General features: G+C 63.1%; 73 protein-coding genes and 1 pseudogene. 38 read left to right on the top strand and 36 right to left on the bottom strand.

The features are described from left to right. The 7 genes from ACK59Z_RS14060 to hisI form a co-directional block, all read right to left on the bottom strand. The coding region (locus ACK59Z_RS14060) for a heavy metal translocating P-type ATPase (RefSeq protein WP_409293266.1) at window positions 1-1,580 on the bottom strand (1,580 nt) is incomplete at its 3' end. A 67-nt stretch (window positions 1,581-1,647) separates the two neighbouring features. Then, window positions 1,648-2,688, bottom strand: coding sequence for a protease modulator HflK (gene hflK, locus ACK59Z_RS14055; protein WP_108190789.1), 1,041 nt, complete (start codon window positions 2,686-2,688; stop codon window positions 1,648-1,650). Further along, window positions 2,675-3,691 (bottom strand): protease modulator HflC, encoded by a 1,017-nt coding sequence (hflC, locus tag ACK59Z_RS14050; RefSeq protein ID WP_108190788.1) that lies wholly within the window; start codon window positions 3,689-3,691, stop codon window positions 2,675-2,677. The genes hflK (ACK59Z_RS14055) and hflC overlap by 14 nt, the downstream gene beginning before the upstream one ends. Further along, window positions 3,688-5,520 carry a protease modulator HflK gene (hflK, locus tag ACK59Z_RS14045; RefSeq protein WP_409293263.1) on the bottom strand — a complete coding sequence of 611 codons (1,833 nt, stop codon included), beginning with the start codon at window positions 5,518-5,520 and terminating at the stop codon, window positions 3,688-3,690. The genes hflC and hflK (ACK59Z_RS14045) overlap by 4 nt, the downstream gene beginning before the upstream one ends. Before the next feature lie 478 nt (window positions 5,521-5,998). Further along, window positions 5,999-6,403, bottom strand: a complete 405-nt coding sequence (gene dksA / locus ACK59Z_RS14040; protein WP_108190786.1) for an RNA polymerase-binding protein DksA — start codon at window positions 6,401-6,403, stop codon at window positions 5,999-6,001. A gap of 36 nt (window positions 6,404-6,439) precedes the next feature. Next, a complete protein-coding gene (locus ACK59Z_RS14035; RefSeq protein ID WP_108190785.1) occupies window positions 6,440-7,786 on the bottom strand; it encodes a dihydroorotase in 1,347 nt (448 codons plus the stop codon). Next, window positions 7,783-8,196 carry a phosphoribosyl-AMP cyclohydrolase gene (gene hisI, locus ACK59Z_RS14030; RefSeq protein WP_108190784.1) on the bottom strand — a complete coding sequence of 138 codons (414 nt, stop codon included), beginning with the start codon at window positions 8,194-8,196 and terminating at the stop codon, window positions 7,783-7,785. Before hisI ends, ACK59Z_RS14035 begins: the two co-directional genes overlap by 4 nt. Window positions 8,197-8,293: 97 nt before the next feature. Here hisI and ACK59Z_RS14025 point away from each other — a divergent pair, with 97 nt between their 5' ends. Further along, window positions 8,294-8,728: a DUF4440 domain-containing protein gene (locus ACK59Z_RS14025; protein WP_020190661.1), complete on the top strand. Its 435-nt coding sequence runs from the start codon at window positions 8,294-8,296 to the stop codon at window positions 8,726-8,728. A gap of 5 nt (window positions 8,729-8,733) precedes the next feature. Further along, the gene (hemB, locus tag ACK59Z_RS14020) at window positions 8,734-9,744 is read left to right on the top strand and encodes a porphobilinogen synthase (RefSeq protein WP_108190783.1); all 1,011 of its coding nucleotides are present in this window, start codon (window positions 8,734-8,736) and stop codon (window positions 9,742-9,744) included. Between the two features lie 52 nt (window positions 9,745-9,796). On the opposite strand, the gene ACK59Z_RS14015 is transcribed toward hemB, so the two are convergent. Further along, window positions 9,797-10,963 (bottom strand): N-acetylmuramoyl-L-alanine amidase, encoded by a 1,167-nt coding sequence (locus ACK59Z_RS14015; protein ID WP_319903700.1) that lies wholly within the window; start codon window positions 10,961-10,963, stop codon window positions 9,797-9,799. A 129-nt stretch (window positions 10,964-11,092) separates the two neighbouring features. Here ACK59Z_RS14015 and ACK59Z_RS14010 point away from each other — a divergent pair, with 129 nt between their 5' ends. The 8 genes from ACK59Z_RS14010 to ACK59Z_RS13975 all read left to right on the top strand — a co-directional run bounded on the left by ACK59Z_RS14010 (window position 11,093) and on the right by ACK59Z_RS13975 (window position 20,767). Beyond that, complete coding sequence (locus tag ACK59Z_RS14010) at window positions 11,093-11,494, top strand: Fur family transcriptional regulator (RefSeq protein ID WP_020190656.1); 402 nt, start codon at window positions 11,093-11,095, stop codon at window positions 11,492-11,494. A gap of 46 nt (window positions 11,495-11,540) precedes the next feature. Beyond that, window positions 11,541-12,758, top strand: coding sequence for a zinc metallochaperone GTPase ZigA (gene zigA / locus ACK59Z_RS14005; RefSeq protein WP_409293259.1), 1,218 nt, complete (start codon window positions 11,541-11,543; stop codon window positions 12,756-12,758). Window positions 12,759-12,808: 50 nt separating this feature from the next. Continuing rightward, a complete protein-coding gene (gene folE2, locus ACK59Z_RS14000; RefSeq protein WP_108190780.1) occupies window positions 12,809-13,720 on the top strand; it encodes a GTP cyclohydrolase FolE2 in 912 nt (303 codons plus the stop codon). After that, a complete protein-coding gene (cysS, locus tag ACK59Z_RS13995; protein WP_409293257.1) occupies window positions 13,713-15,143 on the top strand; it encodes a cysteine--tRNA ligase in 1,431 nt (476 codons plus the stop codon). Before folE2 ends, cysS begins: the two co-directional genes overlap by 8 nt. After that, window positions 15,137-15,727 (top strand): 6-carboxytetrahydropterin synthase, encoded by a 591-nt coding sequence (locus ACK59Z_RS13990; protein ID WP_108190778.1) that lies wholly within the window; start codon window positions 15,137-15,139, stop codon window positions 15,725-15,727. Before cysS ends, ACK59Z_RS13990 begins: the two co-directional genes overlap by 7 nt. Window positions 15,728-15,767: 40 nt before the next feature. Continuing rightward, a complete protein-coding gene (gene thrS / locus ACK59Z_RS13985) occupies window positions 15,768-17,759 on the top strand; it encodes a threonine--tRNA ligase (RefSeq protein WP_108190777.1) in 1,992 nt (663 codons plus the stop codon). Between the two features lie 180 nt (window positions 17,760-17,939). Continuing rightward, complete coding sequence (locus tag ACK59Z_RS13980; RefSeq protein ID WP_108190776.1) at window positions 17,940-20,030, top strand: TonB-dependent siderophore receptor; 2,091 nt, start codon at window positions 17,940-17,942, stop codon at window positions 20,028-20,030. Between the two features lie 14 nt (window positions 20,031-20,044). After that, a complete protein-coding gene (locus tag ACK59Z_RS13975; protein ID WP_108190775.1) occupies window positions 20,045-20,767 on the top strand; it encodes a DUF4198 domain-containing protein in 723 nt (240 codons plus the stop codon). A gap of 42 nt (window positions 20,768-20,809) precedes the next feature. On the opposite strand, the gene ACK59Z_RS13970 is transcribed toward ACK59Z_RS13975, so the two are convergent. From ACK59Z_RS13970 to ACK59Z_RS13960, 3 genes are all read right to left on the bottom strand, one after another. Continuing rightward, complete coding sequence (locus ACK59Z_RS13970; protein WP_181318758.1) at window positions 20,810-20,968, bottom strand: hypothetical protein; 159 nt, start codon at window positions 20,966-20,968, stop codon at window positions 20,810-20,812. A gap of 1 nt (window position 20,969) precedes the next feature. After that, on the bottom strand, window positions 20,970-22,286 hold the full coding sequence (locus ACK59Z_RS13965; protein WP_409293253.1) for a cation:dicarboxylate symporter family transporter: 1,317 nt from the start codon (window positions 22,284-22,286) through the stop codon (window positions 20,970-20,972). Window positions 22,287-22,444: 158 nt separating this feature from the next. Then, a complete protein-coding gene (locus ACK59Z_RS13960) occupies window positions 22,445-22,858 on the bottom strand; it encodes a VOC family protein (protein ID WP_010954206.1) in 414 nt (137 codons plus the stop codon). A 101-nt stretch (window positions 22,859-22,959) separates the two neighbouring features. Between ACK59Z_RS13960 and ACK59Z_RS13955 the strand changes: the two genes are divergently transcribed. The 6 genes from ACK59Z_RS13955 to ACK59Z_RS13930 all read left to right on the top strand — a co-directional run bounded on the left by ACK59Z_RS13955 (window position 22,960) and on the right by ACK59Z_RS13930 (window position 29,974). Next, window positions 22,960-23,838 (top strand): LysR family transcriptional regulator, encoded by an 879-nt coding sequence (locus ACK59Z_RS13955; protein ID WP_108190773.1) that lies wholly within the window; start codon window positions 22,960-22,962, stop codon window positions 23,836-23,838. A gap of 31 nt (window positions 23,839-23,869) precedes the next feature. Beyond that, window positions 23,870-25,153: a DUF2254 domain-containing protein gene (locus tag ACK59Z_RS13950; protein ID WP_409293251.1), complete on the top strand. Its 1,284-nt coding sequence runs from the start codon at window positions 23,870-23,872 to the stop codon at window positions 25,151-25,153. A gap of 128 nt (window positions 25,154-25,281) precedes the next feature. After that, window positions 25,282-25,671, top strand: a complete 390-nt coding sequence (locus tag ACK59Z_RS13945; protein WP_104961608.1) for a DUF2946 family protein — start codon at window positions 25,282-25,284, stop codon at window positions 25,669-25,671. 71 nt (window positions 25,672-25,742) lie between these two features. After that, window positions 25,743-27,896, top strand: a complete 2,154-nt coding sequence (locus ACK59Z_RS13940) for a TonB-dependent receptor (protein ID WP_409293248.1) — start codon at window positions 25,743-25,745, stop codon at window positions 27,894-27,896. A gap of 5 nt (window positions 27,897-27,901) precedes the next feature. Then, complete coding sequence (locus ACK59Z_RS13935; RefSeq protein ID WP_258229821.1) at window positions 27,902-29,377, top strand: PepSY domain-containing protein; 1,476 nt, start codon at window positions 27,902-27,904, stop codon at window positions 29,375-29,377. 306 nt (window positions 29,378-29,683) lie between these two features. Beyond that, entirely contained in the window at window positions 29,684-29,974 is a 291-nt protein-coding gene (locus tag ACK59Z_RS13930; protein ID WP_010954210.1) for a cytochrome c5 family protein, read from the top strand. A gap of 47 nt (window positions 29,975-30,021) precedes the next feature. Here ACK59Z_RS13930 and ACK59Z_RS13925 read toward each other — a convergent pair whose 3' ends face one another. The 9 genes from ACK59Z_RS13925 to ACK59Z_RS13885 form a co-directional block, all read right to left on the bottom strand. Further along, a complete protein-coding gene (locus tag ACK59Z_RS13925; RefSeq protein WP_108190769.1) occupies window positions 30,022-31,221 on the bottom strand; it encodes a CynX/NimT family MFS transporter in 1,200 nt (399 codons plus the stop codon). Further along, window positions 31,211-32,440 (bottom strand): acyl-CoA dehydrogenase family protein, encoded by a 1,230-nt coding sequence (locus ACK59Z_RS13920; protein ID WP_409293246.1) that lies wholly within the window; start codon window positions 32,438-32,440, stop codon window positions 31,211-31,213. Before ACK59Z_RS13920 ends, ACK59Z_RS13925 begins: the two co-directional genes overlap by 11 nt. 9 nt (window positions 32,441-32,449) lie before the next feature. After that, the gene (locus ACK59Z_RS13915; protein ID WP_070096048.1) at window positions 32,450-34,099 is read right to left on the bottom strand and encodes a class I adenylate-forming enzyme family protein; all 1,650 of its coding nucleotides are present in this window, start codon (window positions 34,097-34,099) and stop codon (window positions 32,450-32,452) included. Further along, the gene (locus tag ACK59Z_RS13910) at window positions 34,096-35,907 is read right to left on the bottom strand and encodes a CoA transferase (RefSeq protein WP_108190767.1); all 1,812 of its coding nucleotides are present in this window, start codon (window positions 35,905-35,907) and stop codon (window positions 34,096-34,098) included. Before ACK59Z_RS13910 ends, ACK59Z_RS13915 begins: the two co-directional genes overlap by 4 nt. Further along, entirely contained in the window at window positions 35,904-36,182 is a 279-nt protein-coding gene (locus ACK59Z_RS13905) for a MoaD/ThiS family protein (protein ID WP_070096046.1), read from the bottom strand. Before ACK59Z_RS13905 ends, ACK59Z_RS13910 begins: the two co-directional genes overlap by 4 nt. 55 nt (window positions 36,183-36,237) lie before the next feature. Continuing rightward, window positions 36,238-36,663 (bottom strand): Mov34/MPN/PAD-1 family protein, encoded by a 426-nt coding sequence (locus ACK59Z_RS13900; protein WP_020191482.1) that lies wholly within the window; start codon window positions 36,661-36,663, stop codon window positions 36,238-36,240. A 14-nt stretch (window positions 36,664-36,677) separates the two neighbouring features. Beyond that, on the bottom strand, window positions 36,678-37,841 hold the full coding sequence (gene moeB, locus ACK59Z_RS13895; RefSeq protein ID WP_070096044.1) for a molybdopterin-synthase adenylyltransferase MoeB: 1,164 nt from the start codon (window positions 37,839-37,841) through the stop codon (window positions 36,678-36,680). A 106-nt stretch (window positions 37,842-37,947) separates the two neighbouring features. Further along, a complete protein-coding gene (locus tag ACK59Z_RS13890) occupies window positions 37,948-38,889 on the bottom strand; it encodes a helix-turn-helix transcriptional regulator (protein ID WP_108190765.1) in 942 nt (313 codons plus the stop codon). A 190-nt stretch (window positions 38,890-39,079) separates the two neighbouring features. After that, a complete protein-coding gene (locus ACK59Z_RS13885) occupies window positions 39,080-39,460 on the bottom strand; it encodes a DUF2946 domain-containing protein (RefSeq protein ID WP_070096042.1) in 381 nt (126 codons plus the stop codon). 236 nt (window positions 39,461-39,696) lie between these two features. On the opposite strand from ACK59Z_RS13885, the gene ACK59Z_RS13880 reads away from it, so the two are divergent. From ACK59Z_RS13880 to ACK59Z_RS13870, 3 genes are all read left to right on the top strand, one after another. Then, complete coding sequence (locus ACK59Z_RS13880; RefSeq protein WP_409293241.1) at window positions 39,697-40,077, top strand: DUF2946 family protein; 381 nt, start codon at window positions 39,697-39,699, stop codon at window positions 40,075-40,077. 108 nt (window positions 40,078-40,185) lie between these two features. Continuing rightward, window positions 40,186-42,102, top strand: a complete 1,917-nt coding sequence (locus ACK59Z_RS13875; protein ID WP_083285048.1) for a TonB-dependent receptor — start codon at window positions 40,186-40,188, stop codon at window positions 42,100-42,102. A 54-nt stretch (window positions 42,103-42,156) separates the two neighbouring features. Continuing rightward, complete coding sequence (locus ACK59Z_RS13870) at window positions 42,157-42,588, top strand: copper uptake system-associated protein (protein WP_409293239.1); 432 nt, start codon at window positions 42,157-42,159, stop codon at window positions 42,586-42,588. A 122-nt stretch (window positions 42,589-42,710) separates the two neighbouring features. On the opposite strand, the gene cydB (ACK59Z_RS13865) is transcribed toward ACK59Z_RS13870, so the two are convergent. Further along, window positions 42,711-43,841 carry a cytochrome d ubiquinol oxidase subunit II gene (gene cydB, locus ACK59Z_RS13865; protein WP_409293237.1) on the bottom strand — a complete coding sequence of 377 codons (1,131 nt, stop codon included), beginning with the start codon at window positions 43,839-43,841 and terminating at the stop codon, window positions 42,711-42,713. Window positions 43,842-44,173: 332 nt separating this feature from the next. On the opposite strand from cydB (ACK59Z_RS13865), the gene ACK59Z_RS13860 reads away from it, so the two are divergent. Beyond that, the gene (locus tag ACK59Z_RS13860; RefSeq protein WP_083285046.1) at window positions 44,174-44,662 is read left to right on the top strand and encodes a copper chaperone PCu(A)C; all 489 of its coding nucleotides are present in this window, start codon (window positions 44,174-44,176) and stop codon (window positions 44,660-44,662) included. 80 nt (window positions 44,663-44,742) lie between these two features. Here the strand turns inward: ACK59Z_RS13860 and ACK59Z_RS13855 are convergent. From ACK59Z_RS13855 to ACK59Z_RS13840, 4 genes and pseudogenes are all read right to left on the bottom strand, one after another. Further along, window positions 44,743-44,988, bottom strand: a pseudogene (locus tag ACK59Z_RS13855) (LysR family transcriptional regulator); the annotation flags it as partial. A 72-nt stretch (window positions 44,989-45,060) separates the two neighbouring features. After that, the gene (locus ACK59Z_RS13850) at window positions 45,061-45,636 is read right to left on the bottom strand and encodes a putative natural product biosynthesis protein (protein WP_083285045.1); all 576 of its coding nucleotides are present in this window, start codon (window positions 45,634-45,636) and stop codon (window positions 45,061-45,063) included. Window positions 45,637-45,713: 77 nt separating this feature from the next. Further along, window positions 45,714-46,103, bottom strand: a complete 390-nt coding sequence (locus tag ACK59Z_RS13845; RefSeq protein ID WP_020193612.1) for a DUF2946 family protein — start codon at window positions 46,101-46,103, stop codon at window positions 45,714-45,716. Between the two features lie 166 nt (window positions 46,104-46,269). Beyond that, window positions 46,270-46,647, bottom strand: a complete 378-nt coding sequence (locus ACK59Z_RS13840; RefSeq protein ID WP_020193613.1) for a DUF2946 family protein — start codon at window positions 46,645-46,647, stop codon at window positions 46,270-46,272. 288 nt (window positions 46,648-46,935) lie between these two features. Here ACK59Z_RS13840 and ACK59Z_RS13835 point away from each other — a divergent pair, with 288 nt between their 5' ends. The 5 genes from ACK59Z_RS13835 (at window position 46,936) to ACK59Z_RS13815 (ending at window position 52,152) form a co-directional block, all read left to right on the top strand. Continuing rightward, a complete protein-coding gene (locus ACK59Z_RS13835; RefSeq protein ID WP_409293234.1) occupies window positions 46,936-48,351 on the top strand; it encodes a cytochrome ubiquinol oxidase subunit I in 1,416 nt (471 codons plus the stop codon). A 1-nt stretch (window position 48,352) separates the two neighbouring features. Beyond that, window positions 48,353-49,360, top strand: coding sequence for a cytochrome d ubiquinol oxidase subunit II (cydB, locus tag ACK59Z_RS13830; RefSeq protein WP_409293232.1), 1,008 nt, complete (start codon window positions 48,353-48,355; stop codon window positions 49,358-49,360). A gap of 12 nt (window positions 49,361-49,372) precedes the next feature. Beyond that, the gene (locus ACK59Z_RS13825) at window positions 49,373-49,513 is read left to right on the top strand and encodes a DUF2474 domain-containing protein (RefSeq protein ID WP_409293268.1); all 141 of its coding nucleotides are present in this window, start codon (window positions 49,373-49,375) and stop codon (window positions 49,511-49,513) included. A gap of 101 nt (window positions 49,514-49,614) precedes the next feature. After that, complete coding sequence (locus tag ACK59Z_RS13820) at window positions 49,615-50,022, top strand: DUF2946 family protein (protein WP_409293230.1); 408 nt, start codon at window positions 49,615-49,617, stop codon at window positions 50,020-50,022. Between the two features lie 78 nt (window positions 50,023-50,100). After that, window positions 50,101-52,152, top strand: a complete 2,052-nt coding sequence (locus ACK59Z_RS13815) for a TonB-dependent receptor (protein WP_409293228.1) — start codon at window positions 50,101-50,103, stop codon at window positions 52,150-52,152. 47 nt (window positions 52,153-52,199) lie between these two features. On the opposite strand, the gene nikR is transcribed toward ACK59Z_RS13815, so the two are convergent. Continuing rightward, complete coding sequence (gene nikR, locus ACK59Z_RS13810) at window positions 52,200-52,616, bottom strand: nickel-responsive transcriptional regulator NikR (protein ID WP_010954217.1); 417 nt, start codon at window positions 52,614-52,616, stop codon at window positions 52,200-52,202. Between the two features lie 87 nt (window positions 52,617-52,703). On the opposite strand from nikR, the gene nikA reads away from it, so the two are divergent. The 7 genes from nikA to ACK59Z_RS13775 all read left to right on the top strand — a co-directional run bounded on the left by nikA (window position 52,704) and on the right by ACK59Z_RS13775 (window position 59,522). Then, window positions 52,704-54,278: a nickel ABC transporter substrate-binding protein gene (nikA, locus tag ACK59Z_RS13805; RefSeq protein WP_108190757.1), complete on the top strand. Its 1,575-nt coding sequence runs from the start codon at window positions 52,704-52,706 to the stop codon at window positions 54,276-54,278. 1 nt (window position 54,279) lies between these two features. Next, on the top strand, window positions 54,280-55,221 hold the full coding sequence (gene nikB, locus ACK59Z_RS13800) for a nickel ABC transporter permease subunit NikB (protein ID WP_108190756.1): 942 nt from the start codon (window positions 54,280-54,282) through the stop codon (window positions 55,219-55,221). Continuing rightward, on the top strand, window positions 55,218-56,063 hold the full coding sequence (gene nikC, locus ACK59Z_RS13795; RefSeq protein ID WP_108190755.1) for a nickel ABC transporter permease subunit NikC: 846 nt from the start codon (window positions 55,218-55,220) through the stop codon (window positions 56,061-56,063). The genes nikB and nikC overlap by 4 nt, the downstream gene beginning before the upstream one ends. Then, on the top strand, window positions 56,064-56,834 hold the full coding sequence (gene nikD / locus ACK59Z_RS13790) for a nickel import ATP-binding protein NikD (protein WP_108190754.1): 771 nt from the start codon (window positions 56,064-56,066) through the stop codon (window positions 56,832-56,834). Continuing rightward, complete coding sequence (gene nikE / locus ACK59Z_RS13785) at window positions 56,831-57,652, top strand: nickel import ATP-binding protein NikE (protein WP_108190753.1); 822 nt, start codon at window positions 56,831-56,833, stop codon at window positions 57,650-57,652. The genes nikD and nikE overlap by 4 nt, the downstream gene beginning before the upstream one ends. A 105-nt stretch (window positions 57,653-57,757) precedes the next feature. Beyond that, entirely contained in the window at window positions 57,758-58,210 is a 453-nt protein-coding gene (locus tag ACK59Z_RS13780; RefSeq protein ID WP_108190752.1) for a four-helix bundle copper-binding protein, read from the top strand. A gap of 253 nt (window positions 58,211-58,463) precedes the next feature. Then, window positions 58,464-59,522, top strand: a complete 1,059-nt coding sequence (locus ACK59Z_RS13775) for a diguanylate cyclase (RefSeq protein WP_108190880.1) — start codon at window positions 58,464-58,466, stop codon at window positions 59,520-59,522. A 15-nt stretch (window positions 59,523-59,537) separates the two neighbouring features. Here ACK59Z_RS13775 and mhpT read toward each other — a convergent pair whose 3' ends face one another. Together mhpT and ACK59Z_RS13765 are read right to left on the bottom strand one after the other, a co-directional pair. Beyond that, window positions 59,538-60,779 carry a 3-(3-hydroxy-phenyl)propionate transporter MhpT gene (mhpT, locus tag ACK59Z_RS13770; protein WP_019438196.1) on the bottom strand — a complete coding sequence of 414 codons (1,242 nt, stop codon included), beginning with the start codon at window positions 60,777-60,779 and terminating at the stop codon, window positions 59,538-59,540. Window positions 60,780-60,813: 34 nt separating this feature from the next. Further along, entirely contained in the window at window positions 60,814-62,205 is a 1,392-nt protein-coding gene (locus tag ACK59Z_RS13765; protein WP_012052237.1) for an alginate export family protein, read from the bottom strand. Window positions 62,206-62,466: 261 nt separating this feature from the next. Between ACK59Z_RS13765 and ACK59Z_RS13760 the strand changes: the two genes are divergently transcribed. Together ACK59Z_RS13760 and ACK59Z_RS13755 are read left to right on the top strand one after the other, a co-directional pair. After that, entirely contained in the window at window positions 62,467-64,131 is a 1,665-nt protein-coding gene (locus ACK59Z_RS13760; protein WP_409293223.1) for an arylsulfatase, read from the top strand. Further along, on the top strand, window positions 64,128-65,150 hold the full coding sequence (locus ACK59Z_RS13755; RefSeq protein WP_108190749.1) for a formylglycine-generating enzyme family protein: 1,023 nt from the start codon (window positions 64,128-64,130) through the stop codon (window positions 65,148-65,150). Before ACK59Z_RS13760 ends, ACK59Z_RS13755 begins: the two co-directional genes overlap by 4 nt. Here ACK59Z_RS13755 and ACK59Z_RS13750 read toward each other — a convergent pair. The 5 genes from ACK59Z_RS13750 to ACK59Z_RS13730 form a co-directional block, all read right to left on the bottom strand. Continuing rightward, complete coding sequence (locus ACK59Z_RS13750) at window positions 65,131-66,876, bottom strand: acyl-CoA dehydrogenase family protein (protein ID WP_409293221.1); 1,746 nt, start codon at window positions 66,874-66,876, stop codon at window positions 65,131-65,133. The genes ACK59Z_RS13755 and ACK59Z_RS13750 overlap by 20 nt on opposite strands. Before the next feature lie 14 nt (window positions 66,877-66,890). After that, window positions 66,891-68,132, bottom strand: coding sequence for a thiolase family protein (locus ACK59Z_RS13745; RefSeq protein ID WP_409293219.1), 1,242 nt, complete (start codon window positions 68,130-68,132; stop codon window positions 66,891-66,893). After that, window positions 68,129-70,012, bottom strand: coding sequence for a feruloyl-CoA synthase (locus ACK59Z_RS13740; RefSeq protein ID WP_409293217.1), 1,884 nt, complete (start codon window positions 70,010-70,012; stop codon window positions 68,129-68,131). The genes ACK59Z_RS13745 and ACK59Z_RS13740 overlap by 4 nt, the downstream gene beginning before the upstream one ends. 91 nt (window positions 70,013-70,103) lie before the next feature. After that, a complete protein-coding gene (locus ACK59Z_RS13735) occupies window positions 70,104-71,552 on the bottom strand; it encodes an aldehyde dehydrogenase (RefSeq protein ID WP_104887679.1) in 1,449 nt (482 codons plus the stop codon). A gap of 75 nt (window positions 71,553-71,627) precedes the next feature. After that, complete coding sequence (locus ACK59Z_RS13730) at window positions 71,628-72,458, bottom strand: p-hydroxycinnamoyl CoA hydratase/lyase (protein WP_010954234.1); 831 nt, start codon at window positions 72,456-72,458, stop codon at window positions 71,628-71,630. Between the two features lie 197 nt (window positions 72,459-72,655). Here ACK59Z_RS13730 and ACK59Z_RS13725 point away from each other — a divergent pair, with 197 nt between their 5' ends. Further along, window positions 72,656-73,126, top strand: a complete 471-nt coding sequence (locus ACK59Z_RS13725; RefSeq protein ID WP_012052230.1) for a MarR family winged helix-turn-helix transcriptional regulator — start codon at window positions 72,656-72,658, stop codon at window positions 73,124-73,126. Between the two features lie 98 nt (window positions 73,127-73,224). Further along, window positions 73,225-74,349 carry a mechanosensitive ion channel family protein gene (locus tag ACK59Z_RS13720; RefSeq protein ID WP_108191874.1) on the top strand — a complete coding sequence of 375 codons (1,125 nt, stop codon included), beginning with the start codon at window positions 73,225-73,227 and terminating at the stop codon, window positions 74,347-74,349. A 78-nt stretch (window positions 74,350-74,427) separates the two neighbouring features. Here the strand turns inward: ACK59Z_RS13720 and ACK59Z_RS13715 are convergent, their stop codons facing one another. Next, complete coding sequence (locus tag ACK59Z_RS13715; RefSeq protein ID WP_108191875.1) at window positions 74,428-77,475, bottom strand: aminotransferase class III-fold pyridoxal phosphate-dependent enzyme; 3,048 nt, start codon at window positions 77,473-77,475, stop codon at window positions 74,428-74,430. 143 nt (window positions 77,476-77,618) lie between these two features. Between ACK59Z_RS13715 and ACK59Z_RS13710 the strand changes: the two genes are divergently transcribed. Then, on the top strand, window positions 77,619-78,059 hold the full coding sequence (locus ACK59Z_RS13710; RefSeq protein WP_004374903.1) for an Lrp/AsnC family transcriptional regulator: 441 nt from the start codon (window positions 77,619-77,621) through the stop codon (window positions 78,057-78,059). 40 nt (window positions 78,060-78,099) lie between these two features. Here the strand turns inward: ACK59Z_RS13710 and ACK59Z_RS13705 are convergent, their stop codons facing one another. After that, window positions 78,100-78,717, bottom strand: coding sequence for a dTMP kinase (locus ACK59Z_RS13705; RefSeq protein ID WP_004577562.1), 618 nt, complete (start codon window positions 78,715-78,717; stop codon window positions 78,100-78,102). A gap of 225 nt (window positions 78,718-78,942) precedes the next feature. On the opposite strand from ACK59Z_RS13705, the gene ACK59Z_RS13700 reads away from it, so the two are divergent. Further along, entirely contained in the window at window positions 78,943-81,486 is a 2,544-nt protein-coding gene (locus ACK59Z_RS13700; protein ID WP_108191876.1) for an HWE histidine kinase domain-containing protein, read from the top strand. Between the two features lie 126 nt (window positions 81,487-81,612). Here the strand turns inward: ACK59Z_RS13700 and ACK59Z_RS13695 are convergent. Further along, window positions 81,613-82,084 (bottom strand): thiamine pyrophosphate-dependent enzyme (locus ACK59Z_RS13695; protein ID WP_404649001.1); only part of this gene is annotated, 472 nt, incomplete at its 5' end.

Genomic DNA, 82,084 nt, shown 5'->3' with positions numbered 1-82,084 from the left:
ACCAAGGGGCGGAAGCCAACCTGAAGCTCATGGTTGACCTGGCGCAACTTCTCTTCTGGCAATGCTTCGGACACCACGCGAGTGATACCGACCTGTGCAGCGATGGATTCAGCCACACGGGTGCGATCACCGCTCAGCAGCAACTGACGCTCCAGGCCTAGTTCCCGCAATTGCTGCATGGCCTCGGCAGACTCTGCGCGCACGTTGTCGGCCAGCAACAGCCAACCCAGAAATTGCCCATTCTGCGCCAAGCCCGCGATTGGGCCATCATGTTCAGGAACTGGAGGCACCGTCATGCCCAATTCATCGAAAAGCTCTGGTCGCCCCAACGCAGCTTTTCCCTCGGCTGTGTGCGCCACAACGCCAAAGCCTTGGCGTTCATGGACATCCAGTAGCGGCAAATGGTGGTCATGCGGTACCAATGCCGCCAGAGCACGGCTGACCGGATGGCTACTGGCCGCACCGAGACTTGCGGCGAGGTTGATGATTTCGGCCTGCGACAACGTACTCGATAGGCCAACCACGCTGCGCAGACGCAGGTTGCCGTAGGTCAGTGTGCCGGTCTTGTCGATCACCAGCGAAGACAAGTCGGCGAGTTCCTCGAGGAAGGCAGACCCTCGAATCAGGATACCGTGCCGGGCGGCGACGGCAATGCCTGCCACCGCTGTCGCCGGTGCCGACAGAACCAATGCACACGGACAGGCGGCGACCAGAACGGCCAACATGGCCTGGGCATCCTTGGTAACGAACCAGGTCGCGGCGGCAATCAGTAACACCAATACCAGATAACGCCCGGCGTGTCGTTCGAGCAAGCGCGTGATGGGCGGCTTGGCTTGTTCGGCGCGTTGCATCAGGGCGATGACCTTGCCCAAGGTTGAATCATCGCCAACACGCGTAATCTCCACCCGCAGCAAGCCATCCAGATTGATCGACCCTCCATGGATATCCATCCCGGTCGTCACCTCCTGGGGAATGGACTCCCCCGTGATGGGCGCGGTGTCCAGGCTGGCCTGGCCTTCAATAATGCGTCCATCGGCTGGTACCCGGTCACCGGCACGGACTTCGACTTGGTCGCCAGGGTTGAGGCTTGCGTTATCGACCTCATGAACCTGCCCATCGGCATTGATAAGACGTGCACGACTACGGGTCAGCTGCCCAAGTGCCGCAATCGCTTCTTGCGAGCCGAGCACGCTACGCTCCTCCAGGACATGACCGAAAATCATGATGATCGGTAACAGTGCCGCTGTCGCGAGGTCACCCGTTGCCCAGGCGCCCAACATGGCTAAGCCGATGAGCTGATCGGTGATGCCGTGAAGACTAGGTTGCAACAGGCTGTACCACGCCGAACGTAACACTGGGATAGCCACGAGCAAGGAGGCGACGCCCAGCAGCAACTGACTGACCCCCTCTTGGGTCGGCGCCAGCCAGCGCCAGACGAGCCCCAGCACCAACAACCCCAATGCCAGCATCGCCAGGACCAGCTGTCGTGCGGCAGCACGCCGTTCGGCCTGGGATAACAAGCCAGACGTAAGGTGCGAATGGGCGTGGTGATGGTGGCCATGGCAGTGATGAGTACTCATCGCGAGCAGCTCCAGGAATGAAAATAGGTCGAAGCAGGCCGGCCGACATCGAGCAAAGGCACTGCTTTCATGGCTTGGGCCCCTGCAGAATCATGTGTCCGGCGTCATCGTTGTCGACGGTGGTGACCGACCCTGCGCGGGCGAGGATCGCCGGTATCCGCTCACGGTAAAGGCGCTGCAATAGCTGTGGATCCTGCTGATGCGTCAGACCAACGATGGTGGCGGTCTCGGCCTGGGCCTGGGACAGCCGCTCGCGCGCTTCGGCTTGTGCCACTTGTACTGTGCGGTCTGCAGCTTGGGTGGCCTGTTGCAGTTGGCGAGCAGCATCGTTACGGGCTTTTGCCACAGCCTGCTCGGCCTGCTGACTTGCGGTGAGCACTGCGTTGAATGCGCCGACTGCTGACCAAGGCAGAGAAGACTGAATGTCGACTCGTACTACCTCGATCCCAAGGTCCGCTCCAGCCGCTCGCAGGTGTGCAAGGCTACTGTTGATGCCTTGTTGAAGGTCGCCGCGCAATTGCGCACGGAGCTCAGCCAACCGGGCGTCGCCGCCGACCAGCTCAGGACGCGCGACCAGGATGGCATCCATGTCACGCGAGGCACAGGTCTGCACCGCGTTTCGCTCTACCAGGCGGTCCAGGGCGGGTTCGACGTGTTGCCCCTGGCGAGCGAAGGCGTAGGGGCCGGTGACGGTATAAAACACCCGGACATCCAGTTGTACGGCTCCAGCGTCGCCCGTCAACAAATAGCCAGAGCCAGCGGTGGCATCGCTTGCCAGCGTGCCGTCCTTGTCCGATTTTCGCGCAAGCTCTGAGCGCAGCAGCACTTCAACCCGACGTTCAGTAATCCGGCCTGCCGAGGGCAGTATCACGACTTGCTCGAAAGGTTGCGGCCAAGCGAGCAGCAAGCCAGCATTCTGAATGCGGTCTTCGGCCCCCAGGCGCAGCACCACCGCGCGGCTCTCAGGCCCCACCTGGCGGACATTTTCGAACAGCCAGCCCACTGCCGCCATCAACGTCACGACGTACAACGCCAGAAAGCCGATGCGTCCTGTCTGCAGCCAAGGGCCATCCGGCAACCGGGACGTCAAATGCTCACTGATGGTCATGGTTGGCTCCAGCAGGTAGCGTAGGCACTTCCACCAGGGCGCGGAACGGCGCGGCATCGGTCCGCAATACCAATCGAGTACTCGGGTTGATGACCGATCCAAGGGTATCCAGCGAGCGCAGCAAGGTGTAGAGCTCCGGTGCCCCGGCGTACGCCTTGCCATCGATTTCCGCCGCCTGCACCTGGGACTGGGCCTGGATCTGGGCAGCCTTGACGGTGGCGTCCGCTTCCAGGATTCGGGCATCGCGCTCGGCGGCCGACTGGATCTCGGCAGCCTTGCGCTTCCCTTCGGCAGTGCGCTCGGTGGCAATGGTCTCGCGTTCGGCACGCATTCGGTCAACGGTGGCGTCGAGGGTGACCTTGGGCAAGGTCAGGCGCTCCATGCCCACTTGCACCACCTGCACCCCATAGGTGTTGATCAGTTGTTGCTCCATCTGCTCACGCAAGCGCTGTTCGAATGCATCGATGCGCACCCTGCTGGCATCGACGTTGACCAAGTCCGCCAGCTCGAAACCACTGGCGGTGGTTTCGAGCGCCGAGCCCACCAGGGTGCGGATCTGCCGCGCAGCCTCGTCTGGTTGATTCTGCACCGCCCGCATGAACAACTGGATGCTCTGTGGGTCTGGCGCCACCTGCCATGCAATATAGGCCTGCACGATGATGCGCAAACCATCGCGCGTACCCACATCCTGCAGACCACTGGAGGTTGTGCGCAGGCGCAGGTCGACCGGGACTGCTGCCTCGAAGGGCACCGGCCAACGCCACGCCAACCCAGGCTCGGTCAGCACTCGCGACGGGTTGCCGAAGCGCGTGATCACGGTTGCCTCACCGACTCGAACCTGCACGAAACACGCCGTCGCGCCCATCACCAGGACCAGCAGCAAAGCCATGCCAATGCGTAGCCAGGCCGGACGGGCATGCGCGTGACTGTCATCATGATGATGGTCATGGCCATCATCATGATCGTGGCTGTGGTGATGGTCGTGTGTAGTATGGGCGCTCAATTTTTACGCTCCTGGGGGCGTGCGGATGCGGGTTTTGGCTGCATGGGATCGACGGGCACTGCATAGCTGCGCAGGTCCAGCGTCGGTGCCTGGTGTGCCGCCAGGCGATGATCGATGATCAGGCTGCTCGCCCCATTCATGCCTTGGGACAAGCGCTCCAGATACTGTTCGAGGATGAAAGCCTGGCCAGCATGCTGCCAGGCAGTGCGTTCGGCTTCGAAACGCAGCGCGGCGGTACTCGCCTTGGTCTGCACTTCATGGGCGTCAGCAGTGGCCTTATGGGCCAGCGATGTGGCGTTTAGACGCGCCTGGTTGAGCTTCTGTGCGGCCTGCCCGCGGTCACGCGCAACGAGCGCCTGTGCGGTGATTTGCGCCGCCTGCACGGCATGGTAGGCATTGGCCGCGCCCGCCGGCGGATGAATCGCCTCCACCGACGTTGCCAACAGCTCTACGCCACTGTTCATGCGGTCCAGGTCAGCCTGCACCGCACGCCCGATGTCGCGCCCCAGTGCTTCACGCTCGGTGCCTAACAAGCCGTCCAGCGATCGTCCAGCGAAATCGTGGACCAGCACGCGGTTGGCAACGCTACGCAGCAGCTGTGCAATATCAGTGCTCTGGTAGGTGGCCGCTAGCGCTGCCGCGTCACTCATGCCGATACGGTAGATGAATCGCACGTCCATGTTTACGATCTGGAAGCCCTGTCGCCCACCGTCGGCACCGGCTATCACCTGCGAGTTCTCGCTGAGGTGAGTCGCATCCCAAAGCCGATTCGCCGTTGCCGGGGCCGCGCTTTCGGCAGCGGTCAGTGGATCTGCCGCGTCATCTGCACCAGAGGTAGCCAACTCATGGACGATGCTGTTGTCTACACTCAGCACCTTGCCAAAAGGCCAAGGCAGCCCGATGTGCAAGCCCGGTTGATATACAGCGACGGGCTTGCCAAAGCGCTCGTATACGCCGCGATTGTTCATGGGCACTTCCACGATGCCAGTCAGCAACCAACCGACCAGCGCCACCGATGCCGCCACCGGGAGGAACGCCCGACGCATGAAGGCGAAGGCCCATACTTGGCGCAAGTCGATGCCTAGACGCTGGTGCAATTCGTTCTGCAGCATTGTCATCGGCCGGGGTGGCCATTGCAGCAGGTCGCCGATCAGGCTACGAGCCACAAGCGCAGGCTCCTCGCGAGGTCGTGGGGGGCGGAATATCGCCAAAACTGCTCGCACGAGCAGCTCGAGCGCTGCCAACCCAGGTAGTACACCGATCAATACTGCCAATCGTGCCGGCCACAGTCGTGCGCCGTCTACGCACACCAGGCAGCCAATGGTCAACACGTGCACTGCGATGACCAGGCGTAACACAGCCGCAAGCGCCCTGGCCTCAGGCCATGTCGCTTCGCTTTCCGCCATCAAGTGGCGCTCCACCACGACCAGGCAGAACGCGAATACAGCCAGTATACCGATGGCAACCCAGGTCACCTGGCCGGCAGGCAGCGTTACAGGCAAGTCAAAGCGCCAAGCGCCTTTGACCAACAGCAGCGCCAGCCCTGCCAAGCCAACAAGCCAGGGCGTCTCAGCGCCCAACTTGTGAAGTTGCCGCCGGCAGGTTTCGCCGACCTGCCAGCACCAGCGTTCAAAACGGCTGAGCGATGCGGACTCGACTGATTCCTTTGCGTCACCCCGCCAGAACACCAGAGGAGTGGGGACCTGACCCAGCGCGGTCGTACGCCAACTGGCCACCCGCCAAGCCGACTGCGCTGTCGCCGCCAGCAGGAACAGCGCCGAGCCATTGACCGCCAAGAGGACGAACCAGTAGGAGTCAGGGCTGAACACTCCGACCAATCCTTGCAGTGTTAATAGCAGCGTGGCGATTGCTAGCGCCACGTACGTCAATAGCACAAGCCTGCGCGTGTGAACTTTTGAGCGCTGAAAACGGGGAAGCCCATCGAGGTCGGTGGCCTCGGTTTCTAGATCGACCATCATAAGACTCCAGCAATACCAAGCGTCGCGAATCGGCTCCCGAAGGCGCTATCGTCCATTTGCGACATATTTGGTAACGTTATAACAACAGATGTAAAAAATCTGTTCGTCCAGCACCAGGACCGGCGTGGCTGATAACGGCTGAGCTATTGAGTCGCTCCTGGGACAGGGCGTCTCCTCCCATTAGGCATTGGGATAAAAACTTGTGTTAAGCGTGATACGTAGGCCCCTGGGCGAATGGGCAAGACAACGGTTATCTCGAACGCGAGCATACCCGGGGGCATCTACTGTGGCTACATGCTGATGAACCCTATGGTGGCGATTGGCACCCTCAATCGTCGCGCATGTGCCGCTCATTGCGTTCCTGGCGTTCTTTGGCCTCCACGCACAGGGTGGCGGTTGGCCTGAGCAGCAACCGCTTGAGACCAATCGGTTCGCCAGTTTCCTTACACCAGCCATACTCGCCACGGGCAACGCGTTCCAAGGCCTCGTCGATCTTGTCCAGCAGTTTTTTCTCCCGCTCCAGCAGTCTCAATTGCCATTGACGATGCTCCTCCGTCGTGCCGATATCGGAGGGATCGCTGGTGGGCTCGAAGTCGCGGATCGCTTCGAATTCTTCAGCGATGCGTTGCTGAAGCTCATTGCGCTGGGTAAGCAGCAGCTCACGGAAGAACCTTTGCTGGGCAGCGTCCATGTAGGCGTCTTCCGGTTGGGATAGTAGGTCTTGTTCGGTCATTGCAGGTGCGCTCAGGTCAATGAAAAGAAATGGCAGTCAACCGCGTCGTGCGTTGAACGCCAGCGGCAAGCCTTGGCAGCCCTCGACCAGCCGGCCTTCATGCCAGGCCAGTTGCCCAGAGACCAATGTCGTGGCCACTCGGTGATGAAAACGATGGTGCACGAAAGGCGTCCACTGACAGTGCGCCAGAACCGGGTCGAGGCTAACAGCGCGGGGCGCGGGCAGACGCTGGATCAGCGTCATGTCCGCCCAGTAGCCCTCACGCAGGTAACCGCGTTCCGAAATGGCGAACAGATCCGCGACGGCGTGGCTGGTCTTGCGCACCAGTTGGGCAACTGTCAGCACGCCCTCCTCCACCAGCTCGAAGAGTGCCGGAAGTGCATGCTGTACCAACGGCAAACCTGATGGCGCCGAGGCATAAGGGCGTTGTTTTTCCGCCAAGGTGTGGGGTGCGTGATCGGTACCGATGACATCGATGCGGTCGCACAGCAGAGCCTGACGCAGCGCGTCCCGGTCTTCCCGGGTTTTGATGGCAGGGTTGCATTTGATCAGGTGGCCCAAGCTGGCATAGTCACGATCATCGAACAGCAGATGGTGCGCGCACACTTCAGCGGTGATCTGCTTGCCCTGCAAAGGCCCAGGCTGGAACAGCTTCAGCTCCTGGGCGGTGGTCAGGTGCAGCACATGCAACCGTGTGCCGAACTGCTTGGCAAGCTGCACCGCCAGGCTCGAAGAGCGCAGGCAGGCATCGGCATCCCGAATGATCGGGTGCATGGCCGGCGGAATGAAATCGCCGTAGCGCTCACGTATGCGCGCTTCGTTGGCCAGGATCGACGGAGTGTGCTCGCAGTGCGCCAGGAGGATGGTCGGCACGCTGGCGAACAGCCGCTCCAGCACCCTGGGGTCGTCCACCAGCATGTCGCCGGTGGAGGCGCCCATGAATACCTTCACCCCCGCCACTTCACGTGGGTCGAGGGCCGCCACGGTATCGAGGTTGTCCTTGCTCACGCCAAAATGAAAACCGTAGTTGGCAACCGAGGTGGTGGCGGCGCGGGCTTTCTTGTCGTGCAGGGCGGCAAGATCCAGCGTGGCCGGGTTGGTGTTGGGCATGTCCATGAAGCTGGTGATACCGCCCGCCACTGCTGCGCGCGACTCACTGGCCATGGTGCCCTTGTGCGCAGCGCCAGGCTCACGAAAATGAACCTGGTCGTCGATCATGCCGGGGAGCAACCATTGGCCCCGGGCGTCGATTTCGAGCGGCGCATTGACGCCCGCGATGCTGCGGCCGATTTTCTCGATACGGCCATGGGCGACCAGTACATCGGCCTCCTGTATGGCACCTTCATTGACCAGGCGGGCATTGCGAATGATGACTTGACTCATGCGCCCACCTCGGCGGGGTTGCCCGTCACCACCACTTGATCACCCTGGATCGCATTGTAGAAACAGCTGCGACGCCCGGTGTGACAGGCGACACCTGCCTGATCCACCAGCAACAACAGCGCGTCGCCATCGCAGTCCAGACGCACGTCGTGCACATGCTGGACATGCCCCGAGCTTTCGCCTTTGCGCCACAGGCATCCACGGCTACGTGACCAGTAGCATGCCCGCCGGGTCTCGAGGGTTTCCAGCAGCGCCTTTTCGTTCATCCAGGCCAGCATCAGGACTTCGCCGCTGTCATGCTGCTGGATGATGGCGGGGATTAGCCCCTGGGGGTTCCAGGGTATGTGGCCAAGCACATCGGTCAAGGCGAAGCGGCTTCCCGCCTGTGCCTGCTCAAGGGTAAGGAACATGATTTACAACCTGTGGAAAATGTTATGTTATAACACCTACAACTTAGCAGATTACGCCGCTACTGTTCATCTTTTCCACTTGCGCAGGAGAGACGCCATGACGGAAACATGCCCGAACCCGACCATCGAAACCTACGCCGACACCGAACTGGCCTGCCTGGCAGGTGCCAAAGCGGCGCTCTACCGTTGGGCCGCGACCGTGGCCACACGTGATGTGGATCAGGTGCTGGCGTTGTACGCACCTGATGCGATCCTGGTTCCGACCCTGTCCAACCAAGTGCGTGACTGCGACGACAGCCGTCGCAACTATTTCGAGAATTTCCTCGCTAACGACGGGCTGGTCTGTGACATCCAGTTGTTCAAGAAGCGCGTCAGCCGCAAGCTGGGCACCGTGGTCGTCGGAGGCCAGTACACCTTCGTCTTTCGTGAGGACGGCGAGCAGCGGGTAGTGCCAGCGCGCTTCCTGTTCACCTTCGAGCGGATCGACCAGCAGTGGTTGATCACTGGCCACCATTCCTCCATCGAGGCATAAGAGGCATGGCCCACTTCGTGAGCTCAACGGGCGCGTTCCCGGCCACGCGTTTGCGCCGTAATCGCGCTGACGAATGGACGCGTCGTCTGGTCGCTGAAAACAGCCTGTCTCGCGATGACCTGATCTGGCCGGTTTTTCTCAAGGAAGGCTCAGGTCCACGCGAGGCGATCACCGCCATGCCGGGCCAGGTACGCGTCAGCCTGGCCGAACTGCCGGATCACGTAGGCCGGGCGGTCGAACTGGGCATTCCGGCCATTGCCCTGTTTCCCGCCACTCCAGTGCAGCGCAAAGACAGTGAGGGCACCCACGCCCTCGACGCGGACAACCTGATCTGCCGCGCCGCCAGGTTGCTCAAGGCCACGTTCCCCAAGCTTGGCTTGATCGGCGACGTCGCACTGGACCCCTACACCGACCATGGCCACGACGGCGTGCTGCGCCAAGGCCGCGTGGCCAATGACGAGACCTTGCAGGTACTGGCGGCCCAAGCCGTGGTCCAGGCCCAGGCTGGCATCGACACCTTGGCACCGTCGGACATGATGGACGGGCGCATCGGCGCGCTCAGGTCCGCGCTGGACCTGGCCGGGTTCAGCGATGTGCGTCTGATGTCCTACGCCGCCAAGTACGCGTCCGGCTTCTACGGCCCGTTCCGCGACGCGCTGGGTTCGGCGGCCGCGCTCAAAGGCGACAAGCGCACGTACCAGATGGACCCGGCCAACAGCGACGAAGCCCTGCGCGAAGTAGCGCTGGACCTGCAAGAAGGCGCCGACATGGTGATGGTCAAGCCCGGCATGCCCTATCTGGACATCATTCAGAGGGTCAAGACAACCTTTGCCGTGCCGACATTCGCGTACCAGGTCAGCGGTGAATACTCGATGCTCAAGGCAGCGATCAATCAGGACTGGCTGGATCCGGACACGGTCATCCTGGAGGCATTGATGGCGTTCAAACGTGCGGGGTGCAACGGCATCCTGACTTACTTCGCTCTGGAGGCCGCCACGCGGCTGAAACAGGGTTGAGTGGCCTGTTCGAGAGGACACCGCGCTCAAGCGCAATGACACGCAGCGTTGCTCACGCCTCTCTCTTGGCTGTGATCAGGCTGCCAGCCGGTGGTTTCTGGCGGAAGTAGCTGTCCAGCCCGGCGAATATCGCCTCCGCGACCTTGCGCTGATGACGGGCATCATGCAACCGCCGGCAATCTCCGACATTGGAAATGAAACCTGTCTCGACCAGGATCGAGGGTACTGCCGCCGACTTGAGCACGGCGAAACCTGCCTGTTCCACCCGCGCTTGATGCAGGCCCGACACCTGCCCAAGCTGCGAGAGCACCTGATGCCCGAGATCCAGGCTGGTGGCGATCGTCGAGTTCATCGACATATCCAGCAGCACGCCGGCGACCATAGGGTCGCGCTCGCGCAGCTTGATCGGCAATCCCCCGCCGGCCCTGTCTGCATCGTTTTCCCGCTGCGCCATCCAGCGCGCCATCGACGACGTCGCGCCCCCTTGCGACAAGGCGAACACCGATGCCCCAGAGGCCGTGAGTCGCGGTGCAGCATCGGCATGTACCGACACGAACAAGTCCGCGTTCAGCCGCTGACCGAGTTCGGCGCGCTTGCGCAGCGGAATGAACACATCGTCACTGCGTACCAAGCGTGCCTTGTAGCCTTTCTGTGCATCGATGCGCTTGGCCAGCAACTTGGCGATCTGTAACGCAACGTGCTTTTCCTGCTCGCCCTTGGGCCCTACTGCACCGGGGTCTTTGCCACCATGCCCGGCATCGACCACGATCAACAGGTCGCGCTGTCGCGCCAAGGGCTTGGCAACTTCCGGCGCAACGCCCACCGGTGGCCCAGTGAGTACCCACTCCAGGCCATGCCGCCCGGTGTTGAGCGAGCGGACTTCGCCGCGCACTGCCGAGTCGGCCAGGTCCAGCACGATACGCAAGTCACCGGACGCGGTGATGCCACTGCGCACGGCTGTGACGGCAGTGCCGTCCAGGACGAGATCGTTCAGTGACGCCTGCAGACTGGCCTGAGGAAGATCAAGAACCAACCGCGGTGGCGCCGCGAGGCTGAAATGCTTCGCCGCCACCGGCCCGGTCAGCTCCAGCGACACCGTGGTGACGCTGCCCGACCGGCTCACCCAAACCCGTTTAACCGCTTGCCCGGCTTGCGCCGCAAGAGGCAACGGCAATGCCAGGCATGCAAGCAGTAATTTCAGCACTCGGCGACGATCCATATGGACTCCCATTGACCTGCGAACCAGCGAAGCCTCGGGCAATTTCGCTAGCCATTTTATTATTGTTACTTTATAACATCTCAAATCCAGAACAAAATGAAGACTGCCCGCCAACGGAAGGAGGCCTGCATGCAACTGACCAGCAATCAGCAACGTGTCCTGACGGCGCTTCAACAAGCCGACAAGCCGCTCAGTGCCTACGCCATTCTGGACAGCCTGCGCAATGAAGGTGTCAGGGCGCCGACGCAGATCTACCGCGCGCTGGGCCACCTGGCCGAGCAAGGGTTGATTCATCGGCTGGAGTCTTTGAACGCTTATGTCAGCTGCACCTGCCCAAGCCAGTGCGAAGCAGGTTTCAGAGCGTTCGCCATCTGCGACAGCTGCGGCCATGTCGATGAGTTCAACGTACCGCACCTGAACCAGGCCCTGGGGCACTGGATGAAACAGAACGTGTTTTCGCTGTGCAGCTCGGTCATCGAGCTGCACGGTAAATGCGCCGCCTGTACTCGCCGTGATGCAGGCGAGGACTGAGCAGAGCCGCACGCATGCGCACCACCCTTTATCATGAGGCCTCCCGATGAGCACCCCTGTCCCCCATACCAACGAAGCCGCGCGGCTGCCCGTCACTGTACTTTCCGGCTTCCTCGGAGCCGGCAAGACTACCCTGCTCAACCATATTCTGAACAACCGCGAAGGCCGGCGAGTCGCGGTGATCGTCAACGACATGAGCGATGTGAACATCGATGCCGCATTGATACGCGAGGGTGGCGCCGAGCTGTCACGCACCGACGAAAAGCTGGTGGAGATGAGCAATGGCTGTATTTGCTGCACCTTGCGCGAAGACCTCCTGCTCGAAGTGGACCGTCTAGCCAAAGAGGGTCGCTTCGACCAATTGGTCATCGAATCGACGGGCATCTCCGAGCCACTGCCGGTGGCGGAAACCTTCACCTTCGAAGGCGAGGATGGCCGCAGCCTCAGCGAAGTGGCACGCCTCGACACCATGGTCACCGTGGTCGATGCCTTCAATTTCCTGCGCGACTACAGCTCGCGCGACAGCCTGCAGGCACGCGGTGAATCGCTGGGCGAGGAAGACGTTCGCACCGTGGTCGACCTGCTGATCGAGCAAATCGAGTTCTGCGACGTCATCGTACTGAACAAGACCGACCTGATCAGTGGCGAAGAGCGCGATCGCCTGATGGCCATCCTCAGTGCCCTCAATCCAAGGGCGAAAGTCGAAATCGCCGAGTTCGGCAAGGTCGCGCTCGATCGCGTGCTGGACACCGGCCTGTTCGACTTCGACGAGGCCTCACGAGCGCCTGGCTGGCTACAGGAAATGCGCGGCTCCCACACACCCGAAACGGAAGAATATGGCATCGCCAGCTTCGTCTACCGTGCCCGCCGACCATTCCACCCTGACCGCTTCCATGCGCTGGTGGAAAGCGAATGGCCTGGGGTGGTGCGCTCCAAGGGTTACTTCTGGCTCGCCTGCGAGCCGTCCATGGCCGGCAACTGGTCCCAGGCCGGGGCCGTCGCGCGTCATGGCCCGGCAGGCTATTGGTGGGCGGCCGTTCCCGAGGAACATTGGCCGACCGACAGCGAATCGGTCCTGCACATCAGGTCGAAATGGCACGAGGACGTTGGCGATGCCCGCCAGGAGCTGGTGCTGATCGGTATGGAAATGGACGAGGCAGCGCTGCGGGCGCGTTTCGATGCCTGCCTGCTGACCGATGAGGAAATGGCCCAGGGACCGGAAGGCTGGATGAAGCTGACCAACCCCTTCCCCGGCTGGAACTGATTCATACGCCTTACTGCCACGAGCAAGGCTCCCACCACTGGATATACATGATGAGCTCAGCATTACCCGACGTTTCCGTCACCGACCTGGCCCCCAGCCTCAGCCCACTGCAATGGGTCGGCATGCAGGGTATCGACCTGCCGGTAAGGATCCAAGAACCGACCTACCAGCGTGAGCTGCACGCCCGGGCGGATGTCCAGGTCGACCTGCCGGCACCGCATGTCAAAGGCATTCACATGTCCAGGCTGTATCGCCTGCTGGACGCCTGGGGGCAGGCCGCGGCGGTGTCGCCGGCAAGTCTCTTTGCGCTGTTGCAGGAGATGATCGACAGCCATCAGGATTGCGAAAGCCGCAATGCCAGGTTGCGCCTGGATTTCGACCTGCTGGTTCGCCGCCCTGCACTGGTGACCGAGGGCCTCTCTGGCTGGAAGTCGTACCCGGTTCACGTGCTCGCGACGAAGGTCGGCGGGGCGCTGAACCTGAGTATCGAGGTCAGGATCGGCTACTCCTCAACCTGCCCGTGCTCGGCCGCTCTCTCCCGGCAGTTGATTGAGGACGGCTTCCTGCGGACCTTCAAGGACCAGCCACTGCTCGAAGCCAGCACCGTTGCGCAGTGGCTGCGCAGCAACGCGTCGCTGGCGACACCACATAGCCAACGCAGCGAAGCTCGAGTACGCGTCACGGTACCTGCTGATGCCCCGGATCTCGGGTTGCTGGCCCTGATCGACCACGTCGAAGGCGCTTTGCGCACGCCGGTTCAGACCGCCGTAAAACGGGCTGACGAACAGGCTTTCGCAGCACTCAACGGGCAGAACCTGATGTTCGTCGAAGACGCTGCGCGGCGTATTCAGGCAAGCCTGCACGGTTACCGCGATAGCCAAGTGCACGTTCGCCACCTGGAAAGCCTGCACCCGCACGATGCTTCAGCCTGGTCCGCCCCGCAGGCCGCTACGCATGACTGAGCCGATCTACCTGCACAACACGCTGACCCGGCGCAAGGAAGTGCTGCGCACTTCACGGCCCGACCAGGTGACGATGTACGTCTGCGGCTCCACGGTCTACAACTATGCGCACATTGGCAATGCTCGCCCGGCCGTGGTGTTCGACCTGTTGGCCAGGCTGCTGCGCCACGACTACGCAGAACTGGTGTATGCCCGCAACTTTACCGACGTAGACGACAAGATCAATGCCGCGGCGGCGGCGACAGACGTTCCCATCGCCAGTATCACTGACCGCTTCATCGATGCTTACCACTCGGACATGACCGCACTTGGGGTGGCCTCCCCCGACCTTGAGCCTCGCGTCACCGCGCACATACCGCAGATCATCGCCCTGATCGAGGCCCTCATCGAACGTGGCCATGCCTATGTGGAGCAAGGCCATGTGCTATTCCACGTGCCGTCCTACCCAGCCTACGGCGAGCTCTCCGGCCGTAACACCAAGGACATGCTAGCGGGTGCCCGCGTGGAGGTCGCGCCTTCCAAGCGCAATCCGCTGGACTTCGTGCTGTGGAAACCGTCCACGGCCGACCAGCCCGGCTGGAGCAGCCCCTGGGGCAGAGGCCGACCGGGCTGGCATGTGGAGTGCTCGGCGATGATCGGGCAGCACCTGGGCCATACCATCGACATCCATGGAGGCGGCCAGGACCTGATCTTCCCTCACCATGAAAACGAGATCGCCCAAGGCACCTGCGCCCACGGCACGTTGTACTGCCGCACTTGGGTGCACAACAGCTTCGTCACCGTGGATGGGCAGAAGATGTCCAAGTCGCTGGGCAACGTGCGCCTGGTGCGCGACCTGCTGGGCCAGGCGCCTGGAGAAGCAATTCGACTGGCGTTGCTGTCCACCCACTACCGGCGCCCGATGGACTGGAACGCCAAGCGCCTGAGCGCCGCAGTGCAGACCCTCATCCGCTTCTACGCCAGCCTGGCGCGCTGCGACGACGTGCCCGGCGCCGACGATGTGGCAGCGGACGGGCAACTGCTTGACGCCCTCAGGGACGACCTGGGCGTCGCCGAAGCCTTGGCCCGCCTGCATGTGCTGCGCCAGGCGCTCGACAACGCCAGCGATGAGACATCCCTTGCCCAGACCAAGGCCCGGCTGGTCAAGTCTGCCGCACTACTCGGCCTGTTGCAGCAAACACCGCTGGCAGCACTGCGAGCACTGCAGCCACACACTGAAGAGCCGCCACGACAAGCCGCGCTACTCCGTTTGCTTGAGGCCCGCGAGACCGCGCGCAAGGCCCGCGACTTTGCCACTGCCGACAGACTGCGCAGCGAACTAGAAGAGGCTGGCTACACCGCCGAGGATACCGCGCAAGGGCCAAGACTACGCCCCCTCCGGCAGGCCACTAGCTGCCGCGACAACTCAGGTCACCCATGCTGATCCGTAAACTGTTCAAATTCGAGAACGCCCACATCGTGCGGGGCTGCAGCACCCGACGCTGTTCCCACTCCATCCATGGGCACTCCTACAAGGTCGAGCTGATCCTGCACGCCGACGCGCTGGACAACGGCCAGATGGTCTACGATTTCGGCCTGCTCAAGGGCGACATCAGGGACTTGATCGACGCCTTCGACCATTGCGTCGCACTGTGGTCCGGTGATGATCCCGACTACCTGGCGTCGGTCCGTCGGCATTCGGAACGCTGGGTACTGGTTCCGGTCTCGCCCAGCGCCGAGCAGTTCTCGCGCCTGTTCTTCCGCCTGGTCGATGCGGCGCTGTCGCAGGCCGAAATGCGCAATGGCGAGGCGGAAGTAGGCTTGCACTCGGTCATCGTGCATGAAACCGAGACCGGCTACGCCCAGTGTTTCCGGGCCGACGTGCAGAACCCGCGAATGGGCCTGATCGACCTGCACGCCATCGAATTCTCGCCCGCCATCACCCAGGCCTGGGCAAACCCTGGCTTGTTCGAGCACCTCAAAGCCCACTCCGCCATGCTGCAGACCGAGCTGCCTGGGCTGGGTTGACCGACCCGCGGCCACACTATTGAACTCCGAGCCTGAAAAGATGCCAGAAAACGCCCCATCCCCCGCCCTTTCCGTGACCTTGCCCGATGGGTCGCAACGTCACTTCGACAGCCCTGTCACCGTCCTGGACGTCGCACGATCCATTGGCCCTGGCCTTGCTCGCAGCACCGTTGCCGGCAAGCTCGACGGGCGTCTGGTCGATGCTTGCGAGGTCATCGACCACGATGTCAGCCTGCAGATCATCACGCCCAAGGATGAGGAAGGCCTGGAGATCATCCGCCACTCCTGTGCCCACCTGCTTGGGCAGGCCTTGAAACAGCTGTTCCCCACCGCGCAGATGGTCATCGGGCCAGTGATTCGCGATGGTTTCTACTACGATGTCGCCTATGAAAGGCCGTTCACCCCGGCCGACCTGGGGGCGATCGAGGGCCGCATGCGCGAACTGATCGCCCAGGAGTACGACGTGATCAAGCGCATGCTCAGCCGCGCAGAAGCCATCGACGTGTTCAGTGCCCGCAACGAAAGCTACAAGCTGCGCTTGATCGACGACCTACCGGAGGCCACACACCTTGGCTTGTACTTCCATCAGGAATACGTCGACATGTGCCGCGGTCCGCATGTGCCGAACACGCGCCTGCTGAAGGCATTCAAGCTCACCAAGCTGGCCGGTGCCTACTGGCGCGGTGATGCGCGAAACGAACAACTGCAACGTATCTATGGCACCGCCTGGGCCGATGCCAGGCAGCTGGCGGAGCACCTGCGCGGCCTCGAAGAGGCGGAAAAACGCGATCATCGCAAGCTGGGCCGCGAGCTCGACCTGTTCCACTTCGAAGACGATGCGCCTGGCGCGGTGTTCTGGCATCCACGGGGCTGGGCTGTGTTCCAGGCGCTGATCGCCTACATGCGTCGTCGCCAGAACGACGCGGGCTACATCGAGGTCAACACGCCGGATGTGATGGACCGCAGCCTATGGGAAATCTCCGGCCACTGGCACAACTACCGCGACAACATGTTCACCACCGAAACCGAAGATGGCCGGGCACTGGCGCTCAAGCCCATGAACTGCCCCGGCGGGTCGCTGCTTTACAAGCACGGCCTGAAGAGCTACCGGGACCTGCCAATCCGCATGAGCGAGTTCGGCAAGGTGCACCGCTACGAACCCTCGGGGGCGCTGCACGGGCTGTTACGGGTGCGCCATTTCACCCAGGACGACGCGCACATCTTCTGCACCCCACAGCAGATGGAACAGGAATGCCAGTCGGTGGTGGCCATGGTGCTCGACATCTATCGCCAATTCGGCTTCGAGGATGTGCGTATCAAGCTGTCCACACGGCCGAACAACCGCATGGGCGACGATGCCACATGGGACCTGCTGGAAGGCTCGCTGATCAATGCACTGAACCACATGCAACTGGCCTGTCAGGTCAACCCCGGCGAAGGCGCGTTCTATGGGCCGAAGCTTGAGTTCGTGCTGCGCGATGCCATTGGCCGGGACTGGCAATGCGGCACCCTGCAGGTGGATATGAACCTGCCGGCGCGTTTTGGCCTGGAGTATGTCGACGAGGACGGCCAGCGTCAGCGCCCGGTGATGCTGCACAGCGCACTGTTCGGCTCGCTGGAGCGCTTCACCGGCATCCTGCTCGAACACCATGCCGGCAAGCTGCCGGGCTGGCTGTCGCCGGTGCAGGTCGTGGTGTCCTCGATCACCCAGCAATACGCGGGCTATGCACAAGACGTGGCGAAGCTGTTGCGCGGTGCCGGTTTGCGTGTCGAGGCCGATACGCGCAATGAGAAAATCGGCTACAAGGTGCGCGAGCAAACCCTGCAACGTATCCCGTTCCTGTTGATTGCCGGTGCCAAGGAACAGGCAGAACGTACCATCGCCATTCGCAACCGCGACGGGCAGGACTTGGGCAGCTTCGAACTGAAATCGGCCATCGACCTGCTGTTGCAGCAGTGCGAGGCGCCGGATGCGGCTGAACGCCGGCAGGCGATCGAGCACCTGTGGGCGGTTTTCTCGCCTGCAAAATAACACCACAGATTCAACAGAAATCATTTGCAGCTGTGAATCAGCATTACCCGCTAGCGTTACGTTATTACATCTAATAACATGCGCAACCCAACATGTGATCCCCTTCCAGCTCGTGGGCAGTGCCCGAGTCAGTACATACCCAACAATGCAACGTTATAGCGTGAAAAACGGAGACTTTACGTGAACCCTCGTGCCCCCCTTCTGGCCGGCCTGACGCTGGGCTTGTTCGGCCAGCCGATTTCAGCGGCACAACCCTTGCTGCTGAACGAAACCTCCATCACCGATGCCTACCTCGAAGAGCGCGCCGACGGGCCGGTGCAAGGCTATCGTGCCAACCGCTCTGCCACGGCCACCCGCACCGATACCGACATCCGCGACACGCCGCAGAGTATCGACGTCGTGCCCGCGCAAGTGATCAAGGACCTCAACACCACCCGCATCGACCGCGCCCTGGACTTTGCTGGCGGCGTGTCGCGGCAGAACAACTTCGGCGGCCTGACTTTCCTCAACTACAGTGTGCGCGGCTTCACCACGGGCGAGCTGTACAAGAACGGTTTCGCCATCAACCGCGGCAGCTACAGCTCGCCGGACACGTCCAACATCGAGCGCATCGAAGTGCTCAAAGGCCCGGCTGCCAGCCTGTACGGCCGTGGCGACCCTGGCGGACTGGTCAACATCGTCACCAAGCGCCCCCAGGCCGAAGCCTTCAGTACCCTCACCCTCAGCGCAGGCAGCTGGGACCGCTACCGCACCGCCCTGGACGCCAACTCGCCGCTGGACAGCGAAGGGAATCTGCTGGGCCGGATCAACCTCGCCGTCGAAGACAACGACAGCTTCCGCGATCATGTCGGCAGTGAGCGCCGTATCGTCAGCCCCTCCCTGAGCTGGCAACTGTCACCCGACACCCGACTGATGATCGACACCGAGTTCTCCCGCACCGAGTCGGTGTTCGATCGCGGCATTCCGGCGGTCAACGGCGAAATGGGGTCGGTCAAGCGCTCGACCTTCCTTGGCGAGCCGAATGACGGCGAGATCCGCAACGACAACCAGACCCTCGACGTGGCGCTGGAACACGTGCTCAACGACAACTGGACGCTGCGCCTGGCCAACCACTACACCCAGGGTACGCTCAAGGGCAACAGCTCCGAGCCCCAGGCCCTGGTGGGCACCACCATCACGCGCTTCTATCGCGAACGCGACTTCGAATGGAACGACAACATCACCCAGGCCGAGCTGCACGGGCAGTTCGAGCTGGGTGGCTGGCAGCATCAGACCCTGGTCGGGCTGGAGTACGAGAACTACCGCAACAGCCAGAAGTACCCGCAAAGCGCCACCTCCGCAGCGTATGGGCTGGATATCTACAACCCGGTATACGGCAAGCCGAAGCCAACCATCACCCGTGCCAACGACTTCTTCGAGCACACTGAAAGCTACGCGATCAACCTGCAAGACCAGATCGCTTTCACCGAGCGCCTGCGCGGGTTGCTGGGCGTACGCCTGGAGCGCTTCGAGCAGACCTCGCAGAACCGCACCACGGGCCTCAGCAACAGCCAGGAAAAGGACGTTGCCACACCGCGCATCGGGGTGTTGTACCAACTGACACCGCAAGTCGGCGTGTTCGCCAACGCATCCACTTCGTTCAAACCCAACACCATCGGCACCCAGGGCCAGGTGTACAAGCCTGAAAAGGGCTTGGGTTACGAGACCGGGGTCAAGCTCGACCTCCTCGACAGCCGCCTGGGCGCGACCATCGCCCTGTTCCATATCGACAAGGAGAACGTCATCACCACCGACGCCCTTGGCGAGAGCGTGGCGGCGGGCGAAGCGCGCAGCCAAGGCCTGGACCTGCAGTTCAGCGGCCAGCTGACCGACGCGTTGCGAGTGATCGGCGCCTACGCCTACATCGACGCCGAGGTCACCAAGGGCGACGCAGCCCTGCCCAAAGGCAGCGACTTGCTCGGCATCGCCCGTAACAGCGGCAGCCTGATGGGTGTGTACGAATTCCAGGACGGTGCCCTGCGCGGCTCGGATGTGGGCGCAGCGGTGAACTACGTCGGCGAACGCTCCGGCCAGGCCGGCAGCGACTTCACCCTGGACGCCTACAGCACTGTCGACCTGCTGGCGCACTACAAGGCCAGCGAACAGGTCACCTTCGGCCTTAACCTCAACAACCTATTCGACCGCAAGTACTACGAACGCTCGTACAACAGCGCTTGGGTGCTGCCCGGGGAGCCACGCAACTTCAGTGTCAGCCTGACCCTTAGCCTTTGAACCGAGGAACCATCATGCATCCATCGTTGAAAGTCGCTTCCCTGCTGACCCTGATGGTCAGCGTCAACGCAGGCGCCCACGGCCTGTGGACCGAGGAGCGACGTGGCAATATCGAGGCCGTGTACGGCCACGGCGCCGAGGATAACGCCTACAAGGCGGAAAAGATCAAGCGCGCCTGGGCATTCGACGCGACCGGGAACATGGTCCCGGTCACGGTCAGGCGCCTGGCGGATCATGCCGTGCTGCAACCACTTACCCCGCCTGCGGCACTTGCCGTGCTGCTGGACAACGGGCCTTGGTCGCAGCGCCCGGACAAGCAATGGGTCAATCAGGATCGCACCCACGTCAAGGATGCGATCGCCTCCACCCACAGCTTGAAATACAGCCTGGCGATCTACCAGAGCGGCGCCCGCCTGCCGAAACTGGACATGCTGCGTTTAGCGATCGTTCCCCTGAGCGACCCTCTGCAAGTCGGGCCAGGCAAGACGCTGGAAGTGCAGGTACTGCTCGATGGCAAGCCGGCTGCTGATATCCCGCTGCAGGGCGATTACCGGGGCGCCCCTCACCAGGTCAGCGCCACCACCGACAAGCAAGGCCGGGCACGTATCACCGTACGCAATGAAGGACTCAACATCATCGCGGCCCAGGCTACCCTGCCAATGGCAGACGGCAGCCCCGTGGCCCAGCAGAGTCTGTTCAGTTCACTGACGTTCCTGGGTGAGCCGCACCACGAGTAACATAAGCGACCTACCTCGGCCGTGACGGCCGAGGTATGGCAGTTAGAGACGTTCGGAATGAGTACCTGCAACCAGCATCCGCACCATGACCATCGGCACAAGCCCGGCTGCGGCCACACGGCAATCGAACACGATGGGCATGTCGATTACCTGCATGATGGGCCCTTGCATCACATGCAGGGCGATCATGTCGATGAACACACTAGGTCGCGTTTGCCGAGCCCCCAGCGCTAATTGAAGAGGTCAACACTTGCGGGCGCTCCTCGGGCGCTACCACCGGGGCAGCAGGCATCCGGTATTGGTTCTCCCACTTCGCCACAACCAGAGGCGCCAGTGCGTTGCCCAAGACATTCAGCGCCGTGATCGGCATGTCCATCAAGCGATAGACTCCGGCGATGAATGCAATACCTTCCACAGGCAGACCGGCACTGGTCAGCGTAGCGGTCAAGATGACGAACATGGCACCCGGGACGCCGGCTGCGCCCTTGGAGGTCAGCACCATGATGATGATCAGCATCGCCTGGTCAGCCAAGCTCAGGGGAATTTCATACAGCTGCGCGATGAACAGCGTGCCGATGCCCACGAACAGCGATGCGCCATCCAGATTGAAGGAATAACCCGTAGGAATAACCAACGTAGCAATCGAACGCGGCGCACCGTAGGCCTCGACCTTTTCAATCAGCTGGGGCATGACAGTCGCCGAGGCGGCAGTACTGAACGCCAGGATCAACTCATCCTTGATCGCCTTGATCAGGTCAAAGATGTTGATCCCGGCAACCTTCGCGATGCCGCCCAGCACGACCACGCCGAACAGAATGACCGCGACGTAGGTGACGGCAATCAGTTTTGCCAGAGGCAGCAACGCGGAAAGCCCGAAGTTGGCTACCGTCACGCCGATCAGGCCAAAGATCCCGATGGGTGAGTAGTGCATCACGATATGCGTCACCTTGAACATCGTCGCGGAAATGGCATTGACTACCGCGATCAACGGCATTTTCTTCTCTTTGTCCAGAGCACTTAGCCCAAAGCCGAACATGACCGAGAAGAACAGGACAGGCAGCAGCTTTCCTTGCGCCATTGCACCGACGATATTGTCCGGGATGATATTGAGGATGACTTGAGCAAAACCTGTGCTCTCCGAGGTAGAGGGAAGCGAGAGCGATTGGGTGTTTGCCAGCGTCGTCAAGTTGGCACCTACGCCTGGCTGCGCAAGATTGCCAACCAGCAGGCCGCACACAATTGCGATGCTGGTCACGACAAAGAAGTAGAACAAGGCTTTCACCCCTACCCGCCCTATCGCCTTGCTATCTCCATTGCCTGCGATCGCGCCGACCATGCACGCGAATACAAGGGGTATGACAATCATCTTCATCATCTTGATGAAAATATCGCCGACGGGTTGCAAAAAGCTGCTGATTATCCAGGCTTTGTACTCGGGAAAGAAATTGAGAAGTGCCCCCACTGCAACCCCGAGCACAAGACCTACAATAATTCTAGTCACCAGACTAATCTTCGCCATACGTCCTCCAGTTATTATAATTTGGACTGTACATTGGACGGCAAAAATGCCAAACACATCGTTGGAGCCTGTTATTTTTATTGAGTGGCCACTCATCGATACACGCCTCTTATCTCACGCAGACAAAGCGGGAGGCGCGTCCCGAAGGTTTATACCAATCAGGTGGCAAATACACCTTCGAAGTCCTTGAACCCTTTGATTTCGATCGGGTTGCCACTGGGGTCCAGGAAAAACATCGTTCGCTGCTCCCCAGGTTGGCCCGGGAATCGTACAACCGGCGGTATGTCGAACTGCACACCATGAAGCGCCAGGCGGTCTGCCATCGCGAACCAGTCATCCAGATGCAGCACCAAGCCGATATGCGGCATCAACACTTCATGGTCGCCGACTTTGCCGGTGCGGGTCGTTGGAAAAGGAACACCTTTGTGAAGCGAAATCTGGTGACCGAAGAAATCGTAATCCACATAAGTTTCACTCGTGCGGCCTTCTTTGCAGCCGAGAATGTTACCGTAGAAGTTACGAGATGCTTCGAGGTCTGTAACATGGTATGAAACATGAAATAACGATTTCATAACTACCCTCTTTGGTTTCTGATAGAACTTTCGGGGAGGTTAGCGTAGCCTCGCGCACGTGCTAAAGCGCATTTTTCCATCTCTCAGCGAAAGGAAATGTTTTGGACACTCGATTTCTCGAAAGCCTGATGGCGGTGATAGAAACTGGCTCGATTGCAGCGGCGGCTCGACGGGAAAACCTGACAGCACCTGCAGTCAGCCAGCGTATACAAGCACTCGAGAAATCGCTGGCGTGCGAACTCCTGAACCGAAGCGCACATGCTGTCGAACCTACCGAGAAATGCCTGTCGTTGCTGCCGAAGATTCGAGATCTGATCCAGGGGGCAGCAGAGCTGAAAGAGGATCTGGACACCGGTAGCCTGTCGGGGTATCTCAAGATCGGTGCGATCTCTACAGCGTTGACAGGCATATTGCCAGAGACCATGAATCAGCTATCAAGCATTGCCCCGCAACTGAGGCTACGTATCACGCCAGGGGACTCACGCAGTCTTTACGAACAAGTAGCCTGCGGAGAGCTCGATGCGGGAATCATGGTATGTCCGCCCTTCAGCGTCCCCAAAACCATTCGTGTACAGGTGCTTCGAGAAGAACCCCTGATGCTTTTGACCAAAGACCCGATTGACAAGCGCGACATCCGCTCGACGATTCTTGGTCGAAACCTGATTCGATATGACTCACATGCCTGGGGTGGGCAGATTGCACAGCAGTACTTGAATGACAATGACCTGCAACCCGATGTCCTCTGTAATCTGGATGCGTTAGATGCTATCTACATCATGGTCGCAAAAGGCATGGGGGTGTCTGTTGTCCCACTCTGGGCGGGACTGAAGACTGACGACGTACAGGCAACGCCAGTGTCGGACGCTGACAGCTACATGTACATGCGCCAGGTAGTCCTGCTTCACAAAGCCAACCCCAGAAGGCCCAAGGCGGTGGAGGTTTTGAAGGCACAGCTTATGAATAACTGCAGCTTTCCATAAGGGCCTACACTCTCGGCAACAGGAGGTCTTCATGATAGCTCGCTGGCGTTGGTTGGCTACGCGAATTGCCAAGCGTCTCTGGTTCAGAGCAACGCTTTTCTCCCTGTTGGGGGTGGTTACCGCGCTACTGGCCATGGTGTTCAAGGATGCAGTGCCGGTCAGCTTGCCTGCACGTATCGGTGCAGATGCCGTTGACAAGATATTGGGCATCATCGCCTCGAGCATGCTTGCCGTCACGACGTTTTCGCTCAGTACAATGGTCTCGGCCTACAGTGCCGCCAGCAGTGGCGTAACCCCGCGCGCCACTTCGTTGGTCATGGAGGACGCCACGACCCAGAACGCTCTGGCGACCTTCATCGGGTCCTTTCTCTTCAGCCTCGTCGGTATCATTGCACTGAGCACCGGAGCCTACGGTACGCAAGGTCGTGTAGTGCTTTTCACCGTGACGATTGCAGTGGTGGTCCTGATCATCTACACCCTGCTGCGCTGGATTGATCACCTCTCCAAACTAGGGCGCGTGGGCGAGACGATCGACCGTGTCGAAAAAGCAGTGATCAAAGCCATCGAGCAGCGTGTTGAACACCCGTTTCTGGGCGCTGCAGCCTACCCGCCTGACCTCAAGTTTCCTGGGGTAACCCATGAAGTGAAAAGCCGCCAGACCGGCTATGTCCAGCACGTCGATGTCCTCACTTTGAGCAAGATTGCAACGCGCACCGAGATTCGAATTTTCCTCGAAGTCCTGCCTGGCACCTTTGTACATGAGGGTATGGTGGTGGCACGGGCCTTGGCCGTGGATGGCGAGCCGCTCGATGACACTGGCTCGCTGGACATCGAGATGCTCGCTGCCGTGACCATCGGCCTCAGGAGAACGTTCGAGCATGACCCGCGCTTCGGGCTTTCGGTGTTGTCAGAGATCGCCTCGCGAGCGCTTTCTCCAGCGGTAAATGATCCCGGCACAGCCATCGACATCATTGGCCGCGGCATTCGCTGCCTGACGTGTTGGGGGAAACTGCATCCCGTGGCGCAAAGCACGGATAACAAATGCCCGCAGGTCTATGTTCGTGCACTGCTGGCGGATGACCTGTTTGACGATTTTTTTGCGCCGATCAGCCGGGACGGCGCGGCTTTGCACGAGGTCAATCTGCGCTTGATCAAAGCCCTGGTCAGCCTGGCGCGCATCAATCCCCGCGCATTTCAAGCCGCCTGCAGCCGGCATGCCGCGCGCTTGCTTGCACACGCGGGCAGTGGGCTTGTACTTCAACAGGACAAGGACGAACTCCGCGCGCTTGCTGCCGAACTCATCGGTGTTCAATAAGTCTCGTGCGCCTGTACCCGATTGAATATTCGTGCTTGAAAAATCACCCTGTTCAGATGCATCAGAAGATGTAGAATCCCTCGCCAACCTCCCAACCTGATCATTCAGTTTTCGCGCCGAGTTCCGCCATGAAGCTGGCCCACCACACACGATCACATGTCGCCTGGGTGCTGTATTTCAGCATCCTGTTCGGCTCGTTGCTGTGCGCCATGGGCCATGGGCAAATGGCCGGGTTGCGCCTGGCTGGTATGGATGATGCCGCCTGGTGCACGGCCGACAGCAGCGGCATGGTCCAAGGTGAGCAAGACTTCAGCGATCCGACCCTGCCTGCCGGCGGTGACTGCGTGATCGCCAGCCTGTTCAGCGCCACACTGCTGGCCGTATTTTTCGGCCTGCTGACCCTGCTCGCCGGCGAGCCGGGCAGCCCCTTACCCAACCAACCTCCGCCACGCCTGCCCAAGCAGCGTTGGCCACTGGTCAATCCCCGCGCCTCTCCTGCTTCGCTTCTCGCGTTCTGACATCGCCACGTCCCCGTGCCGCCTGATCGGCAGCGGGCGTGTGCTCACCGATTTCAGCCAGGAAGCCTTGCATGTTCCGCATGACCACTTTGGCGCTGCTCGTTGGCAGCGCAACCTGTGCCTGGGCGCAGGATGACACCCTGACCCTGCCGGCCAGCAATGTCACGGCCACAGCCAATCAACCCAAGGAGGCAACCAGCCTTGACCTTGATCGCCCCATCGAAAGCGGCTCGCGGCTGAACCTGAGCGCCAGGGAGAACCCCGCTTCCGTCAGCGTTGCCGACCGCAAGACCATGGAGCGCATTGGCGCACGTAACTTCCAGGACGCCGCCAATGCACTGCCCGGGGTTAACGCCTCGGCTCCGCCCGGCTGGGGCGGATATGTGTCGTACCGAGGGTTCAACGGTGCCCAGATCAACCAGTTGTTCAATGGCATCAATTTGCAGTATGGCGGCGCGGCGCGCCCGGTGGGCGCCTGGATCTACGACCGCGTCGAATTGCTCGGCGGGCCCTCCTCCTTCCTCAACGGCAGCGGCGCTGTCGGTGGCAGCCTCAATTTCATCACCCGGCTGGCAAGCCGTGACGAAGACACCTTCGAAGGGCGCGTCAGTTATGCACGCTACGACACCATGGAAACGTCGGTCGCCTTCAACAAGGCGCTGAACACGGGCGACGGCCCGCGCCACTATGCCCGCCTCGACTACAGCCGCACCAGCACCAACGGCTATATCGATCGGCAGGAGAATGGGGCCGGCAACCTGGCCTTCTCGCTCCTTAGCGACATCAACGACCAGCTCTCGCACACGCTGGCCATCGAATACCTGGAAGAGCAAGAGGACAGCCCTTACTGGGGCACACCGGTATTGCAGCCACTGGTCGGTACCTTGCACATCGACAAGCACAACCGTTTCAACAACTACAACGTCGAAGACGGTCGCTACGAGCAGCGCACCCGGTGGCTGCGCTCGATCACCGACTACCGCTTCGACGACAACACCCAACTGCGTAACACCTTCTACCACTACAACGGCCAGCGCGATTACCGCAATCTCGAGGTGTATCGCTACAACGCCGACAACAGCGCCATCGCTCGCTCAGGCGGCTATCGCCAGCGGCACGACCAGGAGGTCAACGGCGACAAGCTCGAGCTGACCCACCAGGGCCAGTTATTCGGCCTGGCCAGCGACTGGGCGTTCGGCATGGACTACAGCACCAACCAGCAAACCAACTACCCGCTGTCCAAGGGGGCATTCGACACGGTTGACCCGAACGGCTTCGAACCCGGGCACTTCCTCGATATCCCCGGTATGGACGCGCCCATGACCAAGGGCAGAACCACCACCACCGACACCACCTCGGCCTTCGTCGAGAACCGTACCCGCCTGACCGATCAACTGTCGTTGATAACCGCGTTGCGCTACGACCATATCGACTTCGACGTGGTCGACCATGTGGCGCGAGCCAGGCTGGACCGACGCTGGGACGCCATCACCGGTCGCCTGGGGCTGGTCTATGACCTGACCTCCAACGTCAGCCTGTACACCCAATACAGCACCTCGGCCGAACCACCAGGCGGTACCCTGACCAGCGCCTCGATCAGCCAGGTCGGCGACTTCGACCTGAGCACCGGCCGTCAGGTCGAAGTAGGCAGCAAGTTCGACTTCCTCGACGGCCGCGGCTCGGCCACGGCAGCGGCGTATCGCATCGTGCGCAAGGATATCTCCGTGCCCTCCTCGACCGTGCCCAACACCACCGAGCAGGCGGGCCAGCAGACCTCCACCGGCATCGAGCTGGCAGCCTCGTTCAAGGTCACGCCCAAGCTGCTGGCGGCGGGCAACTTCAGTTGGGTAAATGCCGAATACGATGAATTCAACGAGACCATCGGCGGCGTGGTGTACTCGCGCAAGGGCAAGAACCCGGTGAACATCCCCGACCGCGTGGCCAACCTCTGGTTGACCTACGACCTGGCGCCCGGCTGGCAGGTCGGGGCCGATGCCCGCTATGTCTCATCGGTGTACGCCAACACCGCCAATACCGCATGGGTACCGTCGTACACCGTCTACGGGCTCTCCATGACCCACGACCTGGACAAGCACGTGCAAGTCAGCGCGCGGCTGCGCAACCTCACCGACGAGGTGTATGCCCGCTTCATCCACCAGACCAACACCCAGTACTACCTGGGTGAACCGCGCAGCCTGGAAGTCGCTGTGCAGTGGCGCTACTGATGAGCGTGAAGCGCCAGCTGTACCTGTGGCACCGCTGGCTGGGCATCGTCGTCTGCCTGTTCATGGCGCTGTGGTTCGTCTCCGGGGTTGTCATGCTGTACGTCGGCTACCCCAAGCTGACACCGGCCGAGCGCCTGGCCCACCTGCCGGCTTTGCCGGCGGGGTGCTGCGCCGAGTTGCCCGAGCATTGGGCGCAACAGCCGCTGAAGGCGCTGCGCCTGACCAGCCTGGGCGGGCGCGCGCACTACCTGCTGGAACTGGCCGACGGTCGCCGCGTCATCCTCGATGCCGCCAGCGGCGAACCTCTGGCTCGGGCCGACGCAGCCTGGGCCCTGGCCAATGCCCGGCAGTATGCCGGTGAGGCCGGGTTGGCTTACCTGGGCACCGTGGACGAGGACATGTGGACCCACTCCAGGGCATTGGATGGCGACCGCCCCTTGCATCACGTGCAGGTAGACGATACAGCCGGCACCTGGCTGTACCTGTCCAGCCGCACCGGCGAAGTGGTGCGTGACGCCACCGCCCAGGAGCGTGCCTGGAACTGGGTCGGTGCATGGCTGCATTGGCTCTATCCGCTGCGGGGCGGGTTCGGCTTCGACAACGGCTGGCGTACCCTGGTGATCGGCCTGTCCCTGGGCGCAACGGTCATGGCGCTCCTGGGCATGACCGTTGGCATACTGCGCCTGCGGCTGCGCAAGCGCTATCGCAGCGGCTCGTGCAGCCCCTACCCTGGCGGCTGGCTGCTCTGGCACCACATCGGCGGGCTACTGTTCGGCACGGTGCTGGTGCTGTGGGTATTCAGCGGACTCATGTCGATGCGCCCCTGGGGTGTGACCGACAGTCGTTCGCAGCTGGCCCCCCAGGCGCTACGTCAGGGGCCGCTAAGGGCGATGGACATCGGCCAGACGGTTGCCCAGGCCATGGCCAGCCTGGGCCGGGAGCCTGGGTTCAACCCTGTCGAAATCCAGTGGCAACGCCTGGGCGGCGACACCTTCCTGGTTGCCCGCAATGCCGCCGGCGATAGCCGGATTCTGGAAGCCGGCGCGCCGCCGGCGCGGGCATTGTCCGAACAACGCTTGCTGACAGCAGCCCGTGCGATGGCGGCAGGCGTCGTGGTACAGGCCAACTGGCAAGGGCACTATGACGCCTACTATTTCACCCGTGACGCCCAGAGCATGTACGGCTTCCAGAGCCGCCCACTGCCGGTACTGCGCCTGCGCTTCGACGACCCCGCCAGCACGTGGGTCTACCTCGACCCGGCCAGTGCAGAAGTGGTAGCCAGCCACGATGCCAGGCAACGCACCGGTCGCTGGCTGTTCAACCTGTTGCACAGCTGGGATCTGCAGCCACTGCTGCAAAGGCCGGTGTTACGCGAAGGCCTGATCATCGCCTTGAGCATCGGCGGCCTGGTGGTTTCACTCAGCGGCGCCGTACTAGGCTGGCGAAGACTACGCAGAATGACCACTCGAGTTCGCGGTTGAGCCTCCTTTCGTGTTTGGCAGCGGCCTGAGCGATTGCCGCTGATCACTGAAAAAACAAAAGCCGGGACGGTAATGCGCCCCGGCTTTTGTTTGACCCGATGAAAACCCTGCCAAGAGTAAAACACCGGATCAACTTCAACGTAGCACGGCACCTGCAAGCCGCCACCCTGCGACAGTTCGCCGCACCCTGCCAGCCAGACCGGTAGATGAAGCCCTGACACCGCACATGCGTCAGAACGTCGCACCTGACAGGGATAACCAGGCTCTTAGACTCTGCCTTCCAATAAAAAACCTGAGAGGTCGGTCATGAAGAAAACACTGGCAATGCTTGCTTGCCTGGCAACCGCCAGCCTGGCTCAAGCAGCCCAGGACCCGGAGGCGGTCTTCAACCGCGCTTGCCAGATGTGCCACAACGGGCAATTGCCAATGGCGCCGAAGAAAGGTGACCACGAGGCCTGGAAGCCACGGCTGGCCCAAGGCAACGATGTACTGGTGAAGCACGTCACCGAAGGCTTCAACGCCATGCCGCCGCGCGGCCTGTGCATGGACTGCACCGCCGACGATTACAAGGCGGTAATCGACTACATGTCCAAGTGATTCGTGCGCCAGGGACGCCTCCAGTAGGGTGCGCCTCTGGTAACCGCCTACAAAGAGTCAGCGCGGCGGTATCTTCCAAGCCAAAGGCACAGCAACGCCCCTAGCATCAGCACCGCGATCATGGCCTTCCAGACCAGGCCATAGCCTTGGGCTTGACGCAACAGCACACCGAACACAGGTGGCCCTAGAGCAAAGCCGGCGAAGAACCCGACTGACACCAGGCTGGCCGAAACGGCGGGTGGGCCAAACGTCCGGTCGCGCAGGACCATGCCCATGGCCACCGCATTGGTCGCCACCGCCGTGAGCCCCATGCCGATGCTGCCGATCCACAGCCATGCCCAGGACTGCAGGCCGGCCAGGCTTGTGCTAAAAACTGCCAGCGCCGCCAGCACGCACAGCACGCACAGCATCAAACTCTCGTCCTTCATACGCGCAGCCATCGGCGTTAGCAGCACCCGAGCCAGAATCCCCATCAGCCCGAACACCGCCACCAGTGTGCCAGCCAGCGCAACAGGCACACCTTGCGCCCGGGCATACACGCCCAAGTAGGTCACGAACGACGACAAGGCAATGGCCACGCAGCATTGCACCGCCATCAACAGTGCCAACCCAGGCGAAGGCCGCTGCAGGGCAATCGGCACGCTGGCCCCGCACGTCTGCAGCGCCGGCAGATGACGCAGAGCGATCATGCCCAACAGCAATGCCATCGGCGCAAACAGCACCAATGCCTGGCGCCAGCCCAGATGCTGGGCAAGCAGGGGCAGCAGCAACCCGGCACACAGCGCCGACACTTGCACCCCCGCCTGCTTGAAGCCGACGCTCGCGGCCCGTTCGGCGACCGGCAGGTGCTCGGCAATCAACAGGTTGGTCGCAGGATTGGCCATTGCCTGGGCAGCGCCACACACAGCCAGGGCAAGGACTAACCCGACGAAGCCCGGCAGCAGGCCGGCCAGGCCATAGGCGAGGGCACAAATGCCGAACAACAACCCCAGCGCCCGCCGTCCACCCAGGCGATCGACGAGGGCCCCGGCCCATAGCGACAACAGCGCGGCCAGGGCAAAGGCACTCATGGTCAGGTAACCCAGCCAGTGCTCAGGCACCTGTAAATCAGCGACCAGGTAGGGGCCCAGTGCGCCTATGGCGTAGAACACCAACATGGGCAGGGCCATGGCCGCGCCCAGCAGGCTGCGCAGCAGCATCGTCGATGGTTGCCGTGCCTGGGATATCGACAGGTCGTCAATCTGCATGGGAGCGGTCCCCATCGTTGCCCGTTGCGCCGGCCCAGCCTTCAGGTAACGAAGACGGCGCGGCGAAATTCAACCCTCCTGCGCATCGGTAAGCGTCGATCAACTGCCGCCCCAATGCACTGACCAAGGCATCGTCGGTGCCATCCATGAAGTGCGTGGCACGGGCATGCCGGTAAATCCCCGCCAGTGGCAAACCGTCGCCCAGCCCTTCGGCGCCATGGATCTGGATCGCCGAGTCCACATTGAGGCTCAGGGCGCGCGAAGCAGCCAACTTGGCAAGGTTGGACTCCACTTCATTGGCCTGGCCTTGGTCGAAGCGCGTCGCGGCATCGCGCAGCAGCGAGCGCGCAGCATGAATCGCCTGGTAGGCCTCGACCATGCGCAAGCGTACCAACTGCTTGTCCGCCAGCCGTGCCAGCGCACCGCGCGGCGACACGATGCGCGCGCCCATCAGGTCGAAGCAGCGTTGCGCCATGCCCAGCCAGTGTGCCGAACGCAACAGCCGCCCTAGGCCCAAACGCTCCTGGATCAGCGCCAAACCTCCACCCACTTCACCGAGTACCTGCCCCGGTCCCACGCGCACTCCGCTCAAGCGCACACCGGCTTGCCCCTGGTAGCGCCCCAGTACGGGCATTCTCCCGACGACATCCAGCCCAGGCGTTCCGGTCGGTACCACGAACAGCGTCAACCCCCGTTCCAGCGGTCCCTCACGGGTGCGCGCGACCACAGTGATGAACGCTGCCTGTTCGGCGCGGCAGATGAACCATTTTTCGCCATCCAGGCGCCAATGATCACCACACCACTGACCGCGTGTTGTAAGAGTGGCGGGTATCGAGCCGATGCTATTGGGCTCGGACATGCCGTAACTGGCCAGCGCTTCACCGGCCAGCACCGGCGCCAGCACTTCTTGGCGCAGTTGCTCGTTACCATGACGCAGCATGTAGCCGTCCAGCGCTGCCTCGGCACCGAATACTGCCGGCCCATGCTCCGAGCGCCCCTCCTGTTCGGCCAACGGCAGGTAATGGAGCAGGTCGCCGGGTTCAAGGCCATTGGCAAGGCCCCATAGCCCGGCTTCCCGTGCGGCCTGCTGCAATTGCGCCAGACAAGCGTGAGCCGCAGCATCGCCCGCCTCCAGACAAGCCTCACGGGGGATGAGCTGTTGATCCATGAAGCGACGGATCTGAATCGCCCTTTCCTGTAGCCGATCACTTTCACGCATGGACGAACCTCAACAGGCAATGTTCAAACGACGTTGCAGGAACGCCAGGTCGGCGGCCAGCGCCTTCTTGTCCACCTTTCCGGCAGGGCTTAGCGGTAACTCGTGGTGAAAGCGCAGGTATTCCGGCCATTTGTTCTTCTCCAGGCCCTGATCGCCCAGGTAGTCGGTCAGCTGCTTGAGGGCAAATCGCCGAGCCCCTGGGCGCAGGGTCAGGCAGATGCACACCCGTTGCCCGAGCTCAGCGTCTGCTACAGGTACACAGGCCGCGCTGACCACATCCGGGTGAGCAGTGACAATCCGTTCGATCTGCGCTGGGCTGATGTTGGCGCCACCGCGGATGATCACGTCCTTCTTGCGCCCCACCAGCACCAAATGGCCACTGGCATTGATCAGCCCCAGGTCACCGGTGCACACCCAGCCCTGGTCGTCGCGATAACGTTGGTCAAGCTCCGGCGCATTGACGTACTGCATCGGACTCAAGGGGCCTCGGGCCTTGATCTCGCCGACTTGCCCCGCGGGCAGTTCATCACCGCCCTCATCGACGATCTTGATCTCGCAGACGCTGGGGTTGGGCTGGCCGACACTGCTCAACACCACCTCAAACGGGTCGTCCGGCAAGTTGTGACAATTGACCCCGTCGGCCGACCCGTACAGGCTCACCAAGGCGCAACCGAAGGCTTCGACGCAGCGCCGGATACTCTGCCCATCGATCAGCGCACCGCCACTGACCAGCGCCACCAGGCTACGGCGATCGACCTCGGCCAACGCGGGATCGGCCGCGATGCGCTGCAGCATGGTCGGCACGGCGAATACATGGGTCGGACGCAATTGCTCGATGGCACGGATGGCATCGGCCGCTTCGAATCGATCCAGCACCGCCAGTGAACCACCGAGCCAGGCCAGGCACCCGGCGGTGGCCGTGGAGCCGAATGCCGAGCCCAGCGGCACCAGGTAGAGCCCACGCAACCCATCCCCTTGCGGGTGCAGCCGCTGCAGGAACCGGCCCCGCCCGCCGACCAGCGCATTGTGTGAATAGGCCACCAGTTTGGGCTCGGACTCAGTGCCCGAAGACACCAGCAGGCGTGCCGGGCTGTTCGGGCAAACCACAGGACGGTCGCTGGCTGCCAAGGGGGCCGAAGCCAGCAGACTGGCCAGGCTCGCCCAACCCTGGCGCTCGCCACCATCGACCACTAGGATGCGCAGGCTCAGCAGCGTCGGACGAAGCGACTCGATGACCGCGCACAGGTCGGTATCGCCTTGATGTGGTGCAACGACCACCGCCCGTGCGCAGCAACGCTTGAGCAGCGCTTCGATGTCCAGACGGCCACGCCCCGGCGGAAATGGCGCGACCACTGCACCCAGCACGGCGGCAGCCAGGTCGATCGCGCAACACTGCCAACCGTTACCGATCTGGTAGGCGATCACATCACCGGCGACCACCCCACGGTCTCGCAAGCCCTTTGCCAGGCGCAGGCTGTAGTCGTGCAACTGCCGGTAGTTGACCTGACTGTTCAGGGTCAGTACCGCCGGCTTGTCGGGCGTAACCTGGACGTGCTCCTCGAACAGCTCGAACAGCGGCTGGTCGGCATACCAGCCAGCTTCACGCCATGCTTGCCTGACAGCAGCGGGCACCAAATCGATCATGCCGGAATCGTTCATATAAACCTCCATGGGGAAAGCACGCGGGTGTAACTGCCTGGCTGCAGCCAGGGCGACAGACGTGGGTCCTGATGCAATTGGGCAAGGTCCTGCCAGACGATCGCGACGGGTACACCTGCTGCCAGCAACAGCGCGTGCCAGTGACTGGCAGGTTGGCATGGCAACTTTTGCTGTAGCGGCTCGAACATGGCACGCCACGCCGACTGCGCCGGAAGATCGAACAGGCGCCTGACTGCATCGAGGTCGCGGGGCACCGAGCAGTCGATCGCCAGGCGCGCATCCTGGCACTGGAACACCATGGCGCTGGCCTCACGCCGGGCCAATCGGGAACGGCAAAGCACATCGGCGGCGCCGAGCAACGAGCTGTCAACGCGGCCTGCAAGGCCGTGCAGGTGGCGGGCCAGCAAAGCCGCGACGATGCCCTGGGCGGCAAGCACGCCCCCGAACACGTCGAGCACTGTGAACAAGGAACCACCCGGGTTGCCTTCACCCTGGCCGATCAGTTGCGCCACGCCGGACCAGGCCTGCACCGTGAAGTCCGTCCCCGGCAGACCGGCAGGTACATTGGTCCCTCCCCAGCCCCCGGCGTAGGCATAAATCAGTGCGGGGTTGGTCTGGGCCAGGTCCGGCTGGTCGAGCCCGAGTTCCTCGGCCTTGCCTGGCGCCCAGTTGTGCAGGAACACGTCAGCCGCGGCGGCCCGCTGGCGCAGCAGGGCGCGTTCGTCTGCGGACTTGATGTCCAGTTCGACCACCGACTTCAAACCGTTCAAGGCGTCGAAACGCACCGAGCAACCTTGCGCCAGTGGGGCCATGCCACGCAGCGGATCACCGCCAGGCATTTCCAGGCGGGTCACCTCGGCCCCCAGAATGGCCAGCAGGTGCCCCGCGAGTGGCCCCTGGATCCGCCGGCACGATTCGATGACCTGCAGACCGCTCAACGGCAAGGCCTGACTGCATGGCCGCGAGGGCGGCACGACCGGTTGCAGTTCGAACGACCAAGGGCTGTCGCCCAATGCTGCCAGGGCGCCGCGCCGAGCCAGGTCGTGCACTTGTGTGATGGCCATGCCTGTGTTGGCGCAATGATGCTCGATCTGCGCGTAAGACAGACTGGCCAGCGCTTGGCACAGGGCTTCGGGCACTGGTGCGATGGCCCGTGCATAGCGCAGCAGGAACCCCTGCCAACCTTTGCCGCTATCGGCCCGGGACACACCTAATGCGTCCCAGAAAGCCAGCCATGGACCGGCATCCAGGGTTTCCAGTTCGAAGGACACGCCGTCGGCACTGATGAAGGGCGGCCGCAACTGCGCGGACGAACAGCCCGCCGGCAGTTGCTCGGCGCCCCCCTCGGCTGTCGCCCCGGCGAGGTACTGGCTGATACACAACAAGCCCGCCCCCGGCAGTGACAGGCTGCAGTCAGCCATTTCGCCACCGCGCAGGCGCCCCAGCACCGTAGCCATCAACCCAGTCAGCACCAGGCTGGCAGCGACGTTGCTGAGGTAATCCAGATCGATAGCCTGGGCTTGCCCACTGGCCCTCCCATGCACCGCCATCAATCCGCAAGCGGCTTGCAAGGTGAATTCGCTGATCCCCGTCGGGGCGCCATCGCCCCAGCCGGTGATGCGGCACTGAGCAGGGTGCAGGCCCTCACCCTCCAGGCGATAGACAAGCGCCTGGTCGTCGGCGGGCACCTCGCAAAGCAGCAGCCCCAAGGCCTGCGCTTGTAGCGCCACGGCACGCTGCAGCGGCATCTGCTCATCGGCAAACGGTCCGAGCAGACGGCAGCCACTCAGCACCGCAGCCTGGCTCATCTGGCACCTCCGGCCACCGCAGGCAGGATGATCAGCTCGTCGCGGTCAGCCACCACGGTATCGAGGTTGGCGAGAAAACGTATATCTTCGTCGTTGAGGTACAGGTTGACGAAGCGGTGCAGCCCTTGCTCGTCCATCAAGCGTGGGCGTATGCCCGGGTAGCGCCGTTCGAGGTCGTCGACCACCTCGCGCACCGTTTGCCCCAGGGCTTCGACGCGTTTGTGGTCCTGGGTGTAACTGCGTAACAGGGTCGGAACACTGACAAAAACCGGCATGGGTTACTCCTCGGCTTCAGAGCCGATCACGAGAAAATGAGATAGCGATCGCGATTCAGGCGGCGCGGCTGTCGCTGTCGATAATGCGCAAGCTCTCTTCGATGACCTGGCCCTGCGCGATGCGGAAGCTGCGCACCGGGTGCTCGCAGCCTGGCGCGGTGGAGACGATCAGGTAATGGGCATACGTTTCGCTGGCGAACTCGATATCGGTCCTGCTCGGGTACGCCTCGCTGGCAGTGTGCGAGTGGTAGATGACCACCGGCTCCTCCTGCTGAGCGTCCATCTCGCGCCAGACGCGCAGTTGCTCGCGTGGCTCGAACCGGAAGTAGGTTTGCGAGGCGGCTTGATTGGCCATGGGCACCCAGCGTGAAGGCTGGTCGGAGCCTTGTCTGCCGGCGATCACGCCGCAGGCTTCGAGGGGGTGTTGCTGCCGTGCATGCGTCAGCAGGGCGTCGAGCAAGGCTCTGGAAATGGTCAACATGATGGTTCGTCCTCTCAATAGCTCGGCAAGGCCGGCTCCACATCCTTGATCCAGGCCAGGATGCCGCCCTGCAGATTTTTCACGCGGCTGAAGCCCAACCCCTGCAACTCCAGCAGTACCGCCCGAGACCGGACGCCTGACTTGCAATGCAGCACCAGGGGCGTGTCACTGGCATAACGGTCCTGCAACTGCGCGGCCAATCCGGCGTGCCGGGGCATCAGTTGCGCCCCCTGGATGTGCGCAATGTCCCACTCAGTTGGCTCGCGGACGTCGATCAGCACCACGCTCGGGTCATCAAGCAGCAGCGCCTGCAGCGCAACAGCGCTGATCTGCGGCACCTCGACTGCGGCTGGCTGCACACCGCCGCAAAAGGTCTGGTAGTCATCCAGACGGGTAATCGGCCGGCGATCCGGGGCACGACGCAGACGGATCTGGCGGTAACTCATCTCCAGTGCGTCGTAGACCATGAGCCGGCCAAGCAGTGTTTCGCCGATACCAGTGATCAACTTGATGGCCTCGGTGGCCATGATCGAACCGACCGACGCGCAGAGAATCCCCAGTACCCCTCCCTCGGAGCACGACGGCGCAAGCTCCGGTGGCGGCGGCTCGGGATACAGGTCGCGGTAGTTCAGACCACCGCCACCCGGGGCCTGCTCCCAGAACACCGAGACCTGGCCTTCGAAGCGGAAGATCGAGCCCCAGACATAGGGCTTGCCGGCCAGCACGCAGGCGTCGTTGACCAGGTAGCGGGTGGCGAAGTTATCGGTGCCGTCGAGGATCAGGTCGTACTCGGCGAACAACGCCAAGGCGTTCTCCGGCTCCAGGCGCAGGTTGTGCCGGCGCACGTTGACCAACGGGTTGAGGTCGGCGATGGCCTGCGCGGCACTGTCGCTCTTGGCCTGGCCCAGCGTGGACTGGCGGTGGATCACCTGGCGTTGCAGGTTGGACGCTTCAACCACGTCGAAATCGACGATGCCGAGGGTGCCGACTCCGGCTGCCGCCAGGTACAGCAAGGTTGGCGAACCGAGCCCCCCGGCGCCGATGACCAGCACCTTGCTGCTCTTGAGCCGGCGCTGGCCGTCGAGCCCGACGTCGGGAATCAGCAGGTGGCGGCTGTAGCGGGAAATCTCTTCGCTGCTCAGTTGGGCGCAGGCGTCAACCAGTGCGGGAAGTTTCATCGTGAAGCTCCTTGGCTTAGGGCCTGCCCATTGTTCGCCAGCCCACGGGGCGCGCACACCCTCTGCCAGCACGCATTCGTATGGATTGCGCTTCGATGCATATGGATTACGTCGACACGGCGCCGCGCTTGCCGACCTCCTTGGGCGCAAAGCCGAAATAGCCGCTGAACGCGGTGCTGAAATTGCTGGGGTGGCTGTAGCCAACCTTGTAGGCCACCTGGGCGACCTGGCAGCCCTCCTGAAGCAGGATGTGGGCACGCTGCATGCGCAGTTCCAGCAGCATGCGATAGGGCGTGGTATCGAACAGCTCATGAAAGCCCTGCTTGAGCTTCGCCGCACTCAGGCCGACGCGGCGACACAAGAGCGGGACAGTCAGCGGCTGATCGAGCTCGTCGTGCAGCAGTTGCCGGGCCTGCTCCAGGCGCTTGACCAGTGCCCCTGGCAACAGCGGCCTGGCCTCGGGCGGTTGCACAGTCAGCTGGCGCAGAGGTTGGCTCAACAGGTTCAGCACATGCAGATGGATGTCCAATGGCCCGTATTGCCCCTGGGCCAATCGCGTGGTCAGGGCCTGGACATGACTGCACGCATCACGGCTGGTGGAGCACTGCAACAATGGCGCCTCGCCCTGGCAATGCAGCAGCCGCCAAGCCTGCTGTTCGCCCATGTAGCGGCGCAAGGTGCGTTCACCCACGATCAGCTGCAGGCCACCGGCACCGGGACTGGTTTGAAGGCGCCTGGCCTGCGCTGCGTCGCGCAGCAACTGAGCAATGCTCTGGCCAGCCTCAAAGGGCCAGCAGCGACCTTTGCTGTCGACAAAGCGCAGAACGCCCTGCTCCAGGAAAGTCAGGCACAGCAGCGGCCCCCTGAGACAATCGCAGGCATGTCGCAGCGCAGCCCCCTGATTGCCGGCGTCGAAGCGCATCAGCAGCAGGTCGTCCTCGATGACCAGGTGTTGCGGCGCGCTGGCTGGAACGGCACGCAAACGCTGCAACGGCTCATGCGGGGTAACGCGGCGCAGCACGACACTAGCGTGCGCCACGCGTTTCATTCGCCACTTGCAAAGTATCGTCCATCGCCGGCACTCCTCCATGAAGCGGCGCACGACCATGACGGCCCGCCGCCCGCTTCGCTGGCTCAAGGCTTGCTGTGTGGTCCCGCAAGCCACCTATTCGGCCCTATGCCTTTTGTCATGGGCCTGAGACGCGCGCACGGCCACGGGCACGTGCGCGCAGCGAGGTTCAGCAGGGAGAGGCGCGAGGGTTGGAGGACGGCCAGCAATAGCGGGGCGGCGCATGCCCATGGGGAACACGAGCGAAACGTCGCCGGTCGATGTTCGACAAGAGCCAGGCCAGGGCGACGAGGAACACCAGGTGCACGAAGCCTGCCGCGCACAACGGGCAAGTGAACGGCGTGGCCAGCCCGCTGTCGGGCAACACCGAAAGGTCCTTGGCGGCCAACGCCGAGGTGTCGGTGCGGACCGAGCAGAACTGTCCGCCGATGCCGTTCAACGCCAGCCCAAGCATCTGCCCATGGCCCAAGCCACAGGAGAACACATTGAACAGCGCAATGAAGTACAGGGCCCAGGCGATGAAGGCGCGTCGTGTCGGGTGGCGACTCATGAACCGGATCCGTGGCGTGAAAGGTGAGCAGATACCAACGGCGATTTTCGCCTGGCAATCCGTACAAGGCTTTCTAGACTCTACTGCGACAATCCGCCACACCACCTGCCAAGCCATGGCGAATTGGCATTAGCCTCATCAAGGTGCGGCAGGCTGTCGCACCCTGCATAGACAGGAAGCATTGCTAGACTCGCGCATCGCCCCATTTCAGCCGCCGCAGCCATCGAGCAAGGGATATGCACCGATCAGCAGGACGTCGCCATACCCTCGCCTGGATCCTCTACGCCAGCGTGCTGTTTGCCGTGCTGCACTGCGGGCTAGGCCACGGCCAGGCCAGCGGCCTGACGCTCAACGGCGCCGGTGGCGCCGTCTGCGGCCACGCCGGGGCCGCGCCCAGTCCGCTCGGCTTCGAGCAGTGGCTGGGTGACACCTCGGCCGCAGGCACTACGCTGGATTGCCCCTTGTGCAGCCACTCCGGCCTGGCGTTCATGCCCCTACTGCCCGACGCTCCGATCGCCCGGGCAACACCTGACATTTCCCTGCCCGCCTCCCCCGCAGCCTGGCCTCGTCGCCTCTGGCCTGCAGCCAACCCCCGCGCCTCGCCCGCCCTGACCTGACCTGCCCTCCCAGGCCACAACGCGCCCATTGCTCAAATGCAACGGGGGATGCCGCCATGCGCGCGTCGTCGGCCCGCCTCGACTTTTCGCAACAGGAATACACAGAGCATGAAAAACAAGACGCTTTGCTGCGCAGCCGCACTCGCCCTTTCCAGTGGTACCGCACTGGCCCAGACCGACAGCGTGGAGCTGCCCGAAACCACGGTGGTCGGCACTTCGGTCATCGACCAGAACACGGTCGACAGCTTCGGCAGCCTCACCACCGTGGTCGGCCAGGAGCAGATCCGCGACCTCAACGCGCTCGACCTGTCCTCCGCGCTGCGTCGTACACCCGGCGTGGTGGTGTCGCGCTTCAACCCGGTCGGCTCGTTCGGCGGTGCCGAAGGCGGCGCGGTGTACATCCGCGGCATGGGTGCCAGCCGCCCGGGCAGCGAGATCAAAACCTACATCGATGGCGTTCCCTTCTATATGGGCGTCTGGGGCCACCCGCTGCTGGACCTGCTGCCGATCAACGCGATGCAGAGCATCAGCGTGTACAAAGGCCCGCAGCCGCAGAAGTTCGGCAACACCTTCGCGGCCATCGACCTGACGCCCAAGGTTGCCGAGCAGGGCGACAACCACCATGGGGAGCTGCAACTCACCGGCGGCAGCTTCCGCACGGCCACCGAACAAGCCAGCCTGATTGGCCGCGAAGGCGATTTCGACTACCTGCTGGCCCAGGGGGCAGCCCACTCGGACGGTGACCGCAGTGACGGTGATGGCCGGCTGAACAATGGCATGGCGCGCTTGGGTTATCGGCTGAACGAGAACTGGAGCACTGGCTTGTTGGTGCTGCACGCCAACAACCAGGTCTCCGACCCCGGGCAGAAAGGCCTGCCGGAAACCAAAAATGGCGAGTTCAATACCCGCGGCACGCTCGCTTCGCTGTCATTGGCCCACAATCACGAATGGGGCGATGGCAGCCTCAAGGTCTACCACAACGAAGGCCGAGGTTCGGCCCTTGACCAGACCGGCCTGGACGGCGACACCATCAGTGATTTCACCCTGCAGGGCATTCGCTGGGAAGAGCAATTGCGCCCCTGGCAAGGCGGCGAAGTGGCCTTGGGCCTGGACATCGACGAGAGCAAGGGCGAAGTCCACTTCAAACGCATCGCCCCGGCGCCACAAGCGAAGTTCGACGCGCCCACCCTGCGCGTGACATCGCCGCACGTCGCCGTCAGCCATGCCTTTGCCCTCAACGACACCTGGACCCTGACCCCGTCGGCCGGCGTACGCACGTATGAGCACAACGTGTTCGACAACGCCACCGCCCCGCACGCAGGCCTGCTGCTGTCCTCGAACAATGTCGAGTTCCGTGCCAACGCCTCGCGCGGCATCAACTACCCCGGCCTGGAAGCTTCGGTGATGTCGAGCCTGATTCCGGCGCTCGGCGAAACCTGGAAAGACCTCAAGCCCGAGAAAGTCGACCACCAGGAACTGGGCGTGCGCTTCAACCCGATCGACAGCGCCACCCTCGACCTGGCGGTGTTCAAGGACAAGCTGCAGGACCGCTACCTGTTTGCCTTCCCACCGTCGGTGTCGCGCCCGTCGTATATCAACCTGGGTGATTACAACATCAAGGGCGCCGAAGCCACCTGGCAGCAACGCTGGACCAGCAACTGGAGCAGCTTCGTCGGGTTCACCTGGCTCGACCCTTCGCTCAAGACCCTGCCCTACGCACCGCAGAAATCGCTGTCGCTGGGCACCACCTACGAAACCGGGCCGTGGCGCCTGTCGGCTGATGCGCAGTACCAGAAAGACATGTACGTGCTGGCCGAGGAACGCACCGCCGGCGCCAGCAACTTCTCCAAGGTCGACAGCTTCACCGTGGTCAACATGCGCGTAGGTTATGCCGTACCCGCACTGGGCAAGGTCGGCGAAGTGTTCGTCGCCGTGGAAAACCTGTTCGACCGTGACTACGCCTACCGCACCAACTACCCGATGCCCGGCACTTCGGCGCAACTGGGTGTGAAGATGGGCTTCTGAGCCCTCCCCTGACGCTGCCGGCCTGCACCGGCAGCCCTTTCAAGGAATACGCGCATGAAAGCACCGATTCTCGCCCTGCTGCTAGCCTGCAGCCCACTGCTGGCCGTGGCCGATACCGCCAGCGAGCAGCAGAGCATTCAGCAACTGATGCGACACAACTTCGAACGCCCGGATGCGCCGCTGGACGTTGGCCCAGTTACCGTCCAGGGCGACCATGGGGTAGCCGGCTGGTTGCAAGACCAGCGCGGCGGCCGCGCCTTGTTGCGTAAAGGGCCTCACGGCTGGCGCGTGGTGTTGTGCGCAGGCGATTCGCTGCTCGACCCGGCGACCCTGCGCAGCGCCGGGCTCAGTGACCAGGACTCAGCCCAACTGAGCCAGGCAGTGCGCCAGGCCGAGAGTGCTCAGCCAGCCGAGCGCGTCAAGCAGTTCGCGTTGTTCCAGGGCGTGGTCAAGGTCGACAAGGACGCTGCCCACGGCAATCACTGATGAACAAGCCGGGGGCTTTCACGCCCCCGTCATGTTGTGTCACCTTGACGCCTTCCTGGCACAAATGCTCCAGGCAATGGCTGACTCGCCCCCCTTCAAGCAATCGGCACAGGCGGCGTGGTTCACGCAATGCGGTGATCGCCATGGATCGAGGAAGGCGCATGCCTTTGCTGGCGTTTCTCAACTCGCTTTGAGGGCACGATCAGCAGCTGCGAGCCTTTGAGGCTGACACCCAGGGTGTAAGCCAGCAACATGGGGAGTAGCACACTGGCAAGAATCAGCAAGGTCCCCAAGGTTCTTTCGTCACTGGCCGCGCTCCATAGCGTCATGCTGGCAGACACTTGCACGCTGGAAGGCAAGATGAAAGGGAATAGAGCGAACCCTACGCTGCACAGCGTCGCACCCACCGTCAGGCCACTGCCCAGTAGCGCCAGGCCAGACCGGGCATTGGCGCAAGCGAACAGACTCATGACGGTGCCAGCCAAGGCAAGCACAGGTGCCAGGCCGGCTGCAGGCCAGGCCTGAAAATTGTCCAGCCAGCCAGGGTTGTCTGCCAGCACCACCCAAACGCCAAGCCCGCACAAAGTAGCGTGACGTTCCACCGCCCAAACACTGTAGCCGCGCGCATTCGCTGCCAGCCATATAGCAGCGACTATGAAACTGGCCAGGAACATCACACCCGCAGCGCCTGCGACCCGGCTTGCTGACTGATACAAGGAGCGGCCGCCGCGCTGCACCACCCAGGTAGCGCCAAACTGGCAGACCATCGTCAGGCTCACGACACCTGCAAGCAAGGCGAACGGACTGAACAGGCCACCCACTGTCCCGTGGAACTGCATACCCGCCTGGCCACAGCGACTGAATGGCAACCCAAGGAGCAGGTTGCCCAGCATGCCCCCCAGCAGGGCTGCCGGCAGCAAGCCGATCGCCAGCACGCGCCAGGCTCGTGGTCTGGCGGCTTGCCACGCAGATCGGCGCAACAGTACCAGCAGGCCCACAAGGCCCGTCACCAGGCAGGCCAGGCCACCGAGCGCGGGCCAGACCAGCGCAAGTGTGCCACCCAGGGCCAGCAACCACAGCAGGTTGATATGCGCAGGCGCCGCCGGTGCTTGCTGCAGCGGTTCTCCACTTCGACCCGATAGCCACGGCACCAGCACCCGAGCGCCCACATCCAGACTTTCGCCCAGCATAAAACCGATCAGCATTAGGCCAATCAATAGCCACCAGACGATCTTCAGCAGTTCATGGTCCATGACGGCTCTCTCAGCTCGAAGGAAAGCGGCGCATCCGATGGAAGGGCCGCTTTGGGTCGCCTGCCGTGCAGCATGGATGGGACAAGGCGATACAGGCAATGACCATGCTAGGCGCTGCCTGTTGTTCCCCCAACTGCGACAGCCCGTCGCATGTCGCGGGATGCGGTGACAGCACGGGCGTCCAGCAGTGGCTCAGGGCCAACTGCGGCAGCCTGTCGCACCAAAATGTACCGGCATGACCCTGCCACCAACCTATACAGCAACGACTATGCTTTTTGACCAGACGGCCTCCGTAAACAAGACTGCCACCGCCAATCAACAAGGAGTTCCAAATGAAACCCTTCGCGCTCAAAGGCTTGCGCAAAACCAATGGCTTGCTGTTCGGTTTGTTGTTGACCAGCTTCGCCAGCACCGCCCTGGCACAGGTCGAAGTCAAGGTGGAAGACCCTTGGGTCAGGGCCACCGTGCCCAGCCAGCCCGCCACAGGGGCCTTCATGCGCCTTACCGCCAGCGAGGACGTCAAGCTCGTTCGGGTCAGTTCACCCGTGGCCGCCAAGACGGAACTGCACGAGATGACCATGAAGGACGGCGTAATGACCATGAAGCCATTGCCGAGCCTGCAATTGCCAGCGAACCAGCCGGTAACGCTCGACACCCACGGTTACCACATCATGCTGATCAACCCCAAAGAGCAGATCAAGGAAGGCGCCACGGTGTCGCTGACCCTGACCGTGGTCGATGACGCGGGTAACGAAACCTCGGTCAAGGTCGATGCACCGGTGCGCCCGCTAGCCAGCGGCGAAGACGACTTGCCGGACTAACAAGCGCCCAGTTGGAGTGCTGCGCCCGCTCGCGTGTTGGCTTGCCCGTTTGCGGGCAAGTCCAGTGTGTGGCGCTGTATCTCGTTCTCTGCGCTATCCACCAGTTCGAGGATCAAACGGCAGCGCTTCAGGTAACGGCTGCCGGCGTCGGTCAGGGCAATGCGGCGGGTCGTGCGGTTCAGCAAGCGAATATGCAGGTGCGCCTCCAGGTTGGAGAGCATCCGGGAAACGCTGGCAGTGGTCGTGTCGAGGCGTTCGGCCGCAGCGGTCAGGCTGCCGGCCTGAACCACGCAACTGAACGCGCGCATGGCTTGGAGTACGTCCATCGTCGGTCTCTCACTAAGCATTCAATGAATAGAAAAACGGGCGGCGCACGGCCGCCTCTGTGCCGACCTGGCTTAGCCAGGCACCGGCAACCAGCGCCGGAAGCTGCTCTCGCCTTTAGCGCTAAGCGGGCTCCAGGAAAATTCCCAAGGGGGTGACGGCAAGTCTTCGTCCGCCTGGGAGGCTGGCAGCGCCGGGCGTACGCCGGTTTTCCACTCCACCACCCGCTCGCCCATCGGTTGCCAGGCCAGCACCAAGCCACGGGCCTGAGACACATCAGTCGCCACCCATAGGGCGGCCGCGGCCACCATGAAGGCCTCGATGTGCTCCTCAGTGACACGCGCCTGGTAGGGAGAGCTCAGCAACCAGCGGCAAACGCTGATGTAGTACGTCCAATCCAGCGCCGGATGGTGTCGGTAGGCCCAAGTCATGAAGCGTCGGAACAACTCAAGCCCCTCTGGCGGGTCGAGCTTCAGCAAGCCTGGGCAAACATCGAATAGCGTGTGCCAGTATGGCAGCAGGCGCGCATCGAGGTTGACGAAGCTGCGGGCATTGCAGGGGTAATCGGGAAACGGCAACAGGAAGTCGCCAGTGCGCGACGGGCGAACGGAGGGTTCCAGCAACGCTGAAGCGTTCAGGGTACGAGACATCGTGTGCTCCTGGGTACGGCTAGCCATCGGCAGGCCGACGCCCCGCTTTTAGCGGGTGCGGCCTGGGTCCTTGCAGGTCAGGCGATCGCTTTCGGGGAGGCACGGGGGTTGATCGACGGCCAGCAGTGCCGGGGCGAATGCACCAGAACAGCGGGTTGCTGGTCGACAGGCAGCACAGGCAGGGCAAAGCCGGCCAGAATCAAAGAGGCAGGCAGTGGTGCAGGGCCGCCTTGGGCGCAGCAGCAATGCCCGGGGGCGGACGTCTTCGGGCTAAGGTTGCCGTCCTTGTCCAGCATGGCCGGCTGTACGCCGCCCGACGAGCAATAGCTGCCCGCCAGCAACTGCGCCAGGCTCAGGTCGCCCAGGGTACTGGCCATGGGCAATGCCAGTACCTTGAGCAGCATGGCAAGCAGCGCGGCGACCCAGAGGTTATCCCAGGTGCGTGCGCGCAGGCCGCAATGGCGCATGTTCACGCCTCGCCAGGTAGCGCGGGCGTGGAGATTCGACAGGTCATGAGGGCTTCTCTCCAACGACGGTCAAACCAACCGGCAGGCGCATACCTGAGCATGCACCGTGAATCCGGCGTGTTAATGGCAGGCACAGGCCCGCCACGGCGCCTAGGCGCAGGTAGCGTCAGAGAGGTGAAGCGCGAGGGTTGGACGACGGCCAGCAATAGCGCGGAGGCGCTTGGCTGCGGACCTCGCGCATGATCGGGCGGCGGTTGGCACTGGCGAGCAGCCAGGCGACACCGATCAGGAATACCAGGGTAAGAAAAGCCGCCGAGCCCATCGGGCAACTGAACGGAATGCTCAGGTCGCCAGCAAGGGCGCCGTCCTGCTTGGCCTTCAGTGAGCCGGTATCGCCACCGAGGCTGCAGAACGCACCGCCGAAGCCATTCAGCGCTAGCCCCAATGCCTGCCCGTGGGCAAGGCCACAGCCAAGTACATTGAACAGGACACAGAAGTACAGTGCCCAGGCAATGAGGGGACGGTTTGAAGGCAGACGGTTCATGGGCGGCGACTTTAGCATCGAAACCGGCCCCGTAGAAGCATCACCTCCGCCCTGCCCCCTCTGCGACAAGCCGTCACACCCGGCGCGGTTGGCCTCGATTCACCCGCGCAGGTGGCCCGCAGGGGCAGATTGTCGCAGTTGGTCACACCCGCCACCGTCCTTACAGTGGCGCCGCCATCGCAATGGCCCGAGTAATTCCCCCAGAAACCAACGCTGAGCCGGCCAGGACCCGGGCTCTGCTTCCCGAAACCGGCGCCGAGGTGCGCCACCCTGTGAGGCCCCATCATCATGAGCGTGCTCGAGGCGCTAGACCTGGCTCGAATCCAGTTCGCCTTCACCGTTTCCTTCCACATCCTGTTCCCTGCCATCACCATCGGCCTTGCCAGTTACCTGGCAGTGCTCGAAGGCCTGTGGCTGCGAACGAATCAGCAGGTCTACCGCGACCTCTACCACTTCTGGTCGAAGATCTTCGCCGTCAACTTTGGCATGGGCGTGGTGTCCGGCCTGGTCATGGCTTACCAGTTCGGCACCAACTGGAGCCGGTTCTCCGACTTCGCCGGTGCCATTACCGGCCCGTTGCTGACTTATGAAGTGCTCACCGCGTTCTTCCTGGAAGCAGGCTTCCTTGGCGTCATGCTGTTTGGCTGGAACCGTGTCGGCCGTGGCCTGCACTTCTTCTCCACGGTGATGGTCGCGCTCGGCACGCTGGTCTCGACCTTCTGGATACTGGCCTCCAACAGCTGGATGCAGACGCCCCAAGGCTATGAAATTGTCGATGGCCGGGTGATTCCGGTGGACTGGCTGGCCGTCATTTTCAACCCCTCATTCCCCTACCGGCTGATGCACATGGCCACTGCCGCATTCGTGGCCACGGCGTTCTTCGTCGGCGCCTCGGCGGCCTGGCACCTGCTGCGCGGGCGTGACAACCCAGCCATCCGCAAGATGCTGTCGATGGCCATGTGGATGGCGCTGATCGTGGCCCCGGTGCAGGCGGTCATCGGCGACTTCCATGGGCTTAACACCCTCAAGCACCAACCGGTGAAAATCGCGGCGATCGAAGGCCACTGGGAGAACAAACCTGGTGAACCGACCCCTCTGATCCTGTTCGGCATCCCCGACATGCAGGCCGAAACCACCCGCTTCAAGATCGAGATCCCCGCCCTCGGCAGCCTGATTCTGACCCACAGCCTGGACAAGCAGGTACCGGCGATGAAGGAGTTCCCGCCTGAAGACCGGCCCAACTCGACCATCGTCTTCTGGTCGTTCCGGATCATGGTCGGCCTCGGCTTCCTGATGATCTTCGTCGGCCTGTGGAGCCTGTGGCTGCGCAAGCACGGCACGCTCTACACCTCGCGCCCGTTCCTGTACCTGACACTGTGGATGGGGCCGTCGGGACTGATCGCCATTCTCGCTGGCTGGTTCACTACCGAAATCGGCCGCCAGCCGTGGGTGGTGTACGGCTTGCAGCGCACTGCCGATGGTGTGTCGAACCATGACGCCACCCAGCTCAGCATTACCTTGGTCGCGTTCGTGGTGGTCTATTTCGCCCTGTTCGGCACAGGGCTCGGCTACATGATGCGCCTGGTACGCAAAGGGCCTAAACCTGGCGAAGGCGACCAACACACCCCAGGCGGCCCAGGCCAGCAACATACTCCGGCACGGCCGCTGTCCGCCGCCGCCGATTACCAGGCAGAGGTGAACTGACATGGGCATCGACCTTCCACTGATCTGGGCGGTGATCATCATCTTCGGCGTGATGATGTATGTGGTGATGGATGGCTTCGACCTGGGGATCGGCATGCTCTTCCCCTTCGTCAAGGACGCGCGTGACCGGGATGTGATGATGAACACCGTCGCCCCGGTATGGGACGGCAACGAAACCTGGCTGATCCTTGGCGGTGCAGCCCTGCTCGGCGCCTTTCCGCTGGCCTACGCGGTGGTGCTGGAGGCACTTTACCTGCCGCTGATCCTGATGCTGATCGGCCTGATCTTCCGGGGCGTGGCCTTCGAGTTCCGCTTCAAGGCCAAACCCGCCAAGCGCCACCTCTGGGACAAGGCCTTCATCTGGGGCTCGCTGGTCGCGACCTTCTCCCAGGGTGTTGCCCTGGGCGCTTTCATCGAAGGCATCAAGGTGGTCGAGCGCAAGTATGCCGGAGGCGCGCTCGACTGGCTGACCCCCTTCAGCCTGTTCTGCGGGCTGGGCCTGGTGGTCGCCTACACCCTGCTCGGTTGCACCTGGCTGGTGATGAAGACCGAAGGGCCGCTGCAGCAGCGCATGCACGATGTTGCCAGGCCTCTGGCGCTGGTACTGCTGGTAGTGATCGCCGTGGTCAGCCTGTGGACACCGCTGGCCTACCCGCAAATCGCTGCCCGCTGGTTCAGCATGCCCAACCTGCTCTGGTTCATGCCGGTGCCGATCCTGGTGTTGGTAACGTGCTACGGGCTGCTACGTGCCGTGGCGCGCAACGCGCACTACACGCCGTTCTTGCTGACCCTGGCCCTGATCTTCCTGGGCTACAGCGGCCTGGGCATCAGCCTGTGGCCAAACATCATCCCGCCGTCGATCAGCATCTGGGAAGCCGCAGCGCCGCCCCAGAGCCAAGGCTTCATGCTGGTAGGCACACTGTTCATCCTGCCCATCATCCTCGGCTACACGTTCTGGAGCTATTACGTGTTCCGCGGCAAGGTGACCCATGAAGACGGCTATCACTAGGCGCACAACGTGATGACACTCGATGTGAAGCAACCGATGTGGCGCCGACTTACCTGGCTGGTGCTGATCTGGGCAGGCAGCGTGGCGGCGCTGGGTCTGTTCGCTTGGCTGATCCGACTGTTCATGATGACCGCCGGCATGCGCAGCCATTGAGCCATCGCCGTGGTGCGCCTGCGACAAAATGGCGCACCACGGAACTTGTACAGCCCGCAACGGATGCGGCTTAATGCGCGCCATATTCGCTCGGGTGACTCATGCTTTCACGTGCACGTGCACATTTTTGTCTGTTCGCCTGCCTCGCCGTGCTGTTCAACCTGCTGGCGATGCCGCTTGACCGTGCCTTGCAATCACCCCGCATCGACAGCCAATCGCTGATTCTCGGCAGCTTTTGCAGCCTGCACGGTGCACAGAGCCTGCCCAAGTCACTGCTGGCCCAGCTCAAGGCCGAGCTGCCGCAACTCGACGATCAGCCGGACATGAAACACCAGGCGGGCGACTGCTGCTGTGGCCACGCCGGGCATGCCTTGCTGACCAGCGACTATTATCGCCACCTGTTCCCCCGCTACTGGCCCGACGCACTGTTGCTTGGTAACAGCCACAGGCTGTTGCTGCCGCGCGAGCAGTGGCCAAAGCTCAACCCCCGCGCCTCGCCCCTGGCCTGACCCGTCGTTGCTTGCCCACAGCTGCCCCGTGACCTGCGGTGCGCAGCCTTGCCCGACTGTCTGACCAGGAAACCTTCCATGCCTGCGTTCCGTTGCACCGCACGCGCTGTCCTGCCCGTGCTCGCTGTGTTCAGCCTCAGCCCCCTGTCGCTGGCCGTTGCCGAAACTCTGCCTGCTGAAAACTCCACCCTCACCCTTGGCGCGGTCAACGTGACCAGTACCGAAAGCGGCCCGCTGGCCACCAGCAGCGTGCTCAGTTCGGTGGATATTCTGGGCGGTGACATCCTTGAGAAGATGCCGGTTGCCTACAGCTGGGAGCTGTTCCGCCGGGCACCGGGGGTGATGCTCACCGAGTTCAACCAGGGCACCACCTCGGGCAAGCTGTCGTTTCGCGGCTTCAATGGCGAAGGCGAAGTGAACGCGGTCAAGTTGCTGATCGATGGCATCCCCAGCAACACCAACGACGGCAACATGCCCTTCATCGACTCGGTGTTCCCCATGGACATCGACAGCATCGAAGTGGTGCGCGGCACCAGCGACCCGCGCTATGGGCTGAACAACATCGCCGGTAACGTCAATATCAACACGCGCACCGGCGGCAACTACAACAAGGCGCGCCTGCGCTACGGCAGCTTCAACACCCGCGAGGTGCAACTGGCCAAGGGCATCGAGACCAGCAACTGGACGCAGAACTACTTCTTCGCCCGCCAGCAGGTCGACGGCTACCGCGACCATGCCGACACCGAGCGCTACAGCTTCGGCGGTAAATGGTTCTATACCCCTGACGATGGCAGCTATCGCCTTGGCCTGATCGCGCGCCACTACGAGTCCGAAGCCCAGGAGGCCGGCTACCTGACCGAGGATGACGCCCGCCATCATCCGCGCATGAGCAATGACTACAACGCCACGGACAAAGGCACGCGGCGAATGAACCAGGTCAGCGTGCACTTCGACACCGACCTGGCCGAGACCCTGTCCTGGTCGGCCAAGACCTACCTCAACACCTATGACGACCGTCGCTGGACGCAGTACTGGCGCACCAGTTCACAGCAGGAGCGCGACACCTACGAGGATCAGTACGGTGCCATTACCTCGCTGACCTGGCGGCCACAGGTGGACTGGCTGCACGCCTTTGCGCTGGAAGGTGGCAGCGATGTGCAGAAGCAACAGAACCGCAGCGAACGCTACCGCACCGTGGAGCGTGTACGCCAGGCGCAGACACGCGACCAGGACTTCGACTTCAACACGGTCGGTGCCTACGTGCAGGCGGAGATCGAGCCGTTCGAATCGCTGAAGATCGTACCGGCCTACCGGGTGGACAAGATCAGTGGTGACTTCACCAACAAGATGACCGGGCAGGACTACGACATCAACGACTACGGGCTGATCAAGCAGCCCAAGCTCAGCATTGTCTATTCGCCGTGGAAGTTCGCCAGCGTCTACGCCAACTGGGGCCGAACCTTCCAGGTCGGGACGGGCGCCGCAGCCTACAAGGTGCCGCCGCGCAACGAGGACCTGGCCCCTTCGATCAACGAAGGCTGGGAAACCGGCATCAAGTTCACCCCGGCCAGCTGGGTCGATGGCCGCGTGGCCTATTGGCGTCAGGACGCCTCTGGCGAAGTGAGCCGTCGCCTGAACGACCCCAGCGGCGAGTCGGACAACGTCGGCGAAACACGCCGCTGGGGCTATGACCTGCAGGTCAACCTGCACCCGGACGAACGCACCGAGGTGTGGATGTCCTACTCCTGGCAGTACTCCAAGATCCTTGAGCCCAGCAGCGCGTTACCAGGCAGCAAAGGCCAGGAAATCGATCACGTGCCACACCATCTGTGGAACACCGGCATCAGCTACCAGGCCACTCCCGCGCTGCAGCTGACTGCCTGGGCGAACGGGCAGACCAACTACTACCTGGAGCGGGAGAACACCCAAGGTACGTATGGCGGCTACGTACTGATGAACCTCGGCGCGACGTACAAGCTCAGCGAAACCATGAGCGTGGACCTGCAGTTGAAGAACCTCACCAACCGCTACTACGAGTACGTGTGGTACGACCCGGACGGTGCGGATGCTTCCCTGCACTCCCCGGGTGACGGTCGTGCGCTGTATGCCGGGCTGACGTTGGACTTCTGAGTAACGGCCCCTGGGCCGATCGCGTCACGAACAAGTGACGCAACGCCTCAGCGCACCTTCGGCTGCCCCGGAGCCGGGATCACCTGCACCTGGCCATGTTCCACGCCGCGCTCAACCATCAATTGGCGAGACAACTCGCCAATTCGGCCGCTTTCGCCCTGCAGCACCGAGACCTCCAGGCAGTGGCCGGCATCCAGGTGCACATGCAGGGTGGATCGGGTCAGATCGTGGTGGGCGTGCAGGGTCTGGTTGAGCCGTCTGGGCAGTTCGCGGGTGCTGTGGTCGTACAGGTAACTGACCACGGCCACGCAGGCGGCATCGTCCGGCAAGGCTTCAGACTCGCGCATCCCCGCACGCAACAGGTCGCGGATGGCCTCCGAGCGGCCCTGGTAGCCTTGGGTCGCCACCCGCCGATCGATGACGTCGAGCAGCTCTTCATCCAGCGTGATGGTGATTCGTTGCATTCTGTAACTTCCGGTAAGATGATCTCACGTAGACATCATACCCACCGCACTTTAGCCTACGGCCTCCGTGAAAGTGGGGAACGCAGTGTGAAGCAGCAGCCTGGTAAACGAAAGCCCGCCCTGTGGGGCATCCTTCTTCTTGCTGCGTGCGCTGCTGCGCCGGCCAGCCGCGCCGCCGAGCAAGGGCCGCAGCTGGTGTACTCCTGGCCTGTGAATGCCGGGCCGCTCGACCCGCGTGGCTATTCCCCCAACCAGATGTACGCCCAGGCCATGGTCTATGAACCCCTGGTGCGCTATACCGCAGCGGGTACGCTGGAGCCATGGCTGGCTGAGGCCTGGCAGGTTTCGGACGACGGCAAGACCTACACGTTCACCCTTCGCGACGGCGTGCGCTTCAGCGATGGCACACCCTTCGATGCGCCCGCGGCCAAAGCCAACCTCGATGCCGTCCTGGCCAACACTCAGCGTCACCGCTGGATGGAACTGGTGACCACACTGGACCACGTTGAAGCGCCTGAGCGCCTGACCCTGCGCCTGATCCTCAAGCACCCTTACTACCCGACGCTGATGGAGCTGGCCCAGGTTCGCCCATTGCGCTTTGCCTCGCCTCAGGCCAAACCCGGCCAACCGGCCGGTACCGGCCCCTGGATACGCGCCGAATCACGCCTGGGCGAATACGACCGCTTCGTGCGCAACCCCCAGTACTGGGGGCCCAAGCCGGCCTACGGCGAGATCATGGTCAAGGTCATTCCAGACCCCAACAGCCGCGCGCTGGCCCTGCAGGCCGGCGAGGTCGAACTGATCCAGGGCGCCGCCGGCGAGATCACGGCCGGCACGTTCGTGCGCCTGCGTGACCAGGGCTATGCCACCGCACTGTCGGCACCGCTGGCCACCCGCACCCTGGCGATGAATACCGGCCGTGGTGCTACCCGTGATCTGGCGGTACGCCAGGCGATCAACGAGGCGGTGGACAAGCAAGCCATCATCGACAAGATTCTCTACGGCCTTGAGCCCCGGGCAGATACCCTGTTCGCCAGCAACATGCCCTACGCCGATATCGGCCTCAAGCCCTACCCTTACGACCCGGCGCGCGCCGCCCACGCCCTTGATGCTGCCGGGTGGACGCTGGCCCCAGGCGCGTCTGTGCGCAGTAAAGGCGGCGAACCCTTGGCCATCGAGCTGGTATTCCTCGGCACAAGTGCCTTGCAGAAGAGCCTGGCCGAAGTGCTGCAGGGCGAGCTGGCGAAAATCGGCATCCACTTCGACCTGCGTGCGGTTGAAGAAGGGGCTTTGGTGCGGCGCCAACGCGATGGCGACTTCGGCATGATCTTCGCCGACACCTGGGGCGCGCCCTACGACCCGCATTCGTTCGTCAGCTCCATGCGCTACGCCGGCCATGCCGACTACATGGCCCAACGTGGGCTGGCAATCAAGGACGAACTGGACAAGCGCATTGGCCAAGTGCTGGCCAGCACCGACGAACAGCAGCGTGCCGAGCAGTACCGCTTCATCCTCACCACCTTGCACGAACAAGCCGTCTACCTGCCCATCTCGCATCTCACGGCCATCAGCGTGCGCCGAGACTCGGTGGCCAAGGTCCAGTTCGGCAGCACCTTGTTCGATGTGCCGTTCGAAACCATGACGCCAAAACAGGGAGACTGACATGGTGCGCTACATCCTGTTGCGCCTGGCGCTGCTTGTGCCGGTCATGCTTGGCGCTTCGTTGCTGGTGTTCGTGCTGCTGCACCTGGGCAGCACGGACCCGGCGCTGGACTACCTTCGGCTTTCGCACATTCCACCGACCGACGCCGCCATTGCCGAAGTCCGCCATACCCTGGGGCTGGATCGTCCGCTGTATGCGCAATACCTGAGCTGGCTGTGGAACGCCGTGCATCTGGACTTCGGCATCTCCTACATCACCGGCCGTCCCGTGCTCGATGACCTGCTCTACTACCTGCCCGCCACCCTGCAGCTCGGCGGCCTGGCGTTAGCCTGCACGCTGCTGCTGTCGATCCCCTTGGGGCTGTTGGCGGCCCGCTGGCAAGGGCGCTGGCCCGACCACGCCGTGCGGGCGGTGACCTTCCTGGGGGTGTCCATGCCCAATTTCTGGCTGGCGTTTCTGCTGATAGCGCTTTTTTCCCTGTGGCTGGGCTGGCTGCCGCCGCTGGGGCGTGGGGGGGCCGGGCACCTGGTGATGCCGGTGCTGGCGATCGCCCTGATGTCGATGTCGATCAACGCCCGCCTGCTGCGTGCCAGCCTGCTGGATGCCGGCGGGCAGCGGCACGTTACCTATGCCCGTGCCCGCGGCCTGCCCGAACGGCATGTCTGGCGTGACCATATCCTGCGCAATGCCTGGCTGCCGCTGGTGACGGCCACCGGCATGCACATCGGCGAACTGATCGGCGGCGCACTGGTGATCGAGACGATCTTCGCCTGGCCCGGCGTTGGTCGTTTTGCGGTGTCGGCAGTGCTGAACCGCGACTTCCCGGTGATGCAGTGCTTCACCCTGCTACTGACCGGTCTGCTGATGATCTGCAACCTGATAGTCGATGTGTGCTACGCCTGGCTTGATCCTCGCAGCCGGCTGGAAGGGGTGAACGCATGAGTGTGCACGCTGCCCTGCGTCAGCCATTGCTGCTGCGCCGCCCCAGCCTGATGATCGGCCTGGCCCTGGTCGGCCTGCTGGCGGTGCTGGCGCTGTTCGGCCACTGGATCGCCCCGCATGACCCCGACCTGGTCGACCTCGGCCAGCGCCTGCAGGCGCCAGACGCCAGTCACTGGCTGGGCACAGACCACCTCGGGCGCGACCTGCTTTCGCGGTTGATCGTCGGCACGCGCCTGTCCTTGGGCAGCGTGATGCTGACCCTGGCGCTGGTACTGGCGCTGGGGCTCGCGGTCGGCGGTGTGGCCGGGTTCGTCGGTGGGCGCACCGACCTGCTGTTGATGCGCCTGTGCGACATGTTCATGACCTTCCCCACGCTGGTACTGGCATTTTTCTTCGTCACCTTGCTGGGCACTGGCCTGAGCAACGTGATCATCGCCATCGCCCTGTCCCATTGGGCCTGGTATGCGCGCATGGTGCGCGGCCTGGTGATTGCCCAGCGCGGCCGCGAATACGTATTGGCTTCACGCCTGGCCGGCGCTTCACGCTGGGCGCGGCTGCGCCAGCATGTGCTGCCCAATATCGCCGGCCCGTTGCTGGTGCTGGCAACCATGGACATCGGCCACATGATGCTGCACGTCTCCGGCCTGTCGTTCCTTGGCCTCGGGGTGGCGCCCCCCACCGCCGAATGGGGCGTGATGATCAACGACGCCAAGGAATTCATCTGGACGCAGCCACAACTGCTGCTGTTGCCAGGGCTGATGATCTTCTTCTCCGTGATGGCCTTCAACCTGCTGGGCGATGCGCTGCGCGACCGCCTGGACCCTGCACAGGTGCGCCATTGAATGAGTCCGTCGTTGCTTGAAATCCGTGGCCTTCGCATAGAAACCCAGGCCGGCGTGCTGGTGCATGGCGTTGACTTGCAGCTGCGCCGCGGCGAAGTCTGCACGTTGGTCGGTGCCAGCGGCTCGGGCAAATCCCTCAGCTGCCTTGGCTTGCTCGACCTGCTACCGCCTGGCCTTGCCCGCACCCAAGGACAACTGCTGCTCGACGGCCAGCCGCTGGCTGCAAGCAGTGTCCGAGGTCGCCTGGCCAGCCTGGTGCTGCAAAACCCGCGCAGCGCCTTCAACCCGGTGCGCAACATGGCCAGCCATGCCATCGAAACGCTCAGGCAGCGAGGCATTACCGGCGCGGCAGCACGGGCGCGCATGGCCCACTGCCTGGATGCTGTCGGCCTGGCAGACCCTGAGCGGGTGCTGCAATCGTTCGCTTTTCAGCTCAGCGGCGGCATGCTGCAAAGGATGATGATCGCCCTGGCGCTGATGGCCGAAACCCCATTCCTGCTGGCAGACGAACCCACCAGCGACCTCGATGCCCTGAGCCAGGCGCGTTTTCTCGACCTGCTGATGGAGTTGGTGCAGGTGCATGGGCTGGGGGTATTGCTGGTGACCCACGACATGGGGGTGGTAGCGCGCTGTGCAGACCAGGTCGCGGTGATGGAGGCCGGCCGCATTGTTGAATGCCAACCGGCCCATGAGCTGTTCCAGCGCCCCGCCAGTGCCACTGCCCGCACCCTCCTCCACGCCCACCAAGTCCTTTGCCGGAGCCAACCATGAGCCTGCTGCACGTCCACCACGTTGGCCACCGTTATCGTACAGGGGGGCTGCTGCGCAAGCGCGGTTGGCTGCAGGTACTCGACGGTATCGACCTGCAACTGCACGCTGGCGAATCCATCGGACTGCTCGGCAGCAGCGGCAGCGGCAAAAGCACACTCGCACGGCTGCTGCTCGGGCTGGAAAAACCGGCCCAGGGCCAGGTGAGCTTTGCCGGGCAGGATGTCAGCCAGCTCAAAGGTGAGCAGGCGCGCGCCTTTCAGCGCACGGTGCAATTGGTGTTCCAGGACGCCCCTGGCGCTTTCAACCCGCAGCGCAGCATCGGCTGGAGCATCGCCGAGCCGCTGCGCCACCTGACCGACATGGATGAAGCCGCCCGGCAGGCGCGCACCCTTGCACTGCTGGAGGAAATGGGCCTGCGCGCCGAGCATGCCCAACGCCTGCCGCAACAGTTGAGTGGCGGCCAGTTGCAGCGTGCCAACATCGCCCGGGCGCTGGCCGCCTCGCCACAGCTGGTAGTGCTCGACGAAGCGTTGTCGAACCTCGACCGGCTGTTGCAGTTGCAGGTCCTGCAGCAGCTGGAAGCGCTACGCCAGCGCAGCGGCACCGCTTTCGTGCTGATCAGCCATGACTTGAGCCTGGTGCAGTACTTCTGCCAGCGGGTCGTGCTGCTACACGGCGGGCGCATCGTGGAGGAACGCCCCGTGACGCACGACCTGTGCTTTGCGCACCCCGTAGGCCGGCAGTTGCAGTCGGCGGTGTTGCCTGCACGCCCGCAGAAGAGGCCATCGCCGCAAGGCCTGCCAACAGTTGCACACTGACACCACCTGGCTTTCGGATTCTCGGAAAACAGTCTATGTTCGCGATACTGATCTGCGCGGACAGCCGTGCGCAGCCAAGGCCGACTTCGATCAAGGAAGCGATCCATGCAACGACGTGAAATGCTGAAAACCGTCGCAGGTGCCGTAGCCGTGGCGATGACCAGTTCTGCACTGGCCGCCACTCATGAGCACGCACATCAACATGACCATGGCACTGCCGGCGCCAGGCCGTTTGCCGGGCTGATAGACAGCAGCAGCGATTGCCAGAAGACCGGTGAGGCGTGCCTGGCGCACTGTCTGGTACTGCTTGGTCAAGGTGACACGCAAATGGCGGCCTGTGCCCAGTCCGTCAGCGAACTGCTGGCTACCTGCAGTGCCTTGATGAAGCTGGCCCTGCAAGGCTCCCGCTTCACGCCGGCCATGGCCAAGGTGGCCGCTGATGTCTGTGCCAGTTGTGAAACGCAGTGCCGCAAACACGAAAACGAGCATCCCGAATGCAAGGCCTGTGCAGACTCCTGCGCTGCCTGCCTGAAGGAATGCAAGGCCCTGGCCGCCTGATCCCGCGGCCAGTCGTTGATCAACATTGTCGTGACACTGCCGCAACGCTTGCTGACGCTGGCGCTCAATCGTGGCGAACGGCGTCACACATGAACGCCAGAAGGCTTTTCCAGGGCGCCGGCAAAGTGCCAGAATCTGCTACCGTTCCCCAGTGGCGTCACCAGCCATGACAAACCTTGATCCCCGCGATGAAATAGCGCGCTCCGTACGGACGGATCGGCTCGAACAGCTGTTCGTCCAGTCAGCGCCTGCGGTGCTTGGCAGCTTCCTGGCCGCCGTAATGCTGTGCTGGTTGGGCTGGGAGCGTTTCGACCCGCACAGGGTCATGGTCTGGATGACGCTATTGGGCCTGTCGACCGGCGTGCGTACCGCCATGTTCTTCGCCTATCTGCGAGCACCCGCCAACCAGCGCACGGCCGAACGCTGGGAGTGGCGTTACTGGGTCACGCTGATGCTGTCGGCGGCTATCTGGGGCTGGGGCGCCTTTGCCGTAATGCCCGCCAACGACGCGCTGGGGCAGACGCTGATCATGCTGTTTGCCGTCGGCATGTCTGTCAGCGCGGTGTCATGCTACTCCTCCTACCGCAACATGACCCTGGTGTCGATGGGCCTGGTCTTGCTGCCTTCTACGGGCTGGCTACTGCTGCAACCTTCCACGCTGCAACAAGGGATAGCCTTGGCGGTATTGGTGTTTGCCTGGTTCGTGGTCAGCGCGACGCGAAGCCTGTCCTCGGCATTGACGACGGCCTGGCGCCTGAAACACGAAATGCAACGCGCGCATCGGCTGGCCATGGTGGCCTCGTGCACGGACGAACTGACTGGCCTGAACAACCGACGTGCTTTTTTCGACAACGCGTCGACGCAGCACGCCCGGTGCAAGGACGCAGGTGCATTCATGGCCGTGTTGATGCTGGACGTCGACTATTTCAAACAGATCAACGACACGTTCGGGCATGCCGCAGGCGACCAGGTGCTGCAGCGCATCGGTGCAGCGATCAGTGCCAGCCTGCGTGACAACGACATTGCCGGCAGGCTGGGCGGCGAGGAGTTCGCCATCCTGCTGCCCAATACGCCGCCAGACACGGCGATTGAGGTTGCCGAGTGCCTGCGGGCCCTGATAGCCAAACTGCGTGTGAATGATGAACACCCGGTCACCGCAAGCATAGGTTTAGCGTTCGCGAAGGCCCCTGCCTCTGAGCTCGGCGCCTTGCTCAGCAGTGCAGACAGCGCCATGTACCTTTCCAAGGTATCGGGCCGTAACCGGGTCACGGTCGCCGAACCAGAGCAGGAGGCATTGCGCAAGCAGCACTAGCTCCCCAAGGAAGCGCTATGCAGGGTCCTGGGCCGCAGCCTCACCCGGCTCCGGGCGTTGCGTGCGGGTTCGGTGTTTCAGCAGCGCACGTGCCGCCAACGCCGCGAGCACCAGACCCGGAGCCGCAGCCATCAGCAGCCCTCCCGCACCTGCGCCTGCTGCAAGGATCTGCCCAGCCGCCAGAGGGCCGGCCATGGAACCCAGGCGCCCCACCGCCACCGAGGCGCCCAAGCCCGTCGCGCGCACCTGGGTCGAATACAGCGTCGGCGCCAGCGCGTACAGCACCAACTGGCCACCAATGGCGCAATACCCCGCAGTGAACCCGGCCAGCAACATCAGACCAAAACTGCTCGACAGCCCCAGCCCTGCCAACGACGCCAGCATGCCGGCGTAGGCGATCAATACCGCCCGCCCGGCAAACCCACGGTCCATCATCCGACCGGTCAGGAACGATCCAGCCGCCCCACCCAGGTTGAACAGGATCTGCACGGCGCCCGCCTGCGGCCGGCTGAAGCCTTGGCCGATCAACAGCGATGGCAGCCAGTTGAGCAGCATGTACAACACCGTCAAGGTGAAGAAACATGCCACCCACAGCAACAGCGTGCGGCTTGCCTGCTGCGGCCCGAACAGTTGGGTAAGCACACCTTCACTGCCAGCCTTGGCAACGCCTTGGGCACGGAATGCCTGGGACTCTTTCAGCCAGATCATCAGCACGAAGGCGATCACGATCGGTGCGATGCCGCCGACGTAGAACACCGTACGCCAACCGTCGCCCACGCCGGCCATGCCGATCAGCGACGCAACCGCCCCGCCCAGCGGCACACCACAGTAAGTCAGGCTGACCGCCGTGCTCCGCAGACGCTCAGGCGCCGCCTCGCTGGCCAGGGCGATCAGGATTGGCAACGCCGCCCCCAGCCCGAGCCCTGTCATCAGCCGCGCGATCAACAGCGAATCGTAGGTCTGGGCATGGGCGGTCCCTAGCGAGAAGCCGCCAAACAGCAGCACCGCCACGATCAGGATCGCTTTGCGGCCAAAGCGGTCTGCCAGCCAACCGCCGATCAGCGCGCCGGGCAGCAACCCCAGCAACCCGGCACTGAATACCCAACCGAGCATGGCAGGGGTCAGGTTGAATGCCTTGGCCATGTGCGGCGCGGCAATGCCGGTGGCCTGCAGGTCCAGCCCTTCCAGCAAGGCAACGAGAAAACACAAGCCGATGGTGAGCACGGCCTTGCCCGATGACGCGGATGAATGATGCATGTGTGGCCCTCTGTTGTTGTTATCGGTCGGGTGGTCAAAGGCGGAACGTGGCACGTACTGAGACGAACGACGAATCTTCGCCGCCAGCCTCCTTGATGGCCGTGCCCACGTCGTAGTACTTCAGGTCAAGGTCCAGGGTCAGGTTGGGAGTGGCAAGCCAGCGCGTGCTGGCGCGGTAGATGGTACCGACATGGCGACCCGTGCCGCGGGTGTTGGCCAACATACTCATGCCGGGCATGTACACGCCGTCTTCCTCACGCTGTTTCCACACTTCGAAGATGCCGGGCTCGATGCGCAGCGTGCGCCAGGGCGAGAAGCCGAAGGTCGGCCCCACCACGATGATGTTGCTCAGGGTGGTGAGGCTGGCTTCGCCATAGACACCATTGCGTGGGTAAAGCGGGTCGAAGGTGCCGACTTTTCCGTCGCCCAGGTCACTGTCGCCGCTTGCGGCATCGATGCGCATGGCCAGGCGCGGTTGCCAGGGGTGGGTGAAGGTGAAGCCGCTGTCGCTCGACAGCGCCCAGGCGCGGATCGACGCGTTGCCCAGGTGGCCGGTCTGCCCGACAAGGTTCCAGCTCCAGTCCAGTGCCTGATGGCGGCCGAACAGCCGCGTGCCGAAAGTGTAGCGCTGCTCGTCACCCGACTCGCCGGCCAGGCTGCGGTCGTCGGTTTCCAGGCCAAAGGCTAGCAGGTCCATGTTCCACGACGCCGACAGCGGCAAGGTGCCGTAAAGGCCGTAGAACTTGATATTGTTGTTGCTGCCATCGTCCCAACTGTCTTCACCGGTTTTCAGCGGGCGCACAGCGAATGCATCCAGCTTGCGTCCGTCCTTGAGGTTGAGGCTGGCGCGCACGCCGTCGAAGCTCAGGCGGATGTTCGGCGCGTCGCGGTAGGTGACCAACACCTGGTCGCCGAAGCCCATCTCCTGGCGACCTACGCGTGTGGTATAGCGCCCGGCGGCGAAATCGTGGTTGAAATCGACGAAGGCCTGTCGCACTTCATTGCGGCTTTCATCATTGGGCGAGTACAAGTCCTTGCCGAAGGCACGGGTATTCTCGACCTGGACGAAGGTACGCACGGCATCGTCGAACAGGTGCAGGTCGGCATGGGCCTGCAGCCGTTGCTGCAGATAGGAATCGTCGTTCAGCCCGCGCAGGCCAAAGAAGGGTTTGTCCGAAGCATCGGCCCGGTAGCGGGCCTCAGCCCCGAGTTGCAGCCAGGCCGACTCTGACAGCCGATGGTAGCGCAGGCCATCGAAGGGGGCAGTGGCCTTGGCGGGGTCGTCGAGAAAGCGGTAGTCCTCGATCCAGCGAGGGGCCCCTGGCCTCCCCGGCCGGCTCTCTTCAAGCGGGCTGGCCGCGTAGGCGGACTGGCACAGCGAAAGCACCATGAGGGGCAGGCATACCCCGTTCAACGGCTTGATCATCAGAATTTCCCTTCACTTGTTTTTATAATTGTTCTTACAAACTGGATAACTCTATTAACGATTATTTTTGTTAACCATATGCGCCGTCAATAGCGTTTTGCCGTGTACAAGGAATGATCAGCATCAAGCGTTCGCTAATCGCACACTTCTGCAGCGAGCGGCTGCGGCATTCATTCATCCGTCGCTAGAATCCAGTGGCGTGCTGTCTATTCAGAGGCCATGCGCAAAATTCGAGTCCATTACAAAAACAAGAGTCCCCCCATGAATTGCCTCCGCCCCCTTGCCGCCCTCGGCGTGCTCATGCTCGGTGCCAGCCACGCCATGGCCGCACCAACCGTTAAACAACCAAACATTCTGCTGGTGGTCGCTGATGACCTCGGCTTCTCCGACCTGTCGGCCCTGGGCAGCGAAATCCAGACGCCCAACCTGGACAAACTGTTGGCCGACGGCCGCCTGATGCTCGATTTCCATGCCGCGCCCAGTTGCTCGCCGACGCGGGCGATGCTGATGTCCGGCAACGACCCACACCTGGTCGGGTTGGGCATGATGTCGGAGACGCGCAAGCGCCTACCGGCCGGCGCAGAGGTACGCGCCGGCTACGAAGGCGTGCTCGGTGCCAATGTCGCGACCCTCGCCGAACTGCTGCACGACGCCGGCTACCGCACCTACATCGCCGGCAAATGGCACCTGGGCATGCAACCGGCCCAGCAGCCACACAACCGCGGCTTCGACCAGGCCTACGTGCTGCTCGAAGGCGGCGCGGCGCACTTCAAGCAGGCCAACATGGACCTGCAGTCGAACTACAGCGCCACCTATCGCCACAACGGCGAGCCGATCACGCTGCCCGACGACTTCTATTCCACCACCTGGTACACCGACCGCCTGATCGACGCGATCGACCAAGGCAAGGCCAGCAACAAACCTTTCTTCGCCTTTGCCGCCTACACCGCGCCGCACTGGCCGCTGCAGGCGCCGGATGCGTACCTGGCGCAGTACCGAGGCCGCTACGACCAAGGCTACGAAGTCATCGCCCACGAGCGCCTGAAGCGCCAGCGCGAAGCCGGCCTGGTGCCCGCCGACTTCCCCTTGCAAGCACAACTGGAAGGCGTGCCGAGCTGGGCATCGCTGAGCGATGAACAAAAACGCCAGTCCGCGCGCACCATGGAGGTATACGCCGCCATGGTCACGGCGCTGGACGCCGAGGTGGGGCGCCTGGTGGAACACCTGCGCAAGACCGGCGAGCTGGAAAACACGATGATCCTGTTCATGTCCGACAACGGTCCGGAGAACGCCACCCGTGTCGACCCCGAGTGGATCAAGGCAAACTTCGATAACCGCCTGGACAACTACGGCCGCCGCGATTCGTTCCTGATGATCGGCTCGGCCTGGGCCCAGGTCAGCGCCCTGCCCAGCCGTCGCTACAAGATGACCACCTACCAGGGCGGCATCCGCGTACCGGCCTTCGTCTACTACCCGGCCACCATCAAGGCCGGCCGCAGCGAAGAGCTGGCCAGCGTCCGCGACATCATGCCGACCCTGCTGCAACTGGCCGGTGCGCCGATGCCCGGCGTCAAGTACCGCGACCGCGATATCGTGCCGCCGCAAGGCACATCGGCGCTGAACTACCTGCAAGGCAAGGACAGCCAGATCCACGCCCATGACGAAGCCCTGGGGTGGGAAATCAACGGCAACGCCTCGTTGCGCAAGGGCCCGCTGAAGCTGGTGTGGGATGCCACCGACAGCAAGCCGAGCTGGCACTTGTATGACCTGCGCAAGGACCCTGGCGAGCACCATGACATCGGCGCAGGGCACCCCGAGCAGGTGGCGCTGATGCTGCGCGACTGGAAGGCTTATGCCCAACGCGGCAACATCGCGATCGATGCCGACGGCCGTCCGGCCAGCCCGATCCAGGTCAAGCAGCAATGATCGCCCGGGCAGCCGGCTGCGCAGCACTCGCCGCCGGCCTGCTCGCCGCCTATGCCGTGTGGCCGCAAGCCCCGGCGCCGGCGCTGCTGTGCACGGGCTACAGCGGCCTGCCCGCGCAGCGCCAAGGCCCTTGGCGGGACGGCATGGTGCACGTGCCGGGCGGCGAGTTCAGCTTTGGTTCAAGCCGCTTTTACGACGAAGAAGGCCCGCCTCACCCCGCCAAGGTGTCCGGCTTCTGGATTGACGTGCATCCGGTCACCAACGCCCAGTTTGCGCGCTTCGTCAAGGCCACCGGGTATGTCACCCATGCCGAGCGCGGTACCCGTATCGAGGACGACCCTGCCCTGCCCGACGCGCTGCGGGTACCGGGTGCGATGGTGTTTCATCAGGGTGCGGACGAGCTCAGCCCCGGCTGGCAGTTCGTGCCCGGCGCCAACTGGCGACACCCGCAAGGGCCGGGCAGCAGCCTGGCCGGGCTGGACAATCATCCGGTGGTGCAGATCGCCCTGGAAGATGCCCAGGCCTATGCCCGCTGGGCAGGCCGCGAACTGCCCAGCGAGGCGCAGCTGGAATACGCCATGCGCGGCGGCCTGACCGATGCCGATTTCAGCTGGGGTACCACCGAGCAGCCCAAGGGCAAGCTCATGGCCAATACCTGGCAGGGTCAGTTCCCTTATCGCAATGCGGCGAAGGATGGTTTTACCGGTACATCACCCGTGGGCTGCTTCCCGGCCAACGGCTTTGGCCTGTTCGATGCCGGCGGCAATGTCTGGGAGCTGACTCGCACGGGCTATCGGCCAGGCCATGACGCACAGCGCGACGCCAAGCTCGACCCCTCAGGCCCGGCCCTGAGTGACAGCTTCGACCCGGCAGACCCCGGCGTGCCGGTGGCGGTAATCAAAGGCGGCTCGCACCTGTGTTCGGCGGACCGCTGCATGCGCTACCGCCCCTCGGCACGCCAGCCGCAGCCGGTGTTCATGACGACCTCGCACGTGGGTTTCAGAACGATTCGGCAATGAAGGGCACCGGCGTGGCGGCCGGGTCGATGGCCGCCACCTGCCGTTCGAGGTCGGGCAGCAGGTAGCCGAGGAAGAACCCAACGCTTTCCTGCTTTTCCCGGCGCTGCGCCGCCCCCAATGGCAACGCCTGGATGCAGCGCGCGCTGCGGGCCCAGGCGAAGGCCTGCAGCACCGTTGCGCACAACTGCAGGAAGTCGCCTGCGGCGCGGTACGGAAATTCGGGATCGCCCGCGGTCATCGACAGCACCTTGGCCAGCGCTGCCTCCAGCGTGTCGCACGCACTGCCCAACGCGGTGGCAGCTGCGCCAGCGTCCGCAGCGGCCTCGGTACGCAACTCACCCAACAGCAGGGCGAACCCTTCCCCCCCATCGCCCAATACCTTGCGCAGCATCAGGTCGTTGGCCTGTATTTCGTTGGTGCCTTCGTAGATCATCGCGATGCGGCTGTCGCGCAAGGTCTGCTCGATGGCAAACTCCTGGGTGTAGCCATAGCCACCCAACACCTGCAAGGCCTTGCTTGCCAGGATGAACCCCTGCTCGGTGAAGGCCGCCTTGACGATGGGGGTCAGCAGCGCCGCCAATGTCGCGGCCTTCGCCCGTTGTGCAGGCTCGACGGCGGCGACGGCGATATCCAGCCACTGGGCCGTCCAGTAGGCCAGCGCGCGCATCCCCTCGGTACGCACCCGCAACTCCAGCAAGACCCGACGCATGGCCGGGTGCAGGTGGATCGGGTCGGCGCCCTGGGCGACCCCCTTGGCCCGCCCCGGGGCAGTCATCTGGCGCCGCTCCAGGGCATAGTCGCGGGCCTGTTGCCAGGCGGCCTCGGCATGCCCCAGCCCTTGCAGGCCAACATGCAGCCGCGCGGAATTCATCATCACGAACATCGCCGCCAGGCCGCCATGGGGCTGGCCTATCAACCAGCCCCGGGCCCCCTCCAGGCGCAGTGCGCAGGTGGCGCTGCCACGGATGCCCAGCTTGTGTTCCAGGCCGTCGCAGTACAGTGTATTGCGCTGGCCATCCTCCAGCCATTTCGGCACCAGCAACAGCGAGAGCCCGCGGTTGCCGGGCGGCGCATCCGGCAACCGGGCCAACACCAGGTGGAGTATGTCGCGGGTCAGGTCGTGTTCGCCGCCAGAGATGAACAGCTTGTTGCCACTGACCGCGTAGCCACCGTCGCCCAGGGGCACGGCGCGGCAGCGCAACAGGCTTAGATCGCTGCCGGCCTGGGGTTCGGTCAGGCACATGGTAGGCAGGGTGGCACCACTGACGATGCCCGGCAGATAGCGCGCCTGTAGCTCGGCGGATGCATGGGCTTTCAGGCACAGGTAGGCACCGTGGGCAATGCCGGTGTACATGGCCCAGCCGTGGTTGCTGCCGAACAGCATCTCTTGCAAGGCCGCCTCCAGCACTAACGGCAGCCCTTGGCCGCCAAGCGCCGGGGCGCATGCCAGCGACGGCCAGCCACCGTCGACGTAGGCGCGATAAGCCGCCGGGAATCCGTCCGGGGTGCGTACCTCCCCGCCCTCCATCTGGCAGCCCTGGCGATCGCCCGAACTGTTCAAAGGGGCCAGCACCTGCTCGCAGAAACGGGCCGCCTCTTCCAGTACCTGGGCCGCCAGGTCGAGGTCGACGTCGGCATATGCCGGTAATTGCGTCCAGGCCTGATCGGCCCGCAGCCAGTGTTGCAGGACGAACTGCATGTCGCGCAGGGGCGCCTTCCAGGTCATCGGATACCTCCGGGTCAGGCAACGAAATGAGGGTTTTCGATCAGCAGCGCCATGCCTTGGCCACCGCCGATGCATGCCGCTGCGATGCCATAGCGCAAGTTGCCGTCGCGCAATTGACGGGCCAAGGTGTGGACCAGGCGCAGGCCTGTAGCGGCCAATGGGTGACCAAGGGCGATAGCGCCGCCATGGACATTGAGCTTGTCCACATCGAGTTCGAGCGCCTGGGCCACCGCCAGCACTTGGGCGGCCTGGGCCTCGTTGATTTCCAGGCGGTCGATCTGCTCCAGGCGCAGGCCGCTGCGCTCGAGCAGCAAGGTAATGGCCGGCGCCGGCCCGATGCCCATGAGGCCGGGCGGCACGCCAACAGCCGTGGCCATCAGCAAGCGCGCCAAAGGCGGATGAGTGCAATCGGAGTAGCGCGTGACCAAGGCTGCCGCCGCGCCATCGACCACCGCGCAACTGTTGCCAGCCGTCTGCACGCCACCGGCGTGCACCGGGCGCAGCCGAGACAGTGCGGCGGCATCGGTAGGCCTCGGGTGGCTGTCCTGGCTGACCTCACTCACGCCACGCGGCAATGCAATGCCGCGTGGCTGGCAGCCTTCTGCCTCCAGTGCCTGCGCGGTGACGCTGACGATTTCCTCGTCGAACCAGCCCTGCGCCTGGGCTTGCAGGGCCCGCTGATGGCTGCGCAGGGCCCACGCGTCCACCGTTTCACGAGCGAGGCCATAGGCACGGGCCAGGTTTTCCGCAGTACCGATCATGTCCACGCCGGCAGCCGGGTCGTACAGGGCTTCCCAGAGAAAGTCCTTGAACCCGACCGGCGCCCCCAGGCGAAAACCGCCCCGGTGTTCATAGGCCGCGATCGGATTGCGCGACATCGACTCCGCGCCCACGCACAGCACCTGGCGGGCGCCACTGCGCAGCTGTTCACCGGCCTGACGCAACAGTTCAAGGCCCGTGCCACAGATGCGCTGCACCGCCAGTGCCGGTACCGCCTGCGGCACGCCACAGTAGAGGCCGACATGGCGTGGCAGCATGTAGGCGTCGAAGCTGGCCTGGGCCATGCTGCCGGCGAGCACACTGTCTACCGCCTGAGGGGCGGCAGCTGCACGTGCCAGCACCGCGCGGCCAGCCTGAATGCCCAGGTCGATGGGCGAGATCGCGGCCAATGCGCCACCCAGGTCGACCCAGGGCGTACGCACCATCTGGACGATGGCCGTGTCCTCGAAGACGGTGCACAGCCCGGCCGCACTCAAGGCCGCACCTTGGCGTGCAATGCGTCGGGGTCTTCGCCACGGTACAGCGCCTCGACCTGAGCGGCGCGCCGCTGCAGCACGGCGCGCTGATTGATCGAGCCCTTGTCGGTGATTTCACCGGCGTCGATCGACGGCGGCTCGGCCAGCAGCGACAGCCATTCGATACGGCTGGCGTTGCCCTGGGCATCGCGGTTCAAGCGCTCCAGCCAGTCAGCGAACCAACTGCGCACGGTGTCGTTGGCCAGCACCTGCGCATCGCTGGCATCCTCTGCCAGCCCGGCCAGGCGCCGACACTCGGGCAGACGCGGGAACACCAGCAGGCCCAGGCATTCACGGTCCGGCGCGGTGACCACGATGTCCTGTACGTAAGGCGAGCCCTCCAGCACTGCGCGGTTGCGCAGCGGCCCGACACTGACGAATACCCCGGACGAAAGTTTGAAGTCCTCAGCGATACGGCCATCGAACATCAGGCCAAGCTCGGGATGCCTGGCATCGGCCAGCTTCAACGCGTCGCCCGAACAGTAGAAACCCTCCTCGTCGAACGCCTCGGCGGTCTGCTGCGGCGAGCGCCAGTAGCCCGGCATGATATGCGGGCCACGGAAGCGCGCCTCGAGCTTGTCACCCACCGGCACCAGCTTCACTTCGCAGCCAGGTGCCGGCAGCCCGACATAGCCGGCCATCGACAACGGCCCGGTGGTGAAGGTGCACGATGGCGAGGCTTCGGTCATGCCAAGGCCGGCCATCATGCGTATGCGTTCGCCGCAGTGTTGCTCGGCTATGCGGTCCAGCCGGTCCCAGACGCTTTGCGACAGGCCTGCGGCGGCAAAGAAGAACAGCTTGATGCGGGCAAAGAACACCTCGCGCAGCGCGGGGTCCTGCTCCAGTGCCTTGACCAGTTCCTCCCAGCCCTTTGGTACGGTGAGGTAGGCCGTGGGGGAAATCTCGCGCAGATTGCGCAAGGTCTCGGCGAAGCCTTGCGGGGTCGGCTTGCCGGCGTCCAGGTAGAAACTGCCCCCGTTGTAAAGCACGATGCCGAGGTTGTGGCTACCGCCGAACGTGTGGTTCCACGGCAGCCAGTCCACCAGCACCGGCGGCTCCTCGACGAACGTCGGAAAAGTCTGCAGAAGCATCTGCTGATTGGCGCACAGCATGCGCTGGGTGGTGATCACCGCCTTGGGCAGCTTGGTCGAGCCCGAGGTGAAGAGGAATTTGGCGATGGTGTCCGGCCCGGTGGCGGCGAAAGCCGCATCGGCCGCCGCCAGGTCACCCGGTTGCAACAGGCTGTCGAAGCTTATATGGGGGCGACCTGCGACCTGGCCACGCACGCTGATCACGCCGACCGAATCGTCCAGCACCGCCTCGAAGGCGCGCTGGAACGGCTGGCTGTCGCTGACGAAGATCACTCCGGGGGTGAGCACCTCGCAGACATGGCGCAACTTGGCGAAGTCTTGCGACAACAGCGCGTAGGCCGGCGACACCGGGCAATAGGCAATACCGGCATACATGGCGCCGAGGGCGATTTGCAGGTGTTCGATGTCGTTGCCGGAAAGCAGCGCCAGCGGGCGCTCGGCACTGAGGCCCAGTCCTAGCAAGTTGGCGGCGATGGTGCGCACATCGGCGAGCATCTGCACGTAGCTGATCGAACGCCAGGCACCGTCTGCCTGGCGTGCCGCGATGAAAGTGGTGTCCGGGCGCACCTGGGCCCAATGCACCAGGCGCTCGAGCAGGCGCGCCGGCAGCGGCGCCAGTGGCTCGACAGGTTGCATGCGCAGCACGTCGTCGATGTGGCTGACCTGCACCTGGGGATGCCCGATGGCCACCTGGCGGTAGCGCGGACGTTGGCCAGGGTCGGTCGACCCTGAGCGGGCTTCGTTATTCACGCAGGTTGCTCCTTGTTCTTGTTGTACATCCTGCCGCCGCCCGATATGACCGGGCGGCGGTCATCTTGCCGGAGGTCTGGGCCTGCCGCGGCTAGATGGGATAGTGACGCGGGCCGTGCTGGAGGGTAACCCAGCGCAACTGGGTGAACTGATCGATGGCCGTGCGGCTACCGAAGCTGCCATAGCCGCTGGACTTGACCCCGCCAAACGGCATCTGCGCTTCATCGTGAACGGTCGGGCCGTTGATATGGCAGATACCCGACTCCACCCGTTGGGCCAAGGCCAGGGCGCGGCTGGTGTCGCGGCTGAAAATGGCCGATGACAAACCGAACTCCGAGTCGTTGGCCAGCTGCAGCAAGGCTTCGTCGCCTTCGGCGCGCAGTACCACCGCCACCGGGCCGAAGGACTCCTCGCGGTACAGGCGCATGCTGGCATCGACGTTGTCGAGCAAGGTCGGTTGCAGGATGCTGCCTTCCAGCTGACCGCCGCTGACCAGGCGCGCGCCCTTGGCCACGGCATCGTCGATCAGTGCCTTGATGCGCTCGCCGGCCGCTGCGCTGACAAGCGAGCCGAGCACCGAGGTGCTGGCTTGCGGATCACCTGCACGCAGCCCGGCGATCTTCGCCGCCAGCTTGTCGACGAAGGCGTCGGCAATACGGCTGTCCACCACAAGGCGCTCGGTGGACATGCAGATCTGCCCCTGGTTGAAGTAGGCACCGAAGGCCGCCGCTTCGACCGTGGCGTCCAGGTCGGCATCGTCGAGCACCAGCAAGGGCGCCTTGCCGCCCAGTTCGAGCAGGGCCGGCTTGAGGTGGCGGGCCGCCAGTTCGCCGACGATGCGCCCGACGTGCGTCGAACCGGTGAAGTTGACCCGGCGTACCGCAGGGTTGGCGATCAGCCGCTCGACGATGGCCGGGGCATCCTGCGGCGCATTGCTGATGACATTGACCACGCCGTCGCCGATGCCTGCATCGTGCAGCACCTGGCCGATCAGCCGATGGACCGCCGGGCTCAGCTCCGAGGCCTTGAGCACCACGGTGTTGCCGCAGGCCAGCGGCATGGCAATGGCACGCGTGGCCAGTATCACCGGGGCGTTCCACGGTGCGATGCCCAACACCACGCCGCAGGGCGCGCGCAGGGCCATTGCGAAGCTGCCGGGAACGTCCGAGGGGATCACTTCACCGGTGATCTGCGTGGTCATGGCTGCAGCCTCGCGCAGCATGTTGGCGGCCAACTTCACGTTGAAGCCATACCAGTTGGCCATGGCCCCGGTTTCACCGGCGGCGGCGATGAACTCGGCGGCCCTCGCCTGCAACAGATCAGCGCCTGCCAGCAAGCGGCTGCGCCGCTCGCCCGGTGCCAGGGCGGCCCAGGCCGGAAACGCCGCGCTGGCAGCAGCCACCGCGGCATCGGCATCGGCCAGTGTGGCGGCGGCAGCCTGCGACACCACCTCGCCAGTCACCGGGTTACAGCGCTCGAAGGTTCGTCCATCGCTGGCGGGGCGCGACTGCCCGCCAATCAGCAAAGGCACCTGCAACATGCTCATTCCTCTTGTTGTCGTTATAGAGAAATACCCGCGGGCTTTGGCGCGGCACACCGTCGCCCGCGGTGCGACTCAGCGCTTGTAGGCCTGCAGGCCTGGCTTGATGCTCTTGTCGTCGAGGAACTGCTTCATGCCCTGCTCGCGGCCGCCAGTAGTGTCCAGCAGGCGCGACTGGTCGAGCTTGGCGTAGAGGTAGTCTTCGTTCTGTTCCCAGGTCAGCTCGCGGCAGCGCTTGAAGCCATTCTTCGCGGCGCGCAGCACCACCGGGTTCTTTTCCAGCAGGTTCAGCGCCAACTCGCGGGTGGTTTCACGCAGCTCGGCCAGCGGCACACTGTCGTTCACCAGGCCCATCTCGGCAGCCTTGCGACCATCGAAGGTCTTGCCGGTCATGATGTAGTACAGCGACTGACGATGGCCAACGGTATCGGCCATGGCCTTGCTGACCAGATTGCCAGGCGGGATGCCCCAGTTGATTTCCGACAGGCCGAAGGTCGCTTCGTTGGCGCAGATCGCCAGGTCGCATGCCACCAGTGGGCTGAAGCCGCCGCCGAAGCACCAGCCGTTGACCATGGCGATGGTCGGTTTGGCATACAGACGCAGCAACTTCCATTGCCATTGCGAGGCTTCGCGACGAATCTTTTCCTGGAGGATTTCCGGGCCGGCGTCCACCTCGCGGAAGTACTCCTTCAGGTCCATGCCGGCGGTCCAGGACTCGCCGGCACCGGTCAATACCAGCACGCCAGCGTCAGCGTCCTGTTCGAGGGTTTCCAGCACGTCGACCATTTCCCGGTTCAGGGTGGGGCTCATGGCATTGCGTTTTTCCGGGCGATTGAGGGTCACCCAGGCGATGCCCGCTTCCAGTTCGACCTTCACGGTGGTCCAGCGGCCTTCATATTTGCTCATGGTTCTGCACTCTTGTTGTTCGAGGTGATGGGGCCACGCTAACGGGTCAAATTAGTTATGTCAATTAACCATTAACAAATTTATCTTTAACCCATGGGTAGGCGCGCTGCCTTTTTCCAAAGCCTCTCTAGCCGAATCGCATAAGGACAGGCAAAATAGGTAACTTTATTACCCATGATCGAGGAGCATGAACCCTGATGGCTAGGTCTGCCCGTAGTACCGACGACGCTTGCGTGGCTGCTCCTGTGGGAGAAGGGGTGCTTGAAGACTTGATCGGCTACGCCTTGCGACGCGCGCAATTGAAGCTGTTTCAGAACCTTATTGCCCGGCTCTCGGCCCATGACCTGCGCCCGGCCCAATTTTCCGCCCTGGCGATCATCGACCAGAACCCCGGGCTGATGCAGGCCGACCTGGCGCGTGCGTTGGCAATCGAACCCCCGCAAGTCGTGCCAATGCTGAACAAATTGGAAGAGCGCGCGCTGGCCGTGCGCGTGCGGTGCAAACCGGACAAGCGCTCGTATGGGATTTTCCTGAGCAAATCGGGCGAAGCCCTGTTGAAGGAGTTGAAGCACATCGCCGCCGACAGCGATCACCAGGCGACATCCAACCTCTCGGATGACGAAAGGACTGAACTGTTGCGGTTATTAAAGAAAATCTACCGGGACTGACTCAGTCTGCCCAGCGTGGTGAAATCCGATCGACCTGTTGCGCCTCTTTGACGTCCCAAGAAAGCACCTTGGCAAATCAACCCAGAGGCGAGGTACTCATGAACGACCGCATCATCGCGTTTTTCACCGAAACCACCGTATTCGGCATCTCCATTCTCAACCTGCTGGTGGCGCTGACAGTCGCCACCTTAGTCTTCCTGGTCGCCCGTGCCGCCATCAGTTTCCTGATGCGCCGGGTACGGCGCTGGTCCGAACACGAAGGCCCATTGAGCCAGATAATGGCCAAGGTGCTTTCCGGCACCAGCAACTTTCTGTTGTTGCTGGCCTCCTTGCTGGTGGGCCTGAGCATGCTCGACCTGCCCGAGCGCTGGCTGAGCAGGGTCAGCAGCCTGTGGTTCGTGGTCGCTGCCTTGCAGATTGGCCTGTGGGCCAACCGCGCCATCGGCCTGGGCCTGAGCCGCTACTTCGCCCGCCACCGTACCGACGGCCTGAACCAGGGCAGCGCACTGGCAACCCTTTCGGCCTGGGGCGCGCGGGTCCTGTTGTGGTCAGTCGTAGTGCTGGCGATGCTGTCGAACCTGGGGGTGAACATCACCGCCTTCGTCGCCAGCCTTGGCGTGGGCGGCATCGCGGTGGCGCTGGCTGTGCAGAATATCCTTGGCGATCTGTTCGCTTCGTTGTCGATCGCCGTGGACAAGCCGTTCGAGATCGGTGACTTCATCGTCATCGGGCCCCTGGCGGGCACCGTTGAGCACGTTGGCCTCAAAACCACACGCATCCGCAGCCTCGGCGGCGAACAGATCGTCATGGCCAACGCCAGCATGATCAGCAGCACCATCCAGAATTACAAGCGCCTGCAAGAGCGTCGCATCGTGTTCGAGTTCGGGCTTTCCTACGACACGCCCACCGAGGCCGTGAAGAAAGCGCCAGCCATCGTAGAAGACGCCATCAAGGCCCAGGAGCAGGCGCGTTTCGATCGCGCTCACCTGCGCGGCTTCGGCAAAGAGGCGCTGGAGTTCGAGTGTGTCTACATTGTCCGGGACCCAGGCTACAACCTTTACATGGACATTCAGCAGGCGATCAACTTCAGGCTGCTGGAGCGGTTCTCGCAAATCGGCGCCAAGTTCGCCGTACCGGTGCGCGCGATCAAGGTCACGGCATTGCCAGAGGCCGCCGGCCTGCATGGCCAGGCTCGCGAAGGCCTGAGCATCAGAGGCGCTTGATGCTGGCAACCTGCCCGGCTCGCCAGATAGGTGCGCCGCAGGGCGTGCACATGCGCACGCCCTGCCCGCGCTGAAACGCTATTTAAGCGCCGCGGTGAAGCTGTCTTTCAGCACCTCGAGAAGGAAGTCTGCATTGGCCCGGCTGAAAATCATCGAAGGCCGCATTTTCAGCACGTTGTCATGCGGGCCTTCGGTGCCGATCAACACGCCGCGCTCCCGGGCACCATCAGCCACTTTTCTGGCCAGGGCCGTGGCTGGCGCCTTTGACTTACGGTCAGTGACCAGCACGATGCCGAGGAACAGGCCCAACCCGCGCACATCGCCAATCACGTCGAATTGCTGCTGAAGCTTGCGCAAACCCTCGAGCAGGTAATGGCCGACACTCAAGGCGTTTTCTTTCAACTGGTCGCGCTCGATTGCATCGAGTACCGCCAGGCCTACCGCGCATGACACCGGGTTACCGGCGAAGGTATTGAAATACTCCATGCCGTTGTTGAAAGCATCGGCAACCTCGCGCGTGGTCACTACCGCCGACATCGGGTGGCCGTTACCAATGGGTTTGCCCATGCTGACGGCATCCGGGACCACGCCCTGGGTCTCGAATGCCCACCAGTGGCTGCCTACCCGGCCAAACCCGACCTGAACCTCATCGGCCAGGCACAGCCCACCTTCGGCGCGCACCATGGCGTACACCTCCTCAAGGTAGTGTTCGGGCAAAAACACCTGCCCCGCCACGCTGGGGATCGATTCGGCAATGAAAAACCCGGGACGCTTGCCTGCCTTGCGCATGGCATCCAGCTGCTCTGCCACCGACTCGGCAAAGCGCTTGCCGTGCGCTTCCACGGGCCAGTGCTCGGGGGCGTAGTAGCTGTCCGGGACCACGGCCTCGTAAACATGCGCCGCCCTGCCCTTGCCCGCCTTGCGCTTGTACTTGTAAGGGCTCAGATCGATCAGTTCCTGAGTGGTGCCGTGGTAGGCCCAGTCCAGCACGATCGCCTGATCACTGCCTGTGTAGTTGCGCGCCATACGCAGCATCAGGCTGTTGGCCTCACTCCCCGAGCAGCCAAAGGACGCTACGCAAAGGCCCTTGGGCAAAGTGCCGGTCAGGCGCTCGGCGTATTCGACGATGTTGTCGTGCAGGTAGCGGGTATTGGTGTTGAGCAGCGCAGCCTGGCGGGTCAGGGCTTCGACCACGTCGGGATGACTATGGCCCAGGTGGCACACGTTGTTGAAGCAGTCCAGGTAGGCCCGCCCGAAGTTGTCGATCAGCCATACGCCATCACCGCGCACGAACTTGATCGGGTCGGTGTACGAAATGGACAGGTTGGGTAGCAGCAGTTCCTTGCGCCTGGCAATGATCTGGGCCTTGGTCATCCCCTGCTGGCTGTAGGTCTCTGGCGGGATACCGGCCAGGGCCGAGGCATCGGGGAACAGGTCGGCCCACGCTTCGCGGTATGCGGGCTCACCCACGCCAATGACCTCGCACGCGCGCAACTGGGTATCGGTGACCACCTGCAGATGCAGGTGGGGAATCCAGCCGCCGTTCTCGTGATCGCTGCCCATGTAACCGACGAGGTCGCCCGCTTCGAGCTTGTCACCGGCCTTCAAACGGCTGAGCGCCTCGTGGGCCATGTGCCCCCACAGTGTCAGAAATGGCGGGCAACCGGGCGGGGTGTGCTCGAGCATCACCAGGCCGCCATAACCCAGCGGCTCTGGCTCGACCTCGACGCTTCTGACGGTGCCGGCAATCGGTGCGTACAGCGGCGTACCCGCTGGCATCAGCAAATCTACCCCCACATGCAGGGTCCGGTGCTGCCCCTTGATGAAGCGAGACTCAAAGGCGCTGTCGGTATAGACGGCACGTACCTCGCCCCATGGCCCGATGCCCAGCGGGGCCTTGTGCGCGGCAGAGCATTCATTCCACCACCGCGTCGCATCTGCAGGGCGCTGCTGGGCCGAGGCAATGGTCATCTCATGGCTGGCATCGCCAAACGGCGCGATGACCTTGTCGAGAATGGCGGCTGACGGGCGCACCAGGTCGGCAAACGACTTGTGGTTGTCGGCAATCCAGCGGCGGACTTCCCCCGCACCTTCGATGGCATCGAAACCACAGGCCTTGCGCAAAATGCCGGTGGCCAACCGTGGGTTCATCGAATCGAGCTGTTCCAGTAGACGCCAGGCAGGCGCTTCACTGATCGCCAGGTAGGGGTTGTCGTCGGTCTGGTCCTGCCGGGAAGCGGAGAACGTGACGCTGATGACCAAGCGCATGGCTATCAGGTTGAACAACACATCAAGCTCTTGCGCTTGCAACGGGTACTTTTCGTGGAAGCCGGCCACCAGCGCAGCCGCAGCGCCGATCGGGTCGTCCATGTCGAGAATGGCGTAGGCGCTGGCGATTGCGACCTCGGCAATCAGAACGGTGTGCACGGCATCGCCAAAATCGATGAAGCCAGTCACGCTACGGGGCGTTTCGGCATCGACCAGGATGTTCCAGTCGTTGGCATCGTTGTGGATCACCTGGGCCCGAAGGGAAGCCAGCTTTGGCTGTACAGTCTGTTCGAACCGGGCGATGAAGCGCTCGGCAACGGCCCGGCGATCAGGGTCCTTGATGCAGTGCAGCCGCGAACGGGAGCGCGCAGCATGGCGTAAGTCCCAGTCCAGATCACGGACTGCGCCCGGGTGCATGAAGCCCTGCAGGGCACGGTCAAGTTCACCGAGTGCCTGGCCGAAGTTTCTCATCAGCGCCAGGGAGCGTCTGGCCTTGGCAAGTGGCGTGCCGGCCAGCCAGCTGACCAGGCGCACAGCGTGCTTTTCACCGGTGCTGCTGGCCACAGACGGTAGGTAATCGCCAGTCACACTGGCCCGCAGGTGTGGCACGCCCAAATGCGCGCCATGCACGGCCAGGTGATCGAGTAGCGCGGTTTGAAACTCGCTTTCTACCCTGGGCTCGCTGGCATTGACGATTTTCAGTATCCAGCCTGCATCTACGCCAGTCTCCAGCCGGTAATTGCGATCACGCTCCCCATCCAGGGGCGTTGCAGTGCCGGTGACATCGAAGAAATCTTTTGCAAGGCCCTCTGCATCGCTTGCCGAAAACCGAGGTGCCGGGTGGGAAAGGTCTGTCATATCATCAGGTTCCGAGCGCGCTGATTGTTTTTCAATAGCTTGTCATGCGCCGCCGAAACGGACACCCTGCATACGGTCGGGCGCAACAGGCATTATGCCGGTTCCGACCGGCATAATGACGGCAAGCTTATCAAGGGGCTGCAATGCGTGACCTGGACGCTAAAGATCGTGAGATTCTTGAGGTACTTTCGAAGGACGCGCGTATTGCGCTCAAGGCGTTAGCCGGCCGCATAGGCCTTTCCCGAAGTGCCACCACCGAGCGTGTCGCCAACCTTGAACGCAGCGGAGTCATTCGCGGTTATCGCGCTGACATCGGCGAAATAGATGCCAACGTGATACGCGCGATCTTGCTGGTGACGTTGCAGCGTACGCCTGCCATGGGGCTGCTCGACCAGTTGGCAACGGACGCGCGCGTACGGCGGGTTTCGTCGGTGAGCGGTCAGCTTGACCTGGTGGTTGAAGTGGAGACCCGAACGATCGACGACCTCAACCAGGTACGTGACAACGTGGCACGTCACGAATCAGTGGATGACATTACCACGTCGGTAGTCCTGCGCCGTGATATCGACCGCCAGGGCGCCTGATACCTGCAGAGGCAGTAGACAGGCCGTACTTACCCAAGCCTCACAGGTGTCGAAGCACGCCCTGAATCTCGCCTACGACCTGCCGCGTTGCCTCGTCGACGGTCCCTTCATTACGGCACAGCACCCAGCCTTGCTCCGCAACTGCACGCTCGAACGCCTCGGTACAGGCAACCTGTTCATCCAGGTTATGGATCACCGTACTGCCCAGCCCACGCGTGCGCGCCGCGGCCCTCGCCCACGAGGTTTCAGGCGTTGTGACAACCCCGACATGCAAATCGGGCACTTGCACGTTTCGTTCGAGGTTCAGGCGCAGGATCTTGTCAAACGGCACTGTGCGGCGAAACGCAGCGTCAGAGGGGTACCAGCGGTCAATCAGGATGATGCTGTCAGCGGGCTGCCTGGGCAGTACATGTCGGGAAATCCAGGCTCGGCTTTCAGCGAAGCGTTCGCAAACCTTGAACTCAAGGTCCTGGCAAGGGCTTCTGGAAAGCTGGTTGACCAGGGCCATGGTCTCGCCCCGGTGAGGATCATTCTTTCTTTCGCAAAGGCGGATCACCTTGTTCCCGTCCAGCCGTAACGCTTGAGTGACGGCCTCCAGCAGCGTGGTCTTGCCGGTACCCTTGGGGCCATCGATGGAAATAAACAGCGGGCGGTTCATCTTGCAATACCAGTTGGCTCAAGCGCGGGATAAGACCATTGATCGTAGCTGCCTTCAAGCGATTCTCGACGGGAGTACATCCGTACTCCACGCTGTGATCAAAGCATTGCCTTGGGAATGGACCGGCATTGCCCGACCCGCCATCCCCAAGGCGTGCAATGCCTGCTAGGCTGACGGACGATGGCGGACCTGCAGCCCGCCCCCCTTACCCACAGGCACGGGCCAATGACCTACAACCCCCACGTTAACCTGACCAACTGCGACCGGGAGCCCATCCAGATTCCCGGGAGCATCCAGCCCCATGGCTGCCTGCTGGCCTGTGATGCCTCGGCGACCGTAGTGCTGCGCCATTCGGTCAACGCCCCACAGATGCTGGGTGTAGCAAACGATATCAATGGTCAGAAACTGCACGCGGTGCTGGGTGACGAGGTCACGCATACGCTTCGCAACGCACTTGCCCGTACCCGAGATGCCTCGCGGCCCGCGCTCAGTTTCGGCGTGACGTTGCCCAACGGCGAGGCCGTCGACATCGCCGCCCACTTGTACAAAGGCACGGCAATCCTCGAATTCGAGCCCGCCGGGGCGAGCATCGCCGAACCGATCGAGCTGGCCCGCACACTGATTGCCCAACTGCGCGAAATCGACCAGACCCACAAGCTGTTCCGCGACGCCGCCCGCTTTGTCAGGGCGGTGCTCGGTTACGACCGGGTGATGATCTACCAGCTGGGAGCCGACGGTGCCGGCAAGGTGGTTGCTGAGTCCAAGCGTAGCGACCTCGAAAGCTTCATGGGCCAATACTTCCCCGCCTCCGATATCCCCCAGCAGGCCCGCGCGCTCTACCTGCGCAACCCGATCCGGGTAATCTCCGACGCCCAGTTCAATACGGTCGCCATCAACCCGGTGCTCGACCCCTCGGGCGAACCGCTCGACCTGTCCTACGCGCACCTGCGCAGCGTCTCGCCGATCCATTGCGAATACCTGTGCAACATGGGCGTGGGCGCCTCGATGTCGATTTCCGTCATCGTCAATGGCGAGCTGTGGGGAATGATTGCCTGCCATCACTACGCACCGCGCACGCTGGCCATGGGGCAACGTGTGGCCGCCGAGATGTTCGGTGAGTTCTTCTCCCTGCATATCGAGACCCTGCGTAGCCGGCAAAAACTCGAAGCTGCCGTGCGCATCCACAAAGCCCTGGACAGCCTGCTGCGCGACGCCAACCAGGCGGCGGACATTGATGGGTTCTTCCACGCACGCCTGCCCCGGTTGATGTCGCTGATTCCCTGCGACGGCATCGGCATGTCGCTGCTAGGCCGCTGGTCGTGCGCAGGGCTGGCGCCGCCCCAAACGGCCGTGCCTGATCTGCTGCGTCTGGCAGACATGGTCAGCGAAGGCCGAATCTGGGCGTCCAATCGCCTGTCGACAGTGCTCCCGTCGGCCCAGGCGTATTTTAATGATGTGTCGGGTGTGCTGATCGTCCCGATGTCGCAACACCCAAGGGATTACTTGATCTTCTTCCGCAAGGAGGTGGTCGAGACACTCGATTGGGCCGGGGACCCGAACAAGACCTATGACAGCGGCGCGTTGGGCGACCGCCTGACGCCCCGCAAGAGCTTCGCCATCTGGAAAGAAACCGTTCACCAGCAGTCGCTACCCTGGACCGAGCAGGACCGCCAGTTTGGCGATGCCATCCGTACCGCTATCGTCGAAGTGGTGCTGCACAACAGCGAACTGCTCGCCAGTGAACGCGCCAAAGCCGACGTGCGCCAGCGCATGCTCAACGAAGAGCTCAACCACAGGGTCAAGAACATCCTGTCGCTGATTGGTGCACTGGTTGCCCATCCGACCCCGGAAAGCCAGACCCTGCAGGACTATGTGGCAACGCTCAAAGGGCGTATCCAGGCCTTGTCGTTGGCCCATGACCAGGTGGTGCGCGGTGACGGTGGCGGGCGCCTGGCGAAGCTGCTGGAGGCCGAGCTTTCTCCCTATCGCACGGCGGCCGGCGTGATCGAGTTGCAGGGCCCGAACGTCATCCTCGATGCGCGCGCTTACTCGGTCATGGCCCTGGTGCTGCACGAACTGGCCACCAACGCGGCCAAGTACGGTGCGTTATCGCGGGCCGGCGGCAGGCTTTCGGTGAGCTGGGCAATCGACGCCACCAACGGCTGTGCAATCAGTTGGCGGGAAAGTGGTGGGCCAACGGTACGCCCGCCCAGCCGCAGCGGCTTCGGCACGGTACTGATCGACCGCAGCATCCCGTTCGACCTGGGTGGCACAAGCGCAGTGGAATATCACCCCGAAGGACTGCAAGGCTTTTTCAGAATCCCGGCCAAGCACCTTTCCGTAGCCGAAGCGGCAGAAACCGCTCTCCCGGCCACGCCTCTGGCCCGTGTAAACGGTGCGTTTGCAGCGCGCTCGGGCTTGTGTGTGCTGATACTCGAGGATCAACTGGTGATTGCAGTAGGCCTGGAGCAAATTCTCAACGATGCGCAAATCAAGGACGTGATCACCGCCAGCTCCGAGGACGAAGCCATGCAACTGCTTGGCAGCCACAAGCCGGACGCGGCAATACTGGATGTCAACCTGGGTACCGGAACATCCATTTCCGTAGCGGATGAGCTGGTTCGCCGGCAGGTTCCGTTTCTCTTTGCCACCGGCTATGGCGACGGCATCAGCATTCCCGAGCACTTGCAGTATGTGCCCGTCACGCGCAAGCCTTATGACGCCAATGCCATTCTGGCCAGCCTGCAAGGTCTGCTTGAGCTGGGTTGACTGGGATACAGAGGCAGCCTTGTATTGCGAAAAGGCCCGTAAAGCCGACACATCACTGTCAGCTATACGGGCCTCTTCGCAGCACAAGACCGCGCCGGCAAAAAGACGGCGCCGGCCTGTCAGGGCTTACACCGCCAGGGCGCGCTCACGCAGCTCGCTGTTGAGGATACGGTCGTTCTCGCTGTAATCGACCGGGCAGTCGATCACGTGCACACCCGGGGTCTTGATGCAGTGCTCCAGCAGCGGCAGCAGGCCTTCGGCACTTTCCACGCGGTGGCCGTTGGCGCCGTAGGCTTCGGCATATTTGACGAAGTCCGGGTTGCCGTAGTCCAGGCCGAAATCGGTGAAGCCCATGTTGGCCTGCTTCCAGCGGATCATGCCGTAGCCGTCGTCACGCAGGATCACCACGGTGATGTGCATGCCCAGGCGTACTGCAGTTTCCAGTTCCTGGCTGTTCATCATGAAGCCGCCGTCGCCACACACCGAGATTACCGGGCGGTCCGGGTGCACCAGGTGCGCAGCCATTGCCGATGGCAGGCCGGCGCCCATGGTCGCCAGGGCGTTGTCCAGCAGCACGGTGTTTGGCTTGTGCGCTTTA

This window comes from Pseudomonas sp. KCJK9058 (assembly GCF_046230975.1).
In the GTDB taxonomy this organism is placed as follows: domain Bacteria; phylum Pseudomonadota; class Gammaproteobacteria; order Pseudomonadales; family Pseudomonadaceae; genus Aquipseudomonas; species Aquipseudomonas alloputida.
The sequence above is the reverse complement of the archived record's forward strand: the minus strand, read 5'-3'. Positions and strand labels throughout refer to the sequence as shown.

Bases quoted from the DNA above. Each gene is read 5' to 3' on its own strand.
- ACK59Z_RS13840 (WP_020193613.1), bottom strand. From the start codon at position 46,647: ATGAACCGTCTGCCTTCAAACCGTCCCCTCATTGCCTGGGCACTGTAC.
- ACK59Z_RS13700 (WP_108191876.1), top strand. From the start codon at position 78,943: ATGACCTACAACCCCCACGTTAACCTGACCAACTGCGACCGGGAGCCC.
- ACK59Z_RS13885 (WP_070096042.1), bottom strand. From the start codon at position 39,460: ATGAGTCGCCACCCGACACGACGCGCCTTCATCGCCTGGGCCCTGTAC.
- cydB (WP_409293232.1), top strand. From the start codon at position 48,353: ATGGGCATCGACCTTCCACTGATCTGGGCGGTGATCATCATCTTCGGC.
- dksA (WP_108190786.1), bottom strand. From the start codon at position 6,403: ATGACCGAACAAGACCTACTATCCCAACCGGAAGACGCCTACATGGAC.
- ACK59Z_RS13850 (WP_083285045.1), bottom strand. From the start codon at position 45,636: ATGTCTCGTACCCTGAACGCTTCAGCGTTGCTGGAACCCTCCGTTCGC.
- ACK59Z_RS13705 (WP_004577562.1), bottom strand. From the start codon at position 78,717: ATGAACCGCCCGCTGTTTATTTCCATCGATGGCCCCAAGGGTACCGGC.
- ACK59Z_RS13755 (WP_108190749.1), top strand. From the start codon at position 64,128: ATGATCGCCCGGGCAGCCGGCTGCGCAGCACTCGCCGCCGGCCTGCTC.
- ACK59Z_RS13870 (WP_409293239.1), top strand. From the start codon at position 42,157: ATGAAAGCACCGATTCTCGCCCTGCTGCTAGCCTGCAGCCCACTGCTG.
- ACK59Z_RS13720 (WP_108191874.1), top strand. From the start codon at position 73,225: ATGAACGACCGCATCATCGCGTTTTTCACCGAAACCACCGTATTCGGC.
- nikC (WP_108190755.1), top strand. From the start codon at position 55,218: ATGAGTGTGCACGCTGCCCTGCGTCAGCCATTGCTGCTGCGCCGCCCC.
- ACK59Z_RS13860 (WP_083285046.1), top strand. From the start codon at position 44,174: ATGAAACCCTTCGCGCTCAAAGGCTTGCGCAAAACCAATGGCTTGCTG.
- ACK59Z_RS13925 (WP_108190769.1), bottom strand. From the start codon at position 31,221: ATGCAGATTGACGACCTGTCGATATCCCAGGCACGGCAACCATCGACG.
- ACK59Z_RS13715 (WP_108191875.1), bottom strand. From the start codon at position 77,475: ATGACAGACCTTTCCCACCCGGCACCTCGGTTTTCGGCAAGCGATGCA.
- thrS (WP_108190777.1), top strand. From the start codon at position 15,768: ATGCCAGAAAACGCCCCATCCCCCGCCCTTTCCGTGACCTTGCCCGAT.
- ACK59Z_RS13950 (WP_409293251.1), top strand. From the start codon at position 23,870: ATGATAGCTCGCTGGCGTTGGTTGGCTACGCGAATTGCCAAGCGTCTC.
- ACK59Z_RS13960 (WP_010954206.1), bottom strand. From the start codon at position 22,858: ATGAAATCGTTATTTCATGTTTCATACCATGTTACAGACCTCGAAGCA.
- ACK59Z_RS13940 (WP_409293248.1), top strand. From the start codon at position 25,743: ATGTTCCGCATGACCACTTTGGCGCTGCTCGTTGGCAGCGCAACCTGT.
- hemB (WP_108190783.1), top strand. From the start codon at position 8,734: ATGGCCCACTTCGTGAGCTCAACGGGCGCGTTCCCGGCCACGCGTTTG.
- ACK59Z_RS13835 (WP_409293234.1), top strand. From the start codon at position 46,936: ATGAGCGTGCTCGAGGCGCTAGACCTGGCTCGAATCCAGTTCGCCTTC.
- cysS (WP_409293257.1), top strand. From the start codon at position 13,713: ATGACTGAGCCGATCTACCTGCACAACACGCTGACCCGGCGCAAGGAA.
- ACK59Z_RS13735 (WP_104887679.1), bottom strand. From the start codon at position 71,552: ATGTTGCAGGTGCCTTTGCTGATTGGCGGGCAGTCGCGCCCCGCCAGC.
- ACK59Z_RS13930 (WP_010954210.1), top strand. From the start codon at position 29,684: ATGAAGAAAACACTGGCAATGCTTGCTTGCCTGGCAACCGCCAGCCTG.
- ACK59Z_RS13900 (WP_020191482.1), bottom strand. From the start codon at position 36,663: ATGTTGACCATTTCCAGAGCCTTGCTCGACGCCCTGCTGACGCATGCA.
- nikE (WP_108190753.1), top strand. From the start codon at position 56,831: ATGAGCCTGCTGCACGTCCACCACGTTGGCCACCGTTATCGTACAGGG.
- ACK59Z_RS14010 (WP_020190656.1), top strand. From the start codon at position 11,093: ATGCAACTGACCAGCAATCAGCAACGTGTCCTGACGGCGCTTCAACAA.
- ACK59Z_RS13760 (WP_409293223.1), top strand. From the start codon at position 62,467: ATGAATTGCCTCCGCCCCCTTGCCGCCCTCGGCGTGCTCATGCTCGGT.
- ACK59Z_RS14035 (WP_108190785.1), bottom strand. From the start codon at position 7,786: ATGAGTCAAGTCATCATTCGCAATGCCCGCCTGGTCAATGAAGGTGCC.
- zigA (WP_409293259.1), top strand. From the start codon at position 11,541: ATGAGCACCCCTGTCCCCCATACCAACGAAGCCGCGCGGCTGCCCGTC.
- ACK59Z_RS13990 (WP_108190778.1), top strand. From the start codon at position 15,137: ATGCTGATCCGTAAACTGTTCAAATTCGAGAACGCCCACATCGTGCGG.
- ACK59Z_RS14015 (WP_319903700.1), bottom strand. From the start codon at position 10,963: ATGGATCGTCGCCGAGTGCTGAAATTACTGCTTGCATGCCTGGCATTG.
- nikB (WP_108190756.1), top strand. From the start codon at position 54,280: ATGGTGCGCTACATCCTGTTGCGCCTGGCGCTGCTTGTGCCGGTCATG.
- ACK59Z_RS13975 (WP_108190775.1), top strand. From the start codon at position 20,045: ATGCATCCATCGTTGAAAGTCGCTTCCCTGCTGACCCTGATGGTCAGC.
- ACK59Z_RS13780 (WP_108190752.1), top strand. From the start codon at position 57,758: ATGCAACGACGTGAAATGCTGAAAACCGTCGCAGGTGCCGTAGCCGTG.
- ACK59Z_RS13820 (WP_409293230.1), top strand. From the start codon at position 49,615: ATGCTTTCACGTGCACGTGCACATTTTTGTCTGTTCGCCTGCCTCGCC.
- hflK (WP_108190789.1), bottom strand. From the start codon at position 2,688: ATGACCATCAGTGAGCATTTGACGTCCCGGTTGCCGGATGGCCCTTGG.
- ACK59Z_RS13910 (WP_108190767.1), bottom strand. From the start codon at position 35,907: ATGAGCCAGGCTGCGGTGCTGAGTGGCTGCCGTCTGCTCGGACCGTTT.
- ACK59Z_RS13765 (WP_012052237.1), bottom strand. From the start codon at position 62,205: ATGATCAAGCCGTTGAACGGGGTATGCCTGCCCCTCATGGTGCTTTCG.
- moeB (WP_070096044.1), bottom strand. From the start codon at position 37,841: ATGAAACTTCCCGCACTGGTTGACGCCTGCGCCCAACTGAGCAGCGAA.
- ACK59Z_RS13725 (WP_012052230.1), top strand. From the start codon at position 72,656: ATGGCTAGGTCTGCCCGTAGTACCGACGACGCTTGCGTGGCTGCTCCT.
- folE2 (WP_108190780.1), top strand. From the start codon at position 12,809: ATGAGCTCAGCATTACCCGACGTTTCCGTCACCGACCTGGCCCCCAGC.
- ACK59Z_RS13880 (WP_409293241.1), top strand. From the start codon at position 39,697: ATGCACCGATCAGCAGGACGTCGCCATACCCTCGCCTGGATCCTCTAC.
- ACK59Z_RS13845 (WP_020193612.1), bottom strand. From the start codon at position 46,103: ATGCGCCATTGCGGCCTGCGCGCACGCACCTGGGATAACCTCTGGGTC.
- ACK59Z_RS13875 (WP_083285048.1), top strand. From the start codon at position 40,186: ATGAAAAACAAGACGCTTTGCTGCGCAGCCGCACTCGCCCTTTCCAGT.
- hisI (WP_108190784.1), bottom strand. From the start codon at position 8,196: ATGTTCCTTACCCTTGAGCAGGCACAGGCGGGAAGCCGCTTCGCCTTG.
- ACK59Z_RS14025 (WP_020190661.1), top strand. From the start codon at position 8,294: ATGACGGAAACATGCCCGAACCCGACCATCGAAACCTACGCCGACACC.
- ACK59Z_RS13945 (WP_104961608.1), top strand. From the start codon at position 25,282: ATGAAGCTGGCCCACCACACACGATCACATGTCGCCTGGGTGCTGTAT.
- ACK59Z_RS13915 (WP_070096048.1), bottom strand. From the start codon at position 34,099: ATGAACGATTCCGGCATGATCGATTTGGTGCCCGCTGCTGTCAGGCAA.
- ACK59Z_RS13920 (WP_409293246.1), bottom strand. From the start codon at position 32,440: ATGCGTGAAAGTGATCGGCTACAGGAAAGGGCGATTCAGATCCGTCGC.
- ACK59Z_RS13750 (WP_409293221.1), bottom strand. From the start codon at position 66,876: ATGACCTGGAAGGCGCCCCTGCGCGACATGCAGTTCGTCCTGCAACAC.
- mhpT (WP_019438196.1), bottom strand. From the start codon at position 60,779: ATGCATCATTCATCCGCGTCATCGGGCAAGGCCGTGCTCACCATCGGC.
- nikD (WP_108190754.1), top strand. From the start codon at position 56,064: ATGAGTCCGTCGTTGCTTGAAATCCGTGGCCTTCGCATAGAAACCCAG.
- cydB (WP_409293237.1), bottom strand. From the start codon at position 43,841: ATGGACCATGAACTGCTGAAGATCGTCTGGTGGCTATTGATTGGCCTA.
- ACK59Z_RS13890 (WP_108190765.1), bottom strand. From the start codon at position 38,889: ATGAAACGCGTGGCGCACGCTAGTGTCGTGCTGCGCCGCGTTACCCCG.
- ACK59Z_RS13710 (WP_004374903.1), top strand. From the start codon at position 77,619: ATGCGTGACCTGGACGCTAAAGATCGTGAGATTCTTGAGGTACTTTCG.
- nikR (WP_010954217.1), bottom strand. From the start codon at position 52,616: ATGCAACGAATCACCATCACGCTGGATGAAGAGCTGCTCGACGTCATC.
- ACK59Z_RS13965 (WP_409293253.1), bottom strand. From the start codon at position 22,286: ATGGCGAAGATTAGTCTGGTGACTAGAATTATTGTAGGTCTTGTGCTC.
- ACK59Z_RS13905 (WP_070096046.1), bottom strand. From the start codon at position 36,182: ATGCCGGTTTTTGTCAGTGTTCCGACCCTGTTACGCAGTTACACCCAG.
- ACK59Z_RS13730 (WP_010954234.1), bottom strand. From the start codon at position 72,458: ATGAGCAAATATGAAGGCCGCTGGACCACCGTGAAGGTCGAACTGGAA.
- ACK59Z_RS13815 (WP_409293228.1), top strand. From the start codon at position 50,101: ATGCCTGCGTTCCGTTGCACCGCACGCGCTGTCCTGCCCGTGCTCGCT.
- ACK59Z_RS13825 (WP_409293268.1), top strand. From the start codon at position 49,373: ATGACACTCGATGTGAAGCAACCGATGTGGCGCCGACTTACCTGGCTG.